Genomic DNA, 115343 nt, shown 5'->3' with positions numbered 1-115343 from the left:
GCTCTATGTGATGGGCACTGACGACCACATGGACGAAATCTATGGCTGCATAGATTTCCTGAAGCAGTCCGGCGTCTACGATCGCTCCAAGAATTTCTGCACCAAGCTGCGCGGCGATGCCGGCGCGATCTTCTCGGCCCTCGATGAAGCCTTCTGCCGCTTCGGGCCCGGCGCCGGCCATGTAACCCTCGATGTCACGGTCTCGGCCAACAGTCCCACCGCCGTCTGAACCGCTCGTGGTCTCATCGTCATTCAACCCGCGTAACGTCGCGGGCTTCTTCGCAAAAACAGCGCCGGCCGTGATATCGATCGGTTTGGTGCTCGTGGCCTGGGAACTGTACGCAAACATTTCCGGCATCAAGCCGACGGTTCTGCCGGCGCCCTCGCGCGTCTTCGAACAGGCGATGCTCAATCGGGAAGCCTTGGTCGACAACGCCATTCCCACGGTCCGCGCCACGCTGATCGGTTTTGCCTGTTCGCTCAGTGCCGCCTTCGCCCTGTCGATGCTGGTCGACTTCTTCCAGCCTTTGCGGCGAGCGCTGTTTCCCATCTTCATAGTCAGCCAGACTTTGCCGCTGGTCGCCATCGCGCCATTGGTGGTGCTGTGGTTCGGCTTCGGGCTGGCGCCCAAGATCGTGCTGGTGGCGCTGGTCACCTTCTTCCCGATGCTGGTCGCGCTGGTACAGGGCTACGAGGCTACCGAGGTGGAGATCGGTCAGATGCTGCGTGCCATGGGAGCAGGGCGTTGGCGTGTCTTCATGCTGGCACGATTGCCTTCGGCGCTGCCTTATTTCTTCGCTGGCCTCAGGATATCCATCACCTATGCCGTCGTCGGCGCCATTTTCGCCGAATATGCAGGCGCGGCCAAAGGGCTGGGCATCTACATGCTCAACGCCAAGAACAATTTCCGTCCCGACCTGGTGCTCGCCGCCGTCTGCGTCAGCGCAGCGCTCACCCTTGTCCTGTTCGGGCTGACGATGCTGCTGCAGCGTCTTGCCATGCCCTGGGAACGAGCCGCTGGCAGGCAAGGCGCTGGAAAAGGTCCAGAAGCATGAGCCGGCTCGAATTGCGGCATGTTCGCAAGGCGTTTGGCGGGCTCGATGTGCTCGCCGACATTTCGCTTCGTGTCGATGCCGGCGAATTCGTCTCGATCCTTGGACCTTCGGGAGCCGGCAAGTCGACGCTGTTCCAGCTTCTGACCGGCGCCGAGCATGGCGAGGGTGAGATGTTCTTCGACGGCGTGCCGCTCGACGATCACGGCAGGCATTTCGCCTTCATGCCGCAGCGCGACGCGCTGATGCCGTGGCGGCGCATCCTCGACAACACCACGCTCGGACTCGAGGTGCAAGGCGTCAGCCGCAAGGCGGCACGGAAGCGTGTGGCTCCGCTGATTGCCGAGTTCGGCCTTGCCGGCTTCGAGTGGCACTTTCCAGCGCAGCTCTCGGGCGGCATGCGCCAGCGCACGGCGCTTTTACGTACCGTGGTGCAGGAACGCGATATGTTGCTGCTCGACGAGCCGTTCGGCGCGCTCGACGCACTGACCCGTGCGGCCCTGCAGCGCTGGCTCGAACAGATGTGGCGGCACCACCACTGGACGGCGTTGCTGATCACTCATGACGTGCGCGAAGCCCTGTTCCTGTCCGACCGCATCTATGTGCTGTCCGCGCGGCCTGCCCGGGTCGTGCGCGAGATCAAGGTGCCGCTGCCGCGCCCGCGCGATTCCGCCAGCGCGGCCACGCGGCAGGCCGGGGCACTCGAGGCCGAGATTCTCGACATTTTGCTCAACCCCCAGCCATCCAAAGGACATGACCATGATTGACTTGACGCGCAGGCAAGCCCTGCTGCTCACCCTTGCCGGCAGCGTACCGCTGATCACCGGATCGAGCCGTTCCTTCGCGGCAACGCGGACGGTCACAGTCGCCCTCGACTGGACGGTCAACACCAACCACATCGGGCTGTTCGTCGCCCGCGATAAGGGATTTTATCGGGAAGCCGGCATCGAGGTCGACATCCTGCCGTACAGCGATACCGGTGCCGGCACGCTTGTCGCCAACCATGTCGCCGATTTCGGGATCAACGGCACCATCAGCCTGTTCACCCAGAAGACCGCGGGGGCCGATCTGAAGGGCGTCTATGCCGTCGTGCAGTCCGAGACAGGCCGGCTGGTGTTCAATGCCGCGCGCAGCGACATCAAAAGCCCGAAAGATCTGGATGGCCTGACCTATGGCGGTTTCGGCAGCGCCTGGGAGACCGCGCTGATCTCGACCATCATCCGTCACGACGGCGGCAAGGGCGATTTCGAGACGGTGACGCTGGGCACTTCCGCCTACGAGGCGCTGGCCAACGGTTCGGTCGACTTCACGCTGGAAGTGTCGACCTGGGAGGGCGTCGAAGCCGAACTCAGGGGCGTTAAGCAGCGCAGTTTCGTCTATGCCGACCATGGCGTCCCCGATGAGCACACCACGCTTATCTCTTCGAGCGAAGCGTATCTCCAGGCGAACCCCGAATTGTCGTCATCCTTCATCCAGGCAACGCGGCGCGGTTACCAATTCGCCGTCGATCATCCAGGGGAGGCCGCCACGCTGCTGATAGCCGCCAACAAGGATGCCCTGACGAATCCGGCCTTGGTCCACGCCTCGCTGAAGGCACTGCTCGAGGGCAATTATCTACGCGGGCAAAATGGTGCCATCGGGACGTTGGACCCTGCCAAGATGGAAGCGATCGGCAACTACCTCTTCGCCGCCGGCATTCTGCGCGACACCGACGGTAAGGTTCTGCCGCAGAGCCCGGATTTCGCCAGGTATTTCAGCAACGCATTTCTGGGGTAGCTGGCCAATCCCTTAAGGAGAGGATCAACTCGGGCGAAACTCATTCCTGGCGATCCTCGAAGCGGAGACAATCTGCACGGCCGTGCCTTGTGTCTCGCATGTCTTTCGGCGGCGCCGTCGCCGTTTCTGATGCCGATATGATCTTCTCGGTTAACCGCACAGCAATGGTTGCGTGCAAAGGTCCCTCCGAGGGATCATCGGGGTTCTTGCCTTGCTTGCACCAAAAAGCGAAACGCTTCCGCGCGTCAACCAGGGCGGGATGATATCCGAAGCGCGCAAGCGCGAGATCCTGGCCGACTTGCGCGAAGGCTTCTTTCGCATTTGTGCGCTCGCATGCGCCGCGCTGTTTGTGTACCGGGGCGTGTATCACTTCGTGCAGGACCCCACCCGGTTCAATATCGCGCTGGTGGCGGTCTCCGAGACGCTCACCTTTACCTGGCTGCTGCTGTCGCGGCGGCCGGTGACGCGTGACTGGAGCCCGCTTGCGGTAGTCGCTTCGGTGACCGCCAGTTTTGGTGTCGCCTTGATCACCATGGAACCGGGCATCCCCATCATCCCCATCTATGTCGCCGCGCCGCTGCAGTTCCTGGCACTGTGGTTCGTCATCTGGGGAAAGCTGTCGCTGGGTCGTTCCTTTGCCATCCTGCCCGCCAATCGCGGCGTGATGACCGGCGGCGCCTACCGCCTGGTGCGGCACCCGATCTATGCCGGTTACCTTACCGGCCATGTCCTTTACCTGCTGTCGGCCTTTTCCTTCTACAATCTCGCCGTCTATGCGGTTATCACCTATCTGCAGGTGTACCGCATTCTGCGCGAGGAGGCCTTGCTTGCCGCGGAACCGGAGTACCGCTCTTATATGGAGCGCGTGCGCTATAGGCTGTTTTACCGGATATTCTGAAGGCCAGACTGTCACGCGAGAGTGGCCGGTCCTGTTTGATCCAGAGTTGGCCAACAGGGCTCCTTAGCGGCTAGTGGTCCGGAACTGCTCCGCAGGTGAGGTGCTGTATCCTGGCTGTTCGGTAGCAAGCAGCCTGGCACCAAATCATCGGCTCTCCAACAGCTGGCTCTAAATCGTTTTTTCTCGTAAACTTCTCAAAATATAGACATTGCAAACGTCTGCCATTGGATATTTTTTACAAGTATATTATATTTTTATTATCATTATCGCTTTCTTGTTTCGACAGTTAATACCATGCCGCTCACATGTATAGCGTGAATTGAAACTCAAAACTCTCTTCGACGTAGTTGCCATCGCAATCGGCTGCATGCCGACTGCCTAGCGCAACGACAACAGGAGAGTGTTATGGCCTTTACCATCAAGACAGTCGCCAGTGTGTTGGCGGGTAGTGCAATAGTCTTGGTTCTGTCCGTGCCAGCAAACGCAGCAGGTCTTGGCGTCGGTGTCGGCGCCTCGGTTGGCGGTAGCGGCGGTGTCAATGCCGGTGTCGGCGCCTCGGTCGGCGGCGGTGGCGGCATCAATGCCGGCGTCGGTGCCTCGGTCGGCGGCAGCGGTGGCGTCAATGCCGGAGCCGGCGCCAATGTCGGCGGCTCGAGGGGCGTCAGCGCCGGGCTCGGCGCGTCGGTCGGCGGCAGCAATGGCGTCAATGCAGGAGCCGGCGCCAATATCGGTGGTTCGGGCGGCATCAACGCCGGGCTCGGTGCCAATGTTGGCGGAACGGGTGGCATCAATGCGGGGCTTGGCGCCAGTGTTGGCGGCGCCGGTGGCATTGGTGTCGGCGCGGGCATCGGCAACGGCACCAATCCCAGCAATCCGTCCAACCCGAACAACCCATCCAATCCCAATCACCCCAACGTTCCTGGTGTCGTGGCCCAGATGTCAAGCTCGCAGGTGACGCGCATGAAGAAGCGCTGCGTCGATGTCCTCAGCAGCGAAGGGACCTATGACCGCGACTTGCGGCAGCTCTGCCTGCTGATCGCACGCCGCTGAGGCTGAGGGAGGTTGCGGAACCAGCCGTAGGCCTGACCGCACTCTCCTGGCCTCCGGCCGGTTGGAAAGCCCGCCGTCCAGGCGGGCTTTCTGCGTTGCGGGCTGTGTGTTCCGTAGCCGCAATAGTCCAGCGGAACGCCAGCCCCTCTAAAACGTTCATACCTTGCGACATCCGAAATGGCGCGATGTTGAACCAGCGCGAAAGCGCGCATTCAGGAGCAGGGAAGGCCATGGGTCTCGGAACGATACTTATCATTATTCTAATCCTCGCGCTGCTCGGCGGCTTCAGCGGTCTGGGCGGTGGCCCGTTCTACGGAACCGGTTACTATGGCGGTGGCGGTCTCGGACTTGTGTTGATCATCGTCATCATCCTTGTCGTCCTGGGACGCATCTAGCCGGCTCCTCTTGTGTCGCCGGCGTCGCGGTCCCGTGAGCGAACCCGCGCCGGCGTGCACTGGAATGTGATGGAAGCAGGCCGGCTTGTGATCATGCGCCCCGCAGGACGGCTGTATGGTGATTGCGGTCCACACCCCCCGTGGAAACAAGAGGAGAGGGTCCCACCCCTTCATCCTCCTCCAAGGCCCGCCCCGGTTCCCGGAGCGGGCTTTCGTTCTTCTGCAAAGCGATTGCCTTCGGTCTTTCTGCCGCTCTCGGCCACGGTCTTTTTTCTCCGTCATGACCGACCTGCCGCTGACGGGAAAGCCGTGGGCGTTCACGCTGGGCAATTACGCCGCCTTCTTCTCGCAGAATCTCTATCTGACGCTGCTGCCGGCTTCACTCCGCCTCGGCCTCGAGGTGACGGGCTATCGACGACTCGCTGATCGAAGCCGGGCGCTCGCTCGGCCTCGCGGCTGCGCCGGCCAGACGTTGAAAGTCATCGTCCAAAATACTGGCGCCGACAGGCTGGTGGAAGGTCAGGATGTGGTGCTGCGCTGGTCGCCGGAGAGCACAGTGCTGATTGCGGCGGCGGGCTGATCGTCGTTTCGGCTCTTGCCAGACCGCTGACAATGAGGAACGCATAGCCGGGCCCAAGTTAAGCCCGGAGCACCTTGATGACGTTTGACCTGACGGCCCGCGACCAATCCATGCTCGATGGCGAGCAAGGCCCAGCCGCGGCCGCCGCCATGAAAATCCTCGTCGCCTTCTCGAACGCGGTTGGGGCCGGCAGCCTGCTCGACATCTCAGGCGCTCATATCGATGGCTGTCTCTATCACGGCAAGGCAGGGCTCGATTTCGTCGAGCGGCTGGTCGAGGGAAGCGGACGTGTCCGGGTGCCGACGACGCTCAATGTCGGCTCGTTCGACCTTATCCATCCCGGCATGGTCAAGATGCCGGCGGCTGAAGAAATGCCGGCGCGGCGGTTGATGAAGGCGCATCTGGAACTTGGCTGCCAGGCCACATTCACCTGTGCCCCCTACCAGACGCGGTTCCGGCCTGAATTCGGCCAGCAGATCGCCTGGGGCGAGTCCAATGCCATCGTTTTCGCCAATTCGGTGATCGGCGCTCGCACCAACCGCTATGGCGATTTCATCGACCTGTGCTGTGCCATGACGGGTCGCGCACCGGGCTGGGGCCTGCATCTCAGCGAGAACCGGCGCGGCCGCATCCTGTTCGAGCTGGATGTTGCCGACGGGGAGCCGAGCGACAGCCTGTTCGTCGGCGTCGGGCTGATCATCGGGCAAGCCAGTGGGGACCGCATTCCTGTGATCGTCGGTCTGCCGCAACCGCGCGACGAGGACCAGTTGAAGGCGCTGGGCGCGGCGGCGGCAACGACCGGCGCGGTGGCGCTGTTCCATGCGGTCGCGATCACGCCGGAAGCGCGGACGCTCGACGAGGCGTTCCATGGCCATGCGCCGGAAGAGACGATCCGCATCAGCCGCGCCGATATCGACCATGCGCTGGCCAGACTGTCTGGAGTGCCCGACGGCGCGCTGCTTTCAGCCGTGTCACTGGGCACGCCGCACTTTTCCCACCAGGAATGGATGCGCCTGTTGCCGCTGCTGCGTGCGGTGGCACCGGGCAGGGGCATCCCGATCTATGTCAACACCGGCCGCGCGACGCTGACACAATTGCAGGAGGAGGGGGCATTGGCTGGCATGGAGGCGTTCGGCCTGGTCCCGGTCGCTGACACCTGCACCTATGTCACCTCGATTCTCGAGCGTCTCGACGGCGTGGTGATGACCAATTCCGGCAAATGGGCGCATTATGCGCCGGGCAATATCGGCGTGACCGTCGCCTTCGCCGAAATGAAGGATTGCATCCGCTCCGCCGCCGCAGGGCACGTCGTGCGGAGCGGCTCATGACGCGGTCGATTGAAGTGAAGGTCGTTGAAAGAGCCGGCACATTCCAACTGGCCGGTGCCGCCGAGGGCGAGGCGCTGGTGTTCTCGCAACCGCTCAGCTTCTGGGGCGGCATAGACGCCGAGACCGGCGATATAACGGATCGTTCGCACCCAGGCCTTGGCCAGAATGTCTCCGGCAAGATACTGGTCATGCCGAGCGGGCGAGGGTCCTCGTCTTCTTCCTCTGTCTTGGCCGAGGCAATCCGCAGGGGCACGGCGCCGGCCGGCATTCTTCTGGAACGGCCGGACCCGATCCTTGCCGTTGGCGCCATCGTCGCCGAGTTCCTCTACGCGATGAGCATGCCGCTGGTGGTTTGCGGGATTTCGGAGATTGTTTCCGGTGATCGGATAGCGATCGATGTGGGCGGTGATGGCGGGGCGATTGTCCGCAAGGTCAGGAAATGAGCACGCGCTGATAGGGTGAGCGCTGCATCCGGCTGCCGCCTGCCTCTAGGACGCGCCAACCTACCGGCCGATCAGGCCTGTCATTACTCCAAATGATCTAACCGACACCGCCTAAATCCTTGTTTTGTGCGTGCCGAGCCAAGTGCTGCGCGCGCCTCAAATCTCCGGGATGTTCTCCTTGAAGATCACCTGCAGCCTCGGCTGGTGCAATTCATAGGGGAGGCCCCGGACGGCGTGGGTCAGGATGTTGAGCGCCTCACGGGCTTCGACGCGCGGGTTCTGGTCGATGACGGCGTCGAGCGTGCCGTCGAGCAGCAGTTCCTTGGTGCCGTCCGTCGCCTCGTGGCCGAGGAAAACCATGGATTGCGCACGGCCGCGTTCCTTCAGCGCACGCGCTATGCCGGTGTTGCCGGCGCCGACATTGTAGATCGCGGCAAGGTCGGGGTGGCGTTCCAGAAGGGCTGACGCCTCCGAATAGGCCTTTTCGCGGTCGTCGAGCATTTCGCGCATCTCGACGATCTCCAGATTGGGCGATTCCTCGGTCAGTATGTGCCGGAAGCCCATCTCGCGTTCCTCGTGGCCGCGATAGGACAGCGAGCCTGCAAACAGCGCCACCTTGCCGGGGCGCCCCGGTCCCATGAAACGGTTGAGCAGATAGCCGGCCAGCCGCCCGGCGGCGCGGTTGTCGATGCCGATATAGGCAACCCTTGGCACATGCAGGATGTCGGAGGCGATGGTCACCACCTTGACGTCGTTGGCCGATAGCGAGCGGATCGCCTCGCGCACCGTCGGATGGTCGAGCGCGATGACACCGACGCCTTGCGTCTGGCCGCGCAAATCCTGCAGCAGGCGGGCGAGCCGGTCGGGATTGAAGCCCTCTATGGTGGCGATATGGACGTCGAGATCGGGGCGCGCCAGGGCTTGTGCCTCGATGTGGCGGTGCAGCATCTTGATGAAGGAATTGGTGCCGGCCGGCAGCGCGAAGTCGAGCCGGATGACCTCGCCGGGCACCGGCCTGGGCGGCGCCCCGTTCGGGCCTTCGGCGATGTAGCCGAGGCGCTGCGCCATTTCGAGCACGATCTCGCGTGTGCGCGCCCGCACGCCGGGGCGATTGTTGAGCACGCGGTCGACGGTGGCGGCGGAGACGCCGGCTTCCCGGGCTATGTCGGTCAGGGTGGAACGCACCGTCTCATCTCCTCAATGCATCAGGGATGACGCAGTGCCGGCTGGCGGCTGATTGCGCCCAACGCCCCGCGATCCGCGATTCTGATGGGAAATGATGTATCCGGCCTTGGCCGATGCGCAAGCCGCCAAGCTAAATCAACTCGTCCGGCACGATCGCGTCGGAAAGGGAGATCACATTTCCCATCAAATCGGCGCATTCGGAGGGGTCTATGAACCCTGGTATGACGCATTTCCTCACTCTATGCGATGTTGTGATGTGTTTTGATTATTAATGATGTTGACAGCCTTCCGATCCTGCCGTCAATATCCCTCATGGGCTCGTGGAGGAAACATTGGGCCTGAGGGAGGAATTCCAATGTCTGATTTGATCCGCATCTCGCGGCGCCGGTTGCTGGCGTCCGGAGGAAAGGCGGCGGTGTTCGTGGCCGCTGCAGGTATCGCTCCGCAATTCATTCGTCCCGGTCGCGCCTTCGCGGCCGATGCGCTCGCACCTGGCATGATCGGCGGTCCGACGGGCTTCGATGGCGCCGAACGCTATCAATACGGTCCCGACACACCGGAGGGCCGCGCCATCGAGGCCGCCAAGGCTTTGAAGGGCGCCGGCAAGGCGCCGGCCAAGATCGTGCTTGGCCTGTCGGACGGCTCGATCGGCCAGCTCACCCAGCCTTTTCCGGCCGGGGCGCCGTCGATCAAGGAGCTGTGGGAAAAGGAAACCGGGATCCCGATCGAGATCGTCGGTCTGCCGAACGGCCAGGAATTCACCAAAACCATGCAGGACATCTCCACCAAGGGTGGGGCCTACGACATCTATTCGACCGAGTGGAATCGCCTTGGCGATCTCGCCGAGACCGGCGGCATCGCCAAGCTCGACGACTTCGTCGCCCAGTACAAACCCGAATGGGACGATCCCAAGACCGGCTATGTCGACGGCGCCAAGGGTGTATCGCTGCTCAACAAATATCGCGGCTCCAACTATGGGGTGTCGTTGGACGGCGACTTCCAGACCTGGGTCTACCGCACCGACCTGTTCGGTGACGAAGCCGAGAAGAAGTCCTTCAAGGACAAATACGGCTACGATCTGGCGCCGCCGAAAACCTGGAAGCAGCACGGCGATATCGCCGCCTTCTTCCAGCGTCCGGACAAGGGCCTGTTCGGCTCCACCGACCTGCGCAACCAGGGCTGGGGCTACACCAACTGGTATCAGCGCTATGTGTCGATGGCCTCGCCCAACCAGTTTCTGTTCGGCGATGACGGCAAGCCGCTGATCAATTCCGAGCATGGCATCGCCGCCACCAACGAATATGTCGAATCGCTGGTCCATCATTCGCCGGACGCGATCTCGTGGGGCTGGCCGGAGCAGTACGGCAATTTCGCCAAGGGCGGCGCGGCGATGACCTGTGCCTTCTCCAACCTGCCGAAATTCCTCGACAATGCCGGCAACAAGGACTCCAAGGTCACCGGCAAGATCGGCACGATGCTGCCGCCCGGCCGCGAGATCGACGGCAAACTGATCAGCCGCTCGGTATTGTGGTTCTCGCTGACCGGCATGGTCTCGTCGCAGTCGAAAAACCAGGAGGTCGCCTATCTCCTGCTGCAATGGCTTGGCTCGGCCCGCATCTATGCCTGGATGAGCGCCAACCCCGGCGGCTATCTCGATCCGTTCCGGCTTTCGGATTTTTCCGATCCGCTGGTGCGCCAGACCTACCACGCCTACCACATGGACGTGGTGCGCGAGACGGTCGCCCGCACGGTGCCGACCATCAACTATCCCGGCGCCACCGCCTTCCACAATGCGCTGGACGAAAACCTGATGGCCTCGCTGACCAAGGCCAAGACATCGGAGCAGGCGATGGCCGACACGGAAGCCGAGTGGAAGAAGATCGCCCGGCGCATTGGCGAGGACAAATTGCTCGAAGCCATCAGGACCAACAAGGAGGCATGGCCGACCGTTCTCGATCCGATCAGCTGATCCATCTCCCTGGATCAAAGCCGGAGGGGAGGAGCATCCGCTCTTCCCCTCCGCAACCGACGCCACCAGCAAAAGCAGCCAGATGAAGCGTTCCGTCCCCTTCGAGATATTCCGCTACGCCGCGATCCTCGCGGCGATGGCCGTCACGCTGGTGCCGATCCTGTGGATGGTGTCGATGGCCTTCAAGCCGATCGCCGAATGGTCGGCGACGGGAGCGGACCTGACATGGTGGCCGAAGAACCCGACGCTCAGCAATTTCCAGTTCGTGTTCGGCGAGTCCACCAACAATTTGATCGTCGCGCTCGACCGCACCGCGCTGAAGCCGATCCTATCGTCGCTTCTGTCGGCGGTATTCGGCACCGCGATCGCCATGTCGGCGGGCACCGCCGCCGCCTATGGCCTGTCGCGCTTCGGCTCCGGCCAGAACCTGCCGCTGGCGCTGATCCAGCTCAGGCTGTTTCCGCCGATGGCCGTCATGATCCCCGTCATGATCATGTGGGCCTTCCTCAACTTCACCGATAGCTGGTGGGGGCTGGCGCTGATCTACGGCATCGTCACGCTGCCGTTCGCTTTCTGGCTGATGAAGACCTTCTTCGACGACATGCCGCGCGAGATCGAGGAAGCCGCTTTGGTCGAGGGCTGCTCGCGGCTGCGCGTCTTCACCCGCATCACGCTGCCGATGATGCGCGCGCCGTTGGCGAGTGCTGCGCTCTTCGTCTTCATCCTTAACTGGTCGGACTATCTGATCGCGCTGCTTCTGACGACGCGCGAATGGGTGACGATCCCCGTCTACATGGCCTCGCTGTCCTCGTCGATGACCGGCCAGCTCTATGGCGCCAAGGCCGCACTCGGGCTGATCGCGGCGGTGCCGCCGGTCATCATGGGCATCGCCATCCAGCGCCATCTGGTGCGCGGGCTGACTTTCGGAGCGCTCAAGCAATGAGCGCGGTGGTTGCGACGATTTCGGAGGGTGAGATGGACGCGGCCCGCGCAAAGCCGGCGCTGCGCGACGAAGGCATGCGGTTGGGCTTTCGCCTGACCTTGCCGGCGCAGATCCTGGTGCTGTTCATCTCGGCCTTTCCACTCTTGATGCAGCTCTACATCAGCGTCACCGACTGGTCGCCACTCTCGGGCCTTGGCTGGTGGAACGCCTGGGAGATGTGGAACAGCTTCGCCAACTATACCGACCTTGCCGCCGACGCGCGCTTCTGGAGTGCGCTGAAGCGCACGGTCATCGTGATGGTCGTCTGCGTGCCGGCCGAGTTCCTGTTAGGCTTGGCGCTGGCGACGCTGTTCGCCGACGATTTTCCGGGCAAGCGCATCTTCTATTCGGTCCTCCTGATGCCGATGATGGTGGTGCCGGCGGTGGCCGGCTACATGTTCTTCATGCTGTTCCAGTCCGGCGGCCCGGTGAACGACATCCTGTCGGCAATCACGGGCACGCAAGTCACCATTGCCTGGCTGTCGGATCCGACACTGGCGCTGATCGCGGTGATGATCGCCGACATCTGGCAGTGGACGCCGCTGATGTTCCTGATCCTGCTGGCCGGCCTGGTCGGAGTGCCGGAGGACCAGATCAAGGCGGCAACGCTGCTCGGCGCCAATCCCTGGCAGCGCTTTACCACCATCGTGCTGCCGAAGATGAAGACGATCATCATTATCGCGCTGGCGATAAGGGTGATCGAGAACTTCAAGATCTTCGACACGCTGTACATCATGACCGGCGGCGGCCCCGGCGTCGCCACCGAAACGATCTCCGTCTACATCTACAAGGTCACCACGCAGGATCTGATCTGGGGCTATGTGGCGGCGATCGCGCTCGCCATTCTGGTCGTGCTCTCCATCGTCGCCGTGTTCGCCATGAAGCGCATGGCCCGGGCAAGGCAGGTGGCGGCATGAGCACGATCCAGCTCAAGCACCTCACCAAGACATTCGGCGACTTCACGGCGCTGAAGACCATGGACCTCGATATCGCCGATGGCGAGTTCATGGCTCTGCTGGGGCCTTCAGGCTGCGGCAAGTCGACGACGATGAACATGATTGCCGGAATGGAAGAGCCGACCAGCGGCAAGATCCTGTTTGGCGAGCGCGACATGGCCGGCGTGCCGATGGGCCGGCGCGGCGTTGGCTTCGTGTTCCAGAACTACGCGATCTTCACCCATATGACGGTGCGCCAGAACCTTGCCTACGGGCCAAGGATGCGTGGCGCCGCCACGGTCGAGATCGATCGTCGCGTCGGCACGATTGCCGAGCTGCTGCAACTGACGCCGCTGCTCGACCGCAAGGCCGACCGGCTGTCGGTCAACATACTGCAGCGCGTGGCGATCGGCCGCTCGGCAATCATGGAGCCGGCGATCTTCCTGCTCGACGAGCCGCTGTCCAATGTCGACGCCGCCTTCCGCGCGGTGATGCGCACCGAGCTGAAACAGCTGCAGCGCCAGTTCAAGCAGACCATGGTCTACGTCACGCACGACCAGCTGGAAGCCATGACCATGGCCGACCGTATCGCGGTCATGGACCACGGCGTGCTGCAGCAGGTCGGCACGCCGCTCGAAGTCTACAACAATCCGGCCAATGTCTTCGTCGCCCGCTTCATCGGCGCGCCGGGCATGAACCTGCTCAAGGGCCGACCTGCGGAGAGCGACCGGGGTCTGGTCGTCGATCTCGGGGCGCTGGGCATCACGCCGCCATTACCCGACGAGCTGGCGGCGGCCATGCGCGGTGCTCGCGGGGAGGTGCTCTACGGCTTTCGGCCGGAACAGGTAACCCTGGCGGAGAATGGACGCGGGCTTGCCATGCCTGTCACTTTCGTCGAGCGCATCGGCGCGCGCACCATCGTTCACCTCGGCCAGGGCGACGGCGCCGTGAAAGCGGTCTCCGACAATGATGTCGGGCTGTCGATAGGGCAAACCGCGGTCGTCGCACCCGCGGCGTCGTCAGTGCGGGTCTTCGACGCCGTTAGCGGCCTTGCGATGAGAGCGGGTTGAGCCATGGCCGACATCGTCTTCCGCAATGTCACGAAACGCTACGGCACGATGCTCGCCGTCGACGACGCCTCGTTCACCGTCAACGACAACGAGTTCTTCTGCTTCTTCGGGCCGCCGCTGTCGGGCAAGTCGACAATCCTGCGCCTGGTGCTCGGGCTGGAGACGCCGGATGCCGGCGAAATCCTCATCGGCGGCAAGCCCGTCAACACGGTGTCGCCAGCAGAGCGCAATGTCGCCATGGTGTTCCAGAACCTGGCACTGTTCCCGCATATGAGCTCGCTCGACAATGTCCGTTTCCCGCTGGTCGAGCGCCGGGTCGCCGAGGTCGATATCAAACGGCGCGTCGCCGATGTCGCGGCCAAGCTGCATATCGGCCATATCCTGCACAAGCCGCCGGCACTGCTTTCGGGCGGTGAGCGGCAGCGGGTGGCGATCGCCCGCGCCCTGGTGCGCGACCCCAACGCCTATCTGATGGACGATCCGATCTCGGCGCTCGACGCGCGGCTGCGCGAGGAAACGCGCGTCGAACTGAAGCGCATCCAGCGCGAGCTCGGCAAGACGCTGATCTATGTCACGCACGACCAGGAAGAGGCGATGTCGATCGCCGACCGCATGGCCATACTGGAAAGCGGAAGGATCCGGCAGATCGGCGCGCCGGCCGAGATCTATGATCGCCCGGCCAGCACCTACGTGGCGCGGCTGCTGGGGTCGCCTGTCATGAACATCCTCAAATCCGTTCAAGGCGAGGGCGGCATCGAGGCCGCCGAAGGCGCGATCAGCATCGCCGATCGCACGGCTCCGGCCGACGCCGTCGAGATCGGGCTGAGGCCGGAGGATATCAAGGTCAGGCCCTGGAGCGACACCGAGAAGGAGAGCCCCGGCCGCCCGGCGCGGGTGTTCGAGGTCGAGCCGCTTGGCGGCTATACCGTGGTGACACTCGCCGCCGGGCAAGCGCGGCTGAAGGCTTTGCTGCGCGGCCAGCCTGACATCAGGCCCGACGCGATGGTGGCGATATCCTGCGAGCCGGCGCGCGTGCATTATTTCGGACAGGGCGGAGGCGCGTTGGCAAGATGAACGCGGCCGCAAGGACAGGATTTCGGGAGGAAGGCATGACAGGCAAGGGCTTCGAGCCGGATGTGAAGGTCCGCACGAAGGAATATCGGATCGGCTGCGTCGGCGCCGGCATGATCATGGCCGAATGCCATCTGGCCGCCTATAAGGACGCTGGCTTTCCGGTCGTGGCGATCGCCTCGCGTACCAAGGCGAATGCGCAAAAGGTCGCCGACCGTTGGGGTATCCCGACCGTCCACGACACCCCGGAACAGCTGATCGAGGATGCAAATGTCGAGATCATCGACCTCGCGTTTCCGCCGGACCAGCAGCCGGCGCTGATCCGCCATGCGCTGAAGCAGAACCACATCAAGGCAATCCTGGCTCAGAAGCCGCTGGCGCTGTCGGTCGAGGAAGCCGTCAAGTTGCGCGACGAGGCGGCGAAGGCCGGCAAGATACTCTCGGTCAACCAGAACATGCGCTACGACCAGTCGATGCGCGTGTTGAAGCAGCTCATCGACAGTGGCGCGCTCGGAGACATCGTCTTCGCGCAGATCGACATGCACGCCATTCCGCACTGGCAGACCTTCCTTCAGGGTTACGACCGGCTGACGCTTGCCAATATGAGCGTGCACCACCTTGACGTGCTGCGCTTCCTGTTCGGCGATCCCGATGAGATCACGACGCTGACGCGCAAGGATCCGCGCACGACATTCGACCATTCCGACGGCATCACCGTATCGACGCTGAAATTCCCGTCCGGCGTGCTGGCGGTGTCGCTGGAGGATGTGTGGTCCGGTCCGCGCCAGCAGGGCTACAAGGACGACCAGCACATCAACTGGCGCGTCGACGGCACCAAGGGCGTTGCCAAGGGCACGATCGGCTGGCCGACCGGTGCTGCTTCGACGCTGACCTATGCTTCGGCCGAAACGACCGGCGGCGAGTGGGTAACTCCAAGCTGGGAGACGATGTGGTTCCCGCATGCCTTCATCGGCGTCATGGAGCAGCTGCAGCACGCCGTGAAGACCGGTACGCCGCCGGCGCTCACCGTTGCCGACAACGTCAAGACCATGGCGCTGGTCGAAGCGGGCTATCGCTCGATGGCATCGGGCCGCACGGTCAAGCTTTCCGAAATCTCCACAAACCAACTAACTGAAATCGCAGACAACTGAATCGCTTACAGGGAGGAATTCAAGATCATGATGCAGGCAGGTATTTTCACGGGCTATTTCCCGTACGGCCTCGAAGAGACGGCAAAGAAGATCCGCGGGCTCGGTTTCAACACGGTGCAGCTCGACCTGCACTTCAGGGATGTCGACCTGTCGGCTGGGCAGATCACCAAGGACAAGGCCAGGAAGGTGCGCGACGTCTTCCGCGACCACAACCTGCCGGTCTGCTGCGTGTCGGGCTACACCAACATCATCCATCCCGACAAGGCGGAGCGCGACAAGCGCGTCGGTTATCTCAAGGAGATCATCCGCAATGCGCGCGAGTTCGGCAGCCCTTACGTGATCTCGGAGACCGGCACCTACAACACCGAATCCGACTGGGTGCATCACCCCAAGAACAAGACCGAGGAAGGTTTTGAGGAATGCCGCAAGGTCATCGCCGATCTTGCCCAGACGGCTTACGACCATGGCGCGGTCTTCCTGCTCGAAACCTATGTCAACAACGTCGTCGGCTCGGTCGAGGAGACGGTGAAGATGTTCGCGCAGGTCGACCATCCAGGCCTTGGCCTGCTGATGGACCCGACCAATTATTTCGAGACGCACAACATCGACCGGATGGACCAGATCCTGAACCAGGTGTTCGACACGCTGACCGACAAGATCAGAATAGCGCATGCCAAGGACGTCAAGCGCTCAGGCGATGACAAGTCGGAGAAGCACGCCGACATCGGCGATGCCGACGCGATGGAAAGCCATACGTTCCGCGGGGTTGGCGAAATCGAACTGCCGGCGCCCGGCCTTGGCTCGCTGAACTACGACCTCTACCTCCAGCGGCTGGCCGAAAAGCATCCCAATATCCCGGTGATCATCGAGCATCTGTCGGAAGACGACGTGCCGCGCGCCAAGACATTCCTCGACGGGAAATTCCGCGCCAACGGCCTGTGACGGCTAGCCGCGCCACCAGTGCACGGCGGCGCGGCTTCAAACAAGGGAGGAAAGAATGTTGAAATTCGCATTGAAATTGGCGGCCGCCGCGACAGTGCTCGCCGGCGTCGCCCTTGGCACGGCGGCGCAGGCGCAGGACGGCCAGAAGACCTTCTATCTCTTGTCGCATGGCGGTCCGTCGGATGCGTTCTGGATCGACTGGAACGCCGGTGCGACCAAGGCCTGCGACCAGCTCAAGGTAACCTGCAAGATTTCCTTCAGCGGCGGCGACATGGCGGCGCAGAAGGAAGCCTTCAACTCGGCGCTTGCCGCCAAGCCCGACGGCATCGCCACCACGTCCGCGCAGCCGGGCCTGTGGACGGAGGAGGTGAAAGCAGCCAAGGCGGCTGGCATCCCGATCGTGTTCTTCAACACCGACGATCCGGCGACAGGGCGGCAGGCCTATGTCGGCGCGGACCTGAAAGAAGCGGGTGTCATCTGGGCCAAATATCTGGTCGACCACAAGATGGTGAAGCAGGGCGACAAGGTTTTCCTGCCGGTCGAGGTTCCCGGCGCCAGTTACCAGCAGCTCGAGACCGAGGGCATCGCCAGCGTTTTCGATCCCTTGGGGATCAAATATGACGTGGTCGATTGCGGCACCGATCCGGCTGGCATCATCGCCAAGATGACCGACTACATGGTCGCCAACAATCCGCCGGCGATCATCGCGCTCGGCGATTCCGTCGCCGCCAGCGTCAAGCGCGTGTTCGATGGCGCCGGCGTGCCGGCGGGCAAGATCCCCGTCGTCGGCTGGGGCAATTCGAAGGAGACGGCACAAGCCGTCAAGGACGGCTTCGTCAATGCCGCCGCCTGGCAATATCCCTCTGCGCAAGGCTTCATGCCGGTGGCGCTGCTCGGGCTTGCCGCGTCAGGCGAGCCGATCGGCTACGACATCCACACTTTCGGTCTCTACGACGCCTCCAGCGTCGACCCGATTCTGAAGCTTTACGACAAGAAATGAGAAAAACAGCGCCCGCCGGAAAAGCGGCGGGCGTCTTTTCAAGCATGGTTCAAGCAGTCATGACAATTGCCGCAGAAGACGAAGTGCCGGGGGTGAAACGCAGATCGCGCCTGCTGCGCTCGCCGCAATTCTCCTCCTTCGTCATCCTCCTCATTTTGCTGGCGGTATTCGCGGTCGCCGACGCCAATTTCCTGTCGCCGCTCAACATCTCCAACATGATGGCGTTCCTGCCCGAGCTCGGCATCATCGCACTCGGCATGACGCTGCTTTTGACGGCAGGCGAATTCGATCTTTCCGTCGGCGCGGTGTTTGGGCTGGCGCCGGTGGTGGTGATGCTGCTGGTGCAAAATGGCGGGGTGGATATAGGTGTCGCGCTTCTGGCCGGGCTGCTGCTTTGTATCGCGATCGGCGCGATCAACGGGCTGATCGTCACCAAGATCGGCATCTCCTCCTTCCTGGTGACGCTGTCGATGTTGCTCGTCGTGCGCGGGGCAGCGCTTTACATTACGCAAGGCTTTCCGCTGAAATCCTGGGACCAGCCGGGCTTCTTCGTGACGCTGCTCGCCGGCAGCTTCAACATCGGCTCGTTCCGCTTCTACACCTCGCTGTGGTGGTTCATCGGCCTCTCGCTGTTTGCCATCTACATCCTGCGCTACGCCAAGCTCGGCAACTGGATCAGTGCCATCGGCTCCAATCGCAACGCGGCGGTGGCGCGCGGCGTGCCGGCCGATACGGTCAAGATCTGGCTGTTCATCGCGACTTCGGTGCTGGCCGGCCTTGCTGGCATGATCAGTGCCTTCCGCATCTCGGCCGCGTCACCGGTGGCCGGCACCGGCTATGAGCTGGAAGTGATCGCCATGGTGGTGGTGGGCGGCACGGCACTGACCGGCGGACGAGGCACCATCCTCGGCACCATCGTCGGCGCGCTGATGCTGCGCGCCATCCGCAACGGCATCGTACTGATCGGCGTGCCGGGGCTCGCCTACAACATCTTTGTCGGCCTCATCATCCTCGCCATGCTCATCCTGCACGCTTTGGTGCAGAAGAACGCCGCAAGGGGCTGACGATGGTGCAAGAAGTACTTCGGCTGCAGAAGCTGCAAAAGTCCTTCGGCAGCGTGCGCGCGCTGAAGAACGCCTCGCTGACACTGCGGGAAGGCGAGGTGGTGGCTCTGCTGGGCGACAACGGCGCCGGAAAATCGACGCTGATCAAGGCGATCTCGGGTGTCTTCCCTGTCGATCGTGGCGACATCTTTGTACGCGGCGAAAAGGTTTCGATCCGCTCGACTCGGGATGCGATGGACCTCGGCATCGAGACCATCCATCAGGACACCTCACTGGCGCCTGATCTCAGCATCGCGCGCAATCTTTTCCTCGGCCGCGAGCCGGTCAACTTCGGCTGGCTCGGCGTGTTCGCGCCGCTCGATCTCGCGAAGCTGCGCAAAGCCGCTTCCGAACTCCTCAAGCGCGTCGGCATCTCGAAGAAACTCGACGCTGATGCGCTGGTCTCGACGCTGTCGGGCGGCGAGCGGCAGTCGATCGCCATCTCGCGCGCCATGCAGTTCGCCGCCAAGGTGATCATTCTCGACGAGCCGACCAACAATCTCGGCGTCGAGGAAACCCACGGTGTGCTGCGTTTCGTCAAGGAGGTACGCGACGCCGGCCATTCGGTGCTGCTCATCACCCACAACATCCACCATGTCTTCCAGGTCGCCGACCGCATCGTCGTGATGCGGCGCGGCGAGATCGTCGCCGAACAGACGGTCGCCGACACCGACCTCCTGACCGTGGAAAGCATCATCACCGGCGCCGACATGTCGGCCTTGCTCAAGGAGGCGAGGGCAAAGTGAAGGGCGTCGCATGGTAGAGCTTTACGGCAAGACGCTGTCGCGCCGGCAAGTGGCCGAGCGGTCAGGCCAGCTGTCGCAACTCGCGGGCGTGCGGCTGATGACGCTCGGCGACGGGTTGGAGCGCGGCATCCGCATGCTCGAATTCCGCACCGGCTCGGGCCTGCGCTTCACCGCGCTCGTCGACCGGGCGCTCGACATCGCCGATTGCGACTTCAAGGGCCAGGCGATCGGCTGGCATTCGCCGAGCGGCTTTCGCCATCCAGGCTTGCACGACTATGAAGGGGAAGCGGGGCTGGCCTGGGCGCGGTCCTTCTCGGGCCTGCTCGTCACCTGCGGCCTCGACCACATTCTGGGGCGGGAAGAAGTGCCGGCCGAGAGCTACAACTATCCGGGGAAGAAGACGGTGCTTCATTCGCTGCATGGTCGTGTCGGTACCATCCCGGCGCGGCTGACCGGCTATGGCGAGCGCTGGGAGGGCGACCGCTGCGTGCTGTGGGCAGAAGGCATCGTGCAGCAGTCGGCGGTGTTTGGCGAGGATCTGCATCTCACTCGCCGCATCGAAGCCGATGTCGGGGGTAACGAGATCCGGCTTTCGGACCATGTCGTCAACCACGGCTTCAACCGCACCCCGCATATGTATTTCTACCATGTCAATGTCAGCCATCCCTTGCTCGACGAAGGCTCCCGTTATCTGGCGCCGATCCGCGACGTCGTCTGGGCCAGCCATGCCGGCGAGCGCTACCAGGCGCAGAGTGTCGGCTATCGCACGGCGCCGGCACCGCAACGGCACTTCAGGGAGCAGGTCTGGCAGCACGAAATGGCCGCCGACGCCCATGGCGAGGTTCCGGTGGCCGTCGTCAACGACCGGCTCGGTCTCGGCTTCGAAGTGGCGACCCGCAAGGACCAGTTGCCGTGTGCCTACCAATGGCAGAATTTCCAGGCCGGGCAGTACGCGCTGGGGATAGAGCCATCGACCCACCATGTGCTCGGCGATCTCGCTGCCCGCGAGCGCGGTGAGATGATCTGGCTGGAGCATGGCGAAAGCCGGGCCTACGACGCGGTGTTCCGCGTCCTCGACGGCAAGGAGGAAATCGCTGGCGCCGAAGCCAGGATCGCGGATATCGCCCGGCAGCCCGAGCAGGATTATCCTCAGCCTTCAGAAAATTTTCCAAGACTGGCCGGCAGGACATGAGCGCGACATTTATTCAAAGCAAGCCCTCCGGCCGGCGGACCGGATTGCCAGCGCTGCGCGACGATTGGAGGCCAATTTGACGACGATGGCGAAAAAGCGCGACTACAGCCTGGTCGGCGAAAGCACCAGGGCAGCGATCGAGACCGGGCTTGCCTCGGCCGAGTGGTACCATACCGACGTGCCGCGCAAGGCGATGAAGGAACTGATGCAGCGTTCCGACGGCCCGGCGATCCGCGACACCATTATCTGGATTGTCGCGATCCTGGGTTCGGCCGTGGGTATCATCTGGTTCTGGGGTTCGTGGTGGGTGGTGCCGTTCCTGTTCGTCTATGGCGTGCTCTACGGCTCGTCGAGCGACTCGCGCTGGCACGAGTGCGGCCATGGCACGGCTTTTCGCACGCGCTGGATGAACGATGTCGTCTACCACATCGCCTCGTTCATGCTGATGCGCAATCCCATGCAATGGCGCTGGAGCCATGCCCGCCACCACACCGACACCATCATCGTCGGCCGCGACGCCGAGATCGCGGTTATGCGTCCGCCGGACCTGTTGAAGGCGGCGCTCGCCTTCACCGGCATTCTCGACTTTCGCTATTCGCTGCCGACGCTGGTGCGGCAGGCATTCGGCACGCTATCCGACGAAGAGAAGAGCTATATCCCCGAGATGGAACAGCATAAGGCCGTGGTCGCGGCCCGGTGGCATGTCGCGATCTATGTGGCGACGATCGCCCTCGCGATCGCGCTGAGGTCATGGATACCGCTGGTGCTGATCGGCCTGCCGCGCCTCTACGGCACCTGGCACATGGTCACGACCGGCCTGCTGCAGCATATCGGGCTCGCCGACAATGTCGTCGACCATCGGCTGAACACGCGCACCGTCTACATGAACCCGATCAGCCGGTTCATCTACTGGAACATGAATTACCATGTGGAGCACCACATGTTCCCGATGGTGCCGTATCACGCGCTGCCCAGGCTGCATGAACTGATCAAGCACGATCTGCCGAAGCCCAATCCGTCGATGTGGCACGCCTACCGCGAGGTCTGGCCGGTCCTCCTCAGGCAGCTGAAATACGAGGATCATTACCTCAAGCGCGAACTGCCGCCGACGGCCAGGCCCTATCGCGGTGAGTTCCACGAGGTCGACATGTCGGCGGCGGCCGAGTAGCGATCGCGAATGTCCGCAGGAGATAGAGATGGCCGATTGGGTTGAAGCGTGCGCGGTGGACGATGTCGAGGAAGAGGATGTCATCCGCTTCGACCATGGTGGGCGGACCTTCGCGATCTATCGCTCTCCGGATGACGAGTTCTTCGCCACCGATGGTTTTTGCACGCATGAGAAGGCGCATCTGGCCGACGGGCTTGTCATGGAGGACATCATCGAATGCCCCAAGCACAATGGCCGCTTCAACTACAAGACCGGCCAGGCCAAGGGCGCGCCGGTCTGCGTCAATCTCGCGACCTATCCGGTGAAGATCGAAGCCGGCAAGGTGATGATCCAGATATGAAGCGGGGGTATGATCAATCGATCCGGCACCGCGACGGCAAACAACAGAGGGGAACGCTTTAATGAGCCGAAAGAGACCGACCGTCGCCGATTTGCGCGCCATGAAGGGCAAGCGTCAACTGACCATGCTGCGCGTGCTGACGCTGGACGAGGCCGAGGCCGCCGAACGGGCAGGGGTCGACATCGTCTCGGTGCCGCCCGAACTGGTGCTCAACCCGCGCTACCGCGATGCCGCGCCCAGCCTGTTCACCATGCCGGGCGACAATTTCTTCGAGATCGGCACCGCGGATGATTTCGTGCGCTGGGCCTTCCGGCTCTACAAGGCCGGCGCCGACGCGGTCTATTGCAGCGCGGGCTACGCCACCATCAAGAGGATGGCGGACGATGCCATTCCCGTCATAGGCCATGTCGGCCTCATTCCTTCCCGCGCGACCTGGACCGGCGGCTTCAAGGCGGTTGGCAAGTCCGCCGATACGGCGATGCAGGTGTTCGAAGCGGTCAAGCAACTGGAGGCTGCCGGTGCGATCGGCGCTGAGATCGAGGTGGTACCAGTCGAGGTGGCGAAGGCGATCTCGGAGCGCACCTCGCTGATCATGCTGTCGATGGGCGCGGGTACCGGCTGCGACGCGCAATATCTGTTCGCCGACGACATTCTTGGCCAGAACCGTGGCCACATGCCGCGCCACTCGAAAATCTACCGCAATTTCGCCGCCGAATACGATCGGCTTCAGGCGGAGCGGGTGGCGGCATTTTCCGAATATGTCGCCGACGTCAACAGCGGCGCCTATCCCGAGGACAGGCACATCGTGCATATGGACCCAGCCGAGCTAAAGCTGTTTCTGGACAAGGTAGGCCAGTCGTAAGGTCGCTTGCTGGTATCCTGTGGCCGAGCCACACGATTTTTCGGGAGCAATGCGTCAATGAAAAATGTTCAATTGATCGATGGAGCCATCAATTCGGCGTATAATATCTATGCAGTGTCGGATGAGGACTTTGAATTGATGTTTCCGAACGGTCAGGATATAGAATTCATTGAAGATTTCTTTAAGCGCGTTGGAAGTAAGAGAGGCAGACGATTTCAGGATTCCTTAAATAAGGGTCGACAAAAGAAAACTGAAGTCAACGGAATACATGGAACACTGTTTTATGGGCTGAAGTGGCAGAAGAAGCATCTCTACCCAAATAAAAAATTTTCTGATGACCCTTCGTCGGCATATTGATGGCATGTCAGAAACGGCATAAGGCCTGCCATGTGCCGCCGGTCAGCGCGGCGTAGAGTGCTTCGGCGTAGATGCCGAGAGGCCTGTCTTCCTTCAGGGTTGGGACGAGCCCGCGCACGGCTGTTTGAACCGCTGCGGTGCGTGGCGCCGGCGTCAACCCTTGACGCATATCCACGGCCTGGGCGGCGGCCATCAGTTCGAAGGCGATCAGCCGCCGCCACAGCGCGATCATGTCGGCGCATTTCGAAACCACCAGCGGCGTTTGCGTGGCGTGATCCTCCACGCCTTCCGAAACCGGCAGGAAATCGAGCATCACCGGATTGGCCTTGTGGCGGATGGCAGCCAGGATCGACGTCACCGTTTTTTGCAGCGGCACCAAACCGGCCGAGGCGCCACCGACCGGCGACAGGTATTTGGGCAGGCCGTTGCGGCCCGGGCCGGTGAGCTGGATGAAGCGGGCGGCACTGGCGGCCGCACATTGAGCGATTGCCAGGCTTAGCGTCTCGAAGGCGAGCGCCAGCGAAGCGGTGTGAAAGTTGCCGGTCGACAGCACCAGCTCGTCGTCGCTCAGAACCAGCGGGTTGTCGGCGGCGGCATTGAGTTCGGTCTCGACGGCGCGTCTTGCCTGGCCGATCGCCTCGATCAGCGCGCCATGGATCGAGGGCATGCAGCGGATCGACAGCGGGTCCTGTATGGTGGTGGGCGCGGGCGCTTCGTCGCGGGCGAGAAGATCATGCAGCGCCTTGGCGGCTGCCTGCTGGCCGGCGGCGGGCCGCGCCATGTGCAGGCGGGGGTCCAGGATGGTGCGGTTGGCGCCGAAACCTTCTATGGTCAGCGCGCCGGCCTGGTGCTGCTGGGCAAGAGCCGACAGCGCGTCCGTGACCGCAAGCGCGCCGCCGCCGGCGGAGACGGCGGAAGCGTTGATCAGCGACAGTCCATCCTTGGGCGCCAGGCCGATGGGGCCGAGGCGGGCCATCATCAGTGCCTTGACCGCTGGCATGCGCCTTCCCTGATAATCGGCTTCACCTTCGCCGATCAGCAGGCGGGCGATCGCGGTCATCAACACCAGGTCGCCGGCGCCAATCGAGCCGAGCGACGGCATCACTGGATGGACGCCGGCGTTGAGGACTTCGATCAAGGCAACGAACACGGCGGGCGACAGGCCGGAGCCACCGGCCGACAACATTGTCAGACGGGCAAGCATGGTGGCGCGCACGGCCTCGACGGGCAGCGCTTCGCCGACCGCCCCGCTGCGGCCCTCGAGTAGCTGGCGCTGGAAGGCGCTGGCGTCACCCTCGACCGATGTGCGAAGATTGGCGCCGAGCCCGGTGTTCAAGCCGTAGATCTGCTGGCCGGAGGCCGCCGCCTGGTCGAGCACCTTTCGCGCCTTCTCCAGCCTGCCGATGACATTGGCTCCGATCTCCACCTTGCGTGCCTCGCGGGCGACGGCGGCGACATCGTCGACACTGACGCCGGCCCCGGTGAGGACGAGCGCGCTCATGCGAAGCGCAGCCTTTGGCCGATGCCTTGCGCCTGCGCCTTGGCCAGCATCGCCTTGCCGAGCGCAATGTCGGACAGCGACAGGCCGCGATGCCAGAAGAGGATGGTTTCGTCGTCGCTCTGCCGTCCCGGCCTGAGGCCAGCGGCGATCTGGCCGAGTTCGGCATGCAGCGTCGTCTCGCTCAGTCGCCCGGTCTCGACATGCGCACGCAGCGAGCCGAACTTGCCGCCCTTGCACTGGCCCCAGTCGTCGACGACCATCTTCTGCATGATGTCGGTCAGCGACAGCTCCACGGCGCTCATCGTGCCATAGGGAACGACAAGCGCGCCCGGCTTGATCCATTCTGTCTTCAGCAGCGGCTGCGGCTCGGGCAGGCGTGAGGCTTCGACGACGATGTCGGCGCCCTTGACGCAACTCTCCCAGTCGGCGACCGCGGTGACGGGCTTGCCGAGGTCGGCGGAGAGTTTTGCGGCAAAGCCATCGCGGCTTTCTGGGCGACGCGAATGGACGCGGATCTCATCGAAATCGAAGAGATGGTCGAGTAGGCGCACATTCCAGTACGCGGTGCCGCGCGCGCCGATATGGGCGAGCACCTTCGCGTTCTTGCGCGCCAGGTGCTTGGCGCCGATGGCGGTGACGGCGCCGGTGCGCATGTCGGTGATGACCGTGGCGTCGAGAATGGCGCGCGGCGTGCCGGTGCGTGGATCGAACAAATTGAGGATGCCGAATTCCGAGGGCAGGCCGTGAAGATAATTGTCGACATAGTCGCCAACGATTTTCACGCCGGCCGTGTCGAGCGGCGCGACGTAGCCGCGCAAGACATTGAAATGGCCGTGGAAGGATGGGTCGGGTTCGAGGTGGACACGCGGCTCGATCACCGTCTGGCCCTTGCCTTGCGCAACGAGCCCGGCCTCGACGGCGTCGATGATCTCGCCATCGGCCATGGCAAGCGCTTCGATGTCGAGGGCGTTGAGGTAGTCGATATAGATAGGCTTCATGCGCGCACGGTTCCTGTTGTTTAAGACCGAGGCCCATTCATTCCATAACAGGCGGCGATACGACACGAAAGTTTGTTGGTCCATCTCTGGACGCAGTTGGCTAAATGTTGTTGAAACCGACCCGACATGACGGCCATTCCCGAAAATGAAGCCTTGCCCGAGACAACCACGAATTCGCGGCGCGTGGCGCTGATCGTCGCCATCGCCTTCTTCATGCAACTGCTGGATTCGACGATCATCTCGACGTCGCTGCCGCAGATGGGCGCTTCCTTCGGCGTGCCGGCGGTGGCGATGAGCATCGGCATCACCGTCTACATGCTGACCATGGCCGTGTTCGTGCCGCTGTCGGGGTGGCTCGCCGACCGGTTCGGCGCGCGTAACATTTTCCTCGCAGCCATCGCGCTGTTCACGCTGGCGTCGCTCGCCTGCGGCTTCTCCGGGAATCTGACCGAATTCGTCGTTGCCCGTGCCGTGCAGGGCCTAGGCAGCGCCTTGATGACGCCGGTCGGCCGCATCCTGGTCCTGCGCAACGCGTCGAAATCCGAATTGCTCAACGCCACGGCGCTGATCACCTGGCCGGCGCTCTTCGCGCCCGTGGTCGGCCCGGTGCTTGGCGGTTTCATCACCACCTATCTGTCCTGGCACTGGAATTTCTTCATCAACATCCCGCTCGGCGCGATCGGGCTGGTGTTGGTCGCCCGCTTCATTCCGGGCGATCGTGAAGCCGATCCCAAGCCGCTCGACTGGCCGGGGTTTTTCCTGACGTCGCTGGGGCTCGCCTGCCTGCTCTATGGCCTTGAGCGCATCGCGCATCCGGAGGATGGGGCCTTGCCGACGGTGGGGCTGATCGCGGCGGGGATCGTCGTCGGCTGGCTAGCGGTGCGGCATCTGCGCCGCGCGCCGCATCCGCTGCTCGACCTCTCCTCGTTCAAGGTGCAGACCTTCGCCATCTCGACGCTTGCGGCCGGCACCATCTTCCGGGTGGCGATCAACGCCACGCCGTTCCTTTTGCCGCTGCTGTTCCAGGTCGGCTTCGGCCTATCGCCCGTCGATGCCGGCATGATGATCCTGGCCTATTTCCTCGGCAATCTCGGCATGAAAACGGCGACGACGCCGACGCTGCGTCGCTTCGGCTTCCGCTCGGTGATGGTCGTCAACGGCATCATCGCCTCGGTGTCGATCATGGCCTGTGCGGCGATCTCGCCGCAGACGCCGCAGCCGCTGGTGATGGCGCTGATGCTGATGGCCGGCCTGTCGCGCTCGATGCAGTTCACCGCGCTCAACACGCTGGCCTTCGCCGATATCGCCGCCGCGCAGCGTAGCTCCGCGGCGACCTTGTCCTCGATGCTGCAGCAAGTGGCGATGCTGTTCGGCGTCGCGGCGGCGGCGGCGATCCTCAACCTGTCGCAGATCGCGCGAGACCGGCCGGCGCTCGACCTCGTCGACTTTCGAGCAGCCTTCCTGCTGATCGGCATCATCGGGCTGGTGGCGTCGTTTCGTTTCCTGGTGTTGCCGAGAGGTGCCGGCGCCGAGGTCTCCGGCCATGTTGCCGGGAACTGAAATCGAATTTTCCGCCAGATCGCAGGGTTAAATTCCGTCTCGCCTTTCGCCTTGGTGTTGTGCTTCGCTAAGCGCCGAGGCGGCGCAAACAATGGCCAAAAGTGCAGGAGTTTCCGGGCATTGCGCCAGATTCGGCAATCAATGCGTCCACTTTGCGAATCTCATCGCCAGCCCACGTTTTGAACGCGGATTCATTTGACGAAGCGGCGTTGAGCCGATTAGCTTTCTCTCCAGGGGTGGCAGCACTGCCACCGGGGTGAAAGCAGACAATGAACATGGCCGGCTGGCTGAACTTCAGAAGCCTGAATCAGGAAGGCATTGTCTTTGCCATAGCGGTGGTGCTGTTCGTTGCCGCGGCTATAGGCCTGCCAGGCTTCATCGATGCCAACAATCTGGTCGCCATTATCCGCTCCGTCTCGGTGCTGGGTATACTGGCGCTGGGCATGGCTGTCGTCATCATCGGCCGCGGCATCGACCTGTCGGCGGTTGCGATCATGGCCATGTCGGTCGCCTGGTACCTGCAACTGCTCAACAGCGGAACGCCGGACGGGCTCGCCTTCGCCTATGTGCTGGCCGGCGTGCTCGCCATCGGCCTGCTCAACGGCTTTCTCGTCGCCTACGCCGATGTACCGGCGATCTTCGTCACGTTGGCGACCGGCTCCTTCGTCTTCGGCTATGTCCGTTCGCAATTGATCACGCAGGACGCCGTGCCGGTGCCGCAGGGCCATTGGGTGGAACTGCTCGGCGGTCTGCGCTTTCTCGACGTCCCGATCGAGGTGTTCGTCTTTGCGGGGCTGGCGTTCCTGTTCTTCCTATTCCTGCGCTGCACCAAATGGGGCCGCTACATCTATTTCGCCGGCGACAATCCGGTCGCGGCGCGCAATATCGGCATTCCGGTGCGGCCGATGCTGGTCCTGCGTTACGTGCTGTCAGCATTCGTCGCCCTGATCGCCGGCCTTTTGACCGCGGCTAGCCTGCATTCGATCAACACGCGTGTCGTCAATTCGACGCTGCTTTACGACATTGTGCTGGTGGCGGTGATCGGCGGCATCGGGCTGTCGGGCGGGCGGGGCGGGGTGCGCAATGTGCTGGTCGGAGCCGCGCTGATCGGCATCCTGCTCAACGCCATGACCATCATCGACATTCCGCTGCTCTACCAGAACCTGATCAAGGCGGCGATCCTGCTCGGCGCCATCATCGTCGACGGCATCATCAATCCGCGCGACGAACAGACCGCGCAACAAGGTGACATTTAGAGCAGATGGGCTAGCCCATCTTGCTCTGGGGTACCCGGTGCGATCGCGACGATCGGCCGGCAATGAAAACCGAACCAGAGGATGAGACATGAAACTGATCAGAACCCTCATGGCGGCGGCCACGGCGCTGGCCGTCACCACCTTCGTGGCGCCGACCTTCGCCGCCGACGATCCAGGCCCCGCTGCCTATGCACAAGCGCTGAAAGGCAAGCGCGTCATGCTGGTGCCGCTGGCGATGGGCTTCGACCTGGCGCAGGGCTGGGCGCATTATCTGAAGAAGGAAGTCGAAGCCTGGGGCGGCACGTTCGAAACGCGCGATCCCAACTGGGTCGTCGATGCCGGCGCGCAGGCGATCACCGACGCGATCTCGTCCGACACCAGACCTGATGTGCTGATCATCCATGCGCCGGACCTCAACTCCTATTCCAAGCTTATGAAGAAGGCGCAGGCCGCCGGCACCTATGTGATCCTGGTCGACAATCCGGCGAATTTTCCCGCCGATGCTTTCGTCGGCAGCGACTGGGACCGGCTCGGCCAGCTCGAGGCGGAAGCCGCGATCAAGGGCTGCGGCGAGAACTCGTCCAAGAAGATCGGGCTGGTGCAGGGCGACCAGGCCAACTCCTCCAGCCTTTACCAATATGCCGGCATCATGAAGGTGCTGGACAAGCATCCCGACTTTAAGGTCGTGGCCAAGCCCGATTCCAACTGGGATGCGACGACCTCGCGCAACGTGACCACGACCATGCTGCAGCAGAACCCGGACATCTGCTCGATCATCGACTTCTGGGATGGCGATGCCACCGGCGCATCGGCCGCGATCCGCGACGCCAAGCTCGACGGCAAGGTGTTTTTGGTCACCACCGGCGGCGGCGAAAAGGCGGCCGATTGCGACAAGCTGAACGACGGCACCTACGGCGCCGTGGTGATGACCGATCTTGCCCGCCAATCGGGCGACATGAACGCCATCATCAAATTCCTGCTGCAGAGCGGCCAGCCGGCCGGCACCTCCCACACCTACATCTACACGCTGGAGAAGGCGACGACCAAGGCCGACCTAAAGCCCGACAGCTGCTGGGACCTGAAGGCGCTGCAGGCCGAAGCGGCGGCGAAGTAAGCTGATCGTCTGCAACCGATATCGACGAGGTGGCCGGATTGTCCGACCACCTCTTTCTCTTGTGGCCCCAGACCTGGCAGCAGTGACCCGATGAGCTTTCGCGAACGCCTCCAGTCCTGGCGCTACAATCTCGTGCCCGACCATCTCGTCGGCGAGATCCTGACCAAGCGCTGGACCGACAACGCCATTCCCTTCCTGGCGCTGGTGGTGACATTGGCGACTTTCGGCTCGATCATTCCGGGCTTCTTCAAGCTCTCTTCCCTGCAGGAATCGACGCGCCAGCTCGGCGAGTTTTCGATGGTCGTCACCGGCATGACGGTGGTGATGCTGGGCGGCGGCATCGATCTCTCGGTCGGTTCGATCTTCGCGCTGTCCTGCTTTTCCGCCGTCTATGTCTTCTTCATCCTCGAACAGTCGATCTGGCTGGCGCTGGCCGCCTCGCTCGCCACCGGGTTGGTGTTCGGCGCGATCAACGGCTATCTTGTCGGCTATCTCAGGCTGCGTGCCTTCCTTACCACGCTGGTGACCTTCATCTTCGGGAGGGCGCTGTTCGACATCCTGGTCACCACCTATGCAGCCGATGTGCAGCTTTCGACCGCTACATCAGACGTGCTCGATTTCATCGGCGACAGCACTTTCTGGGGCCTGTCCGTCTCGGTGTGGCTGGCGATCATCCTCGCCATCGTCACCCATATCGCGCTGACGCGCTCGCGGCCGGGCTGGCACGTGCTGGCGGTCGGCGGCTCCCGGCGTTCGGCGCACAATGCCGGCATCCGGGTGCGCCGTACCGTGTTCATGACCTATGTCTTTTCCGGCTTCTGCGCCTCGATCGGCGGCTTTCTCATCGCCTGCCGGCTGAGCGGGGCGGGGCCGGGGACCGGCCTCAATCTCGAGATCATGGCGCTGACGGCGGCGGTGGTCGGCGGCGTCAGCCTCGGCGGCGGGCGCGGCTCGGTCATCAAGGGGCTGATGGGCGCCATCATCGTGCTGACCATGACCAACGGGCTGATCCGGCTGGGCTATGGCACCGGCACCAACCAGATGGTGCTCGGCATCATGCTGGCGGTGGCGGTGACCATCGACATTCGCTGGCTCAAGAACCGCCACAAGGTGCTGAACGAGGTCTATGTCGCGCCGGTTTATCTCAGGATGGGCGAAACCCAGTCCGCGGTGCCGGGCTCGGGCACGCCTTACGCGCTCGACAACCGGCTGTCGGCGGCCGACCATATCGGGCTCGGCGAACTGGAAGGGCCGGAAGACGTCATCCTCGACCGCGACGACAATCTCTATTGCGGCACGCGCCATGGCGAGATCGTTCGCTTCTTCGCGCCGGATTATGTCAGGTCGGAGGTGTTCGCCCATATTGGCGGTTTTCCGCTGGGCTTGGCCTTTGACAAAGGGGGCAATCTGATCAGCTGCGTCGGCGCGATGGGGCTCTATTCCGTCTCTCCGGATCGCGCGGTCAAAAGGCTGTCGGCCGAGACGTCGCGCTCCTGGACCTCGATCGTCGACGATGCGCGGCTGCGCGATCCCAATGATTGCGATATCGCGCCGGACGGCCGCATCTATTTTACGGACTCGACCAAGCGCTATGACGCGCATGACTGGGCGCTGGACTCGATCGAGAACCGCGCCACCGGCCGCCTCCTGGTCTACGATCCCAGGGATGGGTCGACAAGGACGCTGCTCGACGGCTACCGTTACACCAATGGTGTCTGCATGGCGCATGACGGCAAGTCGCTGTTCTTCGCCGAAAGCTGGGCCTGCCGGGTGCATCGCTATTGGCTGGAAGGGCCGAAGGCGGGCACCGCCGAATGCGTCATCCGCGACATGCCGGGCTACCCCGACAACATCAACCGCGCGTCGGACGGCAATTACTGGATGGCGTGGCTGGGCATGCGCACGCCGAGCTTCGACCTGTCGCTGCGCCACCCCGACATGCGCAAGCGCATGACGCGCCGGCTGCCGCAGGACGAATGGCTGTTCCCCAACATCAACACCGGCGGCGTGGTGAAATTCAACGAGAAGGGCGGCATCGTGGAGGCGATGGGCGACTTGACGGGCGGCGCGCACCCGATGGTCACCTCGATGCGCGAGCACAAGGGATATCTGTTCGTCGGCGGCATCCTCAACAATCGCATCGGCCGCTACAAGGTTTCCGGCGCCGACCCGAACTGGACCAGCTCCGCCTCATATTGGGGAGCGCAGCCATGATCCTCGACCCAATCCTGGATATGTTTCGCGGCAAGGCGGTGACCATCCCGCCGCTCGACGGCGCCTTCCGTCCCAACACGCGGCTGGATGAGGCGCCGGCTTTTGTCGGATTGACCGAACCGGACAATCTGCTGGTTGCCGATGGGCGGCTGCTGGCCTCCAGCGGCAACGCCATCTATTCGCTTGCCGCCGACACTGAGCCGATGGTTGTCGAGACCTTTCCTTCCCCAATCACGGCGCTGGCTCTGTCGCCATCGGGCCAACTGACGGTGGGGCTCGAAAGCGGCAAGCTCTTGATATCAGGCAAGGAGGTTTCGCCGCCGGCTGGTATCAGCTGCATAACAGCACTTGCCTATGCCGAGGACGGCGCGCTGTGGCTGGCCAACGGGTCGGCCGAGCATACGCCGTCGCAATGGGCCGCCGATCTGATGAAGAAGGGCGCGTCCGGTTCGCTTTGGAAACGAGACGGGGCGGGTGGCGAGTTCCGCAAGATAGCCGGCGGGATCGCCTTTCCCTACGGGCTCCAGCCCCTTGGCAGGGATGTGCTGGTGAGCGAGAGCTGGCGTCACCAACTCGTGCGCTTCGATGGCGCGACCGGCAATCGCTCGACCGTGATGACGCATCTGCCCGGCTATCCCGCTCGGCTGTCGCCGGCCGGCGATGGCGGGGCGTGGCTGACCTTGTTCGCGCCACGCAACCGGCTGATCGAATTCGTGCTGCAGGAAACGCACTACCGCCAGGACATGATCGACCAGGTGCCGCCGGCTTACTGGATCGCGCCGGCGATGGCCTCCAGCCGCAGCTTCCTCGAACCGCTGCAATGCGGCGGCATCAGAACCATGGGCATCCACAAGCCGTGGTCGCCGAGCCGTTCCTACGGGCTGGTGGTCAAGCTCGATCAAAACATGCAGCCGCAATTCAGCCTGCACAGCCGCGCCAACGGCACGCGCCACGGCATTTGCAGCGTGGTGGAAAAGGGCGGCCAACTGTTCATTGCTTCCAGGGGTGGCGATTGCGTGCTGGCCGTCGACCTCGCCTCGGGAGGTTTCTGATGGAACCAATTATTCGCCTCGAAAACGTCACCAAGAATTATCGGGGCGTTCCGGCAGTCAAGAACGTCAGCTTCGAACTGCGCAAAGGCGAAATCCACGCACTGCTCGGCGAGAACGGCGCGGGTAAATCGACACTAACCAAGATCATCGCCGGTGTCGTCGACGCCACGTCCGGCAGGATGTTCCACAAGGGCCGGGAGATCGCCTACGCTTCGCCGCATGCCGCGCTAGAGGCCGGCATTGCCATGGTGTTCCAGGAGACCAGCCTGGTGCCGTCGATGACGGTGGCGCAGAACCTCTATCTCGGTACTGAAAAATTCCTCAACCGGCTGCGCGGCACGTATATTTCAGCACAGCAATTCCTGCAGTCGCTGAATTTTCCGGTCGATCCGAACGCCATGGTGGCGACGCTGGGCGCGGCCAAGCGGCAGATGGTCGAGATCGCGCGCGCCGTGCACCACAAGGCCGAGATCATCATCTTCGACGAGCCGACGGCGACCCTGACGCCGGAGGAGAAACGCCATTTCTTCGCGCTGATCCGGCGGCTGAAGGCGAACGGTGTCTCGATCGTCTTCATCAGCCACGCGCTGGAAGAGGCATTGATGATTGCCGACCGCATCACCATTCTGCGCGACGGTGAGCTGGTGATCACCGACGACACGCCGGCCTTCGACCGCGACAGAATTGTCGCCGCCATGGTCGGGCGCACTTTGTCGGGGCAGATCTACCGCCAGCGCGACGAAGCCAAGCTGCGCAAGGCGGGCCGGAAAGTGCTGTCGGTGCAGGACATTTCGATGAGCAATGTCGTGCGCAACAACTCCTTCTCGATCTTCGAGGGCCAGATCACCGGCGTGTTCGGGCTGATCGGCTCCGGCCGCACCGAGACCTTCAAGGTCGTGTCGGGCATCTATAAGCGCGATTTTTTGCGCGGCGGTACAATCGAACTCGACGACAGGCCGGTGCGCTATCGCGTGCCGAGCGAAGCGGTGGCGGACGGCATCGTCTATGTCACCGAGGACCGCAAGAGCGAAGGCATCTTCGAGACGATGAGCATCGCCGAGAACCTGTTTGGCGGCCTGCTGGCGGCCGGCCGTGAAAAGGCCTGGGTGATCAACCAGCAGGAGATGCACGCGCTATCGGCCGAGTGGACGAAGACGCTCAACATCAAGGCGATCAACGACAATGCGCGCGTGGTCGAACTCTCCGGTGGCAACCAGCAGAAGGTGGTGATCGGCAAGGGGCTGGTGCAGCAGCCGCGCATCGTCATTTTCGACGAACCGACGCGCGGCGTCGATGTCGGCGCCATCGCGGAGATCCACCAGATCATCAACCGGCTGGCCGACGAGGGCTTGGCCGTGGTGGTGATCTCGTCCTATTTGCCGGAGATCATGAACCTGTCGGATCGGATACTCGTCTGCCGGCAAGGCCGCATCGTCGAGGAGTTTTCTCCGGCGGAGGCCACGGAGGAGAAGATCATGTACGCGGCGGTGCACTAGGGATGCTGGCCGGGTGCGTATGTCGACAATTGGCCGGGATGCCCATCCATTCGTCATCCACGGGCGGAGCAAGGAGCGTAGCGACGCGGCGCAGACCCGAGGATCCATGCCGGGACTTCGAAGCGTAGCAGCGGTGCAGAATTCTGCTTCGCTGCACTCCACGGCTGGCGTCACGGCATGGATCCCAGGGTCTCCGCGACGGCGCTTCGCGCCTGCTTCGCCCTGGGATGACGACGCCGAGGGGGCTCGGCTAACCATCAATGTTCTGCTCAAATCGGCATCGAAAACTGAATCAGAAAAGCCGGTTAGCCCCCTTTGCTCGAGACCTGAATCAACGACCTGATCCACCGAGCCAACGAAAGGAAACGCCATGGCCACGACAAAACTCCTGAGCGATGCCGAGGTGGAAATAATCCCGGCCGTGAAGGCCGTGTTCGACGATATCCGCGCCACGCGCAAATCGGATTTCGTCAACAATTTCTGGCGCGGGCTGGCCAATGATCCGGCGGCGCTGAAGCGGATCTGGGAGCAGTTGAAGGTCGTGATGGTCGCCGACAGCGCCATCGATCCGCTGACCAAGGAGATGATCTACATCGCGGTTTCGACCGCCAATGGCTGCTCCTACTGCGTGCATTCGCACACGGCGGCGGCGCGCGCCAAGGGCATGACAGACGCGCAGCACGGCGAGTTGGTGTCGATCATCGGGCTCGCCGGGCAGACCAATCATCTGGTCACGGCCATGCAGATCCCGGTCGATCCGCAATTCGAGGTGAAAAGCTAGCGGCCAGCCAGCCTATCGGCATGGCGGGGAACATTTGTCCCCTGCCTGTTAAGGAAGTGACATGTAACGGCACTAAGGAGACCCACGCGAAGTCGCGCCGGTGGGTTCCCGGCAGCCGGCTCTCGCAGTGGAGCCGGCATGAAAATCGTCCAGATCACCGATACCCATTTCAGCCCGACCAAGCCGCATTTCAACGGCAATTGGGAGCCGCTGGCCGCCTGGATCGCGCAGAGCGGCGCCGATCTCGTCATCCACACCGGCGACCTCAGCGTCGATGGCGCCGACAAGGACGACGACATCGGCTTCAGCATGGAGCTGATGCGGGAAATCTCGGTGCCGATGCTGCTGGTGCCCGGCAATCACGATGTCGGTCATCTGCCCGGCTCCTCGCAGCCGGTCAATGCGGAACGCCTGGACCGCTGGCGCCGGCTGGTTGGTCCTGATTATTGGACGGAGGACGCCGGAAACTGGCGATTTATCGGTCTCGACAGCCTGCTGATGGGCTTTGATGATGCCGAGGAAGAGGCCCAGTTCGAATGGCTGCGTGCGGCGCTGGAAAGCCGTGACGGCCGGCGCGTCGCGCTCTTCGCCCACAAGCCGCTGTTCATCGACGAGCCCGGCGAAGGTGACACCGGCTACTGGAGCGTCCGCCCAGCACAGCGGCAACGTCTCTACGATCTGATCGGTGCCCATGACGTGGCGCTTTTCGCCAGCGGTCACCTGCACCGGGCATGGCAAGGCAAATACGAAAACACCGCGCTGGTCTGGGGTCCGTCGGCCGCCTTCGTCGTCGGCGACATGGAGCGCGACATGCCGGGCGAGCGGCTGCTCGGCGCGGTCGTGCATGAATTCAACGATACAGTCACCAGCGAGATCGTCGCTGTTCCCGGCATGACCGTCCATGTCCTCGATGACGTGGTCGAGGAAGTCTACCCGCACGAGGCGCACAAGGTCCGCAGGAAGGTCGCGTCATGAGCGCGCTCTCGCTTCGCACCTTGAACAAATCCTTTGGTGGCAATGCCGTCCTGAACGGCGTCAGCCTCGATGTCGAAGCGGGCGAGTTCATCGCCCTGGTCGGTCCCTCGGGCTGCGGCAAGAGCACCTTGCTGCGCGTTCTTGCCGGGCTTGATCATGCCGACAGCGGCGAGATCTTCGTTGCTGGCAAGGACATGTCGGCGGTCGCCGCGGCCGATCGCAACATTGCCATGGTGTTCCAGTCCTACGCGCTCTACCCGCATCTGACGGCCGGCCAGAACATTGCGGTTCCGCTTGCCATGAAGCGGCTGAGCCGGACGCGGCGCCTGCCGCTGGTGGGCTCCGCATTGCCGGGCCAGAAAGAAATCCGCGCCGGCATTTCGCGGGATGTCCGCGACATGGCGACGGTACTCAAGATCGATCATCTGCTCGACCGCAAGCCTGGGCAGATGTCGGGCGGCCAGCGGCAGCGTGTCGCCCTGGCGCGCGCCATGGTGCGGCGCCCCTCGATCTTCCTGATGGACGAGCCGCTTTCTAACCTCGACGCCAATCTGCGGGTGCACGCCCGTGGCGAGATCGTCGAACTGCACCGCCGCGCCGGCGTGCCGACGCTCTATGTGACGCATGACCAGGCCGAGGCGCTTTCGATGGCCGACCGGGTGGCGGTGATGATCGGCGGCAATCTGCTGCAACTCGCCGCGCCCGAGGCGATCTACAACGATCCGGCCCATATCGAGGTCGCCCGTTTCGTCGGCCAGCCCAGGATCAACATCATACCGGCACTTGCCGAAAATGGCCGTGTCAGCTTCGAAGGCATCCGGTTGGCCCTGATGGAGAAGGTGGCAAACGGCCCGGTCAGCCTCGGCATCAGGCCCGAATTCGTCAAACTGTCTCCCAGTGGGCGGAGCGGCCTTGCCGGGCGGATCGAGCGCCTCGAATTCCTCGGTTCGGAAGTCATTGCCCATTGCCGGCTCGACGCGACCGGCGACATCGTCATCGCCAAGCTGGCGCCGCACGAGGCGAGGGACCTGATTGTGGGAATGCCGGTGGGTATCCTCCTTCCACCCGAGCATGCCATGGTCTTCGGGCCGGAGGGAAAGCGGCTGCGCATGGCGAGCGCCGCGCCCGCACGCCAGGAGCCGGCCTATGTCTAGCGTCGCGCTGGCGGGCAATATCCCGAGCGCCGCGGCCCTCCACAGGCGCAGCGAGGACCGCACCGCCTGGCTGCTGGCGGCCCCGGCGATCGTGCTGTTGCTGCTGTTCGTGCTGCTGCCGGTGGTCGCTGTCATCTTCCTCGGCTTCACCGATTTCGAACTCGGCTACGGCAAATTCCGCCTGGTCGGCTTCGAGAACTACGCCCATCTCCTGACCGACCGCACCTTCCGCAGATCGCTGTGGAACACATCGGTCTATACGGCGATCGTCGCACCGGTCTCGATCGTGCTTGGCCTTGGCGTCGCCTTGCTGATCGAAGGCGAACCGCGGGCGCGCGGTCTTTTCCGTACCGTCTATTTCCTGCCGGTCGCATCGCTGATCGTCGCCATGGCGACAGTCTGGCAATATCTCTTCCACCCGACCATCGGGCCACTCAACGCGCTGCTTGCGCTGGTCGGCATTCCTGGCCCGAACTGGCTCGGCGCCTCCAGCACCGTGCTCTACAGCCTGTCGATCATCGGCGTCTGGCAGTCGGTCGGCTTCAACATGGTGCTGTTCCTGGCTGGCCTGACAGCGATCCCGCGCGAGCTCTACGCCGCTGCTCACGTCGATGGCGCGAAATCGGCGCTCGACCGGTTTTTCCTGGTCACCTGGCCGATGCTCGGGCCGACGACGCTGTTCGTCGTCACGATCAGCATCACCAATGCGGTGAAGGTCTTCGAAACCGTGAAGATGCTGACCGATGGCGGGCCCAACAAAGCCTCCGAAGTGCTGCTGTTCACCATCTACCAGGAAGGCTTCGTCTACCTGCGCGTTGGCTATGCCTCGGCAATGACCGTGGTCTTCCTGGCGATCCTGGTCGTGCTGATGCTTCTCCAATACCGCGTACTCGACCGGCGGGTGCATTACACATGACCAGCCTGCCTGCCGGCCGCACCATCCGTTTCGCGCTGCTTTCGCTGGGCGCGTTGATGATCCTCGCGCCTTACATCTTCATGATCTCGACCGCGGGCAAGACGCAGAGCGACATCTTTACCTCGTCGCTGTCGCTCGTCCCCCAGCATTTCTACTTCGCCGAGAATTTCGCCAAGGCGCTGAGCAAGGTGCCGATGGCAACGCTGCTGTGGAACGGCGTCGTCGTGTGCGGCCTGATCTTCTTCTTCCAGGTGCTGGTCGCGATTCCCTGCGCCTACGCCATGGCCAAGCTGAAATTCCGTGCCGCGCGGCTGATGATGGTGCTGGTCATGCTCGGCCTGCTGGTACCGATCCATGCCACGGCGCTGCCGCTCTATGTCGCCTTCGACCGGATGTCGCTGCTCAACAGCTACACCTCGCTGGTGGCGCCGTTCACGATATCGGTGTTCGCGATCTTCATGTTCCTGCAGTTCTTCCGCGCCATGCCCGACGATCTCATCCACGCGGCAAGGCTCGATGGCATGTCCGAGCTCGGGATCGTCGCGCGCGTCATCGTCCCCAATGCGTGGCCGGCGGTCACTGCCTTCGCGATCTTCTCGGTGGTCGCCCACTGGAACGATCTCTACTGGCCGCTGATCGTCGTCAGCAAGCAGGCCTACGCCACGCCGCCACTCGGCCTGATGTATTTCCGCGCCGCCGAGGCCGGCGACGACTACGGCGCGCTGATGGCCGCCACGCTGATCATCACCCTTCCACTCGTCGTTGCCTTCCTGTTCGCACAGAAGCGCTTCGTCGAAGGCATCACCATGACCGGTCTCAAAGGCTGACCGGGTCGAACCAGGAGTACGAGCACATGAAGCAACTTCCCAGGATTCTTGCAGCGGCGGCGATCTCGCTGACGACAGTCCTTCCGGCCTATGCCGACACGACGCTGACGGTCCATTATCCGATGCCCGGCTTCTTCAAGAACGTGATGGACACGATCTCGAAGAAGTTCATGGAAGAAAATCCCGACATCAAGATCCAGTTCGCCAGCCCGTCCGCCACCTATGAGGAAGGCATCCAGACCATCCTTCGCCAGGCCGGCACCGACGAAATGCCCGACATCACCTTCATCGGTCTCAACCGTCTGCGCATGCTCAACGAACGCGACGTCGCCGTCGATCTTGGCCCGCTGGTCAAGAAGGAAGGCAACATGGCTGAGCTCGGCTTCTCCGACACGATCCTGAAGCTGGCGCAGGTCAACGGCAAGCAGGTCGGCCTCGCCTTCGCCACCTCGAACCCGATCATGTATTACAACGCCGACCTGATGAAGGCCGCCGGCGGTGATCCGGACAATCCGCCCAAGACCTGGGACGAGGTCATCGCGCTCGGCGGCAAGATCAAGGCGCTCGGCAATGGCGTCGACGGCATCGACTTCCGCTGGCAGGGCGACGACTGGATGTTTTCGGCGCTGCTGTTCGGCGCCGGCGGCAAGATGCTGAACGAGGACGAAAGCAAGGTCGCCTTCAACGGGCCGGAAGGCGAGAAGGCAGTCGAGATCCTGCAGCGGATGGTGAAGGAGGGCGGCATGCCGGTCTTCACCAAGCCGGCTGGCGAGCAGGCCTTCGCGGCCGGCAAGGTTGGCTTCGAGTTCCAGACCACCGGCGCGCTGGTCAACACCATCAAGAACGTCGGCGACAAGTTCACGCTGCGGACGGCCAAGATCCCGCTGATCGATCCGGCCAACGGCCATCTGCCGACCGGCGGCAATGCCGTGGTCATCCTGACCAAGGATGCCGCCAAGCAGGACGCCGCCTGGAAATTCGCGAAATTCGCCGCCGGCCCTTATGGCGCGTCGGTCGTCGTGCCCGGCACCGGCTATGTGCCCAACAATGAGCTCGCGGCAAAGTCTTCCGACTATCTCGGCGATTTCTACAAGAAGAACCCGCTGTTCCAGGCCGGGCTCAGCCAGATGCCGCTGATGGTTCCGTGGTATGCCTTTCCGGGCACCAACGGCGTGAAGGTGACGCAGACCATCGTCGACAATCTGTCGCGGATCGTCGACCAGTCGGCGACGCCCAAGGAAGCGCTCACCGATGCGGCAAGCGACGTGGAAGGCATGCTGCCGACGCAGTAAGGACTTGCCAGGGCATCGCCGCGCCAATGGCGCGGCGAACTCCCTGGCGGTCAAGCCGGCCGGTAGATCCGCTCCGCCGTATTCCAGAAGATATCAGCCTCGGCCGCCGGACCGTGCTTCGCTACAGCCGCGCGGTGGGCCTTGATCAGTTCGGCGTGGCTGGTCCACAACTTCTCGATGGGGAAGTTGGAACCGAACATCAGGTGATCCGCGCCCAATATCTCGATCGCGTTGTCGACGATATAGGCAATCAGCCCGGGGTCGTTGCGGTGGACGAAGGTGCCGAGACCGGAGAGCTTGGCGTAGACGTTCGGCGCCGCCGACAGCGTGCGCAGCCCAGCCTTCCAGGCTTCGGTGGTTTCCTGATCCATGCCGGTCAGCATGCCGGCATGGGTGAGGATGAAATTGGTTTCGGGGTTCTCGCCGACCAGCGTCAGCCCGTCCTTCATCTGGGCGGGAAAGAGCTGCAGGTCGAAGGACAAGTTGTAATCCTTCAGCCGCGCCACATTGGCCCGTACCCTGGGATCGATCACCTGATCGGGGCCAGTGGCGAAGCGGAAGGCTGGCGTCTCGTGCCAATGCAACTGCATGCGCACGCCGCGCAGCAGCGGATATTTTTTCAGGCGGTCGACCTGGGGTCTGATATCGTCCACCGTCATGTCGGTGTAGCCGACGATGGCGTGCGGCCAGCCGGTTTCATCAGCCGTCTTTTGCAGGAAGGCGACTTCCTTCTCGAAATCCTCCTTCGCCCAGTTGGTCTGGACGTAGACCGCTTTCTCGACGCCGGAATCTTGCTGGTCGGCGAGAAACTCCTCGATCGGGTAGTCGCGGCGGATCGGCTCGTAGGGGCCGAAGATGCGCGGCACCATCGGCCCGACCAGCCAGGGCTGGTCCTGCTGGCGCCAGATATGGAAATGCGCGTCGATGGCTTTCTGCATCACGATACCCTTTTCCAGATTGTCGCCGCCCGTGGGGCAGGGCGGGCGAGCGACAGGATGAAATCGGTGAGGCTGTTCACCGACGAGCCGTCGACCAGATCGTCGAGATCAGGCAGGATGGCCCGCAACGCGGCCGTTGCCGGCTGGAAGCGCGGGTCGCCGGCCAAAGGTGTCGCCAGCGACAGCCGGAAAGCACGGGCGCTCAGCCGGCGCATCGCCGTCTCCAGTTCGGCATGGTCGCCGCGCTCCAGCGCGTCGGACAGGATGATCACTGCCGCACCACGTGCGAAGGCGGAAAAACGCGGCACGGAGAGGAAGGCAAGCAGCGTTGGTCCCATGCGGGTGCCGCCGTCCCAGTCGTCGACCTGGGCGGCCGCGCGCGCCAGCGCCTGCTCGCGGTCGCGGATGCGCAGCGCTGACGTGATGCGGGTCAGACGCGTCCCGAAGGTGAAGATTTCTGCCCGGTCAGCGCCTTGCACGGCGGCATGCGCGAGCTTCAAATAATCAGACGTGTGGAGCTTCATCGAGCCGGACACGTCGATCAGGATCAGCAGTTTGCGCGGCACGGTCTGGCGGCGGCGCAGCAGCGGCGAGGGGACATCGCCATCGGCGCTGACGATTTCCCTGAGCGAGCGGCGCAGGTCGAGCTTGCCGCGCGAATGGGTGCGCACCGTGCGGAAGGAGCGGCGCGCGGGCAAGGCGTTCGACAGTCGACGACGAAAGGCGGTTAGCCTGTCGTCGTCGTGCTGGAAGTCGCGGCTGCTCAACTGTTCGATCGCCGAGGATAGCTCGCCGCCTTCCTGTCGCTGCTCGGCTTCGATCCGCTCGTCGTCGGCGCCGCCATCATCCTTGACGCGGGTTTCCTCGTCGCTGTCGCCTTCCACCACGGCTGATGTGTTGCCGTAAAAATGGCTTTGGAAATGCGCCTCGAATTCGTCGCGGCGGTCAGGTGGCGGCGCCAGGGTGGCGAGCGCTGCCTCGCGGATGTCGGCCATAGAGCGTGGCCCAAGCAAGGTTACCGCCTGCATGAAGCCGCAGACTTGTTCGGGGGCTATGGCAAAGCCGTAGCGGCGCAGCAGTTGGCCGAAGCCAAGGAAGGGTGTGGCGGCGGGAGGTACGCTCTCCTCGCCCCGTTTACGGGGAGAGGATGCCGGCAGGCAGGTGAGGGGCAGCGCCGACTTCTGGCCATCGTGGCGCCGCCCCTCATCCGCCCCTTCGGGGCACCTTCTCCCCGTGAACGGGGAGAAGGGATTGTCGAGGTCCCGGCTCACGCCAGCGCCTCCTCGACGATGCGGCCAAGCTCGGGGGCGATGTAGGAGAGGTCTTCCTCGTCCTTGATCAACACGCCGATGGCGCGGCGGAAGGCTTCCGGCCACGGGCTGCCGCCCTTCTCCAGGATCGTCGCGGCATTGGCCCATTCGACGGCTTCGGCGATGCCGGGCGGCTTGGCGAGCGGACGGGCGCGGATGGTCTGCACCGCAGCCGCCACCGCGCGCGCGGTAGCCTCCGCGACATCGCCAGTACGCAGCATGATGATGGCGGCCTCGCGTTCGGCGTCGGGATAGCCGATCCAGTGATAGACGCAGCGGCGGCGCAGCGCCTCGGCCAGTTCACGGGTGCGGTTCGAGGTCAGGATGACGATCGGCTGTGCGGCGGCACGGATGGTGCCGCGCTCGGGAATGCTGATCTGGAAATCGGACAGGAATTCCAGCAGCAGCGCTTCGAATTCATGATCCGAGCGATCGATCTCGTCGACCAGCAAAACTCGCTGCTGCGGCGCCTTCAGCACCTGCAGCAGCGGCCGGGCAATCAGGAAACGGTCGTCATAGATGTCGATCTCGTGCTCGCCGGCATGGCGGATGGCGAGCAGTTGGCGCTGGTAGTTCCACTCATAAAGCGCATGCGCGGCGTCGATGCCTTCGTAGCATTGCAGGCGCACCAGATCGCGGCCGAGCAGCTCGGCGATCGCCTTGGCGGCTTCCGTCTTGCCGACGCCCGGCGCGCCTTCGAGCAGCAGCGGCTTGCCGAGCCGGATAGCCAGAAATATGGCGGTGGCGAGGCTGTCGTCGGCCAGATAGCGCGAGGCGGCGAGGCGCTCGGCCACCGCCTCCGGCGAGGTCGCGAGCGTTTCGGCGTTTACCTTGGGCATGTCGGTCCTCAGTTCGCGGCTTGCGCCTTGAGCGCGCGCAAAATGCGTTCCGGCGTGATCGGCAGCGTGTCGATGCGCACGCCGACCGCGTCGAAGACGGCGTTGGCGACCGCCGGGATTTGGGGGTTGGCGCACATTTCGCCCGGTCCCTTGGCGCCATAGGGACCATCTGCCGAAGGCCGCTCCAGCACGATGATTTCGGTTTCGGCGAGGTCGCCGGGACCAGGCATCAGATACTGGTTGAAGTCGGTGCCGCCATGGTCGCGGTTGGGGTAGTAGGGCTCGGTCGTCTCGTAGAGCGCATGGCTGATGCCCATCCAGGAGCCGCCGACCAGCTGCTGCTCGACCATTTTGGGGTTCAACGCGCGGCCGATCTCGAAGACGTTCTTCACCGTCAGCACCGTGACCTCGCCGGTTTCGTCGTCGACCTCGACCTCGGCCACCGTGCAGGCATGCGCGTAACAGGTCGACGGCTTCATCGCGCCGGTCTCCTTCTCCGGATAGGAGCGCGGGATCAAAAACATGCCACGGCCTGAGATCGAGCGGCCGCGCTTGAAATGCGCCGACAGGGCGACATCGAAGATCGAGATCGATCTCTGCGGCGCGCCCTTGACCAGTATGTTGCCCTGGCCGTCGGTTTCGAGGTCCGAGGCATTCACTTCCAGTTCCTCGGCCGCCACTTCAAGCATCACCTGGCGGGCTTCCCTGGCGGCCTGGATGACCGCGTTGCCGGCGCGGTGGGTGCCGCGCGAGGCAAACGTGCCCATGCAGTGCGGGCCGGTGTCGGTGTCGGCGGTGTCTACGACGACGCGGTCGGTCGGCACGCCGATCGTTTCGGCGCAGATCTGAGCCATGATCTGCTTCATGCCCTGGCCGAGATCGACGCTGGAAAGCGTGACCATGAAATTGCCGGTCGGGGTCGAATGCACCAGCGCCTGGGTCGGGTCGCCGCCAAGGTTCATGCCAGTGGGATAGTTGATCGCGGCGACGCCGCGTCCACGCCTGATCGCCATCTCAAGCTCCGTTCTTGTAGGAGGACATCGCCATGTATTTCTCCGCCACCGGCCAGTGGGCGGCGCGCGAGGCTTCCTGCATGCACTCGATAAGGGCCGCCCCCTCGGTCGGCTGGCGATGCGCCTTCATGTCGCCGTCGCGATAGGCATTGATGAAGCGGAATTCGAGCGGATCCATGCCGATCAGCCGCGCCAGCTTGTCCATCTGCACCTCCAGCGCGAAGTCACCGATGGTGACGCCGAAGCCGCGCATGGCCGATGACGGCGTGCGATTGGTGTAGACGCAGTAGGTGTCGATCCAGACATTGGGGATGGTGTAGGGGCCGGGATAGTGCCCAGCGCCCTTCTGCGCGCCATAGGGCGAGTGGCGGGAGTAGGCACCGGCATCGGTGTAGCCGGTGACCTGGCGCGCGACGATGCGGCCGTCCTTCATGACCCCGTCCTTGATGACGACTTTTTCGGCCGCGCGAGGCGAGGAGATCTGCATCTCCTCCTCGCGGCTGTAGACAAAACAGACTGGTCGCCCGGTTAGTTTTGCCCCGAGGATGGCGATCGGTTCGACGATGACATCGACCTTGCCGCCGAAACCGCCGCCGACCGTGCCGCCGACAAAATGCAGCTTGCTGCCCGGCATCTGCAGGATGATCGAGGTGTTGTCGAGGGTGAAGAACATCGCCTGTGTGTTGGTGTAGCAGGTGAAGCGGTCATTGCCCTCGGGCGCCACCACGCAACCGGTGGTCTCGGTCGGCGCGTGCTCGATGGGCGAGGACTGATAGCTTTGCTCCAGCACGTGATCGGCCTCGGCAAAGCCCGCCTCGACATCGCCGAAGCGCACCTTGCGGCACGCGCCGCTGTCATAGAGGTAATAGTTCTGGCCGTGATACTCGTTGACGATCGGCGCGCCGGGCTTCAGCGCTTCCTCCATGTCGAACACGGCGGGCAGCACTTCATAATCGACCTTGACCTTGGCGGCGGCTTCCTGGGCGGCCCGCTCGGTTTCGGCCAGCACCGCCACCACGGCCTCGCCCTTCCAGCGCACCTTGCCGTCGGCCAGGACCGTCTCGTCTTCCGGTCCGACCTGGATCAGGATCAGGATCGTGTAGACATTGTGCGGCACGTCCCTGGCCGTCAGCACCTTGACCACGCCCGGATGTTTTTCGGCCTCCGACGTGTCGATCGAGCGGATGCGGGCATGGTGATGAGGGCTGCGCACCATCTTCAAATGCAGCATGCCGGGAAAGTTGCGGTCGGCGAAATAGGCGGTCTTGCCGGTGACGTGGCCTGGCGAATCCGAGCGTGGCCGCGCCTGGCCGATCTCATGCAGATCGTCCTTGCGGACATCGGCGAAGTAGCTCTTGCGCAATTCCATTTCTTTGGTCCCTCAGAGCATGATGCCGAAAAGTGTGAAGCGGTTTTCGGGCGACATCATGCTCTATCTCTTTGATTTAGAGCCGGATTCGGATTTCAGGTCTGTTCGACCTGAAATCATCCGGCTCTAGGCCGCGTTCTGCGAATTGGCGCGGGCGGCGGTCAGCACCGCCTGGATGATCGGCTCGTAGCCGGTGCAGCGGCAGACGTTCCCGGACAGCGCCTCGACGACATCCTCGCGGCTGGGGTTGGGCGTGTGGTCGAGCAGCACCTTGGCGGCCATGATCATGCCCGGCGTGCAAAAACCGCATTGGCTGGCGAAGGCGTCGAGGAAGGCGCGTTGCAGCGGGTGCAGCACGCCGCCTTCGGCGAGGCCCGATGTGGTGGTGATCGTTGCACCGTTGCAGGTCTCGGCCAGCGTCAGGCAGGAGAGCCTCAACTCGCCGTCGATGATGACGGAGCAGGCGCCGCAGGTACCTTGGTGGCAGCCGCCCTTCGGCGAGGTGTCGCCGACCTTGTCGCGCAAGGCATTGAGCAGCGTCGTGCCGCTTTCTATGAATTCGGCTTTTTCGGAGCCGTTGAGCGTGAATTGAACCGGGACCTTTGCCATTCTTCCTCCTTGCGCGCCTGCCCGAGGAGCGGACAGACGCGCGCCCTCCCACGGGTTTTATTCGGTCAGCAGCAGCCGGCCGAGATGCACCGGCAGCACCTCGGCGCGATACCAGGCGCTGGCGATCGGGTCGGTGATGGGCGAGATGCCTTCAGCCGCGGCGGCCAGCGCCGGTGCGATGCCATCCGGGTCGAGCGTCCTGCCGAGCAGCGCTTTTTCCGCTGCCTTGGCACGCATCGGCCGATCGGCCATGCAGCCCAGCGCGACCCGCGCTGAGGACACGGTCCTGTCTCCAGCCTGTTCCAGAACGATGGCGATGCTCAGCACCGAGACCCCCTTGGGCTTGACCCGCGACACTTTGAGGAAGCGGAAGCTGTCGGGCTTCGGAAGCGTGAAACCGACCGACGTGACGATGGCGCGGCTGTCGTCCCGTGCGGCCAGGAAGGTCTCGATGGGGCTTTCGCCGTCATCGGTAGCGACCGTTGCGTCGAGCGCCAGCAGGGCCACGGCGAAATCGCCATAGGGCGCCGGCGAGAACAGATTGCCGCCGATGGTCGCCATGTTGCGGATCGCCGGGCCGCCGACGGCGCGCGCGGCCTTGGCGAGGGTACCGAGTTCCGGATGGCGGGCGATCTCCGCCATTGTCACCGAAGCGCCGATGCGCACCTTGCCGCCGGACAGGGCGATGCCCGACAGGGCCGGATCGGAGGCGCGGACAAGAGCGGAGACGGAGATATCGCCTTCATTGGCGGCTCGAACCACAAGCGTGCCGCCGCCGAGATAGCGGCTGCCAGCGACCGTCAGCGCCGCATTGGCGTCCTTCACGGTCGAGAATGTCTGCAATGCCAGCGCCATGGCGCGCTCCCGTGGTTTGGCTCAGCCTTGCTCGGCGAAATGGCTCTTCAACGCATTGAAGCCGCCCTGGAAGACATTGGCGCCCATGCCCTCGGCCAGCTTGTCGGCTTCTTCGGGTGCTGCGTCGAAGCTGGCGGTCCATTCGGCATAGGTGCGGTCGCCGTCGGTGACGCGCCTGAGCTGCAGCGTCGCCTTGTGGTTGGTGAGGGGCTGCGGCGTTTCCAGGATGGAATAGCTGACGAGGAAATTGTCATCGGAGAAGTCGAGCAGTTTTTCGCGCAGGCGGGCACCGCTGGCCAGCTGGAAGTTGCGCACGCAGCCGATCGTGCTGGCATCCTTGCCGTCTTCGATATGGCTCTCGACCATGCGTGGATGCCAATCCGGCAACCCGTTGAAGTCGCGTATGCGCGCCCAAACCTTTTCGACCGGTGCGTCGATCACGCTGGAAATGGTGACTTTTGGCATAAGATGTTCCCTTGCGAATTTCGTTGCGGCAAGGGTAGGGCGCTAGCGCGCACAGCGCTTATCAATGCGTCTTGAGCATCTATCAACCAGTCTGAAAAACAGATGGCTGCCGGCTCAGGCCATTGCCCGCGCGGCCTCGCGGTAGAGCGTCGGCGGCACGCCGACATGGTCACGGAAGAAGCGCGAGAAATTGCCTTGCGTGGTGAAGCCGAGATTGCAGGCGACCGAGATCAGCGGCTCGCGCGACCATTGCAACTGCCGCACCGCTTCCTCCATGCGCAGCGTGTTCCAATAGACATTGGGCGTCAGGTTGGTCTGTTCCTTGAACAAGGCGAAGAAATGCGGCCGCGAAAGGCCAACGGCGCGGGCAACGTCGTCGAAGGAGATGCGTTCGCAGACATTGGCCTTCATCAGCTGGATCGCCTTGCGAACGCGGAAATCCTGCACGGTGTTTATGCGGCCGCGCGCTTCCTGCGGCGCCGACGCGTCGGCGGCATCGAGCACCGAGTCGATGAAGCGCTCGATCTCGTAATTGGCGACATCGTCGACGCTCTCATTGTCGGTGAGATGGTCGAGCAGGCTGGCGGCCGCCTGGTGCAGCCAAGGCTCGAGCGCGATCGCCGCCCGCGAAAACAGCGGCGCGCTGGATGGCAGGTCGCGCCTGCGGCGGGCCCAGTCGGGATCGATGTAGAAGGCGAGAAACAGACCGGGCGTCCCGTTTTGCGCCAGGACATGGCTGTGGGGCTGGAAGGAATTGATGCCGGCGGCGGTGCGAGGGCCGAGGCGGACCGTCTCGCGGCCGATGGTCATCTCGCCGGCGGTGCCTTCGAGCCAGATGATCAGATGTGCCTCGACATGGGCATGGGTGACGAAGTCGCTCGCGACATTCAGGACAGAAACATGTCCGAACCGGCCCCAGTAGAGCCTGATCGCTTCCGTCATGGCATATCCTCCCGCAAGCGACTGGCCTCCCTTCGCTTGCAGGGAGGATTGTGCGGCCGGTTTTCGGCATCCGTCAAGGCATCGGCTGTTGGCCGCTACCAATGGAGGTCGGCTTCAGCCGATTTTCAGACTGAGCGATAGGAACCAGAATGAATGGCGCTTCGACGGCGACAAGCCCTCAATCGCTGCGCCTGAAATTGCGGATCCGGTCGAACAGAACCGCGAGCAGGATGGCGCCGCCGATGAAGGTGCCCTGCCAGAAGGCGTTGATGCCGAGCAGGCCAAGGCTGTTGCGGATCACCTCGATGAGGGCGGCACCGACGATGGCGCCAAAGGCGGTGCCGACGCCGCCGGCCAAATTGGCGCCGCCGATGACGGTGGCGGCGATCACTTGCAGTTCCATGCCGTTGCCGAGATTGGTGGTGACAGCGCCGAGCCAGCCGGTTTCGATGATGCCGGCAATGCCGGCCGACAGCGCCGAGATCATGTAGACGGCGACCTTGATCTGGCGCACCGGCACGCCGGCCAGCGTGGCGGCGTGCTCGTTGCCGCCAATGGCAAAGATATGCCGGCCGAACTTCGTCCAGCGCAGGACGAAGCCGGTGATCAGGGCCAGCAGGATCGTGTAGAGCACCGGGTTGGCGATGCCGAACACCCAGGCGCCGCCGCCGAGTGCCAGCAGCTTGTCGTGGTCCGGGCCGAACTGGAAGACGACGGTGTTGTTGGAGGCGACCATGGCAAGGCTGCGGGCGATCGACAGCATGCCGAGCGTCACCACGAAGGGCGGAAAGCCCAGATAGGCGATAAAAATGCCGTTGAAGGCGCCGATGACGAGCGCGGTGGCGATCGAGGCCAGAATGCCGATCTCGATCGAATAGCCTGCATGCATGGTGACGGCCAGCACCATCGAGCACAGGCACAGCACCGAGCCGACCGACAGGTCGATGCCACCGGTGATGATGACGAAGGTCATGCCGAGCGCCACGATGGCGACGAAGGTGATGTTGCGGGTGATGTTGTAGAGGTTCTTCGAGGTGGCGAAGGCATCGGTGGCGAAGGACAGGAAGATGCAGGCCAGGATGACGGCGACCACCACCCAGAAAGTCTGGCTTGAGAACAGGCGCGATAGCAAAGTGTGCTGCTTCTGCGCGATCGTCTGGTCAAGGGTGACTGCCATTATCGACCTTTCCTGCCGGTAGCGAAACGCGCCAGCGCAATGAAACCCGGTTTTATCGCTCTCACGCCGCCTGCTCGATGGCGCCGGTGATCAGCCCGGTGACTTCCTCGGGCGAGCTCGACGCGATCGCCTTGTCGGCGACCTTCCTGCCGCGCCGCATCACGATGACGCGGTCCGCGACGTCGAAGACGTCGGGCATGCGGTGGCTGATCAGCACCACGGCGATGCCCTGGTTACGCAAATTGCGGATGAGGTTGAGCACTTCGGCGACCTGCCGCACCGAGATCGCCGCCGTCGGCTCGTCCATCAGCACGATCTTGGCCTGCGACAGCATGGTGCGGGCGATCGCCACGGCCTGGCGCTGTCCGCCCGACATCTGCTTGACGAGATCGCGCGGGCGCGTCTCGGATTTCAGCTCGGCGAAGATATGGCCGGCGCGCTTGTACATCGCCGCATAGTCAAGGATGCGGAACGGGCCGACGCCACGACGCAGTTCGCGGCCGAGATAGACATTGGCCGCCGCCGTCAGATTGTTGCAGAGCGCCAGGTCCTGGTGGACGATCTCGATGCCGTGCTGGCGCGCCTCGACCGGCTTGTGCAGGATGAGTTCCTTGTCTTCCATGCGCATCGTGCCATGGCTCGGGCGGAAATTGCCGGCGATCATCTTGACCAGCGTCGACTTGCCGGCGCCGTTGTCGCCCATCAGGCCGACGACCTCTCCAGGCTCGATCGACAGCGACACGTCGTTGACCGCCTGGATGGCGCCGAAATGCTTCGAGATGTTGGTGAGTTCGAGAACCGCCACCAGTCTTTGCCTCCCATGCCTGGCCCATCCGCACGCGGACAAGCGACAGCTTCCATTGGCTTTCCCCAGCTCCTCCCGGGGGCAGCGATGCGGTCATTTACGCGAATGGCATCGCGGGCGTCAATTGTCGAACAGGCAATTGTCAGACGAATAGCGCCATGCGGATTTTGAAAAATCCGTTTTGTAGGACAAATAGCATTGACGTTGGCGGCAAGCCGTTATTAGTTGAGCGTCGGAGGAAGACATGCCGGCTTTGACGACGCCATCGGCGGCGCCAACGGCAGGAAGGTTTTGGCGATCGTGCAGCGTCGTCGCTGGGAGGGTCGCATCTGAAAATGCTTATCGGCCTGGCCGGATTGAATGGGCGCACGCGTCTCAGTCATCTCGCATCCTGGCTGGTTTGTGTGGCGGGCACGCCGTGTCCGTCTGGTTGCAAAGGGAGGACTGACATGAGGAAAACAGTATTGCTCGCCGCCGTCGCCGCCATGGCGTTGGGCGCCGGGCCGGCTTTGGCCAAGAAGCAGCTCGTCATCGTGGTGAAAGGTCTCGACAATCCATTCTTCGAAGCCATCCACCAGGGCTGCGAGAAATGGAACAAGGAAAACGCCAGCTCGGAATATGAATGCTTCTACACCGGCCCGGCATCGACTTCCGACGAAGCCGGCGAGGCGCAGATCGTGCAGGATATGCTGAGCAAGGCCGACACGGTGGCGATGGCGATCTCGCCGTCCAACGCGCCACTGATCGCACAGACGATCAAGAGCGCCAATCCGTCGATCCCGATCATGACCGTCGACGCCGACCTCGCCAAGGAAGACGCGGCACTGCGCAAGACCTATCTCGGCACCGACAACTACCTGATGGGCAAGAAGATCGGCGAGTACATCAAGAAGGCCAAGCCGAATGGTGGCACGATCTGCACCATCGAGGGCAATCCGGCGGCCGACAACATCTTGCGTCGCGCGCAAGGCATGCGCGACGCGCTGACGGGCAAGGAAGGCCTCACGGCACTTGCCGGCGAAGGCGGCTGGACGGAAGTCGCCGGCTGCCCGGTATTCACCAATGACGACGGAGCCAAGGGCGTTCAGGCGATGACCGACATCCTCGCCGCCAATCCCAAGCTCGACGCGTTCGGTATCATGGGCGGCTGGCCGCTGTTCGGCGCGCCGCAGCCCTACCGCGACCTGGTCGGACCGCTCAAGGACCGGCTGGCCAAGAACGACTTCGTCATCGGCGCCGCCGACACGATCGGCGACGAGGTGGCCATCGCCAGGGACGGCCTTGTCACCGCGCTGGTCGGCCAGCGGCCCTTCGAAATGGGCTACAAGGCACCATCGGTGATGATCGACCTGGTCGAAGGCAAGAAGGTTGACGATCCGGTCTTCACCGGTCTCGACGAATGCACCAAGGACACGGTCGACACCTGCATCCAGAAATAGGCCGCGATTTCGGGGCGCTCGCCAACGAGCGCCCCGTTTCCTCCAATTCTTCAACAGGACGCCTTGGTTGGGGCAATCGGAGCCCGGCTTTGACGCGTCAGTGGTTTGGATTTTCGGCAACGGGATCGGTGCGCCGCGCGGGTTTGGATCAATCCGGGTGACTGGCGGCCGACCTATTGGAACGTGGATGCCGGACGAGAAGGCAAAGAAAAAAGCCGGCCGGGCCAAGGCGCAAGCCAGCCACGACCCGGCAGCCATGCGCAGGGTGGATGCGGCGCACTTTCCCGGGTCCAGCGTCCATGCCTCGCTCGCCAGCGAGATTGGCCTCAGGATCGTGCGCGGCGACTATCCGCCTGGCAGCATCCTGCCCAATGAGGCCAAATGGGCCGAAACCTTCAATGTCAGCCGTTCGGCGGTGCGCGAGGCGATCAAGATGCTGATGGCCAAGAGCCTTCTGGCGTCGCGGCCAAAGATCGGGAGTTGGGTCGAGCCGAAGGAGCGCTGGAACCTGCTCGACCGCGACGTGCTGGCCTGGTACGCGACCGCGCCGGATCGCGAAGCGTTCCTTCGCACCGTGCAGGAGTTCCGCCACATCATCGAACCGGAAGCATCCGCCTTTGCCGCAATACGGCGCAGCGACGAGCAGATGGCCGAGATCAGCCTGGCCTGCCGGGAGATGGGCGAGGCGGCCAACCTGCCCGAGCGCATCCGTGCCGACACGCGCTTCCACCTCGCCATCCTGCGGGCCTCGGGCAACGACCTTCTGGTGCCGCTCGGCGTGTTGATCGAATCGGCGCTCGACCATCTCTTCATCTTCACCACACGCCAGGTCGGCGATCAACGGCGGGCACAGAAACTGCACGAGGCGATCGAGAAAAGCATCCGCCTGCAGCGGCCAGCCGCGGCGCGCAACGCCGTGCACAAGCTGCTTGCCGACACCGATGAGGGGATCGGAAGGGGCCGGCGCTAAGGCCAGCCGACCGTCCGGGTCTCAGATCGTCTGCTTCCTTCCATCCTTCGTCGGCATCAGGTCGATGCCATTGACCTTGGCGATGTGCGTGGCCAGCATCGGCACGAACTGCTCGGCCGGGCCGGTTGAGTGAGCGCCGGCGAAGGCGTTCTTGGTGGCGTTGCCGAGCGGATTGGCGATGCCCGCCGCCCCCGCCATCGATTCCAGATAGGTCAGGTCCTTGAAGGCATTGGCGATGGTGAATTTGTGGGCGTCGCGGTCGCCTTCCAGCGTCCAGCGCATGAAGGTCTGATAGAAGCCGCAATCCATGCGGCCATTGCGGATGACGCTGTCGAAACGCGGCGGCGAGATGCCGACCTTCTCCGCCAGTGCCAAGGCCTCGGAATAAAGGGCGGCGTAGCCCAGCGAGATGAAATTGTTGAGCAGCTTCATGCGGTGGCCGTCTCCGGTATCGCCGATATGCACGATGCGGCCGGCCCAGGTGTCGATCACCGGCTTGACCCTGGCAAAGACGGCATCGGGCGCGCCGACCATGGCGTCGAGCGTGCCTTCCCAGGCTTCCTTCGGCGTGCGGCTGAGCGGCGCGTCGACATAGTCGACGCCGAGCGCCTTGAGTTCCGCGGCAAGTGCCACGGTCGAGACCGGATCCGATGTCGAGCAGTCGACGACGACCGCCCCCTTCTTCAAACCCTCCTTGAGGCCATCGGGACCGCGAATGATAGCCTCCACCTCGCGCGAGCCGGTGACGCAGATGAAGACGATATCGGATGCCGCCGCCACATCGCGGGAAGTCGATGCCTCACGAGCGCCTCGGCCGAGAAGATCCTCCGCCGGTTTGCGGTTCTTGCGGCCGAGGAAGGTCAGGGAATATCCCTTGTCGACGATGTTCTTGGCGATGCCGTGCCCCATCAATCCAAGGCCGACAAAGCCGATCTTCTCACCCGTAGCGGTCGTGTTCATGCTGTCTGTCCTGTTGCGTGATTATCGATAATGTCGCCGCTGTTTTAGCCATAGACGGTTGCAGAAAGCAATATTGTCTGACAATACACGTAAATCCCAGGACTTTCGTGGAGACCAGAAATGACGAAGCGGATCATGTTCACCGGCGGCAGCGGCAAGGCTGGGCGCCACGTCGTGCAATATCTGGTGGAGCAGGGTTGCCAGGTGCTCAACATCGACACCAGGCCGCTCGACAATCCCAAGGTGCGCACGCTGATCACCGACATCACCGACAGCGGCCAGGTGTTCAACGCGCTGTCTAGCTATATGGGGCTGCACGAATTCGACCCCTCGCTACGCCCGCAGCCAGTGGACGCCGTGGTGCATTTTGCTGCCATTCCACGCATCATGATCACGCCCGACAACGAGGTGTTCCGCATCAATGCAATGGGCACCTACAACATCATCGAGGCGGCGGTGAAGCTCGGCATCCGCAAGGTGATCATCGCTTCCAGCGAGACGACCTACGGCCTGGTGTTCGCCAACGAGCCGCGCGATCCCGCGTATTTCCCGCTCGACGAGGACTATGACGTCGACCCGATGGACAGCTATGCGCTGTCAAAGATCGTCAACGAGAAGACCGCGCGCGCTTTCGCGCAGCGCAATGGCACGGATATCTATGCCTTGCGCATAGGCAACGTCATCGAGCCGCATGAGTATTCGCTGTTTCCGAAATGGTTCGCCGATCCTGGTTTTCGCAAGCGTATCGCCTGGAGCTACATCGATGCCCGGGACCTTGGCCAGATCACGCTGCGTGCCGTCGAGAAGGATGGGCTGGGCTACCAGGTGTTCAATGCCGCCAATGACGACACCTCGTCCGATCTGCCGACCGCCGAACTCCTGAAGCGGTTCTATCCCGACGTGCCGGTCAAGGGCGAACTCGGTGAATACGAGACGCTGCTGTCGAACCGCAAGGCGCGCGACATGCTCGGCTTCCGCCCGGAGCACAGCTGGCGCAAATACGTCAAGACCGCCTAAGCGAGCTCGAATCACGGCTGGGTTGTGCATAGAGGCCGGCTTTGCGGCCCCGCGCCCGCACCACGCTTGACAGCCTCCCTAAACCGGCCTTTCTGGAATGCATGCGGGACGCGAAGCCGAACAGGGAAAAATCGCCGAAAAAGGCTGTAGCCGCTGATCGTCCGGCCGGTGTTCGGCGAGCCGACGCGGCACGTATTCCGGGCTCCAGCGTGCACACATCACTGGCCAGCGAGATTGGGCTCAGGATCGTGCGCGGCGATTATCCGCCCGGCACCATCCTGCCCAATGAGGCCAAATGGTCGGAGACGTTCAGCGTCAGCCGCTCGGCGGTGCGCGAGGCGATCAAGATGCTGATGGCCAAGAGCCTGCTCGCATCGCGCCCCAAGATCGGCAGCTGGGTCGAACCCAGGGAACGCTGGAACCTGCTCGACCGCGATGTGCTCGCCTGGTACGCGACGTCGCCCGACCGCGAGGTTTTCCTGAAGACGGTGCAGGAGTTCCGCCACATCATCGAGCCGGAAGCGACCGCATTCGCCGCCATGCGGCGCACCGACGAGCAGATGGCCGAGATCAGCCAGGCCTGCCGGGAGATGGGAGAGGCGAAAAGCTTGCAGGAACGGACCCGTGCCGACACCCGCTTCCACCTCGCCATATTGCGTGCCTCGGGCAATGATCTGCTGGTGCCGCTCGGCGTGCTGATCGAATCCGCCTTCGATCACCTGTTTGCCTACACGACCCGGGAGCTCGACGATTTGCAGCTCGCCCAGAAGATGCACGAGGCAATCGAAAAGAACATCCGCCTCCAGCGGCCGGATGCGGCGCGCAATGCCGTGCGCAAGCTGCTGGCCAATACCGACAACGTCATCCGTTCGCGATAGATTTCCGCGACACGGCCGTTGGGCGCGGGTGTTCGCGCCTTGGAATTCGAAGCAATTCGGGGCCGGACCGCACAAAATTCAAAAGCCTGTGTCGGATCGGCTGTGCGGTACCCGTCCTTGGGGCATCGAACAGAGACCACGAAGGAGTATCGACATGCCCAGCACCGTACGTCTGCACCGTGTTCTGACCACCAGCCCGGAGAAGGTCTACCGCGCGTTCCTCGAGGCCGATGCGCTTGCCAAATGGCTTCCGCCGAACGGCTTCACCTGCACGGTTCATCACTTCGAGGGCAAGGTCGGCGGTACCTTCAAGATGTCGTTCCGCAACTTCACCACTGGCGACAGCCATTCGTTTGGCGGTGAGTACGTCGAGCTCGTCGCGGGCGAACTCCTGCGCTACACCGACAGGTTCGACGATCCCAACCTGCCCGGCGAGATCCAGGTGACCGTGACGCTGAAGAAAGTGTCCGTGGGCACCGAAGTGAACATCACACAAGCCGGCATTCCAGACGCCATTCCCGCCGAAGCCTGCTATCTCGGCTGGCAGGAGTCGCTGCGAAACCTGGCCAAGCTTGTCGAACCCGAGATCAGACAATAGGGCGCCTACCGGCTGGATAGCGGTAATAGACGGGTTCCTCACCTCGTTTTTGATGGGGTGAGGAACAAGCTTGAGGAGCCATTGGCGGCGAAAGCCTAATCCTCTTTTGGCCGCCCGAATGCGGCACGCAATTCGTCCTTGGCGTCCTCGAGGATCTTCTTGCGAGCCGCGGGCAGGTTTTTTCCGGCCCTGTTGATGTAGAAATTCAGCATCGACATGGCGGACTGGAAGGGCTCGGCCTTGCGGCGGTGGCTGTGTTCGGCCGAACGCTTGAGCGAGGCGGCGATCTTCTTGGCGTCGTCGGATTCGAACACGTGGTCCTCGAGATCCATAGCATCGCTGTGCTCGGTCACCTCGGCCGACCATTTCTGCTTGGTGGCGGTCATGGCTGGTCTCCTTTGCGGGGTTATTGATCGGAAACTCCAGATGCTGGCGCCGGTTCCCGCGCTCGTACCTCCCTGGAGCCACGGATTTGCCCGCCGTGGCGCTGCTGTGCGCCGAGAATGCGTCGATAGTGGCCAAAACAGCAGCGGTTGAGGCCGCCGACAGGAAACGCCTTTGTCACGAACCGACTTGAGCCGGCCCAGCCCCGGTATCGACAGTTCCTACGCCTGGATGCGCCTGGCCATCTCGATGCTGCTGGCGACGATCGGTGCGGTCGGCATGTGGGCCGTCGTCGTGGTGCTGCCTGCGGTACAGGCCGAGTTCGGCGTCGACCGCGCCGCGGCATCCATGCCTTACACCGCGACCATGGTCGGCTTTGCCGCCGGCAATGTGCTGGTCGGCCGCGCCATCGATCGCATGGGTTACTGGATTCCGGCGCTGTTTTCCTCGATCGCGCTCTCCGCCGGCCTTCTGCTCGCGGCTTTGTCGACCTCGATCCTGCAATTCACCCTTGCGCAAGGCGTGCTGATCGGTCTCGGCACATCGGTGATCTTCGGGCCGCTGATCGCCGATATATCGCACTGGTTCAACCGCCGCCGCGGCGTCGCTGTCACCGCGGCCGCGGCCGGCAACTACCTCGCCGGAGCGATCTGGCCGACCATCATGCCGACGCTGATCAAGGCGGAAGGCTGGCGCTTCACCTATGCCGCCATCGGCGTCTTCTGCCTGGTCACCATGGTGCCGCTGGTGCTTTTGCTGCGCCGCGGCGCTCCGGAAGCGGCAGCCGCCGGCCCGGCCGGAAGCCGGTCCGTGCAGCCGATGCCAATGTCTCCGGCCGCGATGCAGATGCTGCTGGTCGTCGCGGGACTGGGCTGCTGCGTGGCGATGTCGATGCCGCAAGTGCACATCGTCGCCTATTGCATGGATCTTGGCTACGGCATGGCGCATGGCGCCGACATGCTGTCGATCATGATGGCCGCGGGCGTCGTCAGCCGGCTCGCCTCGGGCTTTGTCGCCGACCGCATCGGCGGTGTCAAAACCTTGCTTATCGGCTCCGTGCTGCAATGCCTGTCGCTGCTGTTCTACATCCCGTTCGACGGGCTCGCCTCGCTCTATGTCGTGTCGCTGGTCTTCGGCTTGTCGCAAGGCGGCATCGTGCCTTGCTATGCGATCATCGTGCGCGAATACCTGCCCGCCAAGGAGGCCGGCCAGCGCATCGGCGTCGTCATGATGGCGACGATTTTCGGCATGGCGATCGGCGGCTGGATGTCGGGCTGGATCTACGACCTGACCGGCTCCTATGCCGCCGCTTTCCTGAACGGCATCGCCTGGAACCTGCTTAACATATTGGCGATCGGGCTGTTCATGTGGAAGGCGAGGCACAGAGCTGCCGTAGCCGCCTGAGGAAGGCCAAGCACGGCCACTTGGTGGCTCGGCTTGACAACAGGCAGTCACTGCGCGACGCCAAGGCGGATGGGTGCGGCAACAGGCCGGTGACATGGCGACAGCTGGAAAGATCGCATTGCGGGCGCGCTTCGATGGCCATGCGCATGGGCCAAGACCGTGATCAAGCCGCGTTCGCGCCGGGGCGGTGGCCGCCCAACCCTGTCGGATGTGGCACGCAAGGCCGGCGTCGGCGCCATCACCGTCTCACGCGCGCTGCGCGATCCGGCACGTGTTTCCGAGGAGCTGCGCCGTCAGATCCAGGCCGCCGTCGACGAACTCGGCTATGTGCCGGACCCCAATGCGCGCGCATTGGCCTCGGCGCGGGCGGAAGTGTTCGGCGTGCTGGTGCCTTCGCTGACCAACAACGTCTTCGCCGAGGTGGTGCGCGGCATCTATGACTGCCTGTCGGACAGCCCGTTCCGCATCCAGCTCGGCAACACGCACTATTCCGGACTGGAGGAAGAGCGGTTGCTGCAGCTGTTCGGTTCGCAACGCCCGGCCGCGCTCATCATTGCCGGCATCGATCAGACGCCTGCTTCGCGAAAACTCCTGGAGAATGCCGGTTGCCCGGTGGTTCAGGTGATGGAGACCGGACCCGATCCGGTGGACATGATGGTCGGCTTCTCGCATCTCGATGGCGGCCGGACGGCGACCGAGCACCTGATAGAGGCCGGGTATCGCCGGATCGGCTTCATCGGTGCACGCATGGACCCGCGCTCGCAGCGGCGCCTGGCTGGTTACCGGGTGGCGATGGAGAAGGCCGGGCTCTCGGACCCGCGCCTGATCACCACCACGCCGGTGCTGTCCAGCGTGCCGCTTGGCCGCGAACTCTTCCGCGATGCGCTTGCCAAGATGCCGACGCTCGACGGCGTGTTCTGCAACAATGACGACATCGCGCTCGGCGTGCTGTTCGAATGCCATCGTGCCTCGATCGAGGTGCCGAAGACCATCGGCATTGTCGGCTTCAACGATCTCGACATGATGCAGGTGGCGTTTCCTTCGATCACCAGCATCCGCACCCATCGCTACGAAATCGGCAGGCGCGCGGTGGCCATGGCGCTTGCGGCGATATCGGGTGACAGGCCGCGGCAGCGGGTCGTCGACCTTGGCTTCGAGCTCAAGCGCCGCGAGAGCACAGCCCGCTGAACACGCTTTCGAGAACACCCGCGAATGACGCTTTACACAACGTCATGGTAGCGCTACCATTTTCCATTGGGGAGCTTCGCCACTCAAATGTTGGGCCTGTTTATTATACATAAGCAACAGCTCATGCTTGTTTATTATGTATAATATGATACCTTTTTCCCAACCGAAGGAGACGGTAAGGGGTGGGATCGCGGAGGTCTTCGGCATCTGGCAGGCGTGACTGGGTAAGGCGGGAGGTGCCAGCCGGGAGCGCGAAATCGCATAAAAACTGAACCGACAAATCGGAACTGCAATCGGGAGGATTATCGATGATCAAGTCACTTGTCGGCGGCATCGTTGCTGCCAGCGCATTCGTCATGCTCAATTCGGCGGCCATGGCTGCCGGCCCGGAGATCGTCTCCGGTCCCGCCGCCCAGGCCGACTGTTTCGCGCCCTGGGACGCGAACACCAAGTTCTTCAAATTTCCGAAGAAGGAAGGTCCGTTCCGCATCGCCTTCGCCAATGGCTATATCGCCAACACCTGGCGCATCCAGATGGTGCAGACGGCCAAGGCCTATGCGTCGCAGCCCGACGTGAAGGCAAAGATCAAGGAATTCAAGGTCGTCTCGACGGGCGAGGACGTGCCGGCGCAGATTTCGGCGATCAACAACTTCATCGATTCCGGCTATGACGCCATCGTCACCGACGCGCAGAACCCGACCGCCTTCGGCCCGGTCATCAAACGCGCCAAGGAAGCCGGCATCGTGCTGGTCGCCTTCGACAATATTCTCGACACCAAGGACGCCATCAACGTCAATGTCGACCAGAAGGGACTTGGCGAATTGTGGGCCAAGTGGCTGGTCGCCAAGATCCCGAATGGCGGCAAGATCCTGGAAGTGCGCGGCGTCGCCGGCACCTCCGTCGACACCGATCGCCACAACGGCATCCATGAGGTGTTCGACGCCTCCGGCAAGAAGTGGGATGTGACCGAAGTCGCCGGCAAATGGGATGACGGCGTGGCGCAGAAAGTGACCGCCGATGCGATCGCCACCAACGGTCCGTTCGACGGCATCACCGGCCAGGGCGGCGACACCGGCATCGTGCAGGCGATGATGGACGCCAAGCATCCGTTCGTGCCGTTCGGCGGCGAGACCGAAAACGGCTTCCGCAAGTTCTGCGCGGCGCATTCGGCCGATGGCCTGAAGTGCACCTCCGCCGGCTCGGGCCCGGCCCAGGTCGCCGTCGCCATCAAGACGGCGATCGCGGCACTCGAAGGCGAAGTGGTGCCGCAGGAGGTGAAGCTGCCTCTGGCCGTCGCCACGGATCCGGACATGAAGGAAGGCACGGATTACTTCCCGAAGGAGTCCGACAATTTCTTCGTCGGCAATTCCTTCCCGACCTGCGGCATCAATTTCAGCGCCCAGGAAATCATGGGGCAGACCAAGGAAAACCAGTAGTCGCTTTCTATCGTCTGGCGCCGCGGCTGATCCCGCGGCGCCAGCCTGCAATCCCACAATCGCCCTGGGAGGGTTGATGGACGGTGCGGCTCCACTTTTTCGCATGGAAGGCATTTCCAAGCGCTATGGCGGCGTGCGGGCGCTGGAAAAGGCCGAACTGACGGTCGAGGCCGGCAGCATCCACGCCATTCTCGGTGAAAACGGGGCTGGCAAATCGACGCTGATCAAGGTCATGGCCGGTGTCGTGGCGCCCGACGAGGGCCAAATGACGCTGGACGGACGCGAGGTGACCTTCGCGTCGCCGGGTGCGGCGAACAAGGCCGGCATTGTCTGCATTTTCCAGGAACTGTCGCTGATCCCCGAACTCAGCGTCGCCGACAACATCGTCATTTCCGATCCGCCAAAACGCTTCGGCATGATCGACCGCAGGGCGCAGCGGCGCATCGCCGAGGATGCGCTGGCGCGCGCGGGTGCCGGCGACATTCATCCGCTGGCGCTGGTCAAGGACCTGCCGCTGTCACGACGGCAGATGGTGGAGATCGCCAAGGCGCTGGCCAGGAAACCGCGCATCCTCATCCTCGACGAAGCGACCTCGGCGCTGACGGCGGCGGATGTCGCGAAGATCTTCGGCGTCTTGAAACGACTGCGCTCGGAAGGGCTGGCGCTGCTCTACATCTCGCACCGCATGAATGAGATCGCCGAACTGGCCGACCATTGCACCGTGTTCCGCAATGGCCGCAATGTCGCCAGCTACGAGGCCGGCTCTAAGAGCGACAACGAGGTGGTCGAGCTGATGATCGGCCGTGAATATAGCCATATTTTTCCGCCCAAGCCGGCGGCGGCACCCACTGGCGCCGCCCCCCGGCTCGAGGCGCGCAAATTGTCCTGGGCCGACCGGCTGCACGATATCTCGCTGACGGTCAGGGCAGGCGAGGTGGTCGGCCTCGGCGGGCTCGACGGCCAAGGCCAGCGCGAATTGCTGCTCGCCTTCTTCGGTGTGCTGCGCGGCCTCTCCGGCGAGGTGCTGATCGACGGCAAGCCAGTGACGATCACCAGCCCGGCAGCGGCCCGCGAGGATAGCGTCGGCATGGCGCTCATCCCGGAGGACCGCAAGACCGAAGGACTGATGCTGCCGATGACGGTGCGCGAAAACCTGTCTTTCGCCGCGCTCGACCGGCTGTCGAAAGGCGGCATCATCGATCGCGCCGCCGAACAGCGGCTGATCGACGACATGGTCGGCCTGCTGGCGATCAAGACGGCGGGCCTCGACATTCCGGTCGGCGCGCTGTCGGGCGGCAACCAGCAGAAGGTGGTGATCGCCAAATGGCTGATGCGCCAGCCGCGCATCATCCTGCTCAACGACCCGACACGCGGCATCGATGTCGGCACCAAACAGGAGATCTATCAGCTGATGCGCAAGCTGGCGGATGCGGGCGCGGCGATCCTGTTCTATTCGACCGACTATGACGAACTGATCGGCTGCTGCGACCGGGTCCTGGTGCTCTATGACGGCGCCGTCAAGCGCGAGCTGGTCGGCGGCGAGATCACCGAGCGGGCGCTTATAGCGAGCGCGCTCAACATCCATGGCGAGGAGAGCCCGGTGGGCCTGGGAGCAAGCGTGTGAAAGACTGGCGCTACTGGCTGGCCGAGCAGCGCGGAACGTTGCTGGCTCTCGGCATCTTCATCGTCATGTTCGTCATCTACACCTCGAACCACCCGGCGGGCTTCACCGCCAATGTCGTGCAGACGGCGGCGAACAAGGGCGTGCTGCTTGCCTTCGTCGCCATGGCGCAGACGCTGGTCGTCATCACCTCCGGGATCGACCTGTCCGTGGGCATGATCTTCCTGCTCACCAACTGCCTGGCCTCCTGGCTGGTGGTAGGCACGCCGTTGCAGACCACGCTCGGCGTCATCGCCGTGCTTGTGGCGGGCCTTCTGTGCGGCGCCGTCAACGGCGCCATCGTCATCTATGGGCGGCTGCAGCCGATCGTCGCCACCATCGCCACCGGGGCTGTCTACTACGGCATCGGACTGTTGTTGCGACCTTTCCCGGGCGGTTCGGTCAATGAGGACCTGGCCGACGCGCTGACCGGCCGCGTGTTCGGCTTTGTGCCGGCGAGCCTGGTGGTGCTGCTCGCCATCGTGCTGGTGATCTGGGTGCCGTTCAGCCGCTCGATCCTCGGCCGCGCGGCATACGCGGCGGGCTCTTCGGAAACGGCGGCCTATATGTCCGGCGTGCCGATCCGGCGCGGCAAGTTCGCCGCCTATACGCTGGCCGGGCTGCTGGCGGCGATCGGCGGGCTGTTCCTCACCTTCTTCACCTATACGGGCGAGGCTGCCTACGCGAGCGGCAACTCCTACACGTTGTTCTCGATCGCGGCGGTCGTGCTGGGTGGTGTGTCGCTGTTCGGCGGCAAGGGCAGCGCTATCGGCGCCATCTTCGGCGCCCTTGCCTTCCGCACCATTGGCGACCTGTTGTTCGTGTTCGACTTCGATCCGCTCTGGCAGCCGCTGTTCCAGGGCGTTATCCTGCTGGTCGCCGTCAGCCTCGGCGCCTTCGCCCTTTTTCGGGTCCGCAACCGGCTGGAGTGGTTCCTGTGAGCGAGACGACCTTGGGCGGCATTGCCGGCCGCATGCCGAAATTCATTCGCCGCGCCGACCCGGCGGTGCTGACCGCCTTTGCCTGCATCGTGGTGCTGCTGTTGGTCGGCAGTCTTTATTCACGCAGCTTCCTGTCGCCTGAATATCTCCTGCAGCAGCTCAAGGTGGCCTCGTTCCTCGGCGTCATCGCCACCGGCATGATGCTGGTCATCCTGCTCGGCCAGATCGACCTGTCGGTGCCGTGGTCGGTGGCGGCGGGCGCGATGATGGCCTGCGCGGCGGCCGCCTACGGTCCGGCCGGGGTGGTGCTGGCGATTCCGTTCGGCATCTTCTGCGGCGTGCTGATCGGCATCGCCAACGGCATCGGCGTCGCCTATTTGCGCATTCCCTCAATGATCATCACGCTCGCCACCAATGCCGTCGCGCAAGGGCTGATGGTGGTCTATACCGGCGGCTTCTCGCCACAGGATTCGGCGACCGGCGCCATGCGCTACCTGGCCACCGGCTTCACCATTCCGGGCGTCCCCAACGCCGTCATCATCTGGGCGTTTATAGGGATCGCGATGGTGTTCGTGCTGACGCGCACCGGCTTCGGCCGCGCGGTCTATGGCATCGGCAACCGCGAGCGTGCCGCCTATCTCTCCGGCATCGACACGAGACGCGTGGTGATGATCGCCTTCGCCGTCTCCGGAGGGCTCTCCGCCTTCGGCGGCGTGCTGCTGGCCGGCTACGCCTCCAAGGCGGCGCAGTCGATGGGCGATGCCTATCTGCTGCCGTCGATCGCGGCCGTGGTGCTGGGCGGCACCTCGATCCTGGGCGGGCGCGGCTCCTATCTCGGCACTGTCGCCGGCGTGATCCTGATCACGCTGTTGCAATCCATCCTCTCGGTCATGCAGATGCCGGAGGCGGGACGGCAGATCATCTATGGCGTCGTCATCGTCGCCATGCTCCTGCTTTATGGCCGCGCGCCGGCGAGCCGCTGACGGTGGACGAAAACGCAGCGCAGGCGCCGACGGGCGCTTCCGGTCTGGCGCCTCCGGCCATCGTGGTGATGGGGGTAGCCGGCTGCGGCAAGTCAGCCGTCGGAATCGCGCTGGCCACCGCACTGGATGCCGTCTTCATCGAGGGCGACAGGCTGCATCCGCCCGAAAACGTCGCCCGCATGGCACGCGGCGAACCGCTCACCGATCAACTGCGCGAAGGCTGGCTCGACGCGATCGGCGAGCAGATCCAGGCATCGATCGGCAAGCGGCAAGGTGTGGTCGCCGCCTGCTCGGCGCTGAAGCGCGGTTATCGCGAGCGCCTGCGCGGTTTTTGCCCTGATATCGTCTTCCTCTATCTGGAGATCGATCCCGCCACCGCGCGGCGGCGCGTTGGCAACCGCAAGGGCCATTTCATGCCGGCAAGCCTGGTTGACAGCCAGTTCGCCATCCTTGAGCCGCCGGGGCAAGACGAGCGGGCATTGACGCTCGACGCGACACGGCCGGTCGACGAACTCGTCGCCCAGGCAATGGGCTTGATACGCCCGTCATGAGCCTTCTTCAGCGCTGATGCCGATGCCGTCCGGGGCTTCCGTCAACCGCTCATGGCGCGACCAGGACATCATCTGCTCGGGGCACTCTTTCAGCGCTTGCAGCAGGCGGTCGCGTTTGAGCAGGATGTAGCGTGCCTGCAGGGCCATGTTCTTGGCTCCGTCCCTGATTGTGTCCGCTGCCTGGGGCGCCGGTGCCGCCGGCACCAGCTCGGGGCTCAAGACGGCGCGATATTCCCGGAAGGGAACGACCTCGAAGGTCGACATCGCAAACAGGGCCGTCTTGCCGCGCGCGGCGAAATTCGCCGGTGCCGAGGCAAGGTGCGTCCAGCCGCTTTCGCCAAGCGCGGTTTCGGTGAAGGTCGAGCCGGCGTGGATTGTGTTGGTCATCATCACGACGCCGTTCTGCCTCAGCATCTTCTGAATGCGGATGGTGACCTGATAGGCGTCGTCACGGTCGAAGACGATCCGGCTTTTCAGGAACCGGTTCTCGACACGAACCATCGGCGGATTGAGAAAGCGCTGGCCGAATGCCGTCTCGGAAACGCCATGCGTGTTGACGCTGACCTGATGCGCTTCGATGCCGGCCTCATGCATGGCGCGCTTGCCGATCATTGTCTGGGCGGTGAACTGATCGCACCAGAGGATCGCGCCATGGCCGCGTTGCAAAGCGGCCTGCAAATCCTCGAGCCCTTCCAGCCGGATCGCCGGCCTCCAGCGACGGGCGACCAGATGCGCGGCAAGCTGCATGCGGCGGCGATGGCGCGCCGCGAGCAATGCCTCGAACAGCTTGCGTGCATCGATGTCGCTGCCGAGCACCGCGCGCGTTGCGGCGGCATATCCGGGGAAATCCTTGCGCATATGGCGCTTCAGGCGAAACCGCGACGCCCAATCGCAGATCCGCGACCACCAGCGCACCGGCAGCACCGCCGCGACCGCCAGGTAAAAGAGGGCGGCCAGGCTTTCGCGAAGATCCCTGGTGGAGAAGCGGCGGAGCTTGCCGGGGCTAAGCTGCTTGCGGCTGAAGAAGCGCACGTCCTCGGCATATTCGGGGACAAAGACGTCGGCGATGATCTCGGTGCGGAAGCTGGCTGCCGATGGCTTGCGGGGGACTTTTCGGGATTTCGTGAACCTCGACAGCCTCATTCGCCCGGCTCTAGATCTGGGATGTCAACTCGACCGGAAAATCGTCGTTGTCGGCATCGCGCATGGCGGCGAGGCTGCGGTTGTCCAGCACCTCGGCGATCGCCTGGCGCACTTCCAGCATCATGTGCCGGACCTGGCAGGTCGCTTCGTCGCAATCCTCGCAGCGCTGGTACTGCGTGCGGCTGGCGCAAGGTATCGGCGCCAGCGGACCGTCCAGCACACGCACGACATGGCCGATCTTGATCTCGGAAGCGGGGCGGGCGAGGCGATAGCCGCCTTCCTTGCCCTTGCGGCTCTGGACGAAGCCGGCGTTGCGCAATTCGCCCAGTATGGCATCGAGGAATTTCTTCGGGATGTTGTTGGCGACGGCGATGTCGTTGACGAAGGCCAATTGGCCAACCGGAAGGTTGGAAAGATGCACGAGGGCCTTGAGGCCGTATTTGCCTTTTTTCGTCAGCATGCCCGAGTCAACCCGTTGAAGCCCCAACCACCCCGCATCTGGCGGCTGTTTGTGTGCAAATGATGACGGCATTGCTTCCACACCCTGCCGTTTCGCGAAAACAAGCCATTGGAAAGGCATGTTTGGCACAAACGCGTTGATTGTTTGTAACGTTTTGCACGAAGGCGCCGGATTGCCCTATCGTCTGCCTAAACAAGAAAAGCCGGCCCCGGGGCCGGCTCTCCTGATCTTTCTATCGGACCGCTGAAACTTTACCGGCTGCCATAAGCTTGGTCGAGCAGGCCGCCGGCGGCGAAATGCTCTTTTTGGACCTTGTCCCAACCGCCGAAGACGTCTTCCACCGTCAGCAGGCGCACGTCCGGAAAATCGGCCTTGTATTTGGCCGCGACAGCCGCGTCGCGTGCGCGCAGGCCATTCTCGGCGGCAATGCCCTGGCCCTCGGGCGTATAGAGGAAGTCGAGATAGCTCTTGGCCAGGTCACGCGTGCCGTGTTCGTCGGCGACCTTGTCGACGATCGCCACCGGGAATTCCGCCAGCAGGCTGACCGAAGGGGTGACCTGCTCGAACTTGTCGTCGCCATATTCCTTGCGGATGCCGCGCGTCTCGGATTCGAAGGTGATCAGCACGTCGCCGATCTCGCGCTGCACGAAGGTGGTGGTCGCGGCGCGCCCGCCGGTGTCGAAGATCGGCACGTTGTTGAACAGCTTGGTAATGAACTCCTTCACCTTGGCGTCGTCGCCCTTGAAGGCTTCCTTGGCGTAGGCGGTGGCCGCCAGATAGGTGTAGCGCGCATTGCCCGACGTCTTCGGATTGGGAAAGATCACCTGCACGTCGTCGCGCACGAGGTCGTTCCAGTCCTTGATGTGCTTGGGATTGCCCGCGCGGACGAGAAACGAAGGCAGCGAATAGAAGGGCGAGGCGTTGTCTGGAAAATCCTTCTGCCAGTCGGCCGAGACGAGGCCCTTCTTGACCAGGAAGTCGACATCGGTGACCTGGTTGAAGGTGACGACGTCGGCCCCGAGGCCCTCGGCGATGGCGCGCGCCTGCGCCGAGGTGCCGGCATGGGACTGGTCGACGCTGACGCCCGGATGCTTGGCGATAAAGGCCTTGTTGACCTGCACGAAGAGTTCGCGGCCGACGTCATAGGAGGCGTTGAGCAGCTTGTCGGCCGACCAAGCCTGGGAGGATGCGAGGATGAGGCCGGCTGCGACGGCAACGCCGAGGAAAAATCGCTTCATGAAATGGCTCCGGATGTAATGTTTTATCGTTCGAGCATAGCGAGGGTACAAAGGGGCGGCGAGGCATAGATTCAGGGCTTGGCACTCGTTGCTAGAAAACCGTTTCCTAGACAGGCTGATCCTAGGTTTTTCTTTTGAGCGGCATCATATTGGAGCTCGGTTCACGTCAACCTTTTCCCAATGGAAAGGACAAATAGATACACATTGTGTATGCGGCATGTTATGGTGAAGGAAAGGAGCCCTCCATGGCGAAAGCCGCAGCCGAAACTCACGCTAAGCCTGTCAATCTGCGCATTCGCGAGGATATGCGCATACTGATTGACCGCGCCGCAAAGCTACGCGGGAAAACCCGTTCCGATTTCATGATCGATGCCGCCTACCGCGCGGCCGAGGATACGCTGCTCGACCAAACACTGATCAAGGTAGATGCCCAGAGTTACCGGCACTATCTCGACATCCTCGATGAACCGCCAGGCGGGGAAGGTTTTGCGCGTCTTATGAACGTGCCCAAGCCATGGCAGGACTGATGCTGTCGGCGCCCACGCCGCTGGCCGAGAACCACGATCTCGAACTTTTCCAAAGCGGAACGGAAAGTCTCGACCAATGGCTTCGCCGCCGCGCACGGGCCAACCAGGTCAGTGGCGCATCTCGTACTTATGTGGTCGCGGAAGGCATACGCGTTGTCGGCTACTACTGCCTGTCTTCGGGCGGGCTTGACCTAGCGGAAGCGCCCGGCATTGTTCGGCGCAACATGCCGGATCCCATTCCAATGGTCGTGCTCGGGCGTCTCGCGGTGGGCACAGGCTGGCAAGGGAAGGGACTGGGTGCAGCGCTTCTGCAAGATGCCGTCCTGCGCGCCGGTCAAGCCGCGACGATCCTCGGGATACGCGGAATTTTTGTTCATGCGATATCGGACGAAGCGAAAGCCTTTTATGAGCGCCATGGCTTTGCGGCTTCCCCGAAAAATCCCATGACATTGGTGCTGTCGTTGAAAGGCCTGGTGAAAGGGTAGGCGGCCGCCCTCGACCGGGATAGGGATTGACGGCGGTCCTATCGCTACGCAGCCGGAAACAGCTTCCAGCGCCCCGGCCGGAACGCCACGCGGCTCTTCTGCGCCGCCGGATGATCGACCGGCAGTTCGATCTCGACCCGCTGGCGTTCGCCGCCGATCTCGAGCTCGACGCGCCTTGTGCCGGCGACCCGGCGGCTGGCGGCCACGGTGCCGGCGATGCAGCCGCTGCAGCCGTCCAGCAGTTCGACGTCATGCGGCCGGAAGTAGAGCATCGCGTCGCCCTCGGGCGCATGCGGCGCCGACAATCCGATCGGACGGTCGGCCAGCCAGATCTCGCCATTCTCGACCTTGACGGGAAGGGAGCTGGATTCACCGATGAAGCCGTACACGAAAGGCGAGTTCGGCGTGTCGTAGATGTCGTCGGCGGTGCCGACCTGTTCGATGCGCCCCTGGCTCATCACCACGACGCGGTCGGCAAGCTCCAAAGCCTCTTCCTGGTCGTGGGTCACGAAGACGGTGGTGTGGCCGGTGCGGTCATGGATTTCGCCCAGCCAGCGACGCAGTTCCCGGCGCACCTGCGCATCGAGCGCGCCGAACGGCTCGTCGAGCAGCAGCACCTTGGGTTCGATGGCCATGGCGCGGGCGAGCGCCACACGCTGGCGCTGGCCGCCCGAAAGCTGCGCCGGATAGCGCTTCTCCAGCCCTGAAAGCTGGACAAGATCGAGAAGCTCGGAGGCGCGGCGGCGGATTTCGGGGGTCGACGGCCGCGTCGGCCCGTGCCGCACCTTGAGGCCGAAGCCGATATTGTCGGCCACCGTCATGTGGCGGAACAGCGCGTAGTGCTGGAAGACGAAGCCTACGTTGCGCTCCTGGATCGATTTCTGCGAAGCGTCCTCGTCACCAAAGAAGATTTTCCCACGCGTCGGGCGCTCCAGTCCGGCGATCAGCCTGAGCAGCGTCGTCTTGCCGGAGCCGGACGGTCCGAGCAGCGCGATCAGTTCGCCCGACTTGATGTCGAGCGAGACATCGTGGAGCGCCGGAAACCGCTCGAACTCCTTGCGCACGTTGGCAACGCGAACTTCCATGCAATGAACCTTCTAATGTCCGCGCGTCGCGGCGAGTTCGGCGCCGTAGCGCATCTCGAGCAGTGTTTTCAAGACCAGCGTGACGAGCGCCAGCCCGGCAAGCAAGGAAGCAACGGCAAAGGCGCCGACGGCGTTGTACTCGTTGTAGAGGATTTCGACATGCAGCGGCATGGTGTTGGTCAGGCCGCGTATGTGGCCCGACACCACCGAAACCGCGCCGAACTCGCCCATGGCGCGCGCATTGCACAAAAGGACGCCGTAGAGCAGGCCCCATTTGACGTTAGGCAAGGTCACGTACCAGAAGGCCTGCCAGCCATTGGCGCCAAGCGACAGCGCCGCCTCCTCGTCGCCATTGCCCTGTTCCTGCATGAGCGGAATAAGTTCGCGGGCGACGAAGGGGAAGGTGACAAAGACGGTGGCCAGCACAATGCCCGGCACGGCGAACAGGATCTGGATGCCATGTGCCTTCAGCCACTCGCCGAGCAACCCTTGAGCACCGAAGAGAAGCACGTAGACCAGACCCGAAATGACCGGCGAGACCGAGAAGGGCAGGTCGATCAGCGTGGTCAGGAAGGCCTTGCCCTTGAACTCGAACTTGGCGATCGCCCAGGCGGCCGAGATGCCGAAGACGATGTTGAGCGGGACCGAGATCGCGGCCACCAGCAAGGTCAGGCGGATCGCCGAACGCGTGTCGGCATCGCTTAGCGATTGCAGGTAGGTGCCAACGCCTTTGGCGAAAGCTTCCTTGAAAACGATGATCAGCGGCAGCAGCAGGAAGACGGCGAGAAAGACGAAGACGATGGCCATCAGCACGGCGCGTGCCGGCCGGCTCTCGGTCACCGCCGCCGAGCGGCTCTCATGATACGGTTCGTATGATTTGATCTCGGGATCAGCCATAGCGCTTGCGGCTCCATGTCTGCACCAGATTGACGATCAACAGCATGATGAACGACAGCGCCAGCATGATCGCGGCGATCGCGGTCGCCGCCGGGTAATTGTATTCCTCGAGCCGGATGACGATCAGAAGCGGCGCGATCTCGGATTTGTAGGGCAGGTTGCCGGCGATGAAGATGACCGAGCCGTATTCGCCGACGCCGCGCGCGAAGGCCAGCGAGAAGCCCGTGATGATGGCCGGCGCCAGGCCGGGAAAGAGCACGCGGGTGATGATCTGGAAGCGGCTGGCGCCGAGGGTGGCGGCGGCTTCCTCCACTTCCTTGTCGATCTCTTCCATGATCGGCTGCACGGTTCGCACGACGAAGGGCAGGCCGATGAAGATCAGCGCAATGACGATGCCGAGCGGCGTGTAGGCGACCTTGATGCCGAGCGGCATCAGCAATTTGCCGATCCAGCCATTCGGCGCGTAGAGCGTGGTCAGCGCGATGCCGGCCACCGCCGTCGGCAGCGCGAAGGGCAGGTCGACCATGGCGTCGACGATGCGGCGGCCCGGAAAACGGTAGCGCACCAGCACCCAGGCGACGAGCGTGCCGAAGACGACATTGACGACAGCCGAGATGAACGCCGTGCCGAAGCTGATTCGAAGGGCGTTGATCGTGCGGCGATCGGTGGCGATGGCCCAGAAATCGACCCAGCCGAGAGCGGCCGAACGCCAGATCAGCCCGGATAGGGGGATGAGGATGATGAGGGTGAGGTAGGCAAGCGAGAAGCCGAGCGTCAATCCGAAACCCGGAATGACGCTCGGCTGTCTGAACCGCCACCCCGCCCGCGCGGGTGCTGTGGTCATGTCGTCCCGATCTAGGTTTAGCTCACTGGGCCGGCTTGTAGATCTGGTCGAATATACCACCGTCGCCGAAATGATAAGGCTGCGCTTTCTTCCAGCCGCCGAAAAGCGGATCGTCGATGGTGATCAGCTTGATCGGCGGCAGCTTGGCGAGATCCTCGGGCGGAACCAGTTCGGGCTTGGACGGCCTATAATGGTTCTTGGCGATGATGGTCTGGCCTTCCTTGGAATAGAGGTAGCTCAGATAGGCCTCGGCCACCTTGCGTGTGCCCTTGGCGTCGACATTGGCGTCGACCACGGCCACCGGTGGCTCGGCCAGGATGGAGGTCGGCGGATAAACGATGTCGAAATTGTCGGCGCCGAACTCGTCGAGCGCCAGATAGGCGTCGTTTTCCCACGCGATCAGCACGTCACCCAGGCCTTTTTGCGCGAAGGTCACGGTCGAGCCGCGCGCGCCGGTGTCGAGCACGGGAGCATTGGCGTAGAGCTTGCCGACGAAGTCCTTGGTCTTGGCTTCATCGCCGCCATCATTGGCGTTGGCATAGGCCCAGGCCGCGAGATAGTTCCAGCGTGCGCCGCCCGAGGTTTTGGGGTTGGGCGTGATCACCTGGACACCGTCCTTGACGAGGTCGTTCCAGTCGTGGATGCCCTTGGGATTGCCCTTGCGGACAAGGAAGATGATCGTCGAGGTGTAGGGCGCCGAATTGTTTTCGAATTTGGTGCGCCAGTCTGGATTGATCTTCTTTGACTTCGAGACGATGGCGTTGATGTCGCCTTCGAGCGCCAGCGTCACCACATCGGCGTCGAGGCCATCGATCACCGCGCGGGCCTGGGCACCCGATCCGCCATGCGACTGCTGGATGGTCACCGTCTCCCCGGTCTCCGTCTTCCAATGCGCGGCGAAGGCCTCGTCATAGGCCTTGTAGAGCTCGCGCGTCGGATCGTAGGACACATTGAGAATGGTGGTGTCGGCAAACGCGAAACCGAGCGTGCCTGATAGAACAGATGTGGCGACCAGTGCGCCGAGCAGTTTCCGGAAATGAGGTTTGGTCATTTCTGCCTCCGTTGAACCCGCGCCAAATCTAGCGAATTTATAGAAATAAGATGCATTCAATGTTGCCTTTTTTGTCCTCCTGAAGAAAATCTTCGGCGATCTGTCGCTGTTGTGAGAAATATTTTCCCCGCGGTCGCTCCGCGCCGGAGTCGGCCCAACATCCGGCCTATCTAGGGATGCGCGGTTGCCGGGCAAGGCTGGTTGGGCAAGGTTACTCGGCGGTCACCGGGAAATCGAAGCGCTGCTTTCGAAACGGCTCCCGGGCCAGCGCAAAATGCCACCATTCGCGCGCGTAGTTCTTGAACCCGCCAGCACGCATGGCATCGACGAGCAGCTTTCGGTTTGCCGCAGCTTTGGCGCCGAGCGGGCGACGCGCGGTCTCGCTCATCGGGTCGAAACAATCGAAGCCGGTGCCGAAATCGAGGGTGTCGGCATCGATCGCGCCGCAGGCCGGTTTCGGCACGGGCGTACTGTCGACAGGCGCGATGGCAACATCGACGGTCGAGCCGCGCGAATGACTGGACAGTTTGCCGACATAGCCCTTGGCGATGAGATCGCCACGCTTGACCTTCGGATACCATTGCGGGTCCGGCGGTCCACCCGCGGCCGTCCATTCGCCCATGTCGGCAACGGCGCGGGCAGGGCGATAGCAGTCGAAGACGACCAGCGTCAGGCCTCTGGTGGCGATCGCCCGCTGGACTCTGGAGAGTGCCTCGGCGGCCTCCCGGGTCAAAATGCAGACCGGCGCGTCATAGCCATTCACCTTGCGGTGCAGAAAATTGTCGGCGTTGGCGTAGCGAATGTCCTGGCGGATCGATGGGGCGACATCGGCGAGGCGAACGAAACCCGCGGGGAGGGGATCGGCAGGCGCCGGCAGGGCCGAGCCGGCAATCATCAGCGCACAAAAGCCAATGCGCTGAATCGCCTGGCGCATTCTATTCAAGGATCGCTTTCACTGGACGAAGACCTTCACACTGGCAGCCCGTCCTGCGGCGTCGATGACGGTGAGCGTCGAATAGCCCGCGCCGTCGGGCAGCCAGGTCGCGGTGCGGCGGCGGTCGAGGCCGATGAGGGGCTTGCCATTGGCCAGCCAGCGGAACGGCGCGCGGCCGCCCTGCAATTTCAGCACCAGCGGCGAGGCGTCGGCCGAGTTGGTGGCGAGATCGACGCGGGCGCCGTCCGGCGGGAAGATGATGCTCGGTGCCGGTTCGGTCGGCGTCGCCTGCACCAGGCCATCCGCGCCGGCGCCGAAGCGGGCAAGCGTCACAGGCAGGTCCTCGCGCTTGGGTGTGAAGGCACCGGGCGGTTTGCCTGGCAGCGGTACGGTGGCGAGGCCGGAGCGGACAAAGCCTTCGAACAGGATCGGGGCGGCCGAGACATAGCCGGAGAGGCCCGGCACCGCGCCGGCATCGGGCCTGCCGACCCAGACGCCCAGCACATAGCGGCCATCGAACCCCACCGACCAGGCGTCGCGGTAGCCGTAGGAGGTTCCGGTCTTGTAGGCGATGCCGCGCTGCAAGGCACCTTCCGGCGGTTTTACTCCGGAGAGGATGTCGATGATCTGCCAATTGGCCTGGTCGCTGAGGATGGTGGTGGTCGAACTCACGGCATTGGCCGGCTCGGTGCCGTCGCGCAGCGAGTGCGTCTTGCCGCCATTGGCGAGCCCGGTATAGAGCTGGACGAGGTCGCGCAGCGTGACGCCGACGCCACCAAGCCCGATGGCCAGCCCCGGCGCCTCATTGACCGGCAGGATCGGGTTGACGCCCGCCTGGCGGAAGCGTGCCGTCAGCCGCGCCGGACCGACCGCGTCGAGCACCCGGATCGCCGGCACATTGAGCGACAATTGCAGCGCCTGGCGGATCGAGACATCGCCCTGATAGCCCATGTCGAAATTCTTGGGCCTGTAGCCGCTGAAATCGACCGGGCTGTCCTCGATCAGCGTCTCCTGCGCCACCAGTCCCTGTTCGAAGGCGAGGCCATAGATGAACGGCTTCAGCGTCGAGCCGGGCGAGCGCACGACCTTGGTCATGTCGATCCAGCCGGAACGGCTGGAATCGAAGAAATTGGCCGAGCCGACTTCGCCCAGAATGTCGCCGGTGCGGGCATCGGCCAGCACCATGGCGACCGACAGACGCGGCCCGAGCCTGGTGGCGGCGTCGCGGGCCACCTGTTCCAGTCCTTGCTGAACGCTTTTGCGAATCGTCAGCTTGAGCGGCTGGCCGGGGACGGCCTTGGGCAGCATCGCGTAAGAGGCATGCGGGGCGAGCGCCGGCAAGCGCCGGCGCAGGCCCAACACATCGTCAAGCGCCGCGCGTGCCGCCTCGCGTTCGCCGATCAGGCCTGATGAGACCATGCGGGTGAGCACACGGTCGCGAGCTGCGTGGGCGATCTGCAGGTTGCGGTCAGGGCGGCGTTTTTCCGGCAGTTGCGGGAGGGCCACCAGAAGCGCGGCTTCGGAAACGGTGAGCCGATTTGGCTCCTTGCCGAAATAGGCGAGCGAAGCGGCGCGCACGCCCTCCAGATTGCCGCCATAGGGCGCCAGTGTGAGATAACGTTCGAGGATCTCGCGCTTCGACAACCGCCGCTCGATCTGGACGGCGCGCAGCATCTGCTTGAGCTTGGAGCCGAGGCTGCGGCTCTCGCGTGGCTCGATCAGGCGGGCAAGCTGCATCGACAGGGTCGAGCCGCCGGAGACGATGTGGCCGCTGGTTGCGAACTGGCCGGCGGCGCGCGCCAGCGCCAGCACGTCGACCCCCTCATGGTCCCAGAAGCGCTTGTCCTCATAGGTGACCAGCATGTCGACGAACTGCTTGTCGACCTGGTCGAGCCGGGTTTCCAGCCGCCAGTAGCCGTCCGGCGTGGCAAAGGCGCGCAACAGCTGGCCGTCGCGGTCCTGGACTTCGGTGGAGACGGTGAGCCTTTCAGGAAGCGGGGGCGGGAAGGCGCGGTCGAGTTGCCAGAGGGTGGCGGCGGCAATCGTGAAGAAGGCGGCAAGGGAGGCAACTGCGATGGCAGCGCGACGGAGGAGTTTCTTGGAAAGCATGGCGCCGCCCCTCATCCGGCTGCCGCCACCTTCTCCCCGTTTAGTGACGGGGAGAAGGGAGCTGTGGCATGCATTGGCGCCTTTCCTGCGACGTTTAAAGCTGGCGAAAGCTTTGGTGCAGGCTTCTTTCTCCCCGTCTCTATACGGGGAGAAATGCCCGGCAGGGCAATGAGGGGCGGCGCGAACCTCACGTTCATTTCCGCCAAGGCACCTTACGGTGCCTTGATCTCCATCATGCCGGTAGCTGTACGGGCCGAATATTGCGGGCGGTACATGTCCTCCACCGTTGCCGCCGGATGGGCGTAGGTGCCCGGCGTCACGGCGCGCACGACATAGGCAAGCGTCAGATTGTGGTCGTGGTCGCCATCGGCCGGGTTGAATGCCGCGACGAAGCGATCGTCGCGGAATTCCAGATGCGCGGCGTCGGTCTGTGCCAGCCAGGAGAAGTTCGTCAACTGGGCGCTGGAGACCAGGCCTGGATTGTCGATCTCGAAGCCGGCCGGCAACAGGTCGGTGACCAGCAGGCGCGACGGCCAGCTGTTCTGCTCGGTGACCTTGAGCACGACGACATAGCGTTCGTTCTGGGTTGCCTCGGTCACATTGGCTTCAGTGCCGTCGAGCTTGTAGTAGGTGCGGCTGATGGTGAAGCCGTCACCGCCGGCCGGCAAGGGCTGGATCGGCGACGCCACGGTGGTGACGACGGCCTGCAGCGGGGTCTTGCCGGTGTTGGCGATTTCGAGCGGGCTGTCGACCAGTTCGGAGCCGTTGACCTGGTTGGAATAGCCGCCGGAATGCGGCGCGCCATTGACGGTGAGCGCGATGGAGTCGTTGCCCTCCTTCAGCGCGCGCGCCGCCAGCAGCATCCAGGAATCGTCCTGGGTGCTGGTCCAGCGGGCTTCGGCGCGTTCCCTGGTCACCAGTTTGATCAGCTCGGGCACGATGGTCGATACCGGCTTCGATTCCGCCGCCAGCGACAGCATCGCCGCGCCGTCACGCAACGCCGAACCGTAGTCGGAGCGGTACCAGTCGTAGTCCGTGCTCGACTTGGCGAGTTGCAGCGCGGTCTTGAACGTCGCCTCCGAACGCTGCGTGTCGCCGTAGAGCGCCAGGCTCGCCGCCAATTGGGCAACGGCCATCGGGCTCGAGAAGGCTTCGAGCTGGGTGTCGGCGTAATAGCGCAGATCGCCGATCGAGGCCTTTTTGTTGCGGGCGAGCACATAGAGGGAGTAGGCGATCTCGCTGCCGCGGTCCTGTACGCTCTGGTCGTAGCCGAGCGAGTTCTGCAGGTTGTTGAGGGCCTGGTTCATCGCCAGAGCCGGCACGTCGTATTTCTGCTCCCGCGCCCTGGTCAGGAATTCGCTGACATAGGCGTCGAGCCACAGGTCGCCGGAGCCCGGACCCCACAGGCCGAAGCTGCCGCTCGAGGACTGGTAGCTCAGGACCTTGTAGATCGCGTCCTGGATGCGGCCGTGCAGGTCAGGGTCGCTTTCCATGCCGACGCCGGATGCCATCTCGTTGACGTAGAGAAGCGGCATGGCGCGGCTGGTGGTCTGCTCGGCGCAGCCATAGGGGTAGCGATCAAGCGTCATCAGCAGCGAGGGCACGTCGAAGGCTGCCGCCTGCGAAACGCCGACACTGACCGAAGCGCCATCGAGCAGGCTGGCTGCCAAGAGTTCCTTGTCGACGCGCAGCGCGCCGCCATTGCCCTTGAGGTCGACCACAAGGCGCGTGGTGACCGGCAATTGCGCCGGGCGCACCGGCACATAGAGCGTCTGCTCGACCTTGGTGCCGTCGGCGTGCGCCAGCTTGATGGTGAGCGAGGCATTGCCCGCCGTCCTGGCGATCAGCGGCACGGTTAGCGTCTGGCGCTTGCCCTGGGCGAGCGTCAGCTTCGGGGGCAGGGACTTGTCGCCGATCGACAGGTCGCCCGTCGTATCGATCGACAGCGCGTAGTCGCCGGCCGGGCCGTCGGTGTCGGCCACGTCGAGGCGCATGACGGCGTTGTCGCCAGGCGCCAGGAAGCGCGGCAGGCCGGCGGTAATCACTATGGGATCGCGTACGATCACGTCCGCCTGGGCATGGCCGACCGCCTCCTTGGTCCAGGCGACGGCCATGACGCGCACGGTGCCATTGAACTGCGGGACATCGAAGTCGATCCGCGCCTTGCCGTCGGCATCGAGCTGGACGATGCCGGAGAAGAAGGCGACCAGCTTTTCGGTGGGTGGGCTGCCCTGCGCCTGCATGTTGGCGCCGTCGCCGCCGGTCCGGAGCTTGCCGGTGGTGCCCAGCGAGCCATCGATCAGGCGGCCGTAGATGTCGCGGATCTCCATGCCGAGCATGCGCTGGCCGAAGAACCAGTTCTCCGGATCCGGCGCCTTGTAGTTGGTCAAATTGAGGATGCCGACATCGACGGCGGCAACCATGACATAGGCGTTCGTGCCCGGCTGCACGCCGGCCACGGAAACCGGGATCGACAGCTGCTGGCGCGGCACGGTCTTGTCGGGCGGCGTCAGCGTGATGGCGAGCTTCTTGGCGCCCGGATCGACCGTCAGCCACTTCACGCCGATGGCGCGGGCCGGCATGCGCGTTTCCTGCGCATCGCCCGGCCGGAACAGGGTTGCCGTGACATAGGCGCCGGCACCCCAATCGTCACCGACGGGAATATCGACGGTGCTGCCGCCTGCCGGTACGGTCGCCGTGATGGTCTTCAACAGCTTGTCGGAACCGATGTTGATCAGAAGTTCGCCGGCAAAATGCGGCGAGATTTTCAGCTTCGCCACTTCGCCCGCGGCGTAATTGTCCTTGTCGAGCGCGATCTCCAGGCCGTCGGGCGTTTCGGTGGTCGTTGAGGCGACATACCAGCCGGCGTCGAACTCGTAGCTGGTCGCCGGCCCCTCGGGATCGGATGTCTCGACCTCGAGCCGGTACTGGCCCCAATCGACCGGCACGGAGACGGTGGCGTCGCCGTCGGCGCCGAGGTCAACCTGGCCGTTGGAAATCGACTTGGTGAAGGAGACCGGCTCGTAGTTCCAGGAGTTGTTGGAGCGGTACCACTGGTAATTGCGTTCGACCTTGACCAGTGTCCACTGCGCGCCTTTCAGCGCCTCGCGCTTGCCGTTGGGATCGACGGCGATCAGGCTGAACTTGGCGGTGCCGCCCTGCGGCACTTCGCCATCGGCGAAGTCCGGTCGGATGCCGATCATATGGCCTTGCGGGCGGATGCCGATGTTGAGCGAGCGCTCGATGGCGCGGCCGCCGGTTTCGCGCATGCGCACCGTCACCTTGCCGTCGACCAGCTTGGTGGTCGAGGGCAACTGGTCGACGGTAACAGGGAAGGTCGCCTTGCCGTCATCGCCGACCACCGGCAGGTCGGTGAGCGGCGTGACCGTCGGCTCCGCCGACTGCTCGTCGGCGAGGCCGAAGGAAAAGTTGGGAAAGCGGTCCCAGTCACGAGAGGTCGACAGCGTCAACTCCCCTTCCAGCGCAAGGCCCGCCGCCGGCGCGCCATAGAGGAAGCGGCCGTCGATGTCGATGTTGGCGGTTTCGCCCCGCGCAATCTCCTGCTTGTCGGCTTTCATGTCGAATTCGATGCGATCCGGCACGAAGTCCTCGACCAGGAACATCTGGCTGGCCACCGCCGGCTGCTTGGGATCGGTGTGGATCGACACCGACCATGTGCCGCGCATGGCGTTGGGTTCGAGCGGCAGGTCGACGGCATGGCCGCCGGCCGAGGCGCCGTCACTGACGATGCGGCGGTCCTCGACGCCATCGGGGCGCGAGAAGATGAAGGTCAGCGGCAGGTTCTCGACCGCCTTGCTCGCACCATCGCGGGCAAGGGCGGCGACATGGACGTCCTCGCCGGCGCGGTAGATGCCGCGCTCGGTCCAGGCATAGACGTCGAGCGCGCCTGGTGCCGCGCGTCCGGTGACGCCACGGTCGGACAGGTCGAAGCCGGCCTTGGCCATGTCGAGGAAGACGAAATCATTATCGCCCTGCTTGGCCATCAGCACGGCCGGCACCATGCCGCCGTCACCGCGCGTCAGGCCGGGGTTGAAGACGGCGTGGCCGTCGGCATCCGACGTCGCGGTGCCGAGAACCTCGTTGTTCCTGGCAACCAGCGTCAGTTCGGCGCCGGCAATCGGCTTGGCGCTGCCCAGCGAACGGGCAAAGACATTGAGCCCGTCCTGGCCGGTATAGGTCGACAGGCCGATGTCGGAAACGACGAACCACTGCGTGGCCAGCGAACCGTAGTCGTCACTCTTGTCGTTGACGGGCTGCGCGGTCAGCACATAGACGCCGGGCTTGCGCTGCGGCAGCGCTTCGTCGACCGGGAAGGAGGTGGTGACTTCCTTGTTGAGGTCGTTGCCGATGTCGAGTTGGCCCTGCCAGACCGGTGCGCCCATCTGCTCGGAAATGTTGGAGATGTCATAGCCGTCGAGCTGGTGCAGGAACTGGTAGCCCGACAGAAGCTGCGCCAGCGAACGGTCGCCGATGCGGTAGAGCTTCATTTCGGCGGCGTTCATGTTGACGGTGACGACCGGGATGCCGCGACGCGCGCCGGCCGGCAGCACGAAGCTGTCGCCGGTGAAGCGGGCGGACGGCGCGCGGTCCTGCACATAGATCGACAGCACCACGGGGGCGGCGGTCACTTCGCCGATCGCCGCCGGCAGCCCAGCGCGGAAGGTGACGTCGTAGTGCTGGCCATGCTCCAGGCCCTCCACGCAGATCTGCTTGTCCTTGGCCTCGACGCCCTTGGGCGGCGCGTTGTCGACGGTGACGAACTGCGCGTAGTCGACGCCGGTCTTGATCAGGTCCTCGGAGAATTGCGCGCAGATGCGTGGCGCGCTGGTGTCGGCATCGATGCTGTGATTGACAACGCGGAACCCTTTGCGGGCCTTCAGATCGGCATAGTCGGCCTGGACCGCGGGCGAGCTTTCCAGCGCAAGGCTGGCCTCATAGGCCTGCAGCGCCGGCCGGTAGAGATCGCGCTTGTCGAGACCGTTGCCGAGCAGCGCCAGCACTTCGGCGCGCGTCTTGGTGGTGCGCAGCAGCTTATAGGCGTTGAAGGCGGCCGACGTGCCGTTTGCCGGCAAAGTCGAGGCTTCGGAGGTGTTGGCGGCAGGCTGCACGGCCAGCGTTTCGCGCGCCAGCTTGAGCCAGAGCTGGCCATCGTCAGGCATGACCGAGACCGCGGCCTCGTATTTCTGCATGGCGGAGCGATGGTCGCCGGTCAACACGGCCTGTTCGGCGGCATTGGTCAGCGCCGCCATTCCCTCTGTCGGCTTGTCGAAGGCCGGGCCGAGCAGCTTGTTGCGGTATTGCTGGGCCTGGTCGGCCATCCAGTTGGGAAAGAAGGCGAGTTCCGGCGGCGCGCCGATGTCGGGATCGCCGTCCATGTTGACGACCTTGCCGGCGACCGCGCCGGTGAAGGATTTCAACTGGTTATAGTCGGATTTGAGAAAGCACCATTTTGCCTTGGTGTTGTAGGTGAAGGCGCGGCAGGCCGGATCGCCGAGGCATGTCGTCTTGCACTGGTCGAGCGTGACGTTCTGGTCGGACCGGAGATCGAAGCCGAAATAATCGGAATTGTCCGTCGTCGCGATCCGCCGGGCCTCGGCCGCTTGCGCGACGCTACCCCAGGCAAGGAAAAAAAGGACGAGAATCGACAGACCACGAGCCGCGCGCATTGCCATTACACCCTCCAGACAATTGCAGACGTCCGGGCATGATCAAGCTTCAGTCGGGCTTGTCAACGCGCGAACGCGGCAGGTGCCGCCTGCCAACGGTTTATTTTCCGGCCAAGGACCGGTATGCGGACAGTAACCTCCATGGGAAAGGGGATCACGCTTTCTTGCGGAAACGCAGAAGGTGTGAATTCCAAGCCCGTCCTATTTCAGACAATTGGATTGTGGCCCCTTTACGAGCGCTTCAGAACTTCATTCCAATTTTAGTTTTACGAACTAGGTTGTCTTAATGCCGGCGTATGAAGAGCAGATGTCAGGAGGGATCGCGCCAGGGCGCGTGCTTCCGCGCGCCCTGCTTTTGGCCATGATGTGCTCGATGGCGCTGCTTTGCGAATCGAGGCCGGCGGCCGCATTCGAGCTTTTCGGCATCAAGCTGTGGGGGTCGTCCAGCGACGAGGACGCCGACATTGTCGATCCCCTGCGCTATGCGGTGACCATCTCCGCGCCCGATGCCGACAAGGACCTGGTCAAGAAGCTCGAAAACGCCTCGGCGCTGAAAGGCGACGAGGACCGGCCGGTTTCGGGCTCGCTCGGGCTGATGGCCAAGGCACGCAGCGACCGTGAACAGCTGGTCGCCGCCCTTTATGCCGATGCCCGTTATGAAGGCGTCGTCACCGTCACCATTGACGGCAAGCCGCTCGACGAATTGCCGCCGGACGCCGAATTTAAGGGGCCGCAGCCCATTCCGGTAGCGATCACCATCTCGGCCGGCCCCAAATTCACGCTCGGCAACATCAGGCTGGAAGGCGACGCGGCGGGGCTGATGAGCGCCGATTATGGGCTGATAGCAGGCGGCGACGCCGGATCGGGCGCTGTGCTCAAGGCCGAGGCGCTGATCGTGCGGACGCTGAAGGAGCAGGGCAGGCCGCTGGCCAAGGTGACCGGCCGGCAGATCGTCGCCGACCACGCCACATCGACGCTCGACGTGACGCTGACGGTCGCGGCCGGGCCGGTAGCCGGCTATGGCGCGACCACCGTGGAAGGCACCGAGAAGGTCGACCGCGACTTCACCGAATACATGACTGGGCTGAAGCGCGGCAAGCAGTACTCGCCGCAGGAAATCAGCGACGCGCGCGACAGGCTGCTGGCGCTCGAGGTGTTCAACAGTGTCACCTTCAAGGAAGCCGACAAGCTCGATGCCGACGGCAACATCCCGATCGGCGTTCAGGTCAGCGAGCGCAAGCCGCGTTATTTCGGGCTGGGCGGCACATTCTCGAACACCGAGGGGCTTGGCCTGGAGGGCTACTGGGGCCATCGCAACCTGTTTGGCCGTGCCGAAAAGCTGCGCATCGACGGTGCCATCAGCGGCATCGGCAGCAACAATCTGTCCGAACTGAACTACAACGCCGGCGTCATGTTCGAGAAACCCGGCGTCATCGGGCCGGCGTCGAAGTTTTTCGCCAGCGTCAAGACGGTGCTGGAACATCCCGACGCCTACGACCATTTCTCGGTCAAGGGCAGCACCGGCCTGTCTTATGAACTCGACAAGAAGCAGACCGTGTCGGCCGAGGTCGCGCTCGATTATTCGCGCATTCACGACGCCTTCGGCAAGCACAAATACCTGATCGCCAGCATTCCGCTGCAGTATGTCTATGACAACAGAGACAACCGGCTCAATCCGACCACCGGCTTCCGTTTGCTGGCCTATGCCGAGCCGAGCTACGACATTTTGAGCGGTGCGGCCTTCCTCAAGCTGAAGGGCGAAGGGTCGGCCTATCAATCGCTGGACACGGCCTCGAAGTTCGTGCTGGCCGAACGTGTCGCGGTAGGCTCGATCGTCGGTACCGGGCTGCAGAACGTCCCGGCCGACCGGCGTTTTTATTCCGGCGGCGGCGGTTCGGTGCGCGGCTATGCCTATCAGGGCATCGGCCCGAAGGACTTCACCGGCCAGCCGATCGGCGGCCTGTCCTTCTTCGAGACTTCGGTCGAGATGCGCATCGCCGTCACCGACACGATCGGCATCGTGCCGTTCGTCGATGCCGGCACCGTGTCGACCAAGTCGGTTCCGAACTTTTCCGACGTCAAGGTCGGCGCCGGTGTCGGCCTGCGCTACGTCACGCCGTTCGGGCCGCTGCGCATCGACGCGGCCGTGCCGCTCAACCGCGATCCAGGTGATCCGCATTTCGGCATCTATGCCGGCATCGGACAGGCGTTCTGACGATGAAAACGGTCTGGCGCATCCTTCGCATTGTCCTTTACACGCTGCTGATCGTGGTCGCGGGTGCGATCGGCGCGCTGGTCGTGCTGACCAAGACCGAGCGCGGGCGCGACAACCTCGCCGGCATCATTTCGCGGCTGGCTTCGAGCGCCGACCGCAAGGTCACCGTCAGCGGCATCAACGGCATCTGGTCGGGTAATCTCAGCGTCGACCATGTCGTGCTTGAGGACCGTGAGGGCGCCTGGCTGGTGGCGCGCAAGGTGGCCGTCGACTGGTCGCCGACGGCACTTCTGTCCAAAAGCTTCAGCGCCGATCGCATCGCCGCCGATCGCGTCGAACTGGCACGCCTGCCGGTGGCCGGTACGCAGCCGCCCGCGCAGAGCGGCACGACGACGCTGCCGGTCTCCATCGACATCAAGCAGATCGAGCTGCCGGAAATCGCGCTTGGCCAGCAACTGGCCGGCAGCGGCATCGCCGAGCTCGCGGCCAAGGGAATGCTCAAGGCCGACGCCGCGCCACTGGCGGTCCAGACGGTGCTCAATGTCACCCGTCACGATGGCAAACAGGGCAATGTCGACGCCAAGATCCATTTCGCACCCGCCGACAACAAGCTGGACCTCGACCTCAAGGCATCGGAGCCGGCCGGCGGCATCATTGCCAACCTGCTCAAGCTGCCGGATGCGCCACCAGTCGACATCGTGGTTTCGGGCAGTGGGCCGCTTGCCAACTGGAGCGGTGTCGGCACCTTCCTCGTCGACCATCGGATCGTCACCCAGCTCACCGGCCGTCACCAGCTCACCGACAAGGGCAATCATGTCGAGGCAAAGGGCGACGGCGATTTTGCCCGCTTCCTGCCGGAAAACCTGAAGCCGTTGTTTGCCGGCAAGACCAACTTCGATGTCGCGGGCACCGCCACGTCGGTGGGCGGCATCAGCATCGACCGGGCCAGCATCGAGAGCGATGCTGTGCACGGCACCGCGTCCGGCATTGCCGATCCTGCCGGCGCCAGCGACCTGTCGGTCGAACTCGCCGCCAAGGGCCCGCCCGTGGTGATCAGCGTCGGCAGCAAGGCGCAGCCGATCACGCTCGCGATCAAGAACGCCACCGCGCGCGCCTTCGGCGACGGCAAGGCGCCGATCGTCGACATCGGCGCCTCCTTCGTTTCGATCGTCGCCGGCGGCACGCGGCTGGACGATCTGGCGGCGCAAATCCATTCCGATGGTTTCGATATCCAGAACCGCGCCGGCCCGGTTGCCGTCAAGCTGGAAGCGGGCGGCCTGAACACCGACGTCGCGACGTTGGCGCCGCTGATCACCGGCAAGGTCAATGTCGATCTGGCCGGTTCGATCAGCAAGGACGCCATTGCCATCGATCAGGGTACGCTGCGCTCCGATGCGGTCAATGCCTCGCTGACGGCGACGGTGGCGCTCGCCGACATGTCGATGCAGCTCAAAATGAATGCCGATGCCGTGGCGACCGCGTTTCCCCAGCAGATCGCCTCGGTACTCGGCGGGCGGGTGAAGTTCTCGGCCACGGCATCGCGCGATCCGCAGGGATCTTTCGCCGCGAACTCCATCGAACTCACTTCGGGATCGCTCAGCGCCAGCGGTACGGCCAGCATGCAAGGCACGGACATCCAGGCCGACATCAAGGGCAAATTGGGCGACGTCTCGGTGTTGTCGCCGACGGTCGGCGTGCCAGTTGCCGGCGGGGTCGATTTCGCGCTGTCGGCAAGCGGCGCGATGACCGCGCCGGATTTCACCGTTAGCGCCAACAGCGACAGCCTGACCGCTTCGGGCCGCACGGTGAAGGCCATCAAGCTGAGCGCGAGCGGCAAGGCCGACATAACGAGCCCTTCCGCAAACGTCTCGCTGACCGGCGCCGTCAACGACCAGCCGCTCGACATCAAGGCGGCCCTGGTGACCAGCGAGGGCAAGCGTTCGATCAATGGCTTCCTGGTGTCGCTGGGCGACAACAAGGTCTCAGGCGACCTGGCGCTCGACGACAAGTTCATGCCCCTGGGCACGCTGACGCTCGCCGCACCTGCCATCGACCAGTTGGCCGCGCTCGCCGGCCAGGCGGTGACCGGCGACATCAACGGCACCATCCTGTTCGCCAAGGACGGCGATGCACCGTCCATTGCCATCGATGCCAAAAGCACGTCGGTCGCGCGTGGCGAGGTGACGGCCAAAGCGATCGCCATCAATGCGCTGGTCGCCAATTATCTCAAGGCGCCGGCGATCTCGGGCACCATCAAGGCCGATGCGGTCACTTCGGGAAGCACGGAAATCAGCGGCATCGGCGTCGACCTCAAGCGCGACGGCGACTGGACCGATTTCACTGGTGGCGCGACCATAGCGGGCATTCCTGCAACCGCTGCCGGCCGGGTGAAGATCGCCGAGGGCACGACCAGCGTCGAGATCGCCTCGGGCAAGGCCACCGTTCGCGGCATCAAGGCGGCGGTCGCCGAACCTTCGGCTCTGACCATCGCCGACGGTGCGGCCAAGATCGAGAAGCTGGCGCTCGATATTGGCGGCGGCAAGGTGGCGCTGTCGGGCAGCGCCGGCGAGACGCTCGATCTGGCGGCGCAGGTCTCCGCCTTGCCCGCCGCCCTTGCCAATGCGTTTTCGCCTGGCCTGGATGCCACGGGAATGCTTGACGGTATCGCTGAAGTGAGCGGAGCGCCGGCAACTCCCGATATCCGGTTCAACGCGAAACTGGCCGGTGCCGAGACCAGCCAGACCCGCCAGGCAGGGCTCGGACCGCTCGCCGTCGATGCGGCCGGCAGCTACACGATCGCCGGCGGCGTCGCCCTCGACCATGCAACCCTGTCCGGCGACAAGGTCTCCGGGCAGGCGACAGGCACCATCAATCCGAACGGGGCGAGCGATTTTGCCATCGATCTGACCTCGTCGGGCCCCAGCCTGCCGCTGACGGTCGGCAGCGCCGAGAGCCCCGTCAAGATCGAGGTCCGATCAGTATCGGCTAAAATCGCGGGCGAAAGCACGCATGCCCGACTGGACCTTTCCGTGATCCTGCCCTCGGTCGTCACCAGCCCGGCGAGGGTGGACGGACTGACCCTCGCACTGCACTCGGACGCATTCGATCTCCGGAATCGCGCCGGGCCGGTTTCCGGAACGGTATCGGTGGACAAGGTTGGGCTCGACAATCCAACGATCGCGCCGCTTATCGCCGGCAAGGTCACGGCCGCGCTCAGCGCCCGGCTGAGCGCCGACACTGTGGCTATCGACAGCGGCTCGCTGAAAAGCGATGCGCTGAGCAGCCAGGTGGCCGGTCAGGTATCGCTGCGTGACGGTGCCATCGATCTCAACCTGAAGGCGGATGCGCCATCGTCGGCCTTGCCGGCGGCGGCGCGCGGCATGCTTGGCGACCGCGCCCAGATAAGCGCCATGCTGAAGCGCGAACCCAACGGCAATCTCCACATCGGTGGATTGAAGCTGACTTCCGGCGCGCTGAGCGCCGACGGACAGGCAAGCCTTGCCGACAACAAAGTGACCGCCGACATCAGGGGGGCGCTGAGCGACATCTCGCCATTGTCGAAGGATGCCACGGGCGCCATCGCCTTCGCGCTGAGCGCGCAAGGGCCGGCCATGGCGCCCGACCTGTCGCTTACCGTCAACAGCGACAGACTGTCGGTGGCATCGCGCGAGATCACCGGATTGAAGCTCACGGCTACCGGCAAGGCCGATGCCGCCAATCCGGCGGCCAATGTCCAACTCACCGGCAATGTCGCCGGGCAGGCGCTGCAGGGGAGTGCCGTGCTGGCAACGGCGAACGGCAAGAGCGCCGTCAACGGCCTGCTGCTGTCGCTGGGCAAGAACCGGATCTCGGGCGATCTGGCGCTGGACGACAAGTTCGTGCCTGAAGGCATCATTTCGCTCGACCTCCCCGACATCGGGCCGCTTGCCGCACTGGCACTGGAAAAGGCCGAAGGCGACGTTCGCGGCACGATCGCCTTCTCCAGGAATGGCGCGGCGCCGCAGGTCGCCATCAAGGCGACGACCGGCTCGATCATACGCGGCGACCTGCAGGCGAAGGCCGTCTCGGTCGATGCGCTGATCGCCAATTATCTCGCCGCTCCCGTGATTTCAGGCAAGATCCGCGCCGACACCGTCACCTCGGGCGGTACGGTGATCAGCGGCATCAATGTCGATTTGAAGCGCGATGGCGACTGGACCGGCTTTTCCGGTGGAGCGACGGTCAAGGGCATTCCGGCGCAGGCGGCAGGCCGGGTGAAGGTAGCCAACGGGACGACCACCATCGAGCTTGCTTCAGGCCAGGCGACCGTCCAGGGCATCAAGGCGGCCATCGCCCAGGCCTCGACCGTCAGCATCGCCAATGGCACGACGACGTTGGACAGGCTGGTGCTCAACCTTGGCGGCGGCACCGCGACGGTCACCGGCAAGGTCGGACAGGCGCTCGACATCAATGCGGTGCTGGCGCGCGTGCCGATGTCGCTCGCCAACAGTTTTTCGCCCGGGCTCGATGCCGCGGGTTCCATTTCCGGCACGGTGAAGGTGACGGGCGCACCGGCGAGCCCCGCAGTTGCCTTCAACATAGACGCGGCCGGCGTGCAGACATCGCAGACCCGTGGCGCGGGCGTCGGCGCGGTGAGCGTTTCTTCGTCCGGCACCTTTGCCGGCAACAAGCTGGCCTTCAACGCCAATATCAGCGACGGGGCCGGCCTTGGGCTCAAGGGCGGCGGCACGGTGACGACGGTGGGCACTCCGGCGCTGGCGCTCGACTTCAACGGTGCGGTGCCATTCGGCCTTCTCAGCGAGAAACTTGCCGCGCAGGGCTTGTCGCTGACCGGCAACGCCAACGTCAATGTCCAGGTGCGCGGTCCGGCGACATCTCCGGTGATCGGCGGCAGCGTCAAAACCTCCGGCGCGCGGCTGGTCGATGCACGCTCGGGCCTTGCCATCAACGATATCGCGGCCGATGTCTCGATCGGCAATGGCGTTGCCAGGGTCAATCGGTTGACCGGAACCCTGTCGACGCGCGGCAGCCTGTCGGCCAGTGGCACGGTCGGCATCAATCCGGCGCAAGGATTCCCGGCCGACCTGTCGATCAAGCTCACGGACGGTCGTTATACGGACGGTCGCGTGGTGACCGCCAACCTTGGCGGCGACCTGACGATCAAGGGGCCGCTGACTTCGGCACCGGCGATTGCCGGCACCGTCAACCTGGCCAAGACCGTCATCACGGTCCCGGACAAATTGCCGGGCTCGCTCTCGGCGCTCGACGTCAAGCACAAGAATGCGCCGGGTCCGGTCAGGGCGCAGGACAAGGCGCTGCGCCCGGCGACGACCAGCGGCAAGAGCGGTGGCAGCGGCCTTGCACTCGACGTCACGGTCAACGCGCCGAACCAGATCTTCATCCAGGGCAGGGGTGTCGACGCCGAATTCGGTGGCTCGCTCAAGCTAACCGGCCCGGCCTCGTCGCCGCAAGCCGTCGGCACCTTCACCTTGCAGCGCGGCCGGCTGTCGATCCTTGGCAAGCGGCTGACCTTCACCGAAGGCACGGTCGGGTTCTCGGGTTCGCTGGTGCCTTACCTCAATCTGACGGCGACGACGACCACGACCGGCGCGACCGTCACCATCGTGGTGTCGGGCGAGGCGACCAATCCCAAATTCACCTTCAGTTCGGTGCCTGCGCTGCCGGAGGACGAGGTGCTGGCGCAGTTGATCTTCGGGCGGTCGATGTCGAACCTGTCGCCGCTGCAGATCGCGCAGCTGGCCGAGGCCGCCGGACAATTGGCCGGCGTCGGCGGTTCGACGTCGCTTCTGGAAAACCTGCGCAGCGCCATCGGCGTCGACGACCTCGACGTGACCACCGATGATAAGGGCGGCACGGCGGTCTCGGCCGGCAAGTACCTGAACGACCGCACCTATGTGACCATCCAGAAGGGCGACAAGCCGGGTTCCGGCAAGGCGACCATCGATCTCAATGTCGGGCGCGGCGTCAAATTGCGCGGCGAGGCGACGGACGCCGGCGAAGCCAAGGGCGGCATCTTCTACGAGAAGGAATATTGAGGGCCTGGCCTTCATCCTGGCCGCAACTGGCGCTGTCGTAACCAGTGCGAATGTCTCAATTTAATTGCCCGAAGAGATTTTGGCGAAATCTGGGCGCACTAGCAATTTTGCGCCAAGACTGTCGCTATCACGCGAACTGCCCCCCTTCCAAAGTTGCACATTCGCTAACATGTTCCCAATCCATGCCGTCTTTGACATCATGGCCCGGATGCGGAATGTTAATCGGCGGAAAGCCAACAATGGGAGTTAGTCATGACAATCTATAAGAGCAACGGCGACAGCGTTCCGGATCACATCCTGGCGATGGCCGAAGAAGCCAAGTCGGGCAAAGTCGATCGCCGCGAATTCCTCGCGCTCGCCAGCGTCTTCGGTGCCTCGACCGCCATGGCCTACGGCCTGCTCGGCCTTGCCGCTCCGACCCCGGCCAAGGCCGAGGACGTCCAGGGCAAGAAGGGCGGCGTGCTGAAAGTGGCGATGTCGGTCAAGGATCCCAAGGATCCGCGTACCGCCGACTGGTCCGAGATTTCCAACGCCGAGCGCCAGGCGCTCGAGCCGCTGGTGAAATACACCAAGGAGTACACATTCGCTCCATATCTGCTGGCAAGCTGGGACATCAACGACGACGCCACCGAGTACACGCTGCATGTGCGGCCTGGCGTCGAATGGAACAATGGCGACAAGTTCACCGCCGATGACGTGATCTACAATTTCACCCGCTGGGCCGACAAGAACGCGGAAGGCAATTCCATGCCCGGCCGCCTTGGTAGCCTCGTTGATGAAAAGACCAAGAAGTTGAGCGAAGGATCGATCGTCAAGGTCGACGACATGACGATCAAACTGAAGCTCACCAAGCCCGACATCGCGCTCATTGCCAACCTGACCGATTACCCGGCGCTGGTCGTGCACAAGACATTCGACGAGAAGGGCGCCAACTTCAAGAACTGCCCGATCGGCACTGGTCCGTTCGAGCTCGTCTCCTATGATGTCGGCCAGAAGGTGGTCTACAAGCGCCGCACGACCGGCAAGTGGTGGCAGGGCGAAGCCTTCCTCGACGGCGTCGAGTTCATCGACTACGGCACCGATCCGGCCGCGACCGTTTCGGCCTTCGAATCGGGCGAAGTGCAGACCAACCACGAAACGACCGCCGACTACGTCAAGATCATCGCGGACGTCGGCGCGCCGCCTTCGGAAGTGGTGACCGCGGCTACCGTGGTGTCGCGCTTCAACGTCAACGCCAAGCCCTATGGCGACCAGAAGGTGCGCCAGGCGATGTGTCTGGCCGTCGACAATTCGGTGGTCCTGCAGCTCGGCTACGGCAATGCCGGCACGCCGGCCGAAAACCACCATGTCGCGCCGATCCATCCGGAATATGTCGAACTGCCGAAGATCAAGCGCGACGTCGCCAAGGCCAAGCAGATGCTGACGGAAGCCGGCGTGATCGATTTCGAACACGAGCTGATCAGCAACGACGAGGACTACCACAAGAACACCACGGACGCGATCGCGGCCCAGCTGCGCGAGGCTGGCATCAAGGTGAAGCGCACTGTGCTGCCGAGCTCGACCTTCTGGAACGACTGGACGAAGTATCCATTCTCGGAGACCAACTGGAACATGCGTCCGCTTGGCATCCAGGTCATCGCCATCGCCTACCGCTCGGGCGAAGCCTGGAACGAGACGGCCTATGCCAATCCGGACTTCGACAAGAAGGTCAACGAGGCGCTCGGCATCGCCGATGCCGAGAAGCGCAAGGTGGTGATGAAGGACATCGAGCAGATGCTGCAGGATTCCGGCATCATCATCCAGCCTTACTGGCGCAAGCTCTACATCAACATCAAGCCCGAGGTGAAGAACCACTCGATGCACCCCACCTACGAGCACGATTTCGGCAAGGTCTGGCTCGATCAGGCGTGACCGCTGCTTGATGGATATGAGGGGCGCCTGCCCCTCATATTCGCAGGATCGTCGCCGTTGCATTGGATGCAGCGGCGGCGGGACGCTACAGGGTTTTCGTCACAGGGTTGACCATATCTGACCCCAACCCGGCCGGCAGGGGGGCACAATGTTCTCATTCATCATCAGACGCATCGGCACGATACTGCTCACGATGCTGTGCCTGACGCTGGTCGTCTTCTTCCTCGTCAATCTCGAACCCAATCTAAAAAAGCTGGCGATCAGCCAGACCGAAATGCACACATCGGCGGAGCAACTCGAAAGCTGGCTGGTCAATCACGGCTATCGCCAGAATTTCTTCGTTCGCTATGGCCAGTGGCTCGGCGTCGTGCCCAAGCAGCCGATCACGGATCCGGCGACCGGAAAGACCACGCAGCGCTTCTCCTTCTGCAATGACCCGGCCGTGCCGACATTCTCCGGCGTGATCGAGGGTGATTTCGGCTGCTCGACCAAGTTCAAGACCACGGTCGCGGCCAAGCTGTTCCCTGCGCTGGGCGCTACCGGCATTCTGATGCTCTGCGTGCTGGGCGTAATGGTGCCGGTGTCGCTGCTGGTTGGCATCCTTGCCGGCATGCGGGAGGGGTCGCGCACCGATCGCGTGCTGTCGATCGCCTCGATCGCCTCGACGGCGACGCCTGAATATGTGTCGGGTGTCATCTTCACCGTCATCTTCGCCTCCTGGCTCGGCTGGCTGAACGGGTCGGCCGCCTCAGCAAGCCAGGGCATCACCTTTTACAATTTCACCCTGCCGGTGATCACGCTGGCGATCTACGGCATCGGCTATATCGCACGCATGACACGCGCCTCGATGGTCGAGGTGATGACGCAGCAATACATCCGCACGGCACGTCTGAAGGGGCTTTCCTTCAAAAGCGTCGTGGTCAAGCACGCGCTGCGCAACGCCTTGATCGCACCGTTCACGGTCATCATGCTGCAGTTCCCCTGGCTGCTCACCGGCGTCGTCATCGTCGAGGTGATGTTCCGCTACCAGGGCTTCGGCTACACGCTGGTCGAGGCCGCCGGCAACAACGACATCGATCTTCTGCTCGGCTGTTCGCTGGTCTCGGTGTTCATCGTGCTGATCACCCAGCTCATTTCCGACGTCGGCTATGCATTCCTCAATCCGCGCATCCGCGTTCAGTAGGGAGAAGGCGCATGCAAGCTCAATATATCGGCGCCTCCACCATCGTCCTCGAAGTGCTCTGGCGCTTCTGGCCGGTCTGGGCCGCGCTCGCCATCGTCATGGGGGCGAGCTTTCTCTACAAGAAGAAGCTGGCGCTCTACGGCCAGTTGTTCGACAGCGGCGTCGGCATAGCGGGCGTGTTCATCTGCCTGTTCTGGCTGTTCACGGCGATTTTCGCCTCGACCATCTCGCCTTTCGATCCGCTCGGCCAGATCCCGATCATGAAGGACACGCTGCCGGGCGCCATCGAACCGCAATCGGGGCTCGTCTACCTCTTCGGCGGCGACAAGCTCGCCCGCGACGTGTTCTCGCGCATGGTCTATGGCAGCCAGATCGTGCTGATCATCGCACCCGCCGCGACCGGTTTCGCGCTCATGGTCGGCATCACGCTTGGCCTGCCGGCCGGCTACTACGGCGGCAAGATCGATTCCATCCTGTCGTTCCTGGCCAACCTCGTGCTGGCCTTCCCGGTGATCCTCTTGTTCTACCTGCTGGTGACGCCGGGCATCATGGACACGCCGATCCCCTATGCGCTGGCCGGCGTCTTCTTCCTGTTTCCGATCATTTTCTTCAGCGTGCTGTTCTGGACGCGCTACAAGAACCGGCCCGACCGGATTTATGTGCTGCTCGGCCTGACACTGATCATAGGCGGCTGGATCTACCTCGGCCTCGTCTTCGACAGGGACCCGCTGCACATCGTCCACATCGATCCCAACCAGCTCAATATCTTCGTCGCGGTGGTGTTCGCCTCCAGCCCTGGCGTGTTCCGCATCGTGCGCGGCCTGGTGATGGACATCAAGACGCGCGACTATGTGGCGGCGGCGCAGACGCGCGGTGAATCGCCTTGGTACATCATGCTGTGGGAGATCCTGCCCAATGCGCGCGGGCCGCTGATTGTCGATGCCTGCCTGCGCATCGGCTACACCACCATACTGCTCGGCACGCTGGGTTACTTCGGCCTGGGCCTTGCGCCCGAGAGCCCGGACTGGGGTACGGCGATCAAGGATGCCAGCCGATTGCTGCGGTCCTTTATTCATCCGGCGCTGCCGCCGACGATCGCGTTGATGTCGTTCGTGCTGGGTCTCAACCTGCTCGCCGACTCACTGCGTGAGCAATCGATGAAGGATTGACGGCGGGGTCTCAGATCCCACTTGGCCAAGAATAAGGATTGGAGCGACCCATGAACGAGGCAGTTCGAAATCCGGCACAGCCGATCATCGAGATCGAGAACCTTTCGATCTCCTTCTTCACCCGCAAGGGCGAGATACCGGCCGTCATGGACTTTTCCTGCACGGTCATGCCGGGCGAGGCGATGGGCATCGTCGGCGAATCCGGTTGCGGCAAGTCGACCGTGTCGCTCGGCATCATGCGCGACCTCTCCAACATCGGAAAGATCGTCGGCGGCAAGATCAAGTTCCAGGGCAAGGACATGGGCGAGCTCTCCGACGAGGAGCTGCGTGCCATCCGCGGCAACAAGATCGCCATGATCTACCAGGAGCCGATGGCCAGCCTCAATCCGGCGATGAAGATCGGCCAGCAGCTGATGGAAGTGCCGTTGATCCACGACAAGGTGTCGACGAAAGAGGCCTACTCCAGGGCGCTCGAAATGGTGCGCTCGGTCAAGCTTCCCGATCCCGAGCGCATGATGCGCTCCTATCCGCACCAGCTTTCCGGCGGCCAGCAGCAGCGCATCGTTATCGCCATGGCGCTGCTGTCGAAGCCGGCGCTGCTTCTGCTCGACGAGCCGACGACGGCGCTCGACGTGACCGTGGAAGCGGGCATTGTCGATCTGGTCAAGGGGTTGGGCGAGAAGTTCGGCACCTCGATGATCTTCGTGTCGCACAATCTCGGCCTCATCCTGGAAACCTGCGACCGCATCACGGTGATGTATTCGGGCGAGGCGGTCGAGACCGGCAAGATCAAGGACGTCTTCGACCGGATGCGCCACCCCTATACGCAGGGGCTGTTCCGTTCGATCCCGCTGCCTGGCGCCGACAAGAACTCGCGGCCGCTGATCTCGATCCCGGGACAATTGCCACTGCCGCACGAACGGCCCAAAGGCTGCAATTTCGGCCCGCGCTGCCACCATTTCGTCGAGGGCGTCTGCAACGCCGCCGAAATCCCGATGATCGAAGTCGCCGGACACGAGGGCCATTTCTCGCGCTGCGTGCGCTTCAACGAGATCGATTGGGAGGCATTGCCGCCCGGCGCCAAGAAGGTGAATGAGCGCGTCGTGCCCGGTGCGCCAGTACTCAAGATCGAGGACCTGCGGAAATACTACAAGGTCGGCGGCAGCGAGGTGTTCGGCTCGAGCGAAGGCCGCGTCGTCAAGGCCAACGAGACGATCTCGTTCATGGCACGCGAATCCGAGACCGTGGCCATCGTCGGCGAATCCGGCTGCGGAAAGTCGACGCTTGCCAAGGTATTGCTCGGGCTGGAAACCGCCAGCTCCGGCAGCGTCACGCTCGGCAACAAGGAAATCCAGTCGACCGGCATCGAGAAGCGCAGCGTCGACACCGTGTCGTCGATCCAGATGGTGTTCCAGAACCCGTTCGACACGCTGAACCCCAGCCATTCGGTGGGGTCGCAGATCATCCGGACGCTGGAAAAATTCAATGTCGGCAAGACCGTCGCCGACCGGCGCAAGCGCATGCTGGAACTGCTCGACCTGGTGAAACTGCCGCGGGCGTTCGAAACCCGCAAGCCGCGCCAGCTTTCCGGCGGCCAGAAGCAGCGTATCGGCGTGGCGCGAGCCTTCGCCGGCGACGCCAAGGTCGTGGTGGCCGACGAGCCGGTTTCGGCGCTCGACGTCTCGGTGCAGGCGGCGGTGACGGAACTGCTGATGGACATCCAGCGCAAGAACAAGACGACGATGCTGTTCATCAGCCACGATCTCTCGGTCGTGCGCTACATCGCCGACCGCGTCGTCGTCATGTATCTCGGCTATATCGTCGAGCAAGGCACGACAGACCAGATCTTCGCGCCGCCCTACCATCCCTATACCGAGGCGCTGCTCTCGGCGATCCCGATTGCCGACACCAGCGTGGTCAAGAAGCACATCGTGCTGGAAGGTGACATCCCCTCGGCGATGAACCCGCCGTCCGGCTGTCCGTTCCAGACACGCTGCGGCTACAAGAAGCTGGTGCCTGACAATCTGTGCGAGACCAAGGTGCCGCCGGTCAAGAACCTCGGCGATGGCCATATGAGCCTGTGCTGGCTCTCCGACGACGTGCTCAAGACCATGGAGCCGGTGATCAAGTTCGACAGGGAACATGCCGCCCATGAAGGCGTGCCTGACGACGCGCCGCATGGCGAAGGTCCGGGCTTTGCCGGCGACCCGCCGAAGCGGCCACATGGCAAGGTAGCGGGTGCTGAGGCCGACGCGATCGGGGAGGCCGCCGAGGAGGCGGACGCCGTTTCGCGGGCCCGTCGCCACGAAGTCCGCGACGAGGTGTCGGAAACCGGTGATTCAAAACCGAAGGACACGACAAAGCCGCACTAGCGCGGACAGGACATCAGCTCCCGCATTGCTGCAGCTGAACAGCATAGTCGCGGGCCATCTTGTCGGTGGCCCGTGCGTAGCCCTGGACGCCGGCATCGCCACGATTGCCGCGGCCATAGGCGGTCCAGCCCAGGTAATAGGCGAGGTAGAGGTTGTAGGTGTCGTTGCGCGCGACGCCATATGTGTCGGCTGTCTTGGAATGATACCAGCCGACGAAGTCGACGGCGTCGGCGAATCTCGTGCGCCGCGCCGCCCAGTTGCCGGTTTCGCGCTGATATTGCGACCAGGTGCCGTCCAGCGCCTGCGAGAAGCCGGTGGCCGAGGAGACATGTTTCCACGGAATGAAGCCGAGCAGTTTGGTGCGCGGCGGCCGGGCGTTGCTCTTGAAGCCGGATTCCTTGCGCACCGTCGCCATCAGCACCGGCACCGGCACGCCATATTTCTGTGAGGCGCGCTCGGCACCCGACTGCCAATTGTCGAACCAGCCATCGTTCTGATCGAAGACGGCGCAGACATTGTTGATGTGACTGGGTGCCGTGGCGCAGGCCGAAAGTGCCAGCAGCACGCCAACCGCTACAATTTTACTAAAACTCGACCAACGCATTGGATGAGCAATAGGCCGAAATCATAAAGGGAATCTTGCTGCCGCTGTTAACGCCTCGTCGGCACGGTCAGGTGAAAATGCCATAGCTGTATTCCGACGCCAATTGTCGCCTTTTATAAAGTCGTGCTGAGCATATGCCGCCTTGGCTAAAATCACGCCCGTAAACGGCGCATTTCTGACAGCTTGCGCGGTTTACCGAAGCTTTGATGCCGGCATGACCGAACCAAGACGCAAGCGCGGCGCCGAGCGTACCAGCAACCGGGGGCCAGCGCCCATCGCACAGCTGCGGCCCAGGCGGGTGATCAATCCCTATCCGCCGATGGCCTTGCTGTCACCAGACCAGATCGAGGCGATCCATCAGGCGTCGATGCACATATTGGAGAATTTCGGCATCGAGGTGATGAGCCCGCGTGCGCTGTCGCTGTTCGAGAAGGCCGGCGCCAAGGTCGATCACGCCTCGGCCAATGTGCGCGTCGATCGCGGCATGATCGACGAGGCGCTGAAGACAACGCGGTCCGGCTATACGCTGACCCCACGCAATCCAGCCAACACAATCCATCTCGGCGGCAACACCATCAATTTCACGCTGGTTGCGGGTCCTCCCAATGTGCATGACATGGAGCGGGGCCGCCGTGCCGGCAATCTGCGCGACTATGCTGATCTGACCAGGCTGGCGCAGCATTTCAACTGCGTCCACATGCTTGGCAACCAGGTCTGCGCCCCCGTCGAACTGCCGGCCAACTCACGCCATCTCGATACGTACTTCACCAATCTGACGCTGACCGACAAGAGTTTTCATGTCTCGGCGATCGGCCGGGGCAGGGCGCTGGACGGCATCGAGATGATGGCGATCGCGCGTGGGATGACGCTGGACCAGATGGCTGATGATCCCGGCATTGCCACCATCATCTCTGTCAACTCGCCGCGTCGCTTCGACGAGATGATGGCCGAGGGGCTGATGACCATGGCCGAGTACGGGCAGTCGGTTGCGGTGACACCGTTCACGTTGATGGGAGCGATGAGCCCGGTGACGCTGGCCGGGGCGCTGGCGCAGCAGAATGCCGAGGCGCTGTTCGGCGTCGTGCTGACGCAGCTGGTGCGGCCAGGCGCGCCCGTGATGTACGGCGCCTTCACCTCCAATGTCGACATGAAGTCGGGCGCGCCGGCCTTCGGCACGCCTGAAAACACCAAGGCCAACATCGCTTCGGGTCAATTGGCGCGCCGCTATGGCCTGCCATACCGGACGACGCCCGGTTCGGCTTCCAACGCCGCCGACGCGCAAGGCGCCTATGAGACGCTGATGGCGTTGTGGGGCGCGGTGCTTGGCCATGGCAATCTCGTCTACCACGCCGCCGGCTGGCAGGAGGGCGGGCTGACGGCTTCGTTCGAGAAATTCATCATCGACGTCGAGATGATCCAGCACATGATGGAGTTTTTGCGCCCGATCGTGGTCGATGAGGCCGAACTTGCCGTCGAGGCGCTGGGCGCGGTGCCGACCGGCGGCCATTTCTTCGGCGAGCCGCACACGCTGGAGCGCTACGCCACCGCCTTCTACCAGCCGATGCTCTCCAACTGGCAGAATTACGAGGCCTGGCAGGAGGCCGGCGGCCTCGACGCGACCGCGCGCGCGACGCGGCTGTGGAAGAAAGCATTGGAGGATTATGTCGAGCCGGTGATGGACATCGCCGTGCGCGAAGCGCTCGAGGCCTATGTGGCCAAGCGCAAGGAAGCGATCGGACAGGGCGAGCCGTGATGCGCCACGAACGTCCCGTTTTGAATCATCCCACCCATCCAACTAACTGATATCAGAGAAGAACCATGAAATCGCATGCAAAGGTCGTGGTCATCGGCGGTGGCGTCGTCGGATGTTCGGTGCTGTTCCATCTCGCCCGTCATGGCTGGACCGACGTCGTGCTGCTGGAGCGCGACGAGCTGACCTCGGGCTCGACCTGGCACGCGGCCGGCGGCATGCACACGATCAATGGCGATCCCAACGTCGCCAAGCTGCAGAAATACACCATCAACCTCTACAAGGAGATCGAGGAGCTGTCGGGCCAGGCAACCGGCGTCCACCTGACCGGCGGCGTGCTTCTGGCGGCCACCGAGGCGCGGCTCGACTGGCTGCGCGGGGTGGTCGCCAAGGGCCGTTATCTCGGCATCGAGCTGGAGGAAATCTCCCCGAAAGAGGCGGCCGAACTGATGCCGCTGCTCGATCCCAAGCAGTTCGTCGGCGCCGTCCGCAACAAGGAGGACGGCCACCTCGATCCCTCCGGTGTCACCCACGCCTATGCCAAGGCGGCACGAAAACTCGGCGCCGAGGTGGAGCGCTTCACCAAGGTCGAGGATATCGTGCGCCGTCCCGACGGGCTGTGGCGCGTCATCACCAACAAGGGCGAGGTGGTGGCCGAGCATGTCGTCAATGCCGGCGGCCTGTGGGCGCGCGAGGTCGGCCGCATGGTTGGGCTCGAACTGCCAGTACTGGCGATGGAGCACATGTACCTGATCACCGAGGACATGCCGGAGGTTGCCGCCTGGAACCAGAAAACCGGCACCGAAATCATCCATGCGGTCGATTTCGACGGCGAACTCTATCTGCGCCAGGAACGCGGCGGCATGCTGATGGGCACCTATGAGAAAGCCAACAGACCATGGTCAGAATACCAGACGCCGTGGAATTTCGGCCATGAATTGCTGGCGCCGGATATCGACCGCATCGCGCCGTCGCTCGAGGTCGGTTTCCGGCATTTCCCGGCTTTCCAGAACACCGGCATCAAGCAGATCATCAATGGGCCCTTCACTTTCGCGCCCGACGGCAACCCGCTGGTCGGGCCGGTGCGCGGCCTGCCGGGCTTCTGGGTCGCCTGCGGCGTCATGGCCGGCTTCAGCCAGGGCGGTGGCGTTGGTCTGGCGCTATCCAACTGGATGATCGAGGGCGATCCCGGCGCCGATATCTGGGCGATGGATGTTGCGCGCTACGGCGACTGGGCGACGATGGCCTACACCAACGCCAAGGTGCGCGAAAACTATTCCCGGCGTTTTTCGATCCGCTTCCCCAACGAGGAACTGCCGGCCGGGCGGCCGCTAAAGACGACGCCCGTCTATGACCTGTTGTCGGCCAAGGGTGCGCAGTGGGGCGTCGCCTACGGGCTGGAAGTGCCGCTCTGGTACGCGCCGGAAGGCGTCAAGGACGAGTTCTCATGGCGGCGCTCGAGCGACTTCAGCCATGTCGCCGCCGAAGTCGCGACGGTTCGCGCAGGCGTCGGCTTGTCGGAGATATCGAGCTTCGCCAAATACAAGGTGACGGGCGAGGGGGCCGCGGCCTGGCTCGACCGGATGCTCGCCTGCAAGCTGCCGAAGCCCGGCCGGATGACGCTCGCCCCGATGCTGAAGGACGACGGCAGGCTGATCGGCGATTTCACGCTGGCCAATCTCAGCCCCCAAGGTCGGGAAGAAGCGGGCTGGTTCCTGGCCGGCTCCGGCATTGCCGAGCAATATCACATGCGCTGGTTCGAGCAGCATCTGCCCGACGATGGCTCGGTCCATATCGAAGCGCTGGGACAAAAGCTTACCGGCCTGTCGATTGCCGGCCCCAAGGCCAGGGACGTGCTGGCGAAAGCCACGCGCTCCGACATCTCGAACGCGGCATTTCCCTTCATGGCCGTCGGCAAGATGGATGTCGGCATGGCGCCGTGCCTGGTCGGCCGCGTCAGCTACACCGGCGATCTCGGCTACGAGATCTGGGTGGCGCCGGAATATCAGCGTGCCGCCTATCAGGCGCTGATGGCGGCGGGGGCGGAATTCGGCATCGGTCTGTTCGGCTCGCGCGCGCTCAACGCGCTGCGGCTGGAGAAGAACTACGGCTCATGGGGGCGCGAATACCGGCCGATCTATGGGCCGCTGGAAGCCGGCATCGATCGTTTCGTCGCCTACGGCAAGGACGCAGATTTCATCGGCAAGGCGGCGGCTCTGGCCGAGCGCAAACAGGGCGGCAAGTTGCGGCTGCGCGCCTTCATCGTCGATGCCGACGATGCCGATGTCATCGGCGACGAACCGATCTGGTTCGGTGGCGCGGTGCGCGGCTGGGTGACGTCGGGCGGCTATGCCCATCATTCGAAGAAGTCGGTCGCTGTCGGCTATGTGCCGAAGGAGATCGCAGAGGAGAGCGACGGCTTCGAAATCGAGTTGCTCGGCAAACGGCATGCGGCGCGAATCCAGGCGGCGCCGCTGTTCGATGCGAATTTCGAACGGATGCGGGGGTGAACCACCCCCGCATGGGGTTCACGCGCTACGGCGGTTGTCCAGCGCGAAGGCGCCGGCGCCGGCAAAGACCAGATAGAGGAAGATGAAGCAGAACGAGATCGCCGAATCGCCGCTGTTGTTGACGGGGAAGAAGTCGCGCGGCATGTGAGCCATGAAATAGGCGATCGCCATTTCGCCGGCCAGAAGGAATGCGACCGGGCGGGTGAAAAGGCCCAGCGCCAGCAGAATGCCACCGACGAATTCGAGGATGCCGGCTGCTAGCGGCAGTCCGCTCAACGCGCTGGCTACGTGGTCGCTGGCGGGGAAATTGAACAGTTTCTGCGTGCCGTGCTCGATGAACTGCAGCGCGGTCATGATGCGCAGAACGCCAAGCGCCTGCGGCTGGTATCTGGCAAGGCCATCGAAAAGCTTCATCCAAAACTCCGTTTGGCTTCTCGGACCGGCCATAGGTTATTGCCCGGCAGTGGACCATTCACATCTCATGGCCAGCCATCAACAATTGGTGATTGGAAATGTTCCCCGCCTTTCATATTGTTCTCGTAAAGGTTGCATTTTTGCCTGTTTGGTTGTATTGGTTGTAGGCGTCGATTTGGATGCTCTTCACATGTGGGTCCCCTTGCCATGAAAAAAGTCGCCATCAGCCTGTTCGCAATCCTTGTGAGTACCAGTTTAGCCATGGCCGAGGACGCCGGCTGCGAGGCCTTCAGATGGCCGGTGACGCGCGAACAGGCGCTGTTTGCAACGGCACCCTCAACGCCGTCCGGAGCGATACTGGCAGTAGGGGCGGCCGCGGATCTGGCGCTGGTGCCGGCCGAGAAGGCCGGCTTTGCGGTGCCGCCCGAACGCGCACCTGCGGAAGGCACATTCGGCGCTGTCGCCAGTGTGGCGGTGCCGCCGGAGGGGACCATCCAGATCAGCCTGTCGGGCGAGGCCTGGGTCGATGTTATCCAGGACGGCAAAGCCGTGAAATCGTCCGGCTATAGCGGCGTCAAGACGTGTCCCGGCATCCGCAAAAGCGTGCGCTTCAAGCTCGCGGCCGGCCAAGCCACCGTCCAGTTCAGCGGTGCCAAGAAAGAGACCCTCAAGGTCGCGGTGCTGGCACCGGAATAAGTCGACGCCAGCAAGCGTGATATCAGCGGTTGACGCGGGCGCTTATCGCACCGGCGCCATCAAAGCGAAGTGCGCGCCTTGCGGATCCTGGCATTGCACGACCCAGCTGCCTCCGGGGACCTCCATCGGTCCCATCAGGATCTTGCCGCCATTGTCGGTGACGCGTTTTGCGGCCGCGTCGATGCCGGTGACGTTAAAATAGAACTGCCAGACCGGCACCGGAATCTGCTCGGGCTTGTTCATGATGCCACCGCCGGATTCGGGGCCGGCGGTAAAGGTCTGGTAAGTGCCCATCGGCCCCATGTCGAATTCGCCGGCATTGGCCCAGCCGAACTGGCTGGAATAGAAGTCAAACGCGGCCTTCCAGTCGCTCGTATAAAGCTCATGCCAGCCGATATGGCCCGGCGTGCTGGCCGGCACGACGGGCTGGTCGGGGCCGTTCGGCTGCAGGAGCATGAAGGTCGCGCCTTGCGGATCGGCCACGACGGCAAAGCGGCCGACGCCTGGAATGTCGTCGGGCTGGCGGTGAACGGCGCCCCCCGCCTTTTCCAGCGACGCTGTTGCCGCGTCGACATCCCTGGCGTGGATGTAGCCCAGCCAGGCGGGCGGCATGCCCATCTTGGCGGCATCCTGAGGCATCGTCATCAGGCCGCCGACGCCACGCTCGCCGGCATTCATGACGACATAGCGCGGCATGCCTGGAGCCTTATCGAAGGGCTCGGCCTTCCAGCCCACCACGGCGGGGTAGAAAGCCTCGGCGGCGTCGAGGTCTGATGTCATCAGTTCGTACCAGAAGAAGGGCATCGGGGATTGTGGCATGGTCGGTCTCCTCACCTTTGTGCGCCGATCGTCGTTCGATCCATCCTAGGACGATCTTGACGACGGAAATCCGACATCTGGGCTGGAAATCGGGAACGGCAAGGCGCACCCTCTTGGCAATCTTGCGTGTCTTGCGATTTTCGCCTTTGCTTGGCCTCGAGGAGGAGGTCGTCGTTCCATGCGGCAGATGTCACTTACAGCCGAGCTTGTCGCACTGTGCCATCGCGACGAGGCCGATCCCGGGCCCAGCGGCGGCTGGACGCAACTGAGCGACGAGGATTTCCGGGTCCTTTCCGCGCGGCTCGCCGATGAAGCAGATGCGGGGCCGCTATGGGTGTTCGCCTATGGCTCGCTGATCTGGAAGCCGGCTTTCGAGTCCGTCGAACGCCAGCGTGCCACCGCCCATGGCTGGCACCGCTCGTTCTGCATCGACATGGTTCGCTGGCGCGGCAGCGTCGCGCAGCCTGGGCTGATGATGGCCCTCGAACGCGGCGGGCGGTGCGATGGTGTGATCTACCGTTTGCCGGAAGGGGAGAAGACTGCTCAGATCGAAAGGCTGTTGCGGCGCGAGATCGACGATCATGAGAGCGTCGCTTCGGTCAGGTGGGTCTCGGTGCGTACGGCGCAAGGGCATCTTCGGGCGCTGGGTTTCTGGGTCGGGGTGACGGGCAGGGGCACTTCGCTCGGGCAGCCGCTGGACCGGGTGGCGCGGGTGCTGGCGCGGGCCTGTGGCCATATCGGATCGGGCGCCGAATATCTCTACAACACCGTCAGCCACCTCGAGGAATTCGGCATTCGCGACCGCAATCTGTGGCGCCTGCAGCAATTGGTCGCCGACGAAATCAGGTCTATCCATGGCAATGGCAGGGGTGGCGGCCTTATCCCAGTGTCACCGTCATCATAACATGAATACCACTATCATGTTTTCTTCCAGTCTTTTCAACGGTTTGTGCCAAAAATTGACCAATTGATAAAAAAATAAAACGTGCTAGCCTTCCCCAAAACGAAAACATGGGGAACTGAGAATGCCAGAAGGCCAGTTCAAAGAGGGTATTGTCGGCGGCCGGCTTCTGCCCGACCAATACGCGGATAATTTTTCCGACCTGCATCCCCCGCTCGATCATCACGAGGCGCTGGTCGAATCCGACCGCTGCTATTTCTGCTACGACGCGCCGTGCATGAACGCATGCCCGACCTCGATCGACATTCCGCTGTTCATCCGCCAGATCTCGACCGGTAACCCGATCGGCTCGGCCAAGACCATCTTCGACCAGAACATTTTGGGCGGCATGTGCGCCCGCGTCTGCCCCACCGAGACGCTGTGCGAGGAGGTTTGCGTGCGCGAGGTTGCGGAAGGCAAGCCGGTCCAGATCGGTCGTCTGCAGCGCTACGCCACCGATGTCGCGATGAGCGAGAGCAGGCAATTTTATCCGCGCGCCGAGCCGACAGGAAAAACCGTAGCCGTCGTCGGCGCCGGCCCGGCTGGTCTTGCCGCGGCGCACCGGCTCGCCCGCCATGGCCATGACGTGACCATCCTGGAGGCGCGCCCGAAGGCGGGCGGCCTCAACGAATATGGCATCGCCGCATATAAGAGCGTCGACAACTTTGCCCAGGCCGAGGTCGACTATGTCACCGCGATCGGCGGCATCGACATCCAGAATGGCAAGGCGCTCGGCCGCGATTACCAGCTCTCCGACCTGATCCGCAATTACGACGCCGTTTTCCTTGGCATGGGGCTTGGCGGTGTCAACGCGCTGCGCGCCGATGGCGAGGATGCCGCCGGCGTCACCAACGCGGTCGAATTCATTGCCGAACTGCGCCAGGCCAGCGACCTCTCCGGATTGCCGGTCGGCCGCCGCGTTGTCGTCATCGGCGGCGGCATGACGGCGATCGACGCCGCCGTGCAGTCGAAGCTGCTTGGCGCCGAGGAGGTGACGATCTGCTACCGGCGCGGCCAGGAGCATATGAACGCCTCCGAATTCGAACAGGACCTGGCCGCCGCCAATGGCGTCACCATCCGTCACTGGCTGCAGCCGAAGCGGGTGATTGCCGAAGGCGGCAAGGTCAGTGCCATCGAACTCGAATACACGGCACTCGACGGCGACCGGCTTGCCGGCACCGGCGAGACGCTGACGCTGGTTGCCGACCAGGTGTTCAAGGCCATCGGCCAGAGTTTCGTGCCGGCTGCACTCAACGGCAGCGGGGCGTCGATCGATCTCGAAGCCGGCCGTATCAAGGTCGACGCGGAAGGGCGCACATCGCTGGCCAAGGTCTGGGCCGGCGGCGACTGCATTTTTGGTGGCGACGACCTGACCGTTTCGGCTGTGGCGCAAGGCCGCGACGCGGCGGAAAGCATCCACAGGAGCCTGACCCAGGGATAAGGACCATGGCCACGGTGGAACCGGGCATTGCCCGTCACTACGAGATTTCAGGCCTGGAGGAGCGGATTCTTGCCGCGCTTGCCGACACCGGCGTGGAAATTGACCATCTGAGCGCTGACGATCTCGCAGCGGTCGACGAATTCCACATTGGCGGCGTGGCCGCCACCAGGGAACTCATCGACCAGATGGGGCTGAAGCCTGGAGCCCGGCTTCTCGACATCGGTTCAGGCATCGGCGGCCCGGCCCGTTTTGCCGCGAACAATGCCGGCGCCGATGTCACCGGCATCGACCTGACCCAAAGCTATGTCGATATCGCGACCAGCCTGTCGAAACGGGTGGGAATGGCCGGCAAGACGCGCTTCGTGCAAGGCAGCGCGCTGGACATGCCGTTCGCCAAGGCCAGCTTCGATGCGGCAATGATCCTGCATGTCGGCATGAACCTTCCCGACAAGGCCAAGCTGATGAGCGAGGCCGCCCGCGTGCTGAAGCCCGGCGGTGTCTTTGCCGTCTATGACGTGATGCGGCTCAAGGATGGAGCACTGACCTATCCGCTGCCATGGGCCTCCGACGCGACCATGTCGTTCGTCGCCACGCCTGCTGATTATCGAGCCGCCGCCACCGTCTGCGGCTTTTCAGTAATCGCCGAGCGCCCGCGCGGCGCTTTCGCCATCGAATTCTTCGCCACCATGCGTGCCCGCATGGCCGCCGCGCAGGCCGAGGGCAAAAAGCCGCCGCCCGGCGTCGGCCTGATCATGGGCGAGGATGCCCGCACCAAGATCGCCAATCTCACCGCCGCGCTTGAAGGCGGCAGTCTTGCACCCGTGGAAATGCTCCTTCGTCTCCGTTGAAAGGGACCTGTCATGGCTGACATCAGAAACAATTTCGTCGGCATCAAATCGCCCAATCCGTTCTGGCTGGCCTCGGCACCGCCGACCGACAAGGCCTACAACGTCATCCGCGCTTTCAAGGCAGGTTGGGGCGGTGTGGTCTGGAAGACATTGGGCGAAGAGGGGCCGCCGGTGGTCAACGTCAACGGCCCGCGCTATGGTGCGATCTGGGGTGCCGACCGGCGCCTGCTCGGCCTCAACAACATCGAACTGATCACCGACCGCGATTTGCAGACCAATCTGCGCGAGATGAAGCAGGTCAAGATGGATTGGCCCGACCGTGCGCTGATCGCCTCGATCATGGTGCCCTGCGTCGAGGAGAGCTGGAAATCGATCCTGCCGCTGGTCGAGGAGACCGGCGCCGACGGCATCGAGCTCAATTTCGGTTGTCCGCACGGCATGTCGGAACGCGGCATGGGCGCGGCCGTCGGCCAGGTGCCGGAATATATCGAAATGGTGGTGCGCTGGTGCAAGCAATATACGCGCATGCCCGTCATCACCAAGCTGACGCCCAACATCGCCGATATCCGCAAGCCGGCGCGGGCAGCGCATGCCGGCGGCACCGACGCGGTGTCGCTGATCAACACCATCAATTCGATCACCGGCGTCGACCTCGACAGTTTCGCGCCGATGCCGACCATCGATGGCAAGGGTTCGCATGGCGGCTATTGCGGCCCGGCGGTGAAGCCGATCGCCATGAACATGGTGGCCGAGATCGCCCGCGATCCCGAAACCCGCGGCCTGCCGATCTCCGGCATTGGCGGCATCACCACGTGGCGGGACGCCGCCGAATTCATGGCGCTAGGCGCCGGCAATGTGCAGGTCTGCACGGCGGCGATGACCTACGGCTTCAAGATCGTGCAGGAGATGATCGCCGGCCTCGAAAACTGGATGGACGAGAAGGGCCACCGCTCGCTCGACGACATCATCGGCCGCGCCACGCCCAACGTCACCGACTGGCAGTATCTCAACCTCAACTATGTCGCCAAGGCGCATATCGACCAGGATGCCTGCATCAAATGCGGCCGCTGCCACATCGCCTGCGAGGACACCTCGCACCAGGCGATCACCAGCATGGTCAACGGCGTCAGGCATTTCGAGGTGATCGAGGCCGAATGCGTCGGCTGCAATCTGTGCGTCAATGTCTGCCCGGTGGACAATTGCATCACCATGGAGCCGCTTGCGGCCGGCGCGTTGGACCAGCGCACCGGCAGACCTGTGTCGCCGGTCTATGCCAACTGGACCACCCACCCGAACAACCCGATGGCCAAGGTGGCGGCGGAGTAGGGGTAACCTTTCAAAAGCGGCTTCTCCGGGCGTCGCCTTTTCATTTTCTTATTGCAGATAAATTTTATCCAGGATATGATGTATCTACGAATTGGAGACTAGCATTATGAAGCTGGGCGAGGGCGTTGAGGCGGCCATCCACTGCGCGGCGACACTGGCGAGCGTCGACGGCAACAGTACCATGCCGGGCGCGGCGCTGGCGGAATCCTTCGGCCTGTCGCCGAGCTATTTGCTGAAGCACCTCAACATGCTGACGGCGTCCGGCATTCTGGAATCGGTGCCGGGTCCCGCCGGCGGCTACCGGCTGGCGCGGGCTGCCGAACGCATCACGCTGCTCGACATCGTGCTGGCCATCGAAGGGCGCGAGCCGGCTTTTCGCTGCGGCGAGATCCGCCGCAACGGTCCGGTCAAGATCGATGCCTCCGCCTATGTGAAACCTTGCGGCATCAATGCCGCGATGCTCAAGGCGGAGCGCGCCTACCGGGCAGCGCTCGCCGAGGTGAAGTTGTCCGACATCGTGGCGGATTACGCTGCGGAAGGCGACCCCAGATCGTTTGCCGCGAGCTGCGCCTTTGTCGAGCGCCATCAACGGCGGCAGAAACCCAGTTCAACCAACCAAGCCTAAATTAACCTCCCCAAGGATGTGAAAGGAAAGACGATGAAACAGAGGCTGCAGTTCTTCGCCAAGGCGCCCGAGATCATGAAGGCTGTGTCGGCACTCAACAAGGCGGTCGACGAATGTGGACTGGAGGTGAGCCTGCTGCACCTGGTCAAGCTCAGGGCCTCGCAGATCAATGGCTGTTCCTTCTGCGTGGAGATGCACAGCCGCGAAGCCAGGCGCGACGGCGAGACCGAGCAGCGGCTCTATCTCGTCGCCGCCTGGAAGGAATCGCCGCTGTTCTCCGAGCGCGAACGCGCCGGACTGGCCTGGACCGAGGCGGTGACGCTGGTCGCCAACAACGGCGTGCCGGACGAACTCTATGCGCGCACGCTGGAGCATTTCTCGGAAGAAGAGTTGGTCAAGCTGTCCGTCGCGGTCGGCATGATCAACACCTGGAACCGGCTCTGTGTCCCGTTCCACGCCATTCATCCGATGCCGGCCGCCAAGGCGGCCTGACAGTCCGGACATCTATTGGGGCGCCGCCGGTGAAAGGCGGCGCCCCTACTGTTCAAAGGGGGAGTTCGATGCCTGTCGATTTGCCTTCGACCTTGCTGTTTCTGAGCCGCCTGCTGCTCGGCGGTGCCTTTGCCTTCGCCGGCCTGCGCAACATCCAGAACGCGGATTTCCTAACCGGGTTGGTGGCCGCGCGTGGCGTGCCCCAGGCCCGGCTGGCATTGTGGGTGGGTATTGTCGCGCAGATCATCGCGGGAGTGCTGGTGATGGTCGGCTTTTGGACGCCGATTGCCTGCGCGGTGCTGGTGCTGTTCCTGACCGTCGTGACGCCGATGTTCCACAATTTCTGGGGTCATCAGGGTCCGGAGCGTGCATCCCGCATCAATGGCTTCGTCGGCAATGTCGCGCTGAGCGGAGGGTTTTTGACGCTGATCGCGCAGTCGCTTTAACTCTCCAACGTTTACGCCGCGAACCGCAGGCCGCCATCGCAGGTCAGCACCTGGCCGGTCATGAAGCTGTTGGAGACGAGGAAGGCTATCGCCGAGGCGACGTCCTCGGCGCGGCCGATGCGGCCGACCGGCGTTTTCCCCGCATAGTCTGCAAAGACCGCCTGCCGCTGCTCTGCGGGCAAAAAGTCCCACCATGGCGTGTCGATGACGCCGGGCGCCACGACGTTGACGCGCAGCGGCTTCAGCTCGACCGCCAGGATCGGCGCCACGGTCAGGAGCATGCCATTGATGGCGCCGATGCCGGCGACGCCCGGCGTGGCGAGCTGGGCCGATACCGCCGAGATGAAGGTGACCGACCCCGATTTGTTCAGCGTCGGCAAGGCGGCCTGCAGGCAGGAGAGTTGAGGCCGCACCTTCTCGTTGACGCCCCCGGCGATATCGGTGAGGTCGAGGGTTTCGAACGGACCGAGGCCCTTGCCGCCGCTCGCCGCCAGAACGAGGTGGTCGAACGGGCCGAGGCGCTCGAAGAATTGGCGGACTTCATCCGGTTTCGAAGCGTCGAAGGCCGCCTTGTCGGCGGCTCCGCCAAGGCTTTTCCAGGCGCTGATGAGCTTGTCCTGGTTGCGCCCGGTGATCGTGACCTTCATGCCGGGACCGAGCAGTTTGCGCGCCGTCGCCAGGCCAATGCCGGATGAGCCGCCGATGATCACCGTGTGTTCGGTTCTGTTGGTCATGAATGCTGTTCCTTCGTTTCAGGGAAAGCCAGCCCGACAAGCTCGAGGCTCAGGCTTCGCAATTGTTGTCTTGCCTTGATGTCATAGGCCTGGGCGTCGGCGCAGGACTCCTGCAGGCCGTCGAAATAGAGGCCGCTGCGCCCTTCCAGCGTGGGCGAGGTGGCGAGATTCAAGATAGCCTCGGCGCCGGTCTCGACCGAACTCCATGGCGTGACGCCCGCCTGGCGGACCATGGTGGTGTTCATGTAACTCGCCGGATGCAGCGCGTTGACGGTGACGCCGCTGCCTTCCAACTGCCCGGCCAGATCGACGGTGAACAGGATCTGCGCCAGCTTGCTCTGGCAATAGGCGCGCACGCCGCTGTAGCCGCGGGTCAGCATGACGTCGTCGAAATCGATCGCCTGCTGGCCGGCGGACGCGACATTGACGATGCGTGCCGGGGCGCTCGCCTTCAGCAGCGGCAGAAGCTCCGAGGTCAGCAGGAAGCCGGCGAGATAATTGACGGCAAAGCGCAACTCGTAGCCATCGGCGCTTGTCTGTCGTTTGTCGCCAGCGGTGCCGACGCCGGCATTGTTGATGAGGATGTCGAGGCGGCTCGTGCTGGCGCGCACGGCTTCGGCGAGGCGTCGTACCTGCGCCAGCGAAGCGAGATCGGCCGCGAAAAACTCGGCCTTGCCGCCGGCGGCTTCGATGGCGGCGATAGTGGCGTCGCCGCGTGTGGCATCGCGGCCATGCACCAGCACCCGTGCGCCGGCGGCACCCAGCCTTTGCGCCACCACGCGGCCGACGCCGTCGGTCGAGCCGGTGATGAGAATGGTCTTGTCTTTCAATTCCATGTTCAGAGCCTCCTGTTGTTGCCCTGAACGCAAGATGGAGCGCTTCGCCCATGTCAAACAGTTCAAACTTTATCCTGGTATCAATACTGCTATAATGGCCGGTATGAACGCTCCCTCTGCCTCCATCCGATCAGCCGACGAGAGCCGCCGGCGCGAACTCGGCGCCTTCCTGCGGTCGCGCCGGGAAAGGCTGGCGCCATCGGCCACCGGCATCGCGACAGGTCCGCGACGGCGCACGCCGGGTCTGCGGCGGGAGGAAGTGGCGATGATCGCCGGTGTCGGCACCACCTGGTACACCTGGCTCGAGCAGGGCAGGGATGTGCGGCCCTCGGTGGAAGTGCTGGCGGCGCTCTGCGAGGCGCTGCGCCTGGACGCCGCGGAGAAGCGGCATCTGTTCATCCTGGCCGGCCGCCAGCAGCCGGAGCGTCGTGTGGCGGCACCTGAAAAGGTCGACGCTACGCTGTTGCACATGCTGCAAAGCCTGGTGCTGCAGCCCGCCTATGTCGTCGGCCGTCGTTGGGACGTTCTTGCCTGGAACGAAGCGGCCGTGGCGGTGTTCGGCGACTACGGCCTCCTTGAGGGTGATAGCAGAAACATCGTCCACATGGTGTTCACCAACCCGCAGCATCGCCGCCTGCTGGTCGACTGGGAAGAACTTGCCCGCGTGGTGCTTGCTTCGTTTCGTGCCGAAAGCGCCAAATATGTCGGCGATCCGGATTTCGAACGGCTGATCGCGCTGATGATGAGTTCAAGTCCCGAGTTCCGTGACTGGTGGCCCCGGCGCGACGTGGCGCGCAGGCTGACTGGCGTGAAGCATGTCCGGCATCCCACAGTGGGCCTGATGGCCTTCGAGCATATGAGCCTGTCGATCGACGACGGCTCGGACATGCGGCTGATCGTCTACACGCCGCTTGCCGAGCAGAACTCGATCTCCAAACTTCAACAACTGCTGGAGGCGATGCCGGCCGAACGGCGCAGCGCGTGAAGTTATCTGCCGGCGCGCTCTCAACTTCGTCATCCACGGGCGGAGCGGAAGCGAAGCGGACGCGCAGACCCGAGGATCCATGCCGTTACCTTGACAGTATAGTGCAGCGGAGCAGAATTCTGACCGTAGCGGCGCTCATGTGTCGCGGCATGGATTCTAGGGTCTGCGCCGCGTCGCTTCGCTCCTTGCTTCGCCCTAGAATGACGAAGCCAATGTGCGCTTCGGCCAATCTAGACATGATTTCGCCTGTTACCCTTTCGGCCTCAGCCCATCGAGGAACAATTGCTCGAGGAAGCGGGCAGCGTCCTCGAAGCGGCCGTCGCCGCCACGGTTCGGCCCCAGCACGGCGCGGACCTGGACATCGAAATCGGCGTAATGCTGCGTCGTCGCCCAGATCGAGAAGATCAGGTGCCAGGGATCGGTCCGGGCGATCTTGCCGGCGCGCATCCAGCCCTTGATGACGGCGGCTTTCTCGTCGACCAGCGTCTTCAACTCGCCCGCCAGCAGCGGCATGATGCGCGGCGCGCCTTGCAGGATCTCGTTGGCGAACAGGCGGCTCTCGCGCGGAAAGTCGCGCGCCATTTCCAGCTTGCGCCTGATGTAACTCCTGAGTTCAGTCATCGGATCGCCGATGTCGTCGAGTTCCCGCAGCGGCGCCAGCCAGGTTTCGAGCAGCCGTTCCATCAATGTCTCGTGAATGTCTTCCTTGCGGCGGAAATAGTAGAGCAGGTTCGGCTTCGACATGCCGGCGGCTTCGGCGATCTGGTCGATGGTCGAACCGCGGAAGCCGTTGGTGGAAAACACTTCGAGCGCGGCCTCCAGGATCAGTTCGCGCTTTTCCTGCTGGATGCGGGTGCGGCGAGGGGCTTGCGTGCTCGCGGTCACCGTTGCGGACCCTCGTATTGCCAAATCTCGCATTCAAGGACATCTGGACCAATTCTCTGGACCAGTTTTTCCCTAAGCTGTGGAACGCACTTCAGGAGCCGCATTTCCGCTAGTAATCCATTGACCGCCGACATGGCGGTGCTAACGTTTGTCCAATCGGTCAAAATTTGCGTAGCATGAAAGCGCGGCAAAGACCAAGCGTTGGACGCAGCGAAACAGGTTACAAGGGGAAGTCTTGGTCATGTCCAACCGGCTGAAAGTCACGCCGAACGATCTCAGCGCATTCTGGATGCCGTTCACGGCAAACCGGCAGTTCAAGCAGGCGCCGCGCATGTTCGTGTCCGCCAAGGACATGCATTACACGACCAGCGATGGCCGCAAGGTATTGGACGGCACCGCCGGCCTGTGGTGCGTCAACGCCGGCCATTGCCGTCCCAAGATCACCGAGGCGATCCAGCACCAGGCCGCCGAGCTGGATTATGCACCCGCCTTCCAGATGGGCCATCCGATCGTGTTCGAGCTCGCGAACCGCCTGGTCGACCTCGCGCCCAAGGGCATGGACCATGTGTTCTTCACCAATTCCGGTTCGGAATCGGTGGAAACGGCGCTGAAGATGGCGATCGCCTATCATCGCGTGAAGGGCGAGGGGTCGCGCACCCGCCTTATCGGCCGCGAGCGCGGTTATCACGGCGTCAATTTCGGCGGCATCTCGGTCGGCGGCATCGTCACCAACCGCAAGATGTTCGGCACGTTGCTGGGCGGCGTCGACCACATGCCGCACACGCATCTGCCGGAGAAGAACGCCTTCTCCAAAGGCGTGCCGGAGTATGGCGCGGAGCTCGCCAACGAGCTTGAGCGTATCGTCGCCCTGCATGACGCCTCGACCATCGCCGCCGTCATCGTCGAGCCGGTCGCGGGTTCCACGGGCGTCATTCTGCCGCCGAAGGGCTATCTCGAGAAGCTGCGCGAAATCTGCACCAAGCACGGCATCCTGTTGATCTTCGACGAGGTCATCACCGGTTTCGGCCGTCTCGGCGCGCCGTTCGCGGCCGACTATTTCGGCGTCACGCCCGACATCATGACCACCGCGAAGGGCGTCTCCAACGGCGTCATCCCGATGGGCGCGGTGTTCGTGAAGAAGGAAATCCACGACGCCTTCATGACCGGCCCCGAGCACATGATCGAGTTCTTCCACGGCTACACCTATTCGGGCAACCCGATCGCCTGTGCGGCCGCACTCGGCACGCTCGACACCTACAAGGAAGAGGGCCTGCTGACGCGCGGCGACGAACTGGCGCCTTACTGGGAAGATGCACTGCATTCGCTGAAGGGCGAACCGCATGTCATCGACATCAGGAACATCGGCCTGATCGGCGCGATCGAACTGGCGCCGATCGCGGGCAGTCCGACAAAGCGGGCCTTCTCGGCCTTCGTCAAGGCGTTCGAGCGCGGCGCGCTGATCCGCACCACCGGCGACATCATCGCACTGTCGCCGCCGCTGATCATCACCAAGGGCCAGATCAACGAACTGATCGACCATGTGCGTGAAGTGCTTAGGATGATCGATTGAAGAACTGGGCGCCGATATCCCTCCCCCTCGAGGGGAGGGTGGCCGCGAAGCGGTCGGGTGGGGTCGGTTCGACCGGGTGCCGACGTGATCTTTTGCCGCGAGGTCGCTTCTGATGCCCCGTACCCGCGTGAGCTTCGAAATGCGCCAAAAGGCGCGCGCGCTTCGAGTTCACGCGACCAAAGGCGAATCCCTTCTTTGGTATGAATTGCGTGAGTTGAAACCAAACGGAATCAAGTTTCGCCGACAATGTCCGATTGGGCCCTATATCGTTGACTTTGCCTGCTTTTCTACAAAGCTGATTGTTGAAGTCGACGGCGATTTGCATGAGCACGAAAAGGGCAAGCAGCACGACGCCGTTCGTGACGCGTATCTACGATCGCTTGGGTTCGAGGTCTTCCGTGTCGACGAACCCGATGTCATAAACAGCGCTTGGCATGTCGCGCAGGTGGTCAAGGAAAAAGTCGAGCGTATGTCAGCCGACCCCACCCGACCGCTTCGCGGCCACCCTCCCCTCGAGGGGGAGGGGGACGCCCCGCAATTGATGAGGTTTTGAATGGCCGCACCCGGCGAGAATCTGCGAATCAATTCAGACCG

General features: G+C 63.5%; 101 protein-coding genes and 2 pseudogenes (1 of these 103 running past the window's edge). 71 read left to right on the top strand and 32 right to left on the bottom strand.

Annotated elements, in window-relative coordinates; translation table 11 throughout:
* The 11 genes and pseudogenes from LB516_RS14385 to LB516_RS14340 form a co-directional block, all read left to right on the top strand.
* Positions 1–229: the 3' end of a Ykof family thiamine-binding protein gene (locus tag LB516_RS14385; RefSeq protein ID WP_224719798.1), read on the top strand. Its footprint begins 380 nt before the window's first position; 229 of the gene's 609 nt are visible here — the last part of the coding sequence; the start codon falls outside the window, past its left edge; its stop codon occupies positions 227–229.
* A complete protein-coding gene (locus tag LB516_RS14380; RefSeq protein WP_181173088.1) occupies positions 192–1055 on the top strand; it encodes an ABC transporter permease in 864 nt (287 codons plus the stop codon). The genes LB516_RS14385 and LB516_RS14380 overlap by 38 nt, the downstream gene beginning before the upstream one ends.
* Positions 1052–1819 (top strand): ABC transporter ATP-binding protein, encoded by a 768-nt coding sequence (locus LB516_RS14375; RefSeq protein WP_140718382.1) that lies wholly within the window; start codon positions 1052–1054, stop codon positions 1817–1819. The genes LB516_RS14380 and LB516_RS14375 overlap by 4 nt, the downstream gene beginning before the upstream one ends.
* Positions 1812–2828, top strand: coding sequence for an ABC transporter substrate-binding protein (locus LB516_RS14370; RefSeq protein ID WP_140725437.1), 1017 nt, complete (start codon positions 1812–1814; stop codon positions 2826–2828). Before LB516_RS14375 ends, LB516_RS14370 begins: the two co-directional genes overlap by 8 nt.
* A 259-nt stretch (positions 2829–3087) precedes the next feature.
* On the top strand, positions 3088–3726 hold the full coding sequence (locus LB516_RS14365) for a methyltransferase family protein (RefSeq protein ID WP_224587972.1): 639 nt from the start codon (positions 3088–3090) through the stop codon (positions 3724–3726).
* 405 nt (positions 3727–4131) lie between these two features.
* Positions 4132–4776 carry a hypothetical protein gene (locus LB516_RS14360; RefSeq protein WP_015317055.1) on the top strand — a complete coding sequence of 215 codons (645 nt, stop codon included), beginning with the start codon at positions 4132–4134 and terminating at the stop codon, positions 4774–4776.
* Between the two features lie 230 nt (positions 4777–5006).
* The gene (locus tag LB516_RS14355; RefSeq protein ID WP_023769518.1) at positions 5007–5171 is read left to right on the top strand and encodes a DUF3309 family protein; all 165 of its coding nucleotides are present in this window, start codon (positions 5007–5009) and stop codon (positions 5169–5171) included.
* A 231-nt stretch (positions 5172–5402) separates the two neighbouring features.
* A pseudogene (locus LB516_RS29020) lies at positions 5403–5577 on the top strand (ABC transporter permease); the annotation flags it as partial.
* Positions 5578–5634: 57 nt separating this feature from the next.
* Positions 5635–5751 (top strand): annotated as a pseudogene (locus tag LB516_RS29015) (spermidine/putrescine ABC transporter ATP-binding protein); the annotation flags it as partial.
* A gap of 77 nt (positions 5752–5828) precedes the next feature.
* Positions 5829–7079 (top strand): aconitase X, encoded by a 1251-nt coding sequence (locus tag LB516_RS14345; RefSeq protein WP_224719797.1) that lies wholly within the window; start codon positions 5829–5831, stop codon positions 7077–7079.
* Positions 7076–7522 (top strand): aconitase X swivel domain-containing protein, encoded by a 447-nt coding sequence (locus LB516_RS14340; RefSeq protein WP_224719796.1) that lies wholly within the window; start codon positions 7076–7078, stop codon positions 7520–7522. The genes LB516_RS14345 and LB516_RS14340 overlap by 4 nt, the downstream gene beginning before the upstream one ends.
* A gap of 156 nt (positions 7523–7678) precedes the next feature.
* Here the strand turns inward: LB516_RS14340 and LB516_RS14335 are convergent, their stop codons facing one another.
* Positions 7679–8707 (bottom strand): LacI family DNA-binding transcriptional regulator, encoded by a 1029-nt coding sequence (locus tag LB516_RS14335; protein ID WP_141906994.1) that lies wholly within the window; start codon positions 8705–8707, stop codon positions 7679–7681.
* Positions 8708–9062: 355 nt separating this feature from the next.
* Here LB516_RS14335 and LB516_RS14330 point away from each other — a divergent pair, with 355 nt between their 5' ends.
* The 15 genes from LB516_RS14330 (at position 9063) to LB516_RS14260 (ending at position 23595) form a co-directional block, all read left to right on the top strand.
* The gene (locus LB516_RS14330; RefSeq protein WP_224719795.1) at positions 9063–10676 is read left to right on the top strand and encodes an extracellular solute-binding protein; all 1614 of its coding nucleotides are present in this window, start codon (positions 9063–9065) and stop codon (positions 10674–10676) included.
* Positions 10677–10758: 82 nt separating this feature from the next.
* The gene (locus tag LB516_RS14325; protein WP_015317068.1) at positions 10759–11619 is read left to right on the top strand and encodes a carbohydrate ABC transporter permease; all 861 of its coding nucleotides are present in this window, start codon (positions 10759–10761) and stop codon (positions 11617–11619) included.
* Positions 11616–12575 carry a carbohydrate ABC transporter permease gene (locus LB516_RS14320; protein WP_015317069.1) on the top strand — a complete coding sequence of 320 codons (960 nt, stop codon included), beginning with the start codon at positions 11616–11618 and terminating at the stop codon, positions 12573–12575. Before LB516_RS14325 ends, LB516_RS14320 begins: the two co-directional genes overlap by 4 nt.
* Positions 12572–13663, top strand: a complete 1092-nt coding sequence (locus LB516_RS14315) for an ABC transporter ATP-binding protein (protein ID WP_224719794.1) — start codon at positions 12572–12574, stop codon at positions 13661–13663. Before LB516_RS14320 ends, LB516_RS14315 begins: the two co-directional genes overlap by 4 nt.
* Positions 13664–13666: 3 nt before the next feature.
* Entirely contained in the window at positions 13667–14737 is a 1071-nt protein-coding gene (locus tag LB516_RS14310; protein WP_224596560.1) for an ABC transporter ATP-binding protein, read from the top strand.
* Positions 14738–14772: 35 nt separating this feature from the next.
* Entirely contained in the window at positions 14773–15885 is a 1113-nt protein-coding gene (locus tag LB516_RS14305) for a Gfo/Idh/MocA family protein (RefSeq protein ID WP_224596558.1), read from the top strand.
* A gap of 27 nt (positions 15886–15912) precedes the next feature.
* On the top strand, positions 15913–16827 hold the full coding sequence (locus LB516_RS14300; RefSeq protein WP_015317073.1) for a sugar phosphate isomerase/epimerase family protein: 915 nt from the start codon (positions 15913–15915) through the stop codon (positions 16825–16827).
* 55 nt (positions 16828–16882) lie between these two features.
* A complete protein-coding gene (locus tag LB516_RS14295) occupies positions 16883–17827 on the top strand; it encodes a substrate-binding domain-containing protein (protein WP_140620622.1) in 945 nt (314 codons plus the stop codon).
* A gap of 44 nt (positions 17828–17871) precedes the next feature.
* A complete protein-coding gene (locus LB516_RS14290; protein WP_224719793.1) occupies positions 17872–18891 on the top strand; it encodes an ABC transporter permease in 1020 nt (339 codons plus the stop codon).
* 2 nt (positions 18892–18893) lie between these two features.
* A complete protein-coding gene (locus tag LB516_RS14285; protein ID WP_015317076.1) occupies positions 18894–19676 on the top strand; it encodes an ATP-binding cassette domain-containing protein in 783 nt (260 codons plus the stop codon).
* A 10-nt stretch (positions 19677–19686) separates the two neighbouring features.
* A complete protein-coding gene (locus LB516_RS14280; protein ID WP_224719792.1) occupies positions 19687–20868 on the top strand; it encodes an aldose 1-epimerase family protein in 1182 nt (393 codons plus the stop codon).
* An 85-nt stretch (positions 20869–20953) separates the two neighbouring features.
* Positions 20954–22036 (top strand): fatty acid desaturase family protein, encoded by a 1083-nt coding sequence (locus LB516_RS14275; RefSeq protein ID WP_224719954.1) that lies wholly within the window; start codon positions 20954–20956, stop codon positions 22034–22036.
* A 28-nt stretch (positions 22037–22064) separates the two neighbouring features.
* On the top strand, positions 22065–22376 hold the full coding sequence (locus LB516_RS14270; protein WP_140790372.1) for a MocE family 2Fe-2S type ferredoxin: 312 nt from the start codon (positions 22065–22067) through the stop codon (positions 22374–22376).
* A 61-nt stretch (positions 22377–22437) separates the two neighbouring features.
* Entirely contained in the window at positions 22438–23238 is an 801-nt protein-coding gene (locus LB516_RS14265; RefSeq protein WP_140725489.1) for a 3-methyl-2-oxobutanoate hydroxymethyltransferase, read from the top strand.
* 57 nt (positions 23239–23295) lie between these two features.
* Positions 23296–23595 carry a hypothetical protein gene (locus tag LB516_RS14260; protein WP_140725492.1) on the top strand — a complete coding sequence of 100 codons (300 nt, stop codon included), beginning with the start codon at positions 23296–23298 and terminating at the stop codon, positions 23593–23595.
* A 7-nt stretch (positions 23596–23602) separates the two neighbouring features.
* Here the strand turns inward: LB516_RS14260 and hutH are convergent, their stop codons facing one another.
* Positions 23603–25096, bottom strand: a complete 1494-nt coding sequence (gene hutH / locus LB516_RS14255) for a histidine ammonia-lyase (protein ID WP_224719791.1) — start codon at positions 25094–25096, stop codon at positions 23603–23605.
* Complete coding sequence (locus LB516_RS14250) at positions 25093–26094, bottom strand: ornithine cyclodeaminase family protein (protein ID WP_224719790.1); 1002 nt, start codon at positions 26092–26094, stop codon at positions 25093–25095. Before LB516_RS14250 ends, hutH begins: the two co-directional genes overlap by 4 nt.
* 126 nt (positions 26095–26220) lie before the next feature.
* Here LB516_RS14250 and LB516_RS14245 point away from each other — a divergent pair, with 126 nt between their 5' ends.
* From LB516_RS14245 to LB516_RS14190, 12 genes are all read left to right on the top strand, one after another.
* Positions 26221–27654 carry a DHA2 family efflux MFS transporter permease subunit gene (locus LB516_RS14245; RefSeq protein ID WP_224719789.1) on the top strand — a complete coding sequence of 478 codons (1434 nt, stop codon included), beginning with the start codon at positions 26221–26223 and terminating at the stop codon, positions 27652–27654.
* 269 nt (positions 27655–27923) lie between these two features.
* Positions 27924–28910 carry an ABC transporter permease gene (locus LB516_RS14240; protein WP_224684243.1) on the top strand — a complete coding sequence of 329 codons (987 nt, stop codon included), beginning with the start codon at positions 27924–27926 and terminating at the stop codon, positions 28908–28910.
* Positions 28911–28998: 88 nt separating this feature from the next.
* Positions 28999–30024, top strand: a complete 1026-nt coding sequence (locus LB516_RS14235) for a sugar ABC transporter substrate-binding protein (RefSeq protein WP_140725948.1) — start codon at positions 28999–29001, stop codon at positions 30022–30024.
* A gap of 90 nt (positions 30025–30114) precedes the next feature.
* Positions 30115–32238, top strand: coding sequence for an ABC transporter permease (locus LB516_RS14230; RefSeq protein ID WP_015317086.1), 2124 nt, complete (start codon positions 30115–30117; stop codon positions 32236–32238).
* Complete coding sequence (locus LB516_RS14225; RefSeq protein WP_224719788.1) at positions 32235–33290, top strand: hypothetical protein; 1056 nt, start codon at positions 32235–32237, stop codon at positions 33288–33290. Before LB516_RS14230 ends, LB516_RS14225 begins: the two co-directional genes overlap by 4 nt.
* Positions 33290–34786, top strand: a complete 1497-nt coding sequence (locus LB516_RS14220; protein ID WP_224719787.1) for a sugar ABC transporter ATP-binding protein — start codon at positions 33290–33292, stop codon at positions 34784–34786. The genes LB516_RS14225 and LB516_RS14220 overlap by 1 nt, the downstream gene beginning before the upstream one ends.
* A 370-nt stretch (positions 34787–35156) precedes the next feature.
* Positions 35157–35567: a carboxymuconolactone decarboxylase family protein gene (locus LB516_RS14215; protein ID WP_140665408.1), complete on the top strand. Its 411-nt coding sequence runs from the start codon at positions 35157–35159 to the stop codon at positions 35565–35567.
* A gap of 138 nt (positions 35568–35705) precedes the next feature.
* Positions 35706–36542, top strand: a complete 837-nt coding sequence (locus LB516_RS14210; RefSeq protein WP_224719786.1) for a metallophosphoesterase family protein — start codon at positions 35706–35708, stop codon at positions 36540–36542.
* Complete coding sequence (locus LB516_RS14205; protein WP_224719785.1) at positions 36539–37696, top strand: ABC transporter ATP-binding protein; 1158 nt, start codon at positions 36539–36541, stop codon at positions 37694–37696. The genes LB516_RS14210 and LB516_RS14205 overlap by 4 nt, the downstream gene beginning before the upstream one ends.
* Entirely contained in the window at positions 37689–38612 is a 924-nt protein-coding gene (locus LB516_RS14200; protein WP_224719784.1) for a carbohydrate ABC transporter permease, read from the top strand. The genes LB516_RS14205 and LB516_RS14200 overlap by 8 nt, the downstream gene beginning before the upstream one ends.
* Positions 38609–39439: a carbohydrate ABC transporter permease gene (locus LB516_RS14195; RefSeq protein WP_224719783.1), complete on the top strand. Its 831-nt coding sequence runs from the start codon at positions 38609–38611 to the stop codon at positions 39437–39439. The genes LB516_RS14200 and LB516_RS14195 overlap by 4 nt, the downstream gene beginning before the upstream one ends.
* Before the next feature lie 26 nt (positions 39440–39465).
* Positions 39466–40731 carry an ABC transporter substrate-binding protein gene (locus LB516_RS14190; protein ID WP_224719782.1) on the top strand — a complete coding sequence of 422 codons (1266 nt, stop codon included), beginning with the start codon at positions 39466–39468 and terminating at the stop codon, positions 40729–40731.
* Between the two features lie 50 nt (positions 40732–40781).
* Here LB516_RS14190 and LB516_RS14185 read toward each other — a convergent pair whose 3' ends face one another.
* The 11 genes from LB516_RS14185 to LB516_RS14135 form a co-directional block, all read right to left on the bottom strand.
* Positions 40782–41669, bottom strand: coding sequence for an amidohydrolase family protein (locus tag LB516_RS14185; protein ID WP_224719953.1), 888 nt, complete (start codon positions 41667–41669; stop codon positions 40782–40784).
* Positions 41669–42745, bottom strand: coding sequence for a vWA domain-containing protein (locus LB516_RS14180; protein ID WP_263492553.1), 1077 nt, complete (start codon positions 42743–42745; stop codon positions 41669–41671). Before LB516_RS14180 ends, LB516_RS14185 begins: the two co-directional genes overlap by 1 nt.
* A gap of 191 nt (positions 42746–42936) precedes the next feature.
* Entirely contained in the window at positions 42937–43818 is an 882-nt protein-coding gene (locus LB516_RS14175) for an AAA family ATPase (protein WP_224719780.1), read from the bottom strand.
* A gap of 8 nt (positions 43819–43826) precedes the next feature.
* A complete protein-coding gene (locus LB516_RS28870; protein ID WP_015317098.1) occupies positions 43827–44831 on the bottom strand; it encodes a xanthine dehydrogenase family protein molybdopterin-binding subunit in 1005 nt (334 codons plus the stop codon).
* A 1-nt stretch (position 44832) separates the two neighbouring features.
* Positions 44833–46200 (bottom strand): xanthine dehydrogenase family protein molybdopterin-binding subunit, encoded by a 1368-nt coding sequence (locus tag LB516_RS28865; protein WP_263492544.1) that lies wholly within the window; start codon positions 46198–46200, stop codon positions 44833–44835.
* Between the two features lie 126 nt (positions 46201–46326).
* A complete protein-coding gene (locus LB516_RS14160) occupies positions 46327–46809 on the bottom strand; it encodes a (2Fe-2S)-binding protein (protein ID WP_224719779.1) in 483 nt (160 codons plus the stop codon).
* Between the two features lie 57 nt (positions 46810–46866).
* On the bottom strand, positions 46867–47664 hold the full coding sequence (locus tag LB516_RS14155; protein WP_224719778.1) for an FAD binding domain-containing protein: 798 nt from the start codon (positions 47662–47664) through the stop codon (positions 46867–46869).
* Positions 47665–47685: 21 nt separating this feature from the next.
* Entirely contained in the window at positions 47686–48129 is a 444-nt protein-coding gene (locus LB516_RS14150) for an SRPBCC family protein (RefSeq protein ID WP_140615488.1), read from the bottom strand.
* Positions 48130–48243: 114 nt separating this feature from the next.
* Positions 48244–49071, bottom strand: a complete 828-nt coding sequence (locus LB516_RS14145; protein WP_140615490.1) for a helix-turn-helix domain-containing protein — start codon at positions 49069–49071, stop codon at positions 48244–48246.
* A gap of 178 nt (positions 49072–49249) precedes the next feature.
* Positions 49250–50248 carry an ABC transporter permease gene (locus LB516_RS14140; RefSeq protein WP_224719777.1) on the bottom strand — a complete coding sequence of 333 codons (999 nt, stop codon included), beginning with the start codon at positions 50246–50248 and terminating at the stop codon, positions 49250–49252.
* A gap of 61 nt (positions 50249–50309) precedes the next feature.
* Positions 50310–51053, bottom strand: a complete 744-nt coding sequence (locus tag LB516_RS14135) for an ATP-binding cassette domain-containing protein (RefSeq protein ID WP_015317105.1) — start codon at positions 51051–51053, stop codon at positions 50310–50312.
* Between the two features lie 449 nt (positions 51054–51502).
* Between LB516_RS14135 and LB516_RS14130 the strand changes: the two genes are divergently transcribed.
* Both LB516_RS14130 and LB516_RS14125 read left to right on the top strand, forming a co-directional pair.
* The gene (locus LB516_RS14130; protein ID WP_140615496.1) at positions 51503–52492 is read left to right on the top strand and encodes a sugar-binding protein; all 990 of its coding nucleotides are present in this window, start codon (positions 51503–51505) and stop codon (positions 52490–52492) included.
* Positions 52493–52679: 187 nt separating this feature from the next.
* Positions 52680–53462 (top strand): FadR/GntR family transcriptional regulator, encoded by a 783-nt coding sequence (locus LB516_RS14125; RefSeq protein WP_140615498.1) that lies wholly within the window; start codon positions 52680–52682, stop codon positions 53460–53462.
* Between the two features lie 21 nt (positions 53463–53483).
* Here the strand turns inward: LB516_RS14125 and LB516_RS14120 are convergent, their stop codons facing one another.
* Positions 53484–54422 carry an NAD(P)-dependent oxidoreductase gene (locus tag LB516_RS14120; protein ID WP_224719776.1) on the bottom strand — a complete coding sequence of 313 codons (939 nt, stop codon included), beginning with the start codon at positions 54420–54422 and terminating at the stop codon, positions 53484–53486.
* A gap of 120 nt (positions 54423–54542) precedes the next feature.
* Here LB516_RS14120 and LB516_RS14115 point away from each other — a divergent pair, with 120 nt between their 5' ends.
* The 3 genes from LB516_RS14115 (at position 54543) to LB516_RS14105 (ending at position 56915) form a co-directional block, all read left to right on the top strand.
* On the top strand, positions 54543–55439 hold the full coding sequence (locus tag LB516_RS14115; protein WP_015317109.1) for an NAD-dependent epimerase/dehydratase family protein: 897 nt from the start codon (positions 54543–54545) through the stop codon (positions 55437–55439).
* A gap of 101 nt (positions 55440–55540) precedes the next feature.
* A complete protein-coding gene (locus LB516_RS14110; protein ID WP_140665373.1) occupies positions 55541–56317 on the top strand; it encodes a FadR/GntR family transcriptional regulator in 777 nt (258 codons plus the stop codon).
* A 154-nt stretch (positions 56318–56471) separates the two neighbouring features.
* Entirely contained in the window at positions 56472–56915 is a 444-nt protein-coding gene (locus LB516_RS14105) for an SRPBCC family protein (protein ID WP_023769571.1), read from the top strand.
* Between the two features lie 95 nt (positions 56916–57010).
* On the opposite strand, the gene LB516_RS14100 is transcribed toward LB516_RS14105, so the two are convergent.
* Positions 57011–57301 carry a DUF3175 domain-containing protein gene (locus tag LB516_RS14100; RefSeq protein WP_015317112.1) on the bottom strand — a complete coding sequence of 97 codons (291 nt, stop codon included), beginning with the start codon at positions 57299–57301 and terminating at the stop codon, positions 57011–57013.
* Positions 57302–57473: 172 nt separating this feature from the next.
* On the opposite strand from LB516_RS14100, the gene LB516_RS14095 reads away from it, so the two are divergent.
* From LB516_RS14095 to LB516_RS14065, 7 genes are all read left to right on the top strand, one after another.
* On the top strand, positions 57474–58703 hold the full coding sequence (locus LB516_RS14095) for an MFS transporter (protein ID WP_224719775.1): 1230 nt from the start codon (positions 57474–57476) through the stop codon (positions 58701–58703).
* A 159-nt stretch (positions 58704–58862) separates the two neighbouring features.
* Entirely contained in the window at positions 58863–59891 is a 1029-nt protein-coding gene (locus LB516_RS14090; RefSeq protein ID WP_015317114.1) for a LacI family DNA-binding transcriptional regulator, read from the top strand.
* Positions 59892–60199: 308 nt separating this feature from the next.
* Complete coding sequence (locus tag LB516_RS14085) at positions 60200–61327, top strand: sugar ABC transporter substrate-binding protein (protein WP_015317115.1); 1128 nt, start codon at positions 60200–60202, stop codon at positions 61325–61327.
* 76 nt (positions 61328–61403) lie between these two features.
* Positions 61404–62951 (top strand): sugar ABC transporter ATP-binding protein, encoded by a 1548-nt coding sequence (locus tag LB516_RS14080; RefSeq protein WP_224719774.1) that lies wholly within the window; start codon positions 61404–61406, stop codon positions 62949–62951.
* Positions 62948–63928 carry an ABC transporter permease gene (locus LB516_RS14075; protein WP_015317117.1) on the top strand — a complete coding sequence of 327 codons (981 nt, stop codon included), beginning with the start codon at positions 62948–62950 and terminating at the stop codon, positions 63926–63928. The genes LB516_RS14080 and LB516_RS14075 overlap by 4 nt, the downstream gene beginning before the upstream one ends.
* The gene (locus LB516_RS14070; protein WP_224719773.1) at positions 63925–64911 is read left to right on the top strand and encodes an ABC transporter permease; all 987 of its coding nucleotides are present in this window, start codon (positions 63925–63927) and stop codon (positions 64909–64911) included. Before LB516_RS14075 ends, LB516_RS14070 begins: the two co-directional genes overlap by 4 nt.
* Before the next feature lie 2 nt (positions 64912–64913).
* Entirely contained in the window at positions 64914–65462 is a 549-nt protein-coding gene (locus tag LB516_RS14065) for a gluconokinase (protein ID WP_224719772.1), read from the top strand.
* On the opposite strand, the gene LB516_RS14060 is transcribed toward LB516_RS14065, so the two are convergent.
* The 3 genes from LB516_RS14060 to LB516_RS14050 all read right to left on the bottom strand — a co-directional run bounded on the left by LB516_RS14060 (position 65457) and on the right by LB516_RS14050 (position 68303).
* Positions 65457–66605 carry a hypothetical protein gene (locus LB516_RS14060; protein ID WP_224719771.1) on the bottom strand — a complete coding sequence of 383 codons (1149 nt, stop codon included), beginning with the start codon at positions 66603–66605 and terminating at the stop codon, positions 65457–65459. The genes LB516_RS14065 and LB516_RS14060 overlap by 6 nt on opposite strands.
* Positions 66606–66615: 10 nt before the next feature.
* Positions 66616–67065 carry an RrF2 family transcriptional regulator gene (locus tag LB516_RS14055; protein WP_023769580.1) on the bottom strand — a complete coding sequence of 150 codons (450 nt, stop codon included), beginning with the start codon at positions 67063–67065 and terminating at the stop codon, positions 66616–66618.
* Positions 67066–67316: 251 nt separating this feature from the next.
* The gene (locus LB516_RS14050; RefSeq protein ID WP_140665355.1) at positions 67317–68303 is read right to left on the bottom strand and encodes a sulfate ABC transporter substrate-binding protein; all 987 of its coding nucleotides are present in this window, start codon (positions 68301–68303) and stop codon (positions 67317–67319) included.
* Between the two features lie 245 nt (positions 68304–68548).
* On the opposite strand from LB516_RS14050, the gene LB516_RS14045 reads away from it, so the two are divergent.
* Positions 68549–68830 (top strand): DUF1778 domain-containing protein, encoded by a 282-nt coding sequence (locus tag LB516_RS14045; protein WP_140873259.1) that lies wholly within the window; start codon positions 68549–68551, stop codon positions 68828–68830.
* The gene (locus tag LB516_RS14040; protein ID WP_140874409.1) at positions 68830–69315 is read left to right on the top strand and encodes a GNAT family N-acetyltransferase; all 486 of its coding nucleotides are present in this window, start codon (positions 68830–68832) and stop codon (positions 69313–69315) included. Before LB516_RS14045 ends, LB516_RS14040 begins: the two co-directional genes overlap by 1 nt.
* 44 nt (positions 69316–69359) lie before the next feature.
* Here LB516_RS14040 and LB516_RS14035 read toward each other — a convergent pair whose 3' ends face one another.
* The 7 genes from LB516_RS14035 to LB516_RS14005 all read right to left on the bottom strand — a co-directional run bounded on the left by LB516_RS14035 (position 69360) and on the right by LB516_RS14005 (position 81928).
* Complete coding sequence (locus LB516_RS14035; protein WP_224719770.1) at positions 69360–70400, bottom strand: sulfate/molybdate ABC transporter ATP-binding protein; 1041 nt, start codon at positions 70398–70400, stop codon at positions 69360–69362.
* Positions 70401–70412: 12 nt separating this feature from the next.
* The gene (gene cysW / locus LB516_RS14030; protein WP_015317126.1) at positions 70413–71297 is read right to left on the bottom strand and encodes a sulfate ABC transporter permease subunit CysW; all 885 of its coding nucleotides are present in this window, start codon (positions 71295–71297) and stop codon (positions 70413–70415) included.
* The gene (gene cysT / locus LB516_RS14025) at positions 71290–72141 is read right to left on the bottom strand and encodes a sulfate ABC transporter permease subunit CysT (protein ID WP_224719769.1); all 852 of its coding nucleotides are present in this window, start codon (positions 72139–72141) and stop codon (positions 71290–71292) included. Before cysT ends, cysW begins: the two co-directional genes overlap by 8 nt.
* Before the next feature lie 22 nt (positions 72142–72163).
* Positions 72164–73192 (bottom strand): sulfate ABC transporter substrate-binding protein, encoded by a 1029-nt coding sequence (locus tag LB516_RS14020; protein WP_224719768.1) that lies wholly within the window; start codon positions 73190–73192, stop codon positions 72164–72166.
* A gap of 211 nt (positions 73193–73403) precedes the next feature.
* Entirely contained in the window at positions 73404–74126 is a 723-nt protein-coding gene (locus LB516_RS14015; protein WP_224719767.1) for a M15 family metallopeptidase, read from the bottom strand.
* Positions 74127–74144: 18 nt separating this feature from the next.
* Positions 74145–76235 (bottom strand): penicillin-binding protein 1C, encoded by a 2091-nt coding sequence (pbpC, locus tag LB516_RS14010; protein WP_224719766.1) that lies wholly within the window; start codon positions 76233–76235, stop codon positions 74145–74147.
* Positions 76236–76447: 212 nt separating this feature from the next.
* A complete protein-coding gene (locus tag LB516_RS14005) occupies positions 76448–81928 on the bottom strand; it encodes an alpha-2-macroglobulin family protein (RefSeq protein WP_224719765.1) in 5481 nt (1826 codons plus the stop codon).
* Positions 81929–82208: 280 nt separating this feature from the next.
* Between LB516_RS14005 and LB516_RS14000 the strand changes: the two genes are divergently transcribed.
* From LB516_RS14000 to LB516_RS13975, 6 genes are all read left to right on the top strand, one after another.
* Positions 82209–84137 (top strand): autotransporter assembly complex protein TamA, encoded by a 1929-nt coding sequence (locus LB516_RS14000; RefSeq protein ID WP_140873269.1) that lies wholly within the window; start codon positions 82209–82211, stop codon positions 84135–84137.
* 2 nt (positions 84138–84139) lie between these two features.
* Positions 84140–90193, top strand: coding sequence for a translocation/assembly module TamB domain-containing protein (locus LB516_RS13995; protein WP_224719764.1), 6054 nt, complete (start codon positions 84140–84142; stop codon positions 90191–90193).
* 252 nt (positions 90194–90445) lie between these two features.
* Entirely contained in the window at positions 90446–92104 is a 1659-nt protein-coding gene (locus tag LB516_RS13990; protein WP_224719763.1) for an ABC transporter substrate-binding protein, read from the top strand.
* Between the two features lie 148 nt (positions 92105–92252).
* Positions 92253–93287: an ABC transporter permease gene (locus LB516_RS13985; RefSeq protein ID WP_015317135.1), complete on the top strand. Its 1035-nt coding sequence runs from the start codon at positions 92253–92255 to the stop codon at positions 93285–93287.
* A gap of 11 nt (positions 93288–93298) precedes the next feature.
* Positions 93299–94456 carry an ABC transporter permease gene (locus tag LB516_RS13980; RefSeq protein WP_224719762.1) on the top strand — a complete coding sequence of 386 codons (1158 nt, stop codon included), beginning with the start codon at positions 93299–93301 and terminating at the stop codon, positions 94454–94456.
* A 50-nt stretch (positions 94457–94506) separates the two neighbouring features.
* Positions 94507–96828 (top strand): ABC transporter ATP-binding protein, encoded by a 2322-nt coding sequence (locus tag LB516_RS13975; RefSeq protein WP_141907094.1) that lies wholly within the window; start codon positions 94507–94509, stop codon positions 96826–96828.
* A gap of 13 nt (positions 96829–96841) precedes the next feature.
* Here LB516_RS13975 and LB516_RS13970 read toward each other — a convergent pair whose 3' ends face one another.
* Positions 96842–97432: a transglycosylase SLT domain-containing protein gene (locus LB516_RS13970; protein ID WP_224719761.1), complete on the bottom strand. Its 591-nt coding sequence runs from the start codon at positions 97430–97432 to the stop codon at positions 96842–96844.
* Between the two features lie 214 nt (positions 97433–97646).
* On the opposite strand from LB516_RS13970, the gene LB516_RS13965 reads away from it, so the two are divergent.
* Positions 97647–99185 (top strand): trimethylamine methyltransferase family protein, encoded by a 1539-nt coding sequence (locus LB516_RS13965; protein ID WP_140714513.1) that lies wholly within the window; start codon positions 97647–97649, stop codon positions 99183–99185.
* Positions 99186–99250: 65 nt separating this feature from the next.
* Positions 99251–101692, top strand: a complete 2442-nt coding sequence (locus tag LB516_RS13960; RefSeq protein ID WP_140714515.1) for an FAD-dependent oxidoreductase — start codon at positions 99251–99253, stop codon at positions 101690–101692.
* Positions 101693–101710: 18 nt separating this feature from the next.
* Here LB516_RS13960 and LB516_RS13955 read toward each other — a convergent pair whose 3' ends face one another.
* Positions 101711–102106 (bottom strand): DoxX family protein, encoded by a 396-nt coding sequence (locus LB516_RS13955; protein WP_140615534.1) that lies wholly within the window; start codon positions 102104–102106, stop codon positions 101711–101713.
* Positions 102107–102313: 207 nt separating this feature from the next.
* Between LB516_RS13955 and LB516_RS13950 the strand changes: the two genes are divergently transcribed.
* On the top strand, positions 102314–102802 hold the full coding sequence (locus LB516_RS13950) for a hypothetical protein (RefSeq protein ID WP_140714517.1): 489 nt from the start codon (positions 102314–102316) through the stop codon (positions 102800–102802).
* Between the two features lie 42 nt (positions 102803–102844).
* Here the strand turns inward: LB516_RS13950 and LB516_RS13945 are convergent, their stop codons facing one another.
* Positions 102845–103621, bottom strand: a complete 777-nt coding sequence (locus tag LB516_RS13945) for a VOC family protein (RefSeq protein WP_015317143.1) — start codon at positions 103619–103621, stop codon at positions 102845–102847.
* Positions 103622–103799: 178 nt separating this feature from the next.
* Between LB516_RS13945 and LB516_RS13940 the strand changes: the two genes are divergently transcribed.
* From LB516_RS13940 to LB516_RS13910, 7 genes are all read left to right on the top strand, one after another.
* Positions 103800–104525 (top strand): gamma-glutamylcyclotransferase, encoded by a 726-nt coding sequence (locus LB516_RS13940; protein WP_224719760.1) that lies wholly within the window; start codon positions 103800–103802, stop codon positions 104523–104525.
* Between the two features lie 121 nt (positions 104526–104646).
* Positions 104647–106002 carry an NAD(P)-dependent oxidoreductase gene (locus LB516_RS13935; protein ID WP_015317145.1) on the top strand — a complete coding sequence of 452 codons (1356 nt, stop codon included), beginning with the start codon at positions 104647–104649 and terminating at the stop codon, positions 106000–106002.
* 5 nt (positions 106003–106007) lie between these two features.
* On the top strand, positions 106008–106850 hold the full coding sequence (locus tag LB516_RS13930; protein WP_140665315.1) for a class I SAM-dependent methyltransferase: 843 nt from the start codon (positions 106008–106010) through the stop codon (positions 106848–106850).
* A 12-nt stretch (positions 106851–106862) separates the two neighbouring features.
* Entirely contained in the window at positions 106863–108176 is a 1314-nt protein-coding gene (gene preA / locus LB516_RS13925; protein ID WP_140615544.1) for an NAD-dependent dihydropyrimidine dehydrogenase subunit PreA, read from the top strand.
* 106 nt (positions 108177–108282) lie between these two features.
* A complete protein-coding gene (locus tag LB516_RS13920; RefSeq protein ID WP_015317148.1) occupies positions 108283–108801 on the top strand; it encodes an RrF2 family transcriptional regulator in 519 nt (172 codons plus the stop codon).
* Between the two features lie 33 nt (positions 108802–108834).
* Positions 108835–109293: a carboxymuconolactone decarboxylase family protein gene (locus tag LB516_RS13915; protein ID WP_224719759.1), complete on the top strand. Its 459-nt coding sequence runs from the start codon at positions 108835–108837 to the stop codon at positions 109291–109293.
* A gap of 68 nt (positions 109294–109361) precedes the next feature.
* Positions 109362–109739: a DoxX family protein gene (locus LB516_RS13910; RefSeq protein ID WP_224719758.1), complete on the top strand. Its 378-nt coding sequence runs from the start codon at positions 109362–109364 to the stop codon at positions 109737–109739.
* A gap of 11 nt (positions 109740–109750) precedes the next feature.
* Here the strand turns inward: LB516_RS13910 and LB516_RS13905 are convergent, their stop codons facing one another.
* Positions 109751–110473, bottom strand: a complete 723-nt coding sequence (locus LB516_RS13905) for an SDR family oxidoreductase (protein WP_224719757.1) — start codon at positions 110471–110473, stop codon at positions 109751–109753.
* Complete coding sequence (locus LB516_RS13900; protein ID WP_224719756.1) at positions 110470–111309, bottom strand: SDR family NAD(P)-dependent oxidoreductase; 840 nt, start codon at positions 111307–111309, stop codon at positions 110470–110472. The genes LB516_RS13905 and LB516_RS13900 overlap by 4 nt, the downstream gene beginning before the upstream one ends.
* Positions 111310–111412: 103 nt before the next feature.
* Between LB516_RS13900 and LB516_RS13895 the strand changes: the two genes are divergently transcribed.
* Positions 111413–112294: a helix-turn-helix transcriptional regulator gene (locus LB516_RS13895; protein ID WP_224719755.1), complete on the top strand. Its 882-nt coding sequence runs from the start codon at positions 111413–111415 to the stop codon at positions 112292–112294.
* Between the two features lie 249 nt (positions 112295–112543).
* Here LB516_RS13895 and LB516_RS13890 read toward each other — a convergent pair whose 3' ends face one another.
* Positions 112544–113212 (bottom strand): TetR family transcriptional regulator C-terminal domain-containing protein, encoded by a 669-nt coding sequence (locus LB516_RS13890; protein WP_263484663.1) that lies wholly within the window; start codon positions 113210–113212, stop codon positions 112544–112546.
* Positions 113213–113420: 208 nt separating this feature from the next.
* Between LB516_RS13890 and LB516_RS13885 the strand changes: the two genes are divergently transcribed.
* Together LB516_RS13885 and LB516_RS13880 are read left to right on the top strand one after the other, a co-directional pair.
* Complete coding sequence (locus LB516_RS13885; RefSeq protein ID WP_015317155.1) at positions 113421–114749, top strand: aspartate aminotransferase family protein; 1329 nt, start codon at positions 113421–113423, stop codon at positions 114747–114749.
* A 112-nt stretch (positions 114750–114861) separates the two neighbouring features.
* Positions 114862–115302 (top strand): endonuclease domain-containing protein, encoded by a 441-nt coding sequence (locus LB516_RS13880; RefSeq protein ID WP_140873291.1) that lies wholly within the window; start codon positions 114862–114864, stop codon positions 115300–115302.
* The last annotated feature ends 41 nt before the right edge of the window (positions 115303–115343 follow it).

The organism is Mesorhizobium sp. CO1-1-7, assembly GCF_020164885.1.
GTDB lineage: Bacteria > Pseudomonadota > Alphaproteobacteria > Rhizobiales > Rhizobiaceae > Mesorhizobium > Mesorhizobium australicum.
Note: the sequence above shows the minus strand (reverse complement) of the source record. Positions and strands in the feature narration are given on the sequence as shown.

Coding starts and splice junctions, on each gene's coding strand:
- LB516_RS14175 (WP_224719780.1), bottom strand. CDS start 43,818: ATGCCCAAGGTAAACGCCGAAACGCTCGCGACCTCGCCGGAGGCGGTG.
- LB516_RS14250 (WP_224719790.1), bottom strand. CDS start 26,094: ATGAAGCCTATCTATATCGACTACCTCAACGCCCTCGACATCGAAGCG.
- LB516_RS14370 (WP_140725437.1), top strand. CDS start 1,812: ATGATTGACTTGACGCGCAGGCAAGCCCTGCTGCTCACCCTTGCCGGC.
- LB516_RS13935 (WP_015317145.1), top strand. CDS start 104,647: ATGCCAGAAGGCCAGTTCAAAGAGGGTATTGTCGGCGGCCGGCTTCTG.
- LB516_RS14100 (WP_015317112.1), bottom strand. CDS start 57,301: ATGACCGCCACCAAGCAGAAATGGTCGGCCGAGGTGACCGAGCACAGC.
- LB516_RS13955 (WP_140615534.1), bottom strand. CDS start 102,106: ATGAAGCTTTTCGATGGCCTTGCCAGATACCAGCCGCAGGCGCTTGGC.
- LB516_RS14265 (WP_140725489.1), top strand. CDS start 22,438: ATGAGCCGAAAGAGACCGACCGTCGCCGATTTGCGCGCCATGAAGGGC.
- LB516_RS14210 (WP_224719786.1), top strand. CDS start 35,706: ATGAAAATCGTCCAGATCACCGATACCCATTTCAGCCCGACCAAGCCG.
- LB516_RS14300 (WP_015317073.1), top strand. CDS start 15,913: ATGATGCAGGCAGGTATTTTCACGGGCTATTTCCCGTACGGCCTCGAA.
- LB516_RS13915 (WP_224719759.1), top strand. CDS start 108,835: ATGAAACAGAGGCTGCAGTTCTTCGCCAAGGCGCCCGAGATCATGAAG.
- LB516_RS28870 (WP_015317098.1), bottom strand. CDS start 44,831: ATGGCGATCAGGCGTGGACGCGGCGTCGCCGCGATCAACTATCCCACT.
- LB516_RS28865 (WP_263492544.1), bottom strand. CDS start 46,200: ATGGAATTGCGCAAGAGCTACTTCGCCGATGTCCGCAAGGACGATCTG.
- LB516_RS14080 (WP_224719774.1), top strand. CDS start 61,404: ATGGACGGTGCGGCTCCACTTTTTCGCATGGAAGGCATTTCCAAGCGC.
- LB516_RS13960 (WP_140714515.1), top strand. CDS start 99,251: ATGAAATCGCATGCAAAGGTCGTGGTCATCGGCGGTGGCGTCGTCGGA.
- LB516_RS14285 (WP_015317076.1), top strand. CDS start 18,894: ATGGTGCAAGAAGTACTTCGGCTGCAGAAGCTGCAAAAGTCCTTCGGC.
- LB516_RS13985 (WP_015317135.1), top strand. CDS start 92,253: ATGTTCTCATTCATCATCAGACGCATCGGCACGATACTGCTCACGATG.
- LB516_RS14245 (WP_224719789.1), top strand. CDS start 26,221: ATGACGGCCATTCCCGAAAATGAAGCCTTGCCCGAGACAACCACGAAT.
- LB516_RS14000 (WP_140873269.1), top strand. CDS start 82,209: ATGCCGGCGTATGAAGAGCAGATGTCAGGAGGGATCGCGCCAGGGCGC.
- LB516_RS14325 (WP_015317068.1), top strand. CDS start 10,759: ATGAAGCGTTCCGTCCCCTTCGAGATATTCCGCTACGCCGCGATCCTC.
- LB516_RS13980 (WP_224719762.1), top strand. CDS start 93,299: ATGCAAGCTCAATATATCGGCGCCTCCACCATCGTCCTCGAAGTGCTC.
- LB516_RS13945 (WP_015317143.1), bottom strand. CDS start 103,621: ATGCCACAATCCCCGATGCCCTTCTTCTGGTACGAACTGATGACATCA.
- LB516_RS14040 (WP_140874409.1), top strand. CDS start 68,830: ATGCTGTCGGCGCCCACGCCGCTGGCCGAGAACCACGATCTCGAACTT.
- LB516_RS14160 (WP_224719779.1), bottom strand. CDS start 46,809: ATGGCAAAGGTCCCGGTTCAATTCACGCTCAACGGCTCCGAAAAAGCC.
- LB516_RS14320 (WP_015317069.1), top strand. CDS start 11,616: ATGAGCGCGGTGGTTGCGACGATTTCGGAGGGTGAGATGGACGCGGCC.
- LB516_RS14235 (WP_140725948.1), top strand. CDS start 28,999: ATGAAACTGATCAGAACCCTCATGGCGGCGGCCACGGCGCTGGCCGTC.
- LB516_RS13965 (WP_140714513.1), top strand. CDS start 97,647: ATGACCGAACCAAGACGCAAGCGCGGCGCCGAGCGTACCAGCAACCGG.
- LB516_RS13910 (WP_224719758.1), top strand. CDS start 109,362: ATGCCTGTCGATTTGCCTTCGACCTTGCTGTTTCTGAGCCGCCTGCTG.
- LB516_RS14125 (WP_140615498.1), top strand. CDS start 52,680: ATGCCGGACGAGAAGGCAAAGAAAAAAGCCGGCCGGGCCAAGGCGCAA.
- LB516_RS13920 (WP_015317148.1), top strand. CDS start 108,283: ATGAAGCTGGGCGAGGGCGTTGAGGCGGCCATCCACTGCGCGGCGACA.
- LB516_RS14005 (WP_224719765.1), bottom strand. CDS start 81,928: ATGGCAATGCGCGCGGCTCGTGGTCTGTCGATTCTCGTCCTTTTTTTC.
- cysT (WP_224719769.1), bottom strand. CDS start 72,141: ATGACCACAGCACCCGCGCGGGCGGGGTGGCGGTTCAGACAGCCGAGC.
- LB516_RS14150 (WP_140615488.1), bottom strand. CDS start 48,129: ATGCCAAAAGTCACCATTTCCAGCGTGATCGACGCACCGGTCGAAAAG.
- LB516_RS13990 (WP_224719763.1), top strand. CDS start 90,446: ATGACAATCTATAAGAGCAACGGCGACAGCGTTCCGGATCACATCCTG.
- LB516_RS14275 (WP_224719954.1), top strand. CDS start 20,954: ATGGCGAAAAAGCGCGACTACAGCCTGGTCGGCGAAAGCACCAGGGCA.
- LB516_RS14015 (WP_224719767.1), bottom strand. CDS start 74,126: ATGCGCCAGGCGATTCAGCGCATTGGCTTTTGTGCGCTGATGATTGCC.
- LB516_RS14120 (WP_224719776.1), bottom strand. CDS start 54,422: ATGAACACGACCGCTACGGGTGAGAAGATCGGCTTTGTCGGCCTTGGA.
- LB516_RS14115 (WP_015317109.1), top strand. CDS start 54,543: ATGACGAAGCGGATCATGTTCACCGGCGGCAGCGGCAAGGCTGGGCGC.
- LB516_RS14200 (WP_224719784.1), top strand. CDS start 37,689: ATGTCTAGCGTCGCGCTGGCGGGCAATATCCCGAGCGCCGCGGCCCTC.
- LB516_RS14375 (WP_140718382.1), top strand. CDS start 1,052: ATGAGCCGGCTCGAATTGCGGCATGTTCGCAAGGCGTTTGGCGGGCTC.
- LB516_RS14220 (WP_224719787.1), top strand. CDS start 33,290: ATGGAACCAATTATTCGCCTCGAAAACGTCACCAAGAATTATCGGGGC.
- LB516_RS14280 (WP_224719792.1), top strand. CDS start 19,687: ATGGTAGAGCTTTACGGCAAGACGCTGTCGCGCCGGCAAGTGGCCGAG.
- LB516_RS14345 (WP_224719797.1), top strand. CDS start 5,829: ATGACGTTTGACCTGACGGCCCGCGACCAATCCATGCTCGATGGCGAG.
- LB516_RS14045 (WP_140873259.1), top strand. CDS start 68,549: ATGGCGAAAGCCGCAGCCGAAACTCACGCTAAGCCTGTCAATCTGCGC.
- hutH (WP_224719791.1), bottom strand. CDS start 25,096: ATGAGCGCGCTCGTCCTCACCGGGGCCGGCGTCAGTGTCGACGATGTC.
- LB516_RS14060 (WP_224719771.1), bottom strand. CDS start 66,605: ATGAGGCTGTCGAGGTTCACGAAATCCCGAAAAGTCCCCCGCAAGCCA.
- LB516_RS13905 (WP_224719757.1), bottom strand. CDS start 110,473: ATGACCAACAGAACCGAACACACGGTGATCATCGGCGGCTCATCCGGC.
- LB516_RS14290 (WP_224719793.1), top strand. CDS start 17,872: ATGGTTCAAGCAGTCATGACAATTGCCGCAGAAGACGAAGTGCCGGGG.
- LB516_RS13950 (WP_140714517.1), top strand. CDS start 102,314: ATGAAAAAAGTCGCCATCAGCCTGTTCGCAATCCTTGTGAGTACCAGT.
- LB516_RS13885 (WP_015317155.1), top strand. CDS start 113,421: ATGTCCAACCGGCTGAAAGTCACGCCGAACGATCTCAGCGCATTCTGG.
- LB516_RS14050 (WP_140665355.1), bottom strand. CDS start 68,303: ATGAAGCGATTTTTCCTCGGCGTTGCCGTCGCAGCCGGCCTCATCCTC.
- preA (WP_140615544.1), top strand. CDS start 106,863: ATGGCTGACATCAGAAACAATTTCGTCGGCATCAAATCGCCCAATCCG.
- LB516_RS14365 (WP_224587972.1), top strand. CDS start 3,088: ATGATATCCGAAGCGCGCAAGCGCGAGATCCTGGCCGACTTGCGCGAA.
- LB516_RS13880 (WP_140873291.1), top strand. CDS start 114,862: ATGCCCCGTACCCGCGTGAGCTTCGAAATGCGCCAAAAGGCGCGCGCG.
- LB516_RS14230 (WP_015317086.1), top strand. CDS start 30,115: ATGAGCTTTCGCGAACGCCTCCAGTCCTGGCGCTACAATCTCGTGCCC.
- LB516_RS14305 (WP_224596558.1), top strand. CDS start 14,773: ATGACAGGCAAGGGCTTCGAGCCGGATGTGAAGGTCCGCACGAAGGAA.
- LB516_RS14340 (WP_224719796.1), top strand. CDS start 7,076: ATGACGCGGTCGATTGAAGTGAAGGTCGTTGAAAGAGCCGGCACATTC.
- LB516_RS14330 (WP_224719795.1), top strand. CDS start 9,063: ATGTCTGATTTGATCCGCATCTCGCGGCGCCGGTTGCTGGCGTCCGGA.
- LB516_RS14055 (WP_023769580.1), bottom strand. CDS start 67,065: ATGCTGACGAAAAAAGGCAAATACGGCCTCAAGGCCCTCGTGCATCTT.
- LB516_RS13900 (WP_224719756.1), bottom strand. CDS start 111,309: ATGGAATTGAAAGACAAGACCATTCTCATCACCGGCTCGACCGACGGC.
- LB516_RS13970 (WP_224719761.1), bottom strand. CDS start 97,432: ATGCGTTGGTCGAGTTTTAGTAAAATTGTAGCGGTTGGCGTGCTGCTG.
- LB516_RS14240 (WP_224684243.1), top strand. CDS start 27,924: ATGAACATGGCCGGCTGGCTGAACTTCAGAAGCCTGAATCAGGAAGGC.
- LB516_RS14145 (WP_140615490.1), bottom strand. CDS start 49,071: ATGACGGAAGCGATCAGGCTCTACTGGGGCCGGTTCGGACATGTTTCT.
- LB516_RS14195 (WP_224719783.1), top strand. CDS start 38,609: ATGACCAGCCTGCCTGCCGGCCGCACCATCCGTTTCGCGCTGCTTTCG.
- LB516_RS14035 (WP_224719770.1), bottom strand. CDS start 70,400: ATGGAAGTTCGCGTTGCCAACGTGCGCAAGGAGTTCGAGCGGTTTCCG.
- LB516_RS14315 (WP_224719794.1), top strand. CDS start 12,572: ATGAGCACGATCCAGCTCAAGCACCTCACCAAGACATTCGGCGACTTC.
- LB516_RS13995 (WP_224719764.1), top strand. CDS start 84,140: ATGAAAACGGTCTGGCGCATCCTTCGCATTGTCCTTTACACGCTGCTG.
- LB516_RS14380 (WP_181173088.1), top strand. CDS start 192: ATGTCACGGTCTCGGCCAACAGTCCCACCGCCGTCTGAACCGCTCGTG.
- pbpC (WP_224719766.1), bottom strand. CDS start 76,235: ATGCTTTCCAAGAAACTCCTCCGTCGCGCTGCCATCGCAGTTGCCTCC.
- LB516_RS14355 (WP_023769518.1), top strand. CDS start 5,007: ATGGGTCTCGGAACGATACTTATCATTATTCTAATCCTCGCGCTGCTC.
- LB516_RS14155 (WP_224719778.1), bottom strand. CDS start 47,664: ATGGCGCTGGCATTGCAGACATTCTCGACCGTGAAGGACGCCAATGCG.
- LB516_RS13940 (WP_224719760.1), top strand. CDS start 103,800: ATGCGGCAGATGTCACTTACAGCCGAGCTTGTCGCACTGTGCCATCGC.
- LB516_RS14205 (WP_224719785.1), top strand. CDS start 36,539: ATGAGCGCGCTCTCGCTTCGCACCTTGAACAAATCCTTTGGTGGCAAT.
- LB516_RS13890 (WP_263484663.1), bottom strand. CDS start 113,212: ATGCGAGATTTGGCAATACGAGGGTCCGCAACGGTGACCGCGAGCACG.
- LB516_RS14140 (WP_224719777.1), bottom strand. CDS start 50,248: ATGGCAGTCACCCTTGACCAGACGATCGCGCAGAAGCAGCACACTTTG.
- LB516_RS14260 (WP_140725492.1), top strand. CDS start 23,296: ATGAAAAATGTTCAATTGATCGATGGAGCCATCAATTCGGCGTATAAT.
- LB516_RS14185 (WP_224719953.1), bottom strand. CDS start 41,669: ATGCAGAAAGCCATCGACGCGCATTTCCATATCTGGCGCCAGCAGGAC.
- LB516_RS13975 (WP_141907094.1), top strand. CDS start 94,507: ATGAACGAGGCAGTTCGAAATCCGGCACAGCCGATCATCGAGATCGAG.
- LB516_RS14130 (WP_140615496.1), top strand. CDS start 51,503: ATGAGGAAAACAGTATTGCTCGCCGCCGTCGCCGCCATGGCGTTGGGC.
- LB516_RS14270 (WP_140790372.1), top strand. CDS start 22,065: ATGGCCGATTGGGTTGAAGCGTGCGCGGTGGACGATGTCGAGGAAGAG.
- LB516_RS13895 (WP_224719755.1), top strand. CDS start 111,413: ATGAACGCTCCCTCTGCCTCCATCCGATCAGCCGACGAGAGCCGCCGG.
- LB516_RS14310 (WP_224596560.1), top strand. CDS start 13,667: ATGGCCGACATCGTCTTCCGCAATGTCACGAAACGCTACGGCACGATG.
- LB516_RS14020 (WP_224719768.1), bottom strand. CDS start 73,192: ATGACCAAACCTCATTTCCGGAAACTGCTCGGCGCACTGGTCGCCACA.
- cysW (WP_015317126.1), bottom strand. CDS start 71,297: ATGGCTGATCCCGAGATCAAATCATACGAACCGTATCATGAGAGCCGC.
- LB516_RS13930 (WP_140665315.1), top strand. CDS start 106,008: ATGGCCACGGTGGAACCGGGCATTGCCCGTCACTACGAGATTTCAGGC.
- LB516_RS14085 (WP_015317115.1), top strand. CDS start 60,200: ATGATCAAGTCACTTGTCGGCGGCATCGTTGCTGCCAGCGCATTCGTC.
- LB516_RS14105 (WP_023769571.1), top strand. CDS start 56,472: ATGCCCAGCACCGTACGTCTGCACCGTGTTCTGACCACCAGCCCGGAG.
- LB516_RS14190 (WP_224719782.1), top strand. CDS start 39,466: ATGAAGCAACTTCCCAGGATTCTTGCAGCGGCGGCGATCTCGCTGACG.
- LB516_RS14225 (WP_224719788.1), top strand. CDS start 32,235: ATGATCCTCGACCCAATCCTGGATATGTTTCGCGGCAAGGCGGTGACC.
- LB516_RS14110 (WP_140665373.1), top strand. CDS start 55,541: ATGCGGGACGCGAAGCCGAACAGGGAAAAATCGCCGAAAAAGGCTGTA.
- LB516_RS14295 (WP_140620622.1), top strand. CDS start 16,883: ATGTTGAAATTCGCATTGAAATTGGCGGCCGCCGCGACAGTGCTCGCC.
- LB516_RS14215 (WP_140665408.1), top strand. CDS start 35,157: ATGGCCACGACAAAACTCCTGAGCGATGCCGAGGTGGAAATAATCCCG.
- LB516_RS14360 (WP_015317055.1), top strand. CDS start 4,132: ATGGCCTTTACCATCAAGACAGTCGCCAGTGTGTTGGCGGGTAGTGCA.